General features: G+C 71.7%; 100 protein-coding genes and 2 pseudogenes (2 of these 102 only partly in view). 57 read left to right on the forward strand and 45 right to left on the reverse strand.

Annotated elements, in window-relative coordinates; genetic code table 11:
* Nucleotides 1-239: the 3' end of an alpha/beta fold hydrolase gene (locus ACTOQ3_RS11675; RefSeq protein ID WP_440083372.1), read on the forward strand. 559 nt of this gene lie to the left of the window's left edge; the window shows 239 of its 798 coding nt (coding positions 560-798); its start codon lies beyond the left edge, outside the window; it ends in the stop codon at nt 237-239.
* Between the two features lie 133 nt (nt 240-372).
* On the opposite strand, the pseudogene ACTOQ3_RS11680 reads toward ACTOQ3_RS11675, so the two are convergent.
* Nucleotides 373-888, reverse strand: a pseudogene (locus tag ACTOQ3_RS11680) (Tn3 family transposase); the annotation flags it as partial.
* A 12-nt stretch (nt 889-900) separates the two neighbouring features.
* A pseudogene (locus tag ACTOQ3_RS11685) lies at nt 901-1,254 on the reverse strand (DUF4158 domain-containing protein); the annotation flags it as partial.
* 314 nt (nt 1,255-1,568) lie between these two features.
* On the opposite strand from ACTOQ3_RS11685, the gene ACTOQ3_RS11690 reads away from it, so the two are divergent.
* Together ACTOQ3_RS11690 and ACTOQ3_RS11695 are read left to right on the forward strand one after the other, a co-directional pair.
* Complete coding sequence (locus ACTOQ3_RS11690; RefSeq protein ID WP_440083374.1) at nt 1,569-2,288, forward strand: TetR/AcrR family transcriptional regulator C-terminal domain-containing protein; 720 nt, start codon at nt 1,569-1,571, stop codon at nt 2,286-2,288.
* Nucleotides 2,289-2,756: 468 nt separating this feature from the next.
* Nucleotides 2,757-4,682 (forward strand): amino acid transporter, encoded by a 1,926-nt coding sequence (locus ACTOQ3_RS11695; RefSeq protein WP_440083376.1) that lies wholly within the window; start codon nt 2,757-2,759, stop codon nt 4,680-4,682.
* On the opposite strand, the gene ACTOQ3_RS11700 is transcribed toward ACTOQ3_RS11695, so the two are convergent.
* Entirely contained in the window at nt 4,580-5,593 is a 1,014-nt protein-coding gene (locus ACTOQ3_RS11700) for an EamA family transporter (protein WP_440083377.1), read from the reverse strand. The genes ACTOQ3_RS11695 and ACTOQ3_RS11700 overlap by 103 nt on opposite strands.
* A 38-nt stretch (nt 5,594-5,631) precedes the next feature.
* Here ACTOQ3_RS11700 and ACTOQ3_RS11705 point away from each other — a divergent pair, with 38 nt between their 5' ends.
* Nucleotides 5,632-6,135, forward strand: coding sequence for a MarR family winged helix-turn-helix transcriptional regulator (locus tag ACTOQ3_RS11705; protein WP_440083378.1), 504 nt, complete (start codon nt 5,632-5,634; stop codon nt 6,133-6,135).
* Nucleotides 6,136-6,274: 139 nt separating this feature from the next.
* A complete protein-coding gene (locus ACTOQ3_RS11710; RefSeq protein WP_440083379.1) occupies nt 6,275-7,246 on the forward strand; it encodes an alpha/beta fold hydrolase in 972 nt (323 codons plus the stop codon).
* A gap of 51 nt (nt 7,247-7,297) precedes the next feature.
* On the opposite strand, the gene ACTOQ3_RS11715 is transcribed toward ACTOQ3_RS11710, so the two are convergent.
* The 3 genes from ACTOQ3_RS11715 to ACTOQ3_RS11725 all read right to left on the reverse strand — a co-directional run bounded on the left by ACTOQ3_RS11715 (nt 7,298) and on the right by ACTOQ3_RS11725 (nt 9,790).
* On the reverse strand, nt 7,298-8,458 hold the full coding sequence (locus ACTOQ3_RS11715; RefSeq protein WP_440083380.1) for an MFS transporter: 1,161 nt from the start codon (nt 8,456-8,458) through the stop codon (nt 7,298-7,300).
* Between the two features lie 64 nt (nt 8,459-8,522).
* A complete protein-coding gene (locus ACTOQ3_RS11720) occupies nt 8,523-9,296 on the reverse strand; it encodes an SDR family NAD(P)-dependent oxidoreductase (protein ID WP_440083381.1) in 774 nt (257 codons plus the stop codon).
* A 14-nt stretch (nt 9,297-9,310) separates the two neighbouring features.
* A complete protein-coding gene (locus ACTOQ3_RS11725; RefSeq protein WP_440083382.1) occupies nt 9,311-9,790 on the reverse strand; it encodes a MarR family winged helix-turn-helix transcriptional regulator in 480 nt (159 codons plus the stop codon).
* A 118-nt stretch (nt 9,791-9,908) separates the two neighbouring features.
* Here ACTOQ3_RS11725 and ACTOQ3_RS11730 point away from each other — a divergent pair, with 118 nt between their 5' ends.
* The 4 genes from ACTOQ3_RS11730 to ACTOQ3_RS11745 all read left to right on the forward strand — a co-directional run bounded on the left by ACTOQ3_RS11730 (nt 9,909) and on the right by ACTOQ3_RS11745 (nt 16,610).
* Entirely contained in the window at nt 9,909-13,154 is a 3,246-nt protein-coding gene (locus ACTOQ3_RS11730) for an efflux RND transporter permease subunit (RefSeq protein ID WP_440083383.1), read from the forward strand.
* A gap of 127 nt (nt 13,155-13,281) precedes the next feature.
* Nucleotides 13,282-14,712: an adenylosuccinate lyase gene (gene purB, locus ACTOQ3_RS11735; protein WP_440083384.1), complete on the forward strand. Its 1,431-nt coding sequence runs from the start codon at nt 13,282-13,284 to the stop codon at nt 14,710-14,712.
* Nucleotides 14,713-14,741: 29 nt separating this feature from the next.
* Entirely contained in the window at nt 14,742-15,497 is a 756-nt protein-coding gene (locus tag ACTOQ3_RS11740) for a GNAT family N-acetyltransferase (protein WP_440083385.1), read from the forward strand.
* 90 nt (nt 15,498-15,587) lie between these two features.
* A complete protein-coding gene (locus tag ACTOQ3_RS11745) occupies nt 15,588-16,610 on the forward strand; it encodes a DUF4037 domain-containing protein (protein WP_440083386.1) in 1,023 nt (340 codons plus the stop codon).
* A 36-nt stretch (nt 16,611-16,646) separates the two neighbouring features.
* On the opposite strand, the gene ACTOQ3_RS11750 is transcribed toward ACTOQ3_RS11745, so the two are convergent.
* Nucleotides 16,647-16,952, reverse strand: coding sequence for a DUF3817 domain-containing protein (locus ACTOQ3_RS11750; RefSeq protein ID WP_440083387.1), 306 nt, complete (start codon nt 16,950-16,952; stop codon nt 16,647-16,649).
* A gap of 324 nt (nt 16,953-17,276) precedes the next feature.
* On the opposite strand from ACTOQ3_RS11750, the gene ACTOQ3_RS11755 reads away from it, so the two are divergent.
* On the forward strand, nt 17,277-19,268 hold the full coding sequence (locus ACTOQ3_RS11755; RefSeq protein WP_440083388.1) for an ABC transporter ATP-binding protein: 1,992 nt from the start codon (nt 17,277-17,279) through the stop codon (nt 19,266-19,268).
* A gap of 106 nt (nt 19,269-19,374) precedes the next feature.
* Here the strand turns inward: ACTOQ3_RS11755 and ACTOQ3_RS11760 are convergent, their stop codons facing one another.
* Nucleotides 19,375-20,202, reverse strand: coding sequence for a MerR family transcriptional regulator (locus ACTOQ3_RS11760; RefSeq protein WP_440083389.1), 828 nt, complete (start codon nt 20,200-20,202; stop codon nt 19,375-19,377).
* A gap of 50 nt (nt 20,203-20,252) precedes the next feature.
* Nucleotides 20,253-21,221, reverse strand: coding sequence for a zinc-binding dehydrogenase (locus ACTOQ3_RS11765; protein ID WP_440083390.1), 969 nt, complete (start codon nt 21,219-21,221; stop codon nt 20,253-20,255).
* Nucleotides 21,222-21,377: 156 nt separating this feature from the next.
* Between ACTOQ3_RS11765 and ACTOQ3_RS11770 the strand changes: the two genes are divergently transcribed.
* Both ACTOQ3_RS11770 and ACTOQ3_RS11775 read left to right on the forward strand, forming a co-directional pair.
* On the forward strand, nt 21,378-21,932 hold the full coding sequence (locus ACTOQ3_RS11770) for a TetR/AcrR family transcriptional regulator (RefSeq protein ID WP_440083391.1): 555 nt from the start codon (nt 21,378-21,380) through the stop codon (nt 21,930-21,932).
* 185 nt (nt 21,933-22,117) lie between these two features.
* Complete coding sequence (locus ACTOQ3_RS11775; protein ID WP_440083392.1) at nt 22,118-22,372, forward strand: helix-turn-helix domain-containing protein; 255 nt, start codon at nt 22,118-22,120, stop codon at nt 22,370-22,372.
* 68 nt (nt 22,373-22,440) lie between these two features.
* On the opposite strand, the gene ACTOQ3_RS11780 is transcribed toward ACTOQ3_RS11775, so the two are convergent.
* Nucleotides 22,441-23,517 (reverse strand): tyrosine-type recombinase/integrase, encoded by a 1,077-nt coding sequence (locus ACTOQ3_RS11780; protein WP_440083393.1) that lies wholly within the window; start codon nt 23,515-23,517, stop codon nt 22,441-22,443.
* 313 nt (nt 23,518-23,830) lie between these two features.
* Nucleotides 23,831-24,292 carry a hypothetical protein gene (locus ACTOQ3_RS11785; protein WP_440083394.1) on the reverse strand — a complete coding sequence of 154 codons (462 nt, stop codon included), beginning with the start codon at nt 24,290-24,292 and terminating at the stop codon, nt 23,831-23,833.
* 1,127 nt (nt 24,293-25,419) lie between these two features.
* Between ACTOQ3_RS11785 and ACTOQ3_RS11790 the strand changes: the two genes are divergently transcribed.
* From ACTOQ3_RS11790 to ACTOQ3_RS11800, 3 genes are all read left to right on the forward strand, one after another.
* On the forward strand, nt 25,420-26,445 hold the full coding sequence (locus ACTOQ3_RS11790; RefSeq protein ID WP_440083395.1) for a sensor histidine kinase: 1,026 nt from the start codon (nt 25,420-25,422) through the stop codon (nt 26,443-26,445).
* A gap of 25 nt (nt 26,446-26,470) precedes the next feature.
* The gene (locus ACTOQ3_RS11795) at nt 26,471-27,175 is read left to right on the forward strand and encodes a response regulator transcription factor (RefSeq protein ID WP_440083396.1); all 705 of its coding nucleotides are present in this window, start codon (nt 26,471-26,473) and stop codon (nt 27,173-27,175) included.
* A 206-nt stretch (nt 27,176-27,381) separates the two neighbouring features.
* Nucleotides 27,382-29,568 carry a BTAD domain-containing putative transcriptional regulator gene (locus tag ACTOQ3_RS11800; RefSeq protein ID WP_440083397.1) on the forward strand — a complete coding sequence of 729 codons (2,187 nt, stop codon included), beginning with the start codon at nt 27,382-27,384 and terminating at the stop codon, nt 29,566-29,568.
* A 157-nt stretch (nt 29,569-29,725) separates the two neighbouring features.
* Here the strand turns inward: ACTOQ3_RS11800 and ACTOQ3_RS11805 are convergent, their stop codons facing one another.
* On the reverse strand, nt 29,726-30,946 hold the full coding sequence (locus tag ACTOQ3_RS11805) for a nucleotide disphospho-sugar-binding domain-containing protein (RefSeq protein WP_440083398.1): 1,221 nt from the start codon (nt 30,944-30,946) through the stop codon (nt 29,726-29,728).
* A gap of 485 nt (nt 30,947-31,431) precedes the next feature.
* Between ACTOQ3_RS11805 and ACTOQ3_RS11810 the strand changes: the two genes are divergently transcribed.
* From ACTOQ3_RS11810 to ACTOQ3_RS11825, 4 genes are all read left to right on the forward strand, one after another.
* Nucleotides 31,432-32,352: an NAD-dependent epimerase/dehydratase family protein gene (locus tag ACTOQ3_RS11810; RefSeq protein WP_440083399.1), complete on the forward strand. Its 921-nt coding sequence runs from the start codon at nt 31,432-31,434 to the stop codon at nt 32,350-32,352.
* A gap of 36 nt (nt 32,353-32,388) precedes the next feature.
* Nucleotides 32,389-33,867 (forward strand): NDP-hexose 2,3-dehydratase family protein, encoded by a 1,479-nt coding sequence (locus ACTOQ3_RS11815; protein WP_440083400.1) that lies wholly within the window; start codon nt 32,389-32,391, stop codon nt 33,865-33,867.
* 46 nt (nt 33,868-33,913) lie between these two features.
* Nucleotides 33,914-35,191, forward strand: coding sequence for a cytochrome P450 family protein (locus ACTOQ3_RS11820; protein ID WP_440083401.1), 1,278 nt, complete (start codon nt 33,914-33,916; stop codon nt 35,189-35,191).
* Between the two features lie 71 nt (nt 35,192-35,262).
* Nucleotides 35,263-36,528 carry a class I SAM-dependent methyltransferase gene (locus ACTOQ3_RS11825; RefSeq protein WP_440083403.1) on the forward strand — a complete coding sequence of 422 codons (1,266 nt, stop codon included), beginning with the start codon at nt 35,263-35,265 and terminating at the stop codon, nt 36,526-36,528.
* A gap of 56 nt (nt 36,529-36,584) precedes the next feature.
* Here ACTOQ3_RS11825 and ACTOQ3_RS11830 read toward each other — a convergent pair whose 3' ends face one another.
* The 9 genes from ACTOQ3_RS11830 to ACTOQ3_RS11870 form a co-directional block, all read right to left on the reverse strand.
* Nucleotides 36,585-37,394 carry an SAM-dependent methyltransferase gene (locus tag ACTOQ3_RS11830; protein WP_440083404.1) on the reverse strand — a complete coding sequence of 270 codons (810 nt, stop codon included), beginning with the start codon at nt 37,392-37,394 and terminating at the stop codon, nt 36,585-36,587.
* Nucleotides 37,391-38,410 (reverse strand): dTDP-glucose 4,6-dehydratase, encoded by a 1,020-nt coding sequence (gene rfbB / locus ACTOQ3_RS11835; RefSeq protein WP_440083405.1) that lies wholly within the window; start codon nt 38,408-38,410, stop codon nt 37,391-37,393. Before rfbB ends, ACTOQ3_RS11830 begins: the two co-directional genes overlap by 4 nt.
* A gap of 46 nt (nt 38,411-38,456) precedes the next feature.
* Nucleotides 38,457-39,611, reverse strand: coding sequence for an aromatic ring-hydroxylating oxygenase subunit alpha (locus tag ACTOQ3_RS11840; RefSeq protein WP_440083406.1), 1,155 nt, complete (start codon nt 39,609-39,611; stop codon nt 38,457-38,459).
* Between the two features lie 13 nt (nt 39,612-39,624).
* Entirely contained in the window at nt 39,625-40,926 is a 1,302-nt protein-coding gene (locus ACTOQ3_RS11845) for an activator-dependent family glycosyltransferase (protein ID WP_440083407.1), read from the reverse strand.
* A 31-nt stretch (nt 40,927-40,957) separates the two neighbouring features.
* Nucleotides 40,958-41,746: a phytanoyl-CoA dioxygenase family protein gene (locus tag ACTOQ3_RS11850; RefSeq protein WP_440083408.1), complete on the reverse strand. Its 789-nt coding sequence runs from the start codon at nt 41,744-41,746 to the stop codon at nt 40,958-40,960.
* A gap of 52 nt (nt 41,747-41,798) precedes the next feature.
* On the reverse strand, nt 41,799-42,947 hold the full coding sequence (locus tag ACTOQ3_RS11855; protein WP_440083409.1) for a nucleotide disphospho-sugar-binding domain-containing protein: 1,149 nt from the start codon (nt 42,945-42,947) through the stop codon (nt 41,799-41,801).
* Nucleotides 42,948-42,967: 20 nt separating this feature from the next.
* Nucleotides 42,968-43,171 (reverse strand): hypothetical protein, encoded by a 204-nt coding sequence (locus ACTOQ3_RS11860; protein WP_440083411.1) that lies wholly within the window; start codon nt 43,169-43,171, stop codon nt 42,968-42,970.
* A 19-nt stretch (nt 43,172-43,190) separates the two neighbouring features.
* A complete protein-coding gene (locus tag ACTOQ3_RS11865) occupies nt 43,191-43,976 on the reverse strand; it encodes an SDR family NAD(P)-dependent oxidoreductase (protein WP_440083412.1) in 786 nt (261 codons plus the stop codon).
* A 103-nt stretch (nt 43,977-44,079) separates the two neighbouring features.
* Nucleotides 44,080-44,538, reverse strand: a complete 459-nt coding sequence (locus ACTOQ3_RS11870) for a nuclear transport factor 2 family protein (protein ID WP_440083413.1) — start codon at nt 44,536-44,538, stop codon at nt 44,080-44,082.
* Nucleotides 44,539-44,705: 167 nt separating this feature from the next.
* On the opposite strand from ACTOQ3_RS11870, the gene ACTOQ3_RS11875 reads away from it, so the two are divergent.
* Entirely contained in the window at nt 44,706-45,485 is a 780-nt protein-coding gene (locus ACTOQ3_RS11875) for a cyclase family protein (RefSeq protein ID WP_440083414.1), read from the forward strand.
* Between the two features lie 23 nt (nt 45,486-45,508).
* Nucleotides 45,509-46,222 carry a class I SAM-dependent methyltransferase gene (locus ACTOQ3_RS11880; RefSeq protein WP_440083415.1) on the forward strand — a complete coding sequence of 238 codons (714 nt, stop codon included), beginning with the start codon at nt 45,509-45,511 and terminating at the stop codon, nt 46,220-46,222.
* A 12-nt stretch (nt 46,223-46,234) separates the two neighbouring features.
* Here the strand turns inward: ACTOQ3_RS11880 and rfbA are convergent, their stop codons facing one another.
* Nucleotides 46,235-47,110, reverse strand: coding sequence for a glucose-1-phosphate thymidylyltransferase RfbA (gene rfbA / locus ACTOQ3_RS11885; RefSeq protein ID WP_440083416.1), 876 nt, complete (start codon nt 47,108-47,110; stop codon nt 46,235-46,237).
* Between the two features lie 152 nt (nt 47,111-47,262).
* Here rfbA and ACTOQ3_RS11890 point away from each other — a divergent pair, with 152 nt between their 5' ends.
* Nucleotides 47,263-48,375, forward strand: a complete 1,113-nt coding sequence (locus ACTOQ3_RS11890; RefSeq protein ID WP_440083417.1) for a DegT/DnrJ/EryC1/StrS family aminotransferase — start codon at nt 47,263-47,265, stop codon at nt 48,373-48,375.
* Nucleotides 48,376-48,391: 16 nt separating this feature from the next.
* Here ACTOQ3_RS11890 and ACTOQ3_RS11895 read toward each other — a convergent pair whose 3' ends face one another.
* From ACTOQ3_RS11895 to ACTOQ3_RS11915, 5 genes are all read right to left on the reverse strand, one after another.
* Nucleotides 48,392-48,649, reverse strand: a complete 258-nt coding sequence (locus ACTOQ3_RS11895; RefSeq protein ID WP_440083418.1) for an acyl carrier protein — start codon at nt 48,647-48,649, stop codon at nt 48,392-48,394.
* Between the two features lie 22 nt (nt 48,650-48,671).
* Nucleotides 48,672-49,883 (reverse strand): ketosynthase chain-length factor, encoded by a 1,212-nt coding sequence (locus ACTOQ3_RS11900; protein ID WP_440083494.1) that lies wholly within the window; start codon nt 49,881-49,883, stop codon nt 48,672-48,674.
* A gap of 41 nt (nt 49,884-49,924) precedes the next feature.
* The gene (locus ACTOQ3_RS11905; protein WP_440083419.1) at nt 49,925-51,193 is read right to left on the reverse strand and encodes a beta-ketoacyl-[acyl-carrier-protein] synthase family protein; all 1,269 of its coding nucleotides are present in this window, start codon (nt 51,191-51,193) and stop codon (nt 49,925-49,927) included.
* Nucleotides 51,194-51,236: 43 nt separating this feature from the next.
* Nucleotides 51,237-51,530, reverse strand: a complete 294-nt coding sequence (locus tag ACTOQ3_RS11910) for an antibiotic biosynthesis monooxygenase family protein (RefSeq protein WP_440083420.1) — start codon at nt 51,528-51,530, stop codon at nt 51,237-51,239.
* Between the two features lie 143 nt (nt 51,531-51,673).
* The gene (locus tag ACTOQ3_RS11915; protein ID WP_440083421.1) at nt 51,674-51,985 is read right to left on the reverse strand and encodes a muconolactone Delta-isomerase family protein; all 312 of its coding nucleotides are present in this window, start codon (nt 51,983-51,985) and stop codon (nt 51,674-51,676) included.
* A gap of 339 nt (nt 51,986-52,324) precedes the next feature.
* Between ACTOQ3_RS11915 and rfbD the strand changes: the two genes are divergently transcribed.
* Complete coding sequence (gene rfbD / locus ACTOQ3_RS11920; protein ID WP_440083422.1) at nt 52,325-53,191, forward strand: dTDP-4-dehydrorhamnose reductase; 867 nt, start codon at nt 52,325-52,327, stop codon at nt 53,189-53,191.
* A 71-nt stretch (nt 53,192-53,262) separates the two neighbouring features.
* Here the strand turns inward: rfbD and ACTOQ3_RS11925 are convergent, their stop codons facing one another.
* The 3 genes from ACTOQ3_RS11925 to ACTOQ3_RS11935 all read right to left on the reverse strand — a co-directional run bounded on the left by ACTOQ3_RS11925 (nt 53,263) and on the right by ACTOQ3_RS11935 (nt 55,631).
* Entirely contained in the window at nt 53,263-54,072 is an 810-nt protein-coding gene (locus ACTOQ3_RS11925) for an SDR family NAD(P)-dependent oxidoreductase (RefSeq protein WP_440083423.1), read from the reverse strand.
* Between the two features lie 112 nt (nt 54,073-54,184).
* The gene (locus ACTOQ3_RS11930; protein WP_440083425.1) at nt 54,185-55,009 is read right to left on the reverse strand and encodes an NAD(P)H-binding protein; all 825 of its coding nucleotides are present in this window, start codon (nt 55,007-55,009) and stop codon (nt 54,185-54,187) included.
* Between the two features lie 37 nt (nt 55,010-55,046).
* Nucleotides 55,047-55,631, reverse strand: coding sequence for a TetR/AcrR family transcriptional regulator (locus tag ACTOQ3_RS11935; RefSeq protein WP_440083427.1), 585 nt, complete (start codon nt 55,629-55,631; stop codon nt 55,047-55,049).
* Between the two features lie 111 nt (nt 55,632-55,742).
* On the opposite strand from ACTOQ3_RS11935, the gene ACTOQ3_RS11940 reads away from it, so the two are divergent.
* From ACTOQ3_RS11940 to ACTOQ3_RS11985, 10 genes are all read left to right on the forward strand, one after another.
* A complete protein-coding gene (locus tag ACTOQ3_RS11940) occupies nt 55,743-56,720 on the forward strand; it encodes an ATP-binding cassette domain-containing protein (protein ID WP_440083428.1) in 978 nt (325 codons plus the stop codon).
* A gap of 91 nt (nt 56,721-56,811) precedes the next feature.
* On the forward strand, nt 56,812-57,636 hold the full coding sequence (locus tag ACTOQ3_RS11945; RefSeq protein WP_440083429.1) for an ABC transporter permease: 825 nt from the start codon (nt 56,812-56,814) through the stop codon (nt 57,634-57,636).
* Nucleotides 57,637-57,795: 159 nt separating this feature from the next.
* Complete coding sequence (locus ACTOQ3_RS11950) at nt 57,796-59,007, forward strand: methyltransferase domain-containing protein (protein ID WP_440083430.1); 1,212 nt, start codon at nt 57,796-57,798, stop codon at nt 59,005-59,007.
* Between the two features lie 57 nt (nt 59,008-59,064).
* Nucleotides 59,065-59,667: a dTDP-4-dehydrorhamnose 3,5-epimerase family protein gene (locus ACTOQ3_RS11955; protein ID WP_440083431.1), complete on the forward strand. Its 603-nt coding sequence runs from the start codon at nt 59,065-59,067 to the stop codon at nt 59,665-59,667.
* Nucleotides 59,668-59,787: 120 nt separating this feature from the next.
* Nucleotides 59,788-61,065, forward strand: coding sequence for an activator-dependent family glycosyltransferase (locus tag ACTOQ3_RS11960; RefSeq protein WP_440083432.1), 1,278 nt, complete (start codon nt 59,788-59,790; stop codon nt 61,063-61,065).
* An 82-nt stretch (nt 61,066-61,147) separates the two neighbouring features.
* Nucleotides 61,148-62,464 (forward strand): cytochrome P450 family protein, encoded by a 1,317-nt coding sequence (locus ACTOQ3_RS11965; RefSeq protein ID WP_440083434.1) that lies wholly within the window; start codon nt 61,148-61,150, stop codon nt 62,462-62,464.
* A gap of 129 nt (nt 62,465-62,593) precedes the next feature.
* Nucleotides 62,594-63,754: a DegT/DnrJ/EryC1/StrS family aminotransferase gene (locus ACTOQ3_RS11970; protein WP_440083435.1), complete on the forward strand. Its 1,161-nt coding sequence runs from the start codon at nt 62,594-62,596 to the stop codon at nt 63,752-63,754.
* 12 nt (nt 63,755-63,766) lie between these two features.
* Entirely contained in the window at nt 63,767-64,501 is a 735-nt protein-coding gene (locus ACTOQ3_RS11975; protein ID WP_440083436.1) for a class I SAM-dependent methyltransferase, read from the forward strand.
* A 25-nt stretch (nt 64,502-64,526) separates the two neighbouring features.
* On the forward strand, nt 64,527-65,825 hold the full coding sequence (locus ACTOQ3_RS11980; protein ID WP_440083437.1) for an activator-dependent family glycosyltransferase: 1,299 nt from the start codon (nt 64,527-64,529) through the stop codon (nt 65,823-65,825).
* A gap of 152 nt (nt 65,826-65,977) precedes the next feature.
* A complete protein-coding gene (locus tag ACTOQ3_RS11985) occupies nt 65,978-67,210 on the forward strand; it encodes an activator-dependent family glycosyltransferase (protein ID WP_440083438.1) in 1,233 nt (410 codons plus the stop codon).
* A 21-nt stretch (nt 67,211-67,231) separates the two neighbouring features.
* Here ACTOQ3_RS11985 and ACTOQ3_RS11990 read toward each other — a convergent pair whose 3' ends face one another.
* Nucleotides 67,232-68,470: a nucleotide disphospho-sugar-binding domain-containing protein gene (locus ACTOQ3_RS11990; protein WP_440083439.1), complete on the reverse strand. Its 1,239-nt coding sequence runs from the start codon at nt 68,468-68,470 to the stop codon at nt 67,232-67,234.
* A 7-nt stretch (nt 68,471-68,477) separates the two neighbouring features.
* Nucleotides 68,478-69,659: a hypothetical protein gene (locus ACTOQ3_RS11995; protein ID WP_440083440.1), complete on the reverse strand. Its 1,182-nt coding sequence runs from the start codon at nt 69,657-69,659 to the stop codon at nt 68,478-68,480.
* Between the two features lie 134 nt (nt 69,660-69,793).
* Between ACTOQ3_RS11995 and ACTOQ3_RS12000 the strand changes: the two genes are divergently transcribed.
* The 7 genes from ACTOQ3_RS12000 (at nt 69,794) to ACTOQ3_RS12030 (ending at nt 76,887) form a co-directional block, all read left to right on the forward strand.
* Nucleotides 69,794-71,101, forward strand: a complete 1,308-nt coding sequence (locus ACTOQ3_RS12000; protein ID WP_440083441.1) for an activator-dependent family glycosyltransferase — start codon at nt 69,794-69,796, stop codon at nt 71,099-71,101.
* A 23-nt stretch (nt 71,102-71,124) separates the two neighbouring features.
* A complete protein-coding gene (locus ACTOQ3_RS12005) occupies nt 71,125-72,162 on the forward strand; it encodes a cytochrome P450 family protein (protein WP_440083442.1) in 1,038 nt (345 codons plus the stop codon).
* A gap of 29 nt (nt 72,163-72,191) precedes the next feature.
* On the forward strand, nt 72,192-72,491 hold the full coding sequence (locus ACTOQ3_RS12010) for an antibiotic biosynthesis monooxygenase family protein (RefSeq protein WP_440083443.1): 300 nt from the start codon (nt 72,192-72,194) through the stop codon (nt 72,489-72,491).
* Between the two features lie 114 nt (nt 72,492-72,605).
* Nucleotides 72,606-73,388, forward strand: coding sequence for an SDR family NAD(P)-dependent oxidoreductase (locus tag ACTOQ3_RS12015; protein WP_440083444.1), 783 nt, complete (start codon nt 72,606-72,608; stop codon nt 73,386-73,388).
* A 12-nt stretch (nt 73,389-73,400) separates the two neighbouring features.
* Nucleotides 73,401-74,330 carry an aromatase/cyclase gene (locus ACTOQ3_RS12020; protein WP_440083445.1) on the forward strand — a complete coding sequence of 310 codons (930 nt, stop codon included), beginning with the start codon at nt 73,401-73,403 and terminating at the stop codon, nt 74,328-74,330.
* 4 nt (nt 74,331-74,334) lie between these two features.
* Nucleotides 74,335-75,612 (forward strand): activator-dependent family glycosyltransferase, encoded by a 1,278-nt coding sequence (locus ACTOQ3_RS12025; protein WP_440083446.1) that lies wholly within the window; start codon nt 74,335-74,337, stop codon nt 75,610-75,612.
* A 6-nt stretch (nt 75,613-75,618) separates the two neighbouring features.
* Nucleotides 75,619-76,887 (forward strand): activator-dependent family glycosyltransferase, encoded by a 1,269-nt coding sequence (locus ACTOQ3_RS12030; protein ID WP_440083447.1) that lies wholly within the window; start codon nt 75,619-75,621, stop codon nt 76,885-76,887.
* On the opposite strand, the gene ACTOQ3_RS12035 is transcribed toward ACTOQ3_RS12030, so the two are convergent.
* Nucleotides 76,866-77,567 carry an NAD-dependent epimerase/dehydratase family protein gene (locus ACTOQ3_RS12035; RefSeq protein WP_440083448.1) on the reverse strand — a complete coding sequence of 234 codons (702 nt, stop codon included), beginning with the start codon at nt 77,565-77,567 and terminating at the stop codon, nt 76,866-76,868. The genes ACTOQ3_RS12030 and ACTOQ3_RS12035 overlap by 22 nt on opposite strands.
* On the opposite strand from ACTOQ3_RS12035, the gene ACTOQ3_RS12040 reads away from it, so the two are divergent.
* A complete protein-coding gene (locus ACTOQ3_RS12040) occupies nt 77,566-78,441 on the forward strand; it encodes a phytanoyl-CoA dioxygenase family protein (RefSeq protein ID WP_440083449.1) in 876 nt (291 codons plus the stop codon). The two genes, ACTOQ3_RS12035 and ACTOQ3_RS12040, sit on opposite strands and share 2 nt — an antisense overlap.
* 52 nt (nt 78,442-78,493) lie before the next feature.
* On the opposite strand, the gene ACTOQ3_RS12045 is transcribed toward ACTOQ3_RS12040, so the two are convergent.
* Nucleotides 78,494-79,699, reverse strand: a complete 1,206-nt coding sequence (locus ACTOQ3_RS12045; RefSeq protein ID WP_440083495.1) for an acyl-CoA dehydrogenase family protein — start codon at nt 79,697-79,699, stop codon at nt 78,494-78,496.
* 224 nt (nt 79,700-79,923) lie between these two features.
* Between ACTOQ3_RS12045 and ACTOQ3_RS12050 the strand changes: the two genes are divergently transcribed.
* From ACTOQ3_RS12050 to ACTOQ3_RS12060, 3 genes are all read left to right on the forward strand, one after another.
* Nucleotides 79,924-81,105 (forward strand): cytochrome P450 family protein, encoded by a 1,182-nt coding sequence (locus tag ACTOQ3_RS12050; protein ID WP_440083450.1) that lies wholly within the window; start codon nt 79,924-79,926, stop codon nt 81,103-81,105.
* A 914-nt stretch (nt 81,106-82,019) separates the two neighbouring features.
* The gene (locus tag ACTOQ3_RS12055; RefSeq protein ID WP_440083452.1) at nt 82,020-82,202 is read left to right on the forward strand and encodes a hypothetical protein; all 183 of its coding nucleotides are present in this window, start codon (nt 82,020-82,022) and stop codon (nt 82,200-82,202) included.
* A 798-nt stretch (nt 82,203-83,000) separates the two neighbouring features.
* Entirely contained in the window at nt 83,001-83,954 is a 954-nt protein-coding gene (locus ACTOQ3_RS12060) for a sulfotransferase domain-containing protein (protein ID WP_440083454.1), read from the forward strand.
* 380 nt (nt 83,955-84,334) lie between these two features.
* Here ACTOQ3_RS12060 and ACTOQ3_RS12065 read toward each other — a convergent pair whose 3' ends face one another.
* From ACTOQ3_RS12065 to ACTOQ3_RS12085, 5 genes are all read right to left on the reverse strand, one after another.
* Entirely contained in the window at nt 84,335-85,084 is a 750-nt protein-coding gene (locus ACTOQ3_RS12065) for a DUF4158 domain-containing protein (protein ID WP_440083455.1), read from the reverse strand.
* A gap of 156 nt (nt 85,085-85,240) precedes the next feature.
* A complete protein-coding gene (locus ACTOQ3_RS12070; protein ID WP_440083456.1) occupies nt 85,241-85,870 on the reverse strand; it encodes a hypothetical protein in 630 nt (209 codons plus the stop codon).
* The gene (locus ACTOQ3_RS12075; RefSeq protein WP_440083457.1) at nt 85,857-87,437 is read right to left on the reverse strand and encodes a VWA domain-containing protein; all 1,581 of its coding nucleotides are present in this window, start codon (nt 87,435-87,437) and stop codon (nt 85,857-85,859) included. Before ACTOQ3_RS12075 ends, ACTOQ3_RS12070 begins: the two co-directional genes overlap by 14 nt.
* 125 nt (nt 87,438-87,562) lie before the next feature.
* Complete coding sequence (locus ACTOQ3_RS12080) at nt 87,563-88,729, reverse strand: toxic anion resistance protein (RefSeq protein ID WP_440083458.1); 1,167 nt, start codon at nt 88,727-88,729, stop codon at nt 87,563-87,565.
* 34 nt (nt 88,730-88,763) lie between these two features.
* Complete coding sequence (locus tag ACTOQ3_RS12085) at nt 88,764-89,879, reverse strand: hypothetical protein (RefSeq protein WP_440083459.1); 1,116 nt, start codon at nt 89,877-89,879, stop codon at nt 88,764-88,766.
* 177 nt (nt 89,880-90,056) lie between these two features.
* On the opposite strand from ACTOQ3_RS12085, the gene ACTOQ3_RS12090 reads away from it, so the two are divergent.
* Nucleotides 90,057-90,614 (forward strand): HIT family protein, encoded by a 558-nt coding sequence (locus ACTOQ3_RS12090; protein ID WP_440083460.1) that lies wholly within the window; start codon nt 90,057-90,059, stop codon nt 90,612-90,614.
* Nucleotides 90,615-90,800: 186 nt separating this feature from the next.
* Here the strand turns inward: ACTOQ3_RS12090 and ACTOQ3_RS12095 are convergent, their stop codons facing one another.
* Nucleotides 90,801-92,480, reverse strand: a complete 1,680-nt coding sequence (locus ACTOQ3_RS12095) for an ABC-F family ATP-binding cassette domain-containing protein (protein WP_440083461.1) — start codon at nt 92,478-92,480, stop codon at nt 90,801-90,803.
* A gap of 730 nt (nt 92,481-93,210) precedes the next feature.
* On the opposite strand from ACTOQ3_RS12095, the gene ACTOQ3_RS12100 reads away from it, so the two are divergent.
* Complete coding sequence (locus tag ACTOQ3_RS12100) at nt 93,211-93,816, forward strand: TetR/AcrR family transcriptional regulator (protein WP_440083462.1); 606 nt, start codon at nt 93,211-93,213, stop codon at nt 93,814-93,816.
* On the opposite strand, the gene ACTOQ3_RS12105 is transcribed toward ACTOQ3_RS12100, so the two are convergent.
* Nucleotides 93,783-95,093: a phosphatase PAP2 family protein gene (locus ACTOQ3_RS12105; protein ID WP_440083464.1), complete on the reverse strand. Its 1,311-nt coding sequence runs from the start codon at nt 95,091-95,093 to the stop codon at nt 93,783-93,785. The genes ACTOQ3_RS12100 and ACTOQ3_RS12105 overlap by 34 nt on opposite strands.
* Before the next feature lie 257 nt (nt 95,094-95,350).
* On the reverse strand, nt 95,351-99,022 hold the full coding sequence (locus ACTOQ3_RS12110; RefSeq protein WP_440083466.1) for an NB-ARC domain-containing protein: 3,672 nt from the start codon (nt 99,020-99,022) through the stop codon (nt 95,351-95,353).
* 548 nt (nt 99,023-99,570) lie between these two features.
* On the opposite strand from ACTOQ3_RS12110, the gene ACTOQ3_RS12115 reads away from it, so the two are divergent.
* Nucleotides 99,571-100,680 carry an aldo/keto reductase gene (locus tag ACTOQ3_RS12115; protein ID WP_440083467.1) on the forward strand — a complete coding sequence of 370 codons (1,110 nt, stop codon included), beginning with the start codon at nt 99,571-99,573 and terminating at the stop codon, nt 100,678-100,680.
* A 128-nt stretch (nt 100,681-100,808) separates the two neighbouring features.
* Here the strand turns inward: ACTOQ3_RS12115 and tuf are convergent, their stop codons facing one another.
* The 3 genes from tuf to ACTOQ3_RS12130 all read right to left on the reverse strand — a co-directional run bounded on the left by tuf (nt 100,809) and on the right by ACTOQ3_RS12130 (nt 105,050).
* Entirely contained in the window at nt 100,809-101,975 is a 1,167-nt protein-coding gene (tuf, locus tag ACTOQ3_RS12120; protein ID WP_440083468.1) for an elongation factor Tu, read from the reverse strand.
* Between the two features lie 304 nt (nt 101,976-102,279).
* A complete protein-coding gene (locus ACTOQ3_RS12125; protein ID WP_440083469.1) occupies nt 102,280-104,031 on the reverse strand; it encodes an ABC transporter ATP-binding protein in 1,752 nt (583 codons plus the stop codon).
* The gene (locus ACTOQ3_RS12130; RefSeq protein WP_440083470.1) at nt 104,028-105,050 is read right to left on the reverse strand and encodes a radical SAM protein; all 1,023 of its coding nucleotides are present in this window, start codon (nt 105,048-105,050) and stop codon (nt 104,028-104,030) included. The genes ACTOQ3_RS12125 and ACTOQ3_RS12130 overlap by 4 nt, the downstream gene beginning before the upstream one ends.
* Nucleotides 105,051-105,454: 404 nt before the next feature.
* Between ACTOQ3_RS12130 and lxmK the strand changes: the two genes are divergently transcribed.
* The 10 genes from lxmK to ACTOQ3_RS12180 form a co-directional block, all read left to right on the forward strand.
* Nucleotides 105,455-106,543, forward strand: a complete 1,089-nt coding sequence (gene lxmK, locus ACTOQ3_RS12135) for a class V lanthionine synthetase subunit LxmK (protein ID WP_440083471.1) — start codon at nt 105,455-105,457, stop codon at nt 106,541-106,543.
* Nucleotides 106,540-107,565 carry a T3SS effector HopA1 family protein gene (locus tag ACTOQ3_RS12140; RefSeq protein WP_440083472.1) on the forward strand — a complete coding sequence of 342 codons (1,026 nt, stop codon included), beginning with the start codon at nt 106,540-106,542 and terminating at the stop codon, nt 107,563-107,565. Before lxmK ends, ACTOQ3_RS12140 begins: the two co-directional genes overlap by 4 nt.
* A gap of 5 nt (nt 107,566-107,570) precedes the next feature.
* Nucleotides 107,571-107,729 (forward strand): hypothetical protein, encoded by a 159-nt coding sequence (locus ACTOQ3_RS12145; RefSeq protein WP_440083473.1) that lies wholly within the window; start codon nt 107,571-107,573, stop codon nt 107,727-107,729.
* 81 nt (nt 107,730-107,810) lie between these two features.
* Nucleotides 107,811-107,969, forward strand: a complete 159-nt coding sequence (locus ACTOQ3_RS12150; protein ID WP_440066705.1) for a hypothetical protein — start codon at nt 107,811-107,813, stop codon at nt 107,967-107,969.
* Nucleotides 107,970-108,008: 39 nt separating this feature from the next.
* Nucleotides 108,009-108,161: a hypothetical protein gene (locus ACTOQ3_RS12155; RefSeq protein WP_440083474.1), complete on the forward strand. Its 153-nt coding sequence runs from the start codon at nt 108,009-108,011 to the stop codon at nt 108,159-108,161.
* Between the two features lie 79 nt (nt 108,162-108,240).
* The gene (locus tag ACTOQ3_RS12160; protein WP_440083475.1) at nt 108,241-109,209 is read left to right on the forward strand and encodes an LLM class flavin-dependent oxidoreductase; all 969 of its coding nucleotides are present in this window, start codon (nt 108,241-108,243) and stop codon (nt 109,207-109,209) included.
* Nucleotides 109,202-109,783, forward strand: a complete 582-nt coding sequence (locus ACTOQ3_RS12165) for a flavoprotein (protein WP_440083477.1) — start codon at nt 109,202-109,204, stop codon at nt 109,781-109,783. The genes ACTOQ3_RS12160 and ACTOQ3_RS12165 overlap by 8 nt, the downstream gene beginning before the upstream one ends.
* Nucleotides 109,780-110,697, forward strand: coding sequence for a hypothetical protein (locus tag ACTOQ3_RS12170; RefSeq protein WP_440083478.1), 918 nt, complete (start codon nt 109,780-109,782; stop codon nt 110,695-110,697). The genes ACTOQ3_RS12165 and ACTOQ3_RS12170 overlap by 4 nt, the downstream gene beginning before the upstream one ends.
* Complete coding sequence (locus ACTOQ3_RS12175; RefSeq protein WP_440083479.1) at nt 110,694-111,914, forward strand: M16 family metallopeptidase; 1,221 nt, start codon at nt 110,694-110,696, stop codon at nt 111,912-111,914. Before ACTOQ3_RS12170 ends, ACTOQ3_RS12175 begins: the two co-directional genes overlap by 4 nt.
* Nucleotide 111,915: 1 nt before the next feature.
* Nucleotides 111,916-113,055: the 5' portion of a M16 family metallopeptidase gene (locus tag ACTOQ3_RS12180; RefSeq protein WP_440083480.1), read on the forward strand. 57 nt of this gene lie beyond the right edge of the window; only the first 1,140 of its 1,197 coding nucleotides appear in the window; its start codon is at nt 111,916-111,918; the stop codon falls past the right edge of the window.

The raw sequence follows: 113,055 nt of genomic DNA on the forward strand, positions 1-113,055 counted from the left end.
CCGTGCTGGACAGCATCACCGTCCCGGCGCGCTACGTGGTCGCTTCTGGGGAGTCCTTCGGAAGCCAGGGCGGGCACGAACGGATACGCGCCAGCCTCCCTGCGGTGACTGCCCGCAATCCGAACATCCAAATCAGCGCGAAAGTCGCCAGCAACCACGGTTCGATCCTGCGTAAGGACTATCGCGCCATCGCCAAGGCCGTACGTGAGGTCGCCGCCCTCGACCACGAGGGGAACTGAAGACGCCGCCGTCACGGTGAATCCCGCACAGGAGAATCCTGATAGCCGTCGGCGCAAAGCCAGAGGTCTGCACGCCCTCTCCCTCCACCGTCTCCACCGTGTCCCCGCCGTCGGGCAGGTCGGGAATCTCACCGAGCCGGCGCAGGCCTTCGGCCGGCGCGGAGGAGGAGGTGGCATAGCGGCCCAGGACGTTGAGGTGGGCGTGGCCGAGTGGGCTGAGCCGGGCGGCATCCTCATCCTTGACCGGCACGCCCTGCGCCCGCAACTGGTCGACGGCGGCCGACAGATACTTCGAATTCCACAGCGCGACCGCATTGACGACCAGCCCCAACGCGGCTAGCTGATCCTCCTGGCCCTCCCGATAAGCCTTCCGGATCTGCCCGCTTGCGCCATGGCAGATCTTGCGGGCGAGTCGATGCCGGGACTCCTGGACGGTGAGCTGCTTGTTGAGCCTGCGGCGGTAGGTGTCGTCGATCGGGTCCAGGATGGACAGCAGGTGCAGGGTCTTGTCGATGCGGCCGTACTCGGCGAACGCCTGCCCGAGCGGGGTCGGGCGCCCGCCTCGGGCGAACATGCGCAGCAGGTCGTAGGCGCGGACCTGGTTGGTCACCGGCGATCCGGCGACCCGGGACATGTCCGACCACTGGGTATCGAACAACGCCGTCGGCCCCTCGGCGTGTGTCCACGCGCGGCCGTGCAAGAACGTCAAGAACCGTTTCGCCAGCACCCGGCTCTCCCACGACTCCCGATCGTCGAAGTCGTGACAGCCGTAGACATCGCGGATCATCCACGCGTACTCATAGACCGTCTTCGGCCGCTCCCCGTATCGTTTCACCTGCGAGGGGTCCCCGATGCCCAACTGTTCGGCCAGGTAGTCCACCACGCGTGAGCGCGCGATCACTTCCCGGTCGAAGGCGTCCAGGAAGAAGAACTTCTCCATGTCCGGCAGCGACGGCATCTCACTGAGGGTCGCGTACGCCGACCTCTGCTCATCAGACAGAAACTCTGCGGGCATGACCGACGACCGTAGGCACACCACCCAGCGCCCGGTAACAACCGGAAGCACACCACACGTCCAGATCTTGAACGGAAATGATCACCCGCAGGACGACCTGCCGGAGCGTCCACCTAAGTTGCTCGCGGGTACCGCCAACGGCTGTCCGCAGGTTCCTCAACCCCGTTCACGGCCGATCTCCTTCATCGGGGCGCCTCCGGTACGCCACATCGAATTGCACTAAGTTCAAGGCGAACGAGGACCGTTTCTTGAACTAAGTGCAAGACGCTTTTTGAACTTTGTGCAAGTCGGGTTCGGTGGCCTATCGTGGCCGCATGCCGCGCGACACGCTGACCCAGGAACAGATCGTCCGCACCGCGATCGAGCTGCTCGACGAGGAGGGTCTGGACGGCCTGAACATGCGCAGCCTGGGCGGCAGGCTCGGCACCGCCGCGACGGCGGTCTACTGGCACGTCAAGAACAAGGACAACCTCATCCTGCTCGCCGGCGACCGCGTCTGGGACGAGGTCGAGCTGCCCGACCCGGAGGCGGCCGGCTGGCGCGCGGCGGCCACCACGATGGCCACCGGCCTGCACGCGATGTTCAGCCGCCACCCCTGGCTCGTCCAGGCCTTCGGCTCCCACCTGTTCTACGGCCCCGGCAAGGCGCGCCACGACGACCACAGCCTGGCCGTCTACGAGGCGGCCGGTTTCGCCGGCGCGCGGGCGGACCGCGCCGCGGCGACCGTCTTCACGTTCGTCATGGGCAACGTCCTCGGCGCCTCGGCCGCGGTCTCCCTGACCAGGCGGCTGAGCCGGGACGGCGCGGACGCCGGGGCGCTGATCCAGGACGCGATGGCCAAGGCGACCGAGGTCGCCATGGACTTCCCCCGGCTGCGCGCCCGCCTCGAGACGCCGACGGCCGCGGACTACGCCGCCGCCCCCGACAGGACCTTCGAGTTCGGTCTCCAGGCCCTCCTCGACGGCCTGGAGGGCCGGCTCGCCGGCACGGCGCCCGGTCCGCCCCCCGGCGGCGCGAGCCGACGCGACGCCTAGGGCGGGGTGCGGGCCCGGGAAACCGGGAAAGGGGTACGGACCGGGAAGCGCGACGCGACGGCCGGCGCCCGAGTGCGGTAGGGCGGATCTGGTCGAATTCGGATGAACCGGCGTCAAGAACGCGTATGGATCCGCATGATTTTCTAGGCGCCCGGCGGCCGGACCGGTAGGGAATATGGGGTGTCTTGTCTTCCTCTCCGGCGATCCCTCCCGGTTCCTCTTCCGCGGCGATCCCTCCCGGCCGCGCTCCGCCGTCCGGGACGCCTCGCCGTTCCCTCACCGGCCGGTGGCCGGTGGCCACGCCACCCCCGTACCGGACATCCCTCCCGGCGGATGTTCCTCGGTCACCCGCTCTGATCTCGCGGCGGCAGGGACCGGACATCGGCACCTGGCGGCCGGCGGCGCGACAGCGCGCCGTCCACATCCGTCAGGGACAGGGCAACGACGTGAGCGCGGGGAGAGGAAACAGTGGCAGGTACGTCGGCATCGGCGCGGGTGGACTCGGGGCTGCGGGGGTGGTTACTGCATGGGCTGCAACGCTCCGACCCCAGGACCAGCGGCCCGCACCACGAGGAACCGCCCGAGCACCGGCATTCCTGGTGGCAGGTGATGTGCCTGACCGGGGTGGACTACTTCTCCACCCTGGGCTACCAGCCGGGCATCGCCGCGCTGGCCGCCGGCGCCCTCAGCCCGCTCGCGACGTTGCTGCTGGTGGCGCTGACCCTGTTCGGCGCGCTGCCGACCTACCGGGCGGTGGCAGGGCAGAGTCCCCACGGGCTGGGCTCGCTGTCGATGCTGGAACGCCTGCTGCCCGGCTGGCGCGGCAAGCTGCTGGTGCTGTTCCTGCTCGGGTTCGTGGCCACCGCCTTCATCGTGACCATCACCCTGTCGGCGGCCGACGCCACCGCCCACATCCTGCACAACCCCTTCGTGCCGGAGTTCCTGTCCGGCCGGCAGGTCCCGGTCACCCTGGCGCTGATCGCCGCGCTCGGCGGGGTGTTCCTGGTCGGGTTCAGCGAGGCCATCTCGATCGCCGTCGTCCTGGTCGCCATCTACCTGGTGTTGAACGTGGTCGTCCTGGGCACGGCCCTGCACCGGGTGCTCGCCGACCCCGCGCTGGTCACCGGCTGGGGTGAGGCGTTGGTGGCCGAGCACTCCAGCCCGATCGCGATGGTCGCCGTCTCGCTGTACGTGATGCCCAAGCTCGCCCTGGGCCTGTCGGGCTTCGAGACGGGCGTGGCCGTGATGCCGCTGGTCAAGGGGGACCTCGTCCAGCGGATCGGCGGCGCGAGGAAACTGCTGACCACCGCGGCGGTCATCATGAGCGCCTTCCTGATCACCTCCAGTTTCGCCACCACCGTGCTCATCCCGGCCGGTGAGTTCGCCGAGGGCGGCGCGGCCAACGGGCGCGCCCTGGCCTACCTGGCGCACGAGTATCTGGGCGACGGGTTCGGCACCGTCTACGACCTGTCCACCATCGCGATCCTGTGGTTCGCCGGAGCCTCCGCGCTGGCCGGGCTGCTCAACATCGTGCCGCGCTACCTTCCCCGCTACGGCATGGCCCCCGACTGGTCGCGCGCGGCCCGGCCGATGGTGCTGGTCTTCACCGCCATCTCCTTCCTCATCACCCTGTTCTTCGGCGCCGACGTGGAGTCCCAGGGCGGCGCCTACGCCACCGGCGTGCTCGCGCTGATCCTGTCGGCCGCCGTCGCGGTCACCCTGGCCGCCTGGAACGACGGCCGTACCCGCGCGGCGGTCTCGTTCGGGGTCATCACGCTGATCTTCGCCTACGCCACCGTCGCCAACATCGTCGAACGCCCCGACGGCCTGGTGATCGCCCTGCTGTTCGTGCTGGCCATCGTGATCACCTCGCTGATCTCCCGGGCCACCCGGTCCACCGAGCTGCGCGTCACCAAGGTCACCCTGGACGACCTGGCCCGCCGCTACGTCAGCGAGTCGGGAGAGATCCGGCTGATCGCCAACGAGCCGCACGCGCGCGACTGCAAGGAGTACGTCGACAAGGCCCGCGAGGCCTGGGAGCTGCACCGGCTGCGCACCGGCGAGGGCCTGCTGTTCCTGGAGGTGAGCGTCTCCGACGCCTCGGAGTTCGCCGGTGAGCTGCACGTCGTCGGCGAGGAGCGCCACGGGTTCCGCATCCTGCGGATGGAGAGTCCCACCATCGCCAACGCCATCGCCGCCCTGCTGCTGTACCTGCGTGACCAGACCGGCAAGACCCCGCACGTCTACTTCCACTGGGCCGCCGAGGGCAACCCGGTCGGCGCGTTGCTGCGCTACCTCGTCTTCGGCGGCGGCGATATCCCGCCGCTCACCCGCGAGGTGCTGCGCCAGGCCGAGCACGAGACCGCCCGCCGCCCCCTGGTCCACGTCGGCTGACGCCGGCCCCGCCCTCCTCCGGTCCCCGAAGGCCGCTTCCGATCCCGCAGGAGGGCGGCGAGGCGGGCCGCGGCGGGCTGCCCGAGGAGGATTCCGAGGAGGACCAGGGCCAGCCCGCAGAGCTGCCGCGCGGTGAGGGCCTCTGCGGCGATCGTCGTGCCGAGCAGCACCCCGGTCACCGGGTTCAGCAACCCGACGAGGCCCACCGTCGCCGCCGGCAGGTGCCGCAGTCCCGAGAACCAGGCGGCGAAGGCGAGGGCCGTCGCGACGACGGTGACGTAGGCGAACCCGAGGACCGCGGGTGCGTCCAGCGCCGGCGGCGGCCCCTCCAGCGCGACGGCGAAGGGCAGCAGGACCAGCCCCCCGGCGATGAGCTGCCATGAGGCCGACGACAGCGCGCCGGCGCCGGTGGTCCATCGCTTGGCCAGCACGTAGCCGAACGACGACATCACCATGGCCGCGACGGACGCGAGCACGCCGAGGGCGTCGACGGCGGACGCGCCGGTGAACAGCATGAGGCACACCCCCGCGATGCCGACGCCCGCTCCGGCCAGGTGCGCGATCCGCGGCCGTTCCGAGAGCATCGACCAGGCCAGGAGCATCATCACCACGGGCGACATCGCCATGATCGTCGAGGCGACGCTCGTCGGCAGCAGCTGGGCCGCAAGATAGACCAGCGCGAAGAACGCGCTCATGTTGAGCGTTCCGAGGACGAGGGACTTCCACCACCACGAGCCGTGAGGGAGCCTTCCGCTCAGGAGGAGGAGCAGGAGCCCGGCGGGCAGCGCCCTGACGGCCGCGCCGTACAGCGGGTAGCCGGGCGGGAGGAACTGCTGGGTGACGAAGTAGGTCGTCCCCCACGCGATCGGTGCCGTCGCCGTGACCAACGTCCAGCGAAAGGTAGCTTCCATGGAAGGAATATAGCTTCCCTGGAAGCTATGCTGGGCGCATGAGCGAACCCCTGGATCACGTCGCCCGCATCCAGCGGGAGTGGGCCCGCGAGCGACCGGATGTGGATGTGAGCCCGCAGGGGGTGATCGGGCGCCTGCACCGGCTCGCCGGACACCTCACCGAACAGCTCTGCGTCGTCTACCGGCGGTACGGGCTCGGGGAGGGGGAGTTCGACGTCCTGGCCACCCTGCGGCGCGGGGGAGCGCCCTTCGAGCGCGCCCCCGGAGAGCTCGCCGCCTTCACCATGGTCACCACCGGCGCGATGACCAAGCGCATCGACCGGCTCGAACGCGACGGGCTCGTCACCCGCCGTCCGAGCGAGAGCGACGGCCGGGGGCGGGTGGTCGCGCTCACCGCCGCGGGCAGGGAGCTGATCGACCGGGCCTTCGCCGAGCACATGCGCAACGAGCGCCGCCTCCTCGACGAGCTGTCTCCGGAGGACTCGGCCCTTTTGGAGTCGCTCCTCACCACCTGGCTGGCCCGTTTCGAGGCACCCCAATAAATAAATCTACATTGTAAAGGCGTCCGATCGAGTTCAAGATCATTTACAATGGACTAAAGACTCATCACCGAAAAACAGGGCGGCCCGATCGCCGGTTGTAGCGTGGAACTCCGGCGGCCACGCGACCCCGGGAGGCCTGGTGCGATACGACGACTGGGGGGAGCGTTCGCCGCGCTGGGCGGGCATCCGCAGTGAGATGGTCGACCTCCAAGGCACCCTGGTGCACCTCCTGCGTGCGCGGGGGGACGCGGGAATGCCCACTCAGCTGCTGGTTCATCCGATGGGCGCCACCGGGACGTTCTGGCTGGACGTCATCTCGTCGCTGGCCGCTCACGGGCCGGTCATCGCGCCGGATCTGCCGGGTACGTTCACCGGTCACACGGGGACGCCGCATCACCGGGCGGCCAGGGCGCACGTCAATGCCAGGTTCCTGCGGGTGTTGACGCGCTCGCTCGGGGTGGAGCGCGTGGTCGTTCACGGCTGGTCCATGGGTGGGCTGGTGGGCCTGTTGTTCGCGCACGGTGCCGGTGAGGTGGAGGTGGAGGGGCTGGTGCTGACCAGTCCGACTCTGCCGGGTCCTTTGACGGTGGCCGGGGCGCTCGGCTGGCAGACGCTGGGCCGGCTCGCGCTGCTGGCCGGGGTGCCGGCCTTGCGTGGCGCGTTGTGGTTGTACGGCGGGCGGTTGCTGGAGGTCAAGTTGCGCAGGGGTGATCCCGTGGTCTCGCCGGGCGGCGGGCTGGATCTGGTGGGGGGTGATCTGAGGCGGGTCTCGCCGGAGCTGGTGGCGTTGCAGGCCGAGGAGCGTTGGGAGATGCGTGCTCGGCCGGACAGGCTGGCCGATGCGATGGTGGCGTTCGCCTCGGTGGTGTCGGCCATGTACGTCGATCGGCGGCCTGTTCTGGGGGCGGTCGACGGGGTGGGGGTGCCGACGTTGTTGTTGTGGGGTGATCGGGATCCGCTGATCGGGCGGGCGGTGGTCGGTTATCTGCTGGGGCGCAGGCCTGACTGGGAGTCGGGGGTGTTGGAGGGGGTGGGGCATCTGGCGCCGATGGAGGTTCCGGTGGCCTATGTGGAGGCGGTGGCGCGCTGGCGGGTGTCGCGGGCGTTGTGAGGGTGTGTCTGGGTGTGTCTTTTCGTCGGTGCCGGTGGAGTGGGTGTGGTGTCATGCCGTTTTCTTGGGGTGTAGTGCTCCGGCGGAGGCGGCCATGAAGGCGGCGAGCAGGGCGGGGATGCCCAGGGCGGCGGGCAGGCCGATGAGTTCGGCGGCGCCGCCGATGATGGCGGGGCCCGCGACGAGGCCGGCGTAGCCGACGGTGGCGACCTGGGCGATGGCCTGTCCGGCGCGGGCGGGGTCGTGGTTGCCGGCGGCGGAGAAGACCTGGGGGACGATGGCGGCCAGGCCGAGGCCGAAGAGGGCGAATCCGGCGATGGCGGTGGGGATCTGTCCGATGAGCAGGGCGGTGGTGAGGCCGAGGGTGGCGAGGAGGCCGGAGTAGCGGACCAGGCGTACGGGGCCGAGGCGTTGGGCGAGGTGGTCGCCGGTGAAGCGGCCGATGGTCATGGAGATGGAGAAGGCGGCGAATCCGGCGGCGGCGACGGCTTGGGAGGCGCCGAGGTTTTGGAAGAGGTAGACGGCGGTCCAGTCGTTGGCGGCGCCTTCTCCGACGAGGCCTGCGAAGGAGACGATGCCCATGAGGATGATCCAGGCGGTCCAGGGGGCGCGTCGGCGGGGTGTGGTGGGGGTTGTGGGGGGTGGGGTGGTGGGGAGGAGGTGGCGGCGGGCGTACAGGGAGGTGAGGGCGAGGGGGAGGCCGACGGCGGTGAGGGTGGTGGCGGCGCTGAGGTCGAGGGCGGCGAAGAGGCCTCCGATGCCTGCTCCGATGAAGCAGCCGAGGCTGAACATGCCGTGGAAGGAGGACATGATGGGGCGGCGGTAGGCGCGTTCGACTTCGACGCCGTGGGCGTTCATGGAGACGTCGAGGAAGGCGTTGGTGAAGCCGAAGAGGAAGAGGGTGGCGATGAGGGCGGGCAGGGTGGTGGCGTAGCCGGGGGGGATGACGGTGAGTGCGGTGGCGATGGCGGCGGGGGTGATGAGGCGGGCGCTGCCGAGGCGGTCGGTGAGGTGTCCGGCGAAGCGCATGCCGGTGACGAGTCCGATGGCGATGGCGAGGAGGCCGTAGCTGAGCTGGCCGTCGCTGAGGTGGAGGGTGTGTTTGACGGCGGGGATGCGGGCGGCCCAGGCTCCGGAGGTGATGCCGAGGAGGACGAAGAAGTAGCAGACGGCTTTGCGGGCACCTGTGGGGGGCCGGTGTGTGGTGGTCATGAGCTCCCCGGGTGTGTGGGATCCGGGGCGTATTCAATCATGGTGGGTTTTGGTGGTGGGGGTGTCAGTGGACGGAGAAGCCTCCGTCGACGCAGATGGCCTGGCCGGTGATGTAGGCGCTGGCGTTGCCGGCGAGGAGGACGGCGATGCCGGCGAAGTCGGCGGGCAGGCCGTTGCGGCCGGTCATGGTGCGGGCGGCGAGTGCTTCGACGCGGCCGGGGATGGCTTGGGCGGGTTGGGTGAGGGGGGTGAGGACGAAGCCGGGGATGATGGTGTTGGCGCAGACGCCGTGGGGGGACCAGGCTTCTGCCTGGGAGCGGGTGAGGCCGGCGATGGCGGCTTTGGAGATGCCGTAGGCGCCGCTGTCGCCGAAGGCTTTGTGGGATTGCTGGGAGCCGATGTTGATGATGCGGCCCCAGCCGCGTTCGGCCATGCGGGGGCCGAAGTGCTGGCCGAGGAGGTAGGGGGCGGTGATGTTGACGGCCATTGTCTGCTGGTAGTCGGCGGTGGTGAGGTCTGCCATGGGGGCGCGGATGTTGTTGGCGGCGTTGTTGACGAGGATGTCGATGTCGCCGAAGTGGGTGGGGGCCTGGTGGCACAGGCGGGTGAGGTCGTCGGGGTCGGCGAGGTCGGCGGTGATGGCGGCGGCGGTGATGTTGTGGTCGTGGAGTTCGTTGAGGGTGCGGGTGAGTTCGGTGGTGCGGCGGGCGGCGATGACGACGGCGGCGCCGGCGTGGCCGAGGGCGTGGGCGATGGCGTGGCCGATGCCGGAGCTGCCGCCGGTGATGAGGGCGGTGCGGCCGGTGAGGGAGAAGAGGGTGTCGGTGGGTGCTGTCACAGCGACGGAACCTATCATCCCACCTTTTTGTGAGGGGGGTGATCCTGGAGGGCGAGGGCGGCCTGCTGGAGCTTGTCCATGATGGCGGACAGGTCGTGCAGGGTGGGGGTGTCGAGGTGTCGCAGGAGGCGGCGGAACTCGGTGAGGCCGGCGTCGGCGATCTGTTCGACGAGGGCGCGTCCGGCGGGGGTGAGCCGGGCGCGGCGGATGCGGCGGTCGTGGGGGTCTTCGCGGCGGGCGACGAGGCCGTGGGCGACGAGGCGGTCGACGATGCCGGTGACGGTGCCGAGGCCGACGTCGAGGTGGGTGGCGAGGTCCTGGCCGGAGGCGGAGTCCTGGCCGGAGAGGATCATGACGACTTTGAGCTGGCGCATGGTCAGGTTGGAGTCGAAGAGGGGGGATGGGGCGCTGTGCTGGGCCAGGAGGCGGCCCAGGTCGCGTTGCATGGCGCCGATCTGGTCGATCAGTTGTTCGCGGTCGTCGTTCACGCTCACCTCTCGCTTCCTGAGAAGGTTATCAGGATTGGTAAGCATCGTTAAATATTCGTATGAGGCGAAGTGTTAGTCTGGGGCGAATCTTGTTGTGATATCCCTCCTTGAGGAGCCCGCCCCCATGACCTCCCTGGCCAGGTTGAGCCTCGCCAACCGCAGCCTCGTCATAATGATCGCGCTGGTGTTGAGCGCGTTCGGCCTTTTCTCGATCCCCTCGCTGAAGCAGCAGCTGCTGCCCTCGCTGTCGTTCCCGGGCGCGTTCGTGGCGGCCTCCTACCCGGGGGCCTCTCCTGAGATCGTCGAGGAGCAGGTGACCGAGCCGATCGAGAACAGCTTCCAGGGGCTGGAGGGGGTCTCGGAGGTGACCTCGACGTCTCGGGAGGGGATGGCGCAGGTCCAGGTGGCGTTCGAGTACGGCACCGACATCGACGCGGCGGTCGCGGAGATGCAGCAGGCGATCTCGCGGATCGAGGCGCAGCTGCCCGAGGGGGTCGATCCGCAGGTTCTGTCGGGCGGGACCGACGACATCCCGGTGATGCAGCTGGCGGTGGGCGACGGCGGTGACCAGCGGGTCATGGCCGAGCGGCTGGAGCGGCTGGTGGTGCCGGAGCTGCAGGCCATCGAGGGGGTGCGCTCGGCGACGGTGACGGGGGCCCGCGACGAGGTGGTGACGATCACTCCGGACGCCCGCAAGCTGGCGGTGCTGGGGTTGTCGCCGGCGGCGGTGGCCGAGGTGCTGCGGGCCAACGGGCAGCCGGTTCCGGCGGGCAGCGTGACCCAGGACAAGCTGTCGCTGACGGTTCAGGTGGGGTCGCGGGTCTCGACGCTGGAGGAGCTGAAGGATCTGTACCTGACGCCTGCCGCGCCGGCGGCGCAGCAGGCGCCCTCGCAGGCCCGGCAGACGCCGGGCGGCGGATCGGCCCAGCAGGCCCAGCAGATCCAGCAGGCGCAGCGGCCGCCGGCGGCTCCCAAGCCGGTGCGGCTGGGCGACGTGGCGACGGTGGAGCGGACGCTGGCAGAGGGGACGTCGCTGACGCGGACCAACGGGCAGCCGAGCCTGGGGTTGTCGGTGACGATGACTCCGGACGGCAACGCGGTGGCGATCTCGCATCAGGTGCGTGAGAAGCGCGCGGAGCTGGTGCGGGCGATCGGGGACTCCTCGGAGATAACGGTGATCTTCGATCAGGCGCCGTACGTGGAGCGGTCGATCGAGGACCTGACGACCGAGGGGCTGCTGGGCCTGGCGTTCGCGGTGCTGGTCATCTTGGTCTTCCTGCTGTCGGTGCGCTCGACGCTGGTGACGGCGGCGTCGATCCCGCTGTCGGTGGTCATCGCGTTGATCGCTTTGTGGGTGGGCGACTACTCGCTGAACCTGCTGACGCTGGGCGCGCTGACGATCGCGGTGGGCCGGGTGGTCGACGACTCGATCGTGGTCCTGGAGAACATCAAGCGTCACCTGGGATACGGGGAGGCCAAGCGCAAGGCGGTGCTGGCCGGGGTGCGCGAGGTCAGTGGCGCGGTGACGGCCTCGACGTTGACGACGGTGGCGGTGTTCCTGCCGATCGCGGTGGTGGGCGGCATGGTGGGGCAGCTGTTCGCGCCGTTCGCGATCACGGTGACGGTGGCGCTGCTGGCGTCGCTGCTGGTGTCGCTGACGGTGGTGCCGGTATTGGCGTACTGGTTCTTGAAGGCGCCGGTGCTCTCGCCGGAGCAGGCGCGGGTGGTGCGTGAGGAGGCCGAGGCCAAGGAGCTGCGCAGCCCGCTGCAGCGGGCCTACCTGCCGGTGCTGCGGTTCGCGACGCGGCGGCGGCTGGTGACGCTCCTGGTCGGCGTGGTGGTGTTCGCCGCGACGATGGGCCTGGCCGGGCGGCTGGAGACCAACTTCATCGACTCCTCCGGTCAGGACACGGTGTCGATCAGCCAGCGGATGCCGGCCGGTACCGACCTGGCGACGACGGACGCGGCGGCCAAGAAGGTCGAGGAGGTCCTGGCGTCGCTGAAGGGCGTGCGCGACTACCAGGTGAACGTGGGCGGCGGCGGCGGATTCCTGGGAACGGGCGGCGGTGGCGGTGACCGGGCGTCGTACTCGGTGACGGTCGCCGAGGAGACCGACAGCGCGGTGCTGGAGGAGGAGCTGCGCGGGCGGCTGAAGGAGCTGCCCGAAGCCGAGATCGGTGAGGTCACCGTGGGCGGCGGCCAGGGCGGCCCCGGCGGCGGGGCGACCGACCAGCTGCAGGTGATCGTGCAGGCGCCGGATGTGGCGACGCTGCGGACGGCGGCCGAGATGGTCCGCACCGCGATGGCCGACCTGGGCGGGCTGCGGGATGTGACCTCCAACCTGGCGGCCGGCGCCGAGCGGGTCGAGGTGCGGGTCGACCGGGAGAAGGCGGCGGCCAGGGGGCTGACGGAGACGCAGATCGGGCAGCTGGTGGCCCAGCGGTTCCGCGGGGCGCCGCTGGGTGAGATGACGCTGGACGGCCGCTCGGGTGCGGTGGTGCTGCGGACGGCGGACGCGCCCGAGGACGTCAAGGCCGTGGGCGCGCTGAAGCTGCCGACGGCGACGGGCGTGGTGAAGCTGTCGCAGGTGGCCAAGGTGTCCACGGTGGCCGGTCCCACGCAGGTGACGCGGATCGACGGTGAGCGCAGCGCGACGGTGTCGGGTACGGCGACCGGCAGTGACCTGGGCGCGGTGACGACGCAGCTGACGTCGAAGCTGGAGGCGCTGGCGTTGCCGGCGGGGGCGAGCTTCACCATGGGCGGGGTGAGCGCGGACCAGGCCGAGGCGTTCGGGCAGCTGGGGCTGGCGATGCTGGCGGCGATCGCGATCGTCTTCATGATCATGGTGGCGGCGTTCCGTAGCTTCGTGCAGCCGCTGATCCTGCTGGTGTCGGTGCCGTTCGCGGCGACCGGCGCGATCGGGCTGCTGCTGGCGACGGGCACGCCGATGGGGGTTCCGGCCCTGATCGGCATGCTGATGCTGATCGGCATCGTGGTGACCAACGCGATCGTGCTGATCGACCTGATCAACCAGTACCGCGAGCAGGGCATGGGCATCGTGGAGGCGGTGATCGAGGGGGGCCGGCGCAGGCTGCGGCCGATCCTGATGACCGCGGTGGCGACGATCTTCGCGTTGATCCCGATGGCGCTGGGACTGACCGGTTCAGGGGGGTTCATCTCCCAGCCGCTGGCGATCGTGGTGATCGGCGGGCTGCTGTCGTCGACGCTGCTGACGCTGGTGCTGGTGCCGACCCTGTACGTGATGGTGGAGCGGCTCAAGGAGCGGCTGCGGCGCACGCCCAAGGACGGCGGCGAGCGGCCGCAGCTGAAGGTCTACGACAAGGACGAGCTGGCGCCGACGACCCGGTAGGCCGCCGGCCGAAGACGAGCCGGGCGGGAGGGCCGCTCGCCCGCGCGGGCGAGCGGCCCTCCCGTTTCGCGGGGGCCGCCCGCCCCTGGTCGGGGCGGGCGGGGACGGCGGAATATACTGACCCAACGTGACTGCCAAGCCGCGTATCCCCAATGTCCTTGCCGCCCGCTACGCCTCCGCGCAGCTGGCCCGCCTGTGGTCTTCCGAGTACAAGGTGGTGGCCGAGCGGCGCCTGTGGCTGGCCGTGCTGGCCGCCCAGGCGCGGCTGGGGGTGGCGGTGCCCCCCGAGGCGCAGGCGGACTACGAGAAGGTGGTCGACCACGTCGACCTGGAGTCGATCGCCGCCCGCGAGCGCGTCACCCGCCACGACGTCAAGGCCCGCATCGAGGAGTTCAACGCGCTGGCCGGCCACGAGCAGGTGCACAAGGGCATGACCTCGCGGGATCTGACCGAGAACGTCGAGCAGCTGCAGATCCGCGACAGCCTGGTGGTGGTCCGCGACCGGTGCGTGGCGTTGCTGGCCGCGCTGGCGCGCCTGGCGGCGGAGCATTCGCGGCTGGTGATGGCCGGGCGCTCGCACAACGTGGCCGCGCAGTCGACGACGCTGGGCAAGCGGTTCGCCTCGGTGGCCGACGAGCTGCTGGTGGCGTTCGCCCGGCTGGAGGAGCTGATCGCCCGCTACCCGCTGCGCGGCGTCAAGGGGCCGGTCGGCACCGCCCAGGACATGCTGGACCTTTTGGGCGGGGACGCGGCCAAGCTGGCGGCGCTGGAGGACGAGGTGGCCGCCCACCTGGGGTTCGCCCACCGGCTGACCAGCGTGGGGCAGGTGTATCCGCGTTCGCTGGACTACGAGGTGGTCACCGCGCTGGTGCAGCTGGCGGCGGCCCCCTCCTCGCTGGCCAAGACGATCCGGCTGATGGCCGGGCACGAGCTGGTCACCGAGGGGTTCGCCGAGGGGCAGGTCGGCTCCTCGGCGATGCCGCACAAGATGAACACCCGCTCGTGCGAGCGGGTCAACGGGCTGGCGGTCATCCTGCGGGGGTATGCGTCGATGACCGGGGAGCTGGCCGGCGACCAGTGGAACGAGGGGGACGTGTCGTGTTCGGTGGTGCGCCGGGTGGCGCTGCCGGACGCGTTCTTCGCGTTCGACGGGCTGGTGGAGACCATGCTGACGGTGCTGGAGGAGTTCGGCGCCTTCCCCGCGGTGATCGCCGCCGAGCTGGACCGCTACCTGCCGTTCCTGGCGACGACGAAGATGCTGATGGCCGCGGTGCGCGCCGGGGTGGGCCGCGAGAGCGCCCATGAGCTGATCAAGGAGCACGCGGTGGCCTCGGCCCTGGCGATGCGCGAGGGGGCGGGCGGCAACGAGCTGATCGCCCGCCTGGGAGCCGACGAGCGTTTCCCGCTGCGGGAGGCGGCGCTGCGGGATCTGCTGGGCGAGCCGATCTCCTTCACCGGCGCGGCCTCGGCCCAGGTGGAGGCGGTCGTGGCGCGCGTGGCGCAGGTCGTGGCCCGCTACCCGCAGGCGGCCGCCTACCGGCCCGGGGCGATCCTCTGAACGCTCTGAACGCCACGCCGACACCGCTGGTGAAGGCCTCCGAGGTCGCGCAGGCCTGCGCGGGTGACGCGCTCGTGCTGTGGGGGGCCCAGGCGATGGGCCCGGGAGTGCGGGCGTGGGCGCTGGGGGAGGCGGTGGCGGTGGCCTGCCCCGACCTCAACCGCCGCGACCGCCTCACGGTGTGCGGCCCGGCGGGAGCGGTGAGCACCCTGGTGCGGTGGGCGCTGCGACAGGTCGGCCCCTCCTACCGGATGGTGGGGGAGCGGACGCTGGTCGAGGAGGTGGCCGCCCGCTCGGCGCACCTGCGGGTGCTGGGCTCGTTCGAGTGGATGGACACCCCGGCCGGCGTCCCGGGCGCCGCGCTCACCCGGCCGCCGGGCGGGCAGGCGGGCCCGGGACGGGTGGGGTGGCTGCGCGGCGACCAGGAGGGGGAGGTGAGCGCCCTGCTGGCGCGGGCGGCCCCCTCGGCGTGGGCGGTGCCGGGCGTGGCGGGGGTGCGGCGCTGGGCCGGGGTGCGCGACGACGACGGGCGGCTGGTGGCGGTGGCCGCCGACGCCTGGTCCTGCCCGCCGGTGGGGTTCGTCGCCGGGGTCGCCACCGCGCCGGCCGTGCGCGGGCGCGGGTACGGTGAGCGGGTGTGCCGGTTCGCCCTCGGTGAGCTGGCGGCCGCGCACGAGCGGGTCGCGCTGATGGTCGACACCGACAACCACGCCGCCATCGCCCTGTACGAGCGGCTGGGGCTGCGCGGGCGGCCGCTGGCCGCCGCGGCGCCGGACGACGCCTGAACCCCGACTGAACCTCGCCCGCCGATCGAGTGCGCCGGGCGGGGGGAAAACCTGGTGCGGAGCGCGGTCCCGGCAGGCAAAGTGGACGAAATGATGTCCAGTTTCATCCCTGGCCTGGAGCTTTCACGTGTTTTCTACGCCCAGGTCGTGCGGCCGATCGTGGCCGACGTGCCGCACAGTGCCGCGCTGATCGGCGCCGGGTCGGAGGTGCTGGCCTTCGACACCGAACGCTCCACCGACCATGACTGGGGGCCCAGGGTGGTGGTGTTCGTCGCGGCGCACCGGACCGAGCCGGTCCGGCGCGCCGTCGCCGACCGGCTGCCCGAGGCCTTTCGCGGATATCGCACCACCGTGACCGGTGAGCGATGCGGGGTGCAGGTGAGCGATCCGGCGACCTGGTTCACCGAGCGGCTCGGTTTCGACCCGCTGCGGGAGATCGGCGTGCTGGACTGGCTGTCGACCCCCTGGCAGCGCCTGGCCGAGGTCACCAGCGGGGAGGTCTTCCACGACGGCCTGGAGGTCATGGAACGGGCCCGCGCCGCGTTGCGCTGGTATCCGCCCGACCTGGAGCGCTACGTGCTGGCCGGGCAGTGGCGGCGCCTGGCCCAGCAGGAGGCCTTCCCCGGGCGGTGCGGGGAGGTCGGCGACGACGTGGGCTCGGCGCTGGTCACCGCGGCCCTGGCCCGTGACCTGATGCGGCTGGTGGTGCTGATGCGCCGCCGCTACCCGCCCTACGCCAAGTGGCTGGGCAGCGCCTTCGCCCGCCTGCCGGGTACGGCGGAGCTGGGGGACGCGTTGTCGGCGGCGGTGGCGGCCACCGGGTGGCGCCGGCGCGAGGAACACCTGGGGGTGGTGTACCGGCGGGTGGCGGCCCTGCACAACCGGATGGGGGTGGCGCCGGCGCTGGAGGGGAGCCTGCGGCCCTATCACCGCCGGCCCTTCCAGGTGATCGACGCCGGCCGGTTCGCCGACGCCCTGCACGGCGCCATCACCGACGCCCGGGTACGGGCGTTGCCGCCGGTGGGCTCGATCGACCAGTTCGGCGACTGCGTCGACCTGCTGACCGACCCGCGGCGCTGCCGGGCGGCCACCCGCGCCATCCTGGACCTGTGAAGCCGCGGAACCGGGGTCAGGCGGGGTCAGGCGGGGTCAGGCGGTGGCCGGTTCCCGGTGGCGGGCGAGCATGCGCCGCTCGAACCACAAGGTGGCCAGCGGCGGCACCGAGCACACCAGGCCGACGACGATCGTGCCCAGGCCCCAGCGGGCCTGGCGGGCCGCGTACAGCACCGCGGCCAGGTAGAGCACGAACAGGGCGCCGTGCACCGGGCCGAAGATCTTCACGCCGACGTCCCCGGTGGCGGCGACGTACTTGAAGTACATGCCGATGAGCAGTCCCGCCCACGAGCACGCTTCGGCGATCGCCACGTAACGGAACAGGCGGAGTGCGGTCGGCACGGCGGGTACACCTCTTCAAAAAAAGGGGGAACCGTCCGGAGAACGGGGCGTCCGGACCGGGGGGAAACGACCTCCAGCCTAGGGGGACGGGGCGCCGCCCACCCCGCCGGGCCCCACCCGCGCCGGCGGGGGCACGCGACGCAGGCGAGGAGCCGCGGAGGCGGCGCCGTTGACCTGAGGTTAACTTCAGGTTCTATGGTCGTGGTGTGGCACCGCCCACGCGCCCCGGCCGGGCGCCACCCGGCGGTGCGCGTGGAGGCGGGCCGCCCGGCGGCCGCCGGCGATCCCCCCGTACAACGAGCGCAGGAAACATGGTGACGTGTGATGAGCATGGAAATGGCGGCCTGGCATTCGCTGTACAGCACGATGCACGCCCAAGACGACCGGCGGCCCTTCTCGGCGGCCACGCTGCGGCGCATCGCCGCCTTCGCCCGTCCGCACCGCACCCTGCTGGTGTGGTTCCTGCTGCTGAGCGTGGTGTCGGCGGTACTGGCGGTGGCCACACCGGTGCTGGCCGGGCGGGTGGTCGACGCCATCGTCGGCGGCGCCGCGACAGGCGTCGTGGTCAGGCTGGCCGTTCTGATCGCGGTGATCGCGCTGGCCGAGGCGGGGCTGGGCCTGCTGACCCGGTGGATGTCGGCGAGCATCGGCGAAGGGCTGATCCTGCGCCTGCGCGGCGCCGTCTTCGACCACGTGCAGCGCATGCCCATCGCCTTCTTCACCCGCACCCGTACCGGCGCGCTGGTCAGCCGGTTGAACAACGACGTCATCGGCGCTCAGCGGGCCTTCAGCGACACCCTCTCGGGGGTGGCGGGCAACCTGGTGACGCTCACCTTGACCCTGGTGGTGATGGTCGGCATCTCCTGGCAGCTGACCGCGCTGGCACTGGTCCTGCTGCCGCTGTTCGTGCTGCCCGCCCGGCGCGTCGGCACCCGGCTGGCCCGGATGGAACGCGAGGCCGCCGACCACAACGCGGCGATGAGCAACCAGATGACCGAGCGCTTCTCCGCGCCCGGCGCCACCCTCGTCAAGCTGTTCGGCCGCCCGGCCCAGGAGTCGGCCGAGTTCCTGGCGCGAGCCCGGCGGGTGAGGGACATCGGGGTCCGCACCGCGATGGTGCAGTCGGTGTTCGTCACCGCTCTCACCCTGGTCTCGGCGCTGGCACTGGCCCTGGTGTACGGGGTCGGCGGCTTCTACGCACTGAGCGGCCGGCTGGAGCCGGGCGCGCTGGTGGCGCTGGCGTTGCTGCTGACCCGCCTGTACGCGCCGCTGACCGCGCTGGCCGGGGCGCGGGTTGAGGTGATGAGCGCCCTGGTCAGCTTCGAGCGGGTCTTCGAGATCCTCGACCTGCGACCGCTGATCACCGACAGGCCCGACGCCCGGGCGGTGCCCGAGGGGCCGGTGACGGTGGAGTTCGACCACGTCGGCTTCGCCTACCCCTCGGCGGAGAAGGTGTCGCTGGCCTCCCTGGAGGAGGTCGCCACGCTGGACGCGCGCGGCGGCGCGACGGTGCTGCACGAGGTGTCCTTCCGCGCCGAGGCCGGGCAGATGATCGCACTGGTGGGCTCCTCGGGAGCGGGCAAGTCCACGATCGCGCAACTGCTGGCACGCCTGTACGACGTCGACGCCGGCGCGGTGCGGCTGTCGGGGGTGGACGTGCGCGAGCTGTCGGCGGCCTCGATCCGCCAGACGCTGGGCGTGGTGACCCAGGACGGGCATCTGTTTCACGACTCGATCCGCGCCAACCTGCTGCTGGCCCGCCCCGAGGCCACACCCGAGGAGCTGTGGCAGGTGCTGCGGCGCGCGCGGCTGGCCGATCTGGTCCAGGCGCTGCCCGACGGGCTGGACACCGTGGTCGGCGAGCGCGGCTACCGCCTCTCGGGCGGGGAGCGCCAGCGGCTGACCATCGCCCGCCTGCTGCTGGCCCGCCCCCGGGTGGTGGTGCTGGACGAGGCCACCGCACACCTGGACTCCACCTCCGAGGCCGCGGTCCAGGAGGCCCTGGCCGAGGCCCTGGCCGGGCGGACGGCGCTGGTCATCGCCCACCGGCTCTCGACGGTCCGCGCCGCGGACCTGATCTTGGTGGTGGAGGGCGGGCGGATCGCCGAGCGGGGCACGCACGCCACGCTGCTGGCCGCCGGAGGCCGCTACGCGCAGCTGTATCGCACCCAGTTCGGCCGCCAGGCCATCACCCCGGCCGGCCATCTGGACGCGGGCCGGCCCGGCGACGGTGAACTCGACGGCGAACTCGATGAGCTCGACGGTGAGCTCGACGGGGGGCGGGAGGTCGCCGGCGGCGCCGTGGCCGCCCGCTGAACACCCCTCGGCCGCCTGGCCCCCTGCCCTGTCCCCGCCTGTCCCCGCCTGTCCCCGCCGATTTCCGCGCCATCGGCGGCCGGGGAGCCGGGGAGGGGAGAGGCGGTCAGGCCGGCCGCCCGGCGCGGTCGGCGTTGGCGTGGATGGCGTCGCGGATGTAGGAGGCCAGGCCGGCGGCCGAGGCCTCGTAAACGGCGGTGAAACGCGGATCGGCGACGTACATGTCACCCAGGCCGCGGTGGAGATCGTAGGAGCAGTCGTAGCACCAGCGGGTGAGGTGTGCCCGGTGGCGTTCGGCCAGCTCCATCGCCCGCGGGCCGCCGGCCGGCAGCCCCGCGAGGTAGGCCTCGGTGAAGTCCCGCACCGTCTGGGCGGCCTCCTCGGTGAATCGCGCCCAGTCGGCCCTGGTCATCGCGGCCGTCCTGGCACGAGACTGCCGCCAGGCCTCGCTGTGGCCCCAGCGCCGGCGCGCCTCCTCGTCGTGGTCCTCGGGAACGAAACCGCCGAAGATCTCGAAACGCTCCTGGGGGGTCAGGGGAATGCTCAGGATGTTCGCCTCCATCGCGTGCTCGACCGCGTCCGCCATCGCCCGCAACCGGTCGATGCGCCGGGTGAGGAGTTCGTGCTGGCGCCGCAGGTGCGCCAGGGTGTCGGTGGCGGGGTCGTCGAGGATGGCGGTGATCTCCTCCAGCGCGAAGCCGAGCTCCCGGTAGAACAGCACGTGCTGCAGGCGCTGCAGGTCGGTCTCGGTGTAGCGGCGGTATCCCGCCGCGGTACGCCGCCCCGGTGAGACCAGCCCGATCTCGTCGTAGTGGTGCAGCGTGCGCACGCTGACCGAGGCGATGCGCGCCACCTGCCCGATGGCGTAGTCCGGCGCCCCGCCGGGCACGTGATCAGGCCCCTGGTACGTCGCGTCGCCCGCCGCGTGCCTCATCGCCTCTCCCCGCTCACCGTGCCAGCCTGCACCCTCACGTTACGGCAGGGTCAAGCGCCCAGGCCCGTGCCCAGGTCCGTGCCCAGGTCCGAGGCCGGAGCCGGGGTGACGTCGATGACGGCCTTGCCGGTGACCTTCCGCTCGCGGACCGCCCGTACCGCCTCCTCGGCCCGCTCCCAGGAGCCGCGCCAGCCGACCTGCGCCGACAGCGCCCCCGAGGCGAGCAGCCCGGCCAGCAGGCCCAGGTCGGCGCCGACGGCGGCGGCGTCGCCGAAGGAGCTCAAGGTGCGGGCCGCGCCGGGAAAGAAGGTCGAGCCGGGAGGGAAGACGGCGGGCTCGCCGCCGGCCCAGCCGATGCTCTGCAAGGTGGCGCCGGGGGCCAGCAGCGCCCAGGCGGCCACCAGGTAGGGCCCGCCGACGGTCTCCAGCACCACGTCGACCGGCTCGGCCACCTGCCGCAGGCCGGTGAGGCCCACGACGACCTCGTGGGCGCCGAGCGCGGTCAGGGCGGGTACGCAGGCGCCGTCACGGACCGAGGCGAGGACGTGGGCGCCGGCCCGGGCGGCCAGCTGCACGCCGTAGCGGCCCACGGCGCCTCCGGCTCCGGTGATCAGCACCCGCCGGCCCAGGACGGAGCCGGCGGCGCGCAGGGTACGCAGGACCGTCATGCCCGCCATGGGCAGTGCCGCGGCCTCGGCCAGGGCGGCTCCGCGCGGCAGGGGGGCGACGTCGGCGCTGGAGACCGCCAGCAGCTCGGCCCACGCGCCGGGGCCGAAGGCCAGCACCCGGGTGCCCTTCGCCGGGCCGGTGCCGTCGGCGGCGGGGCGGACGACGACTCCGGCGGCGTCGTAGCCGGCCACGTGGCCGGCGGGCAGCTGGGCGAGCATGCCCAGCTCGCCGGGGTTGAGGGAGGCGTGGCGCACCTGGACGAGCAACTGGCCGGGGCCGGGTTCGGGGTCGGCGGCCTCACCCAGGCGCAGACCGCAGGGGAGCGAGGGGTCGACGACGAGAGCGCGCATGGCGGATGCTCCTGACCGGGAGAAGCGGCGTGCGGAACCCCCGCACGCCGAACAAAAGGGACTAATAGTCCGGTTATGTATGGGCTAATATACGGACTAATAGTCCGGTTACGCAAAGGAAGCCGGTTACCCAGAAGGAAAAAAGGGGGGAGAGCGATGGGCGAACGCGCCGACGCCGCCCGCAACCGCCACGCCATCCTGCGCGCCACGGAGGAACTACTGGCCACCCACGGCGCCCACATCTCCCTGGACCAGGTCGCCGCGCACGCCCGGGTCGGCAAGGGCACCGTCTTCAGGCGCTTCGGCAGCCGCACCGGCCTGATGCAGGCCCTGCTGCAGGAGCGGGCCGTGCAACTGCGCGAGGCACTGGAGTCGGGGCCGGCGCCGCTGGGACCCGGCGCGCCGCCCGCCGAGCGCATCGTCGCCTTCCTCGACGCCCTCTCCCGGCTGGCCGCCGGCAACCTCGCCCTGCTGGCCGCCCACGAGCGCTCCTGCGCCACCGACCGCCACGCCGACCCCACCTACGTGCACTGGCACGCCCACCTGGAAACCCTGATCGCCCAGGCCCGCCCCGACCTGGACGCCACCTTCGTGGCCCACGCCCTGCTGGGCATGTTCGACGCCGACATGGTGCGCCACCTCACCCGGGAGGGCGACCCCGGCAGGTTCGCCCGCTCACTGCGCCAGCTGGTGGGGGAGTTGCTGGCCTGAACCGGCCCGTGCGCCGGCGCACCCGGCGGCGGGCGCGGCGCCGGTCACCTCGACCGGCTCCACGTCACCGGGGCACGGCGGGCCGGCGACGAAGCCGACCACCGCGTCACCGGCCCGCCTGCGACACACCCCTATCACCCAACACCTATACCGGTATTGTTATCGCGATTGCTAGGATCGGGCGTATGGTGCGACCCCCGCTGACCGAACTCGACCGCGAACGCGGCCACCGCCTTGGCGCCATCCTGCGCCAGGCACGCGGCACGCGCAGCATGACCGAAGTGGCCACCGCCGCCGGGCTGTCCGCGGAAACCCTCCGGAAGATCGAGACAGGCCGCATCCCCACCCCGGCCTTCTTCACCGTCGCCGCCCTGGCCCACGCCCTCAACGTCTCCCTGGACGTCCTGGCCCAGGTGCGCACCGAAGAACGCGCCGCCTGAACACCCACTTCACCCCGCAACGGCGACCCCGGCACGAAAACCCGCCGGACCCACCGTCCGGCCGGTGATCAGCTCGACGCCGGACCGCGCAGCAGCGGATGCGACCGCATCGCCACCTCCAGCTCCCCGGGCAGCTCATCGCGGTAACGCCCCAGCGTCGCCAGGTCACTGTGCCCCAGAACCCGCCGCACCGCGTCCATGTCCACCGCATCGGCCAGCAGGTGAGTGGCCGTGGTGTGCCGCAACCCGTGCGGCGTCACCGAACGGCGACGATCGGGATCCACCCTGCGCTGCACCCGGTCGATCACCGCCTGCACGTCCCCCCGCGCCAGGCGCCGCCCCCGCCACGACAGCAGCAACGCCTTGTCCGCGGAGGCCGTCCGCCCATGCAGCAGATATGCCTCCAGCACCAGCGCGACATCACCGGGCAGCGGCACGTCCCGCGTCTTGCCACCCTTACCGAAGATCCGCCAGTACCGCACCCCGTCGTTGGTGTAGAAGTCCTCCACGTTGGCCCGCACCAGCTCCGACACCCGCGGCCCCATCGTCGACAACATCAACACGATCAGCCCGTCACGCAACTCGGTGTCCTGGTCACGCCGCCGTACCCGCCCCGCACCCGCCACGGGCGCCCCTGACGCCTCGGCCGCCGCCGCACCACCGCCCGGGCCGCCGCCCAGCTCACGCGCCGCACCGATCAGCCCCCGCGCCTGCTCGCGGGTCAACGCCCGCCGCTCGGGCCGCAACCCCCCGCGCTCCCTGGCCGTCACCGTCGCCATCGCCATCGGATTGACCTGCACCCACCCCGCCAGCACCGCGTGCTTGAACAACGCCGAGATCGACCGCCGAAACCGCGCCTGGGAGGAGGCCGACTGCGTGGCGCCCGCCTGTTCGCCGGGCTGCGAACGCCGCCGGCCGTCGGGCTTGCGGGCGAAGGCCAGCAGGACGGCGTCCACGTCCTCACCGGTCAGGTCGTCCAGCACCACCTCCTCGCCCACCAGGTCCACGAAGGTGGACACATCCCGCGCGTACACCTCCGCCGTCGACACCGACAGCGCGCCGGTCAGGGTCTTGGCCCGCACCAGCTCCACGTAACGATCAGCCGACTCGCCCACACTGAGACGATTCAGATCAGCAGGCCGCATGATCCCGGCGACACCCCTCCCGCATCCGGGCCGCCGTCAACGGCCGCTCGCCTCGCACCAGTGCCACATCCGCGACCGCCGAAACACCGCCACCGGCACCGCCCCGCACCGCCGTCACCGGCGACGGCACCGAGAGCACCGGCGGCCATGACCGCGGGGGAACGACCCACCCGACAGATCACCGATCATGCACATCCCCCCACGGTAGACGAACGCCCGCGCCCGCAGGACCCGCGCGAGAAGTCCCGCCACCCCGCCCCGGGACCGCCGCGTACCTCACTCAAGCGGCCGTCTCGCCCAGCAGGTGTCTCACTCAGCGGATGTCCCCGACGCCTTCCGCCACTCTGGCGGTCGCGGCGGCGTACTCCTCGGCGGTCATGCCGCGGTCAGGGTAGCGCTGGTTGAGCTCATGCTGGTCGTCGGCCCACCGCTGGTAGGCCCGCCGTACGGCGAACTCGTCGGAGTCGACGACACGGGCGATCTGCGCCCACGTGACCCCGGCCAGCAGCGCGTGATGAAAGTTGGAGGGATGGCGCACCGTACGCGCGATGCACTCCGCCAGCGCCAGCAGCTCGATGTGCTCGGCCACGGTGAGCGCGGGTCGGTCATCGGCCCCGTGCCGGGCGGGATCATAGATCCCCCGGGCCACCAGCTCGGCCCGGGCGCGAGCCGACGCGTTCCTGGCGGCCAGCTCGTCGTAGCGCTCCAGCTGCCGGCCGACGGGCATGTCGAAACGGGCGTCGCGCCAGGTGGTGATGTGCTCAGGCGTGGTCATGACGACTTCTCCAAGACGGTCGGGGGACCGGCGTCGCAGGGGCCCGGCAGGTGCTCCTGCCAGGAGCGCTCGCGAAGGAGGGGCTTGGCGGCACCCCTCCCAGGACGCCTCACCCGAGTCGCCCCACCTGCTCCCCGAAGCGGAACGCGACCGCTACCCAAGCCGGTGCGGGATCGGATCTCAGCCACCCCACGGAGCATAGTGCGGCGCGACACGCCGGATCACGGGGGAGAAGGGAGACGTCCATGCCACCGGTGTATTCATCGGCCGGCAACCAGCTCAGGGGCGCCTCGTGGTGCCAGGTTCATGCTTGATCCACCGAGCTCCCGCCTGTGAAACGTCGCTGCCGGCCGACCCTGTCACGATTCGCCATGGCGCCATGGCGAATCGTGACAGGGGGGCGCTGGGAAAGCAGCCGACCCTCACGTATGAAAGCACCCCTAGGGTCGAAAACCGGCAATCAGCAAATATTCGTTCTCAGGATGCGGGGGAGGCCGCCCGTGCGCTGATATCGCCGGACACCGGGTGTCCGAAAAGGCCGTGGCGGTCCCGGCGGGCGCGATCTCATGAGTCCCACGGGCCCCACCGGTCACGAAAAGCTCAACCCACCCCTTATTTTGTGTGACTGAAATGTGACGCAAAATGACTTTTGCCTTAATTCGTGAGCAGGTATTGACCTTGCTCTCGCCGATTGAAATCCTCGATCGATAGGAAGGCGCGGCACGGCGCCGTGCGCGGTTCGGCGGGCAGGTTTCTCGCTGATCAGGCGCGACGCCGTCAGGCCGGGCCGTTCGATACGGGGACTTCCAGACGGTCATATCCGCTCGCCGTCGAATGTGTTTGCCAAGCGACCTCCTGGTCGGAGTGGAATGCGCGAGCGGCCCACCGTCGCCGGACGAAAAGGAGATTGGATTTCGTGCAGCTGCCGACCGACTCGGTTGTTCGGGCATGACCGGGGCGGCTCCTTCCGAACTGAACGACCCCGCCACGAGGCGCACCGTCCCTGTATCGCGACCGGACGCCTGCAATGGATTCGACAAGTTCTGAGGCTGCTGGTGACAAGAGATATCGACGTTGACGGCATGTTGCCGACGCCGGAAAGCGCGGCGCAGAATCTGGCATCACTCATGGAAACCGACAGGGCCGGGATCCGGGCCGCGTGCGAGCGTGCGCTCGACGCGATGAGCGGGCCGATCGCCGACGACACCGACGCCCGCGCCCGCGTTCTGGCCGACGCCGACCTGGTCCTTTCCGACGTGGTGGACAGTCTGCGCGCCGGACGCGCCCTGGTGGCGGAGAACGACCTGCGGGTGACCGGCGACGGCGAGAGCGCCGCCGCGCATCCGCTCGACTCGCTGCTGTTCTGGAAAGCGTTCTCTGACGTCGTGGTGCGCCGGCTGACGTACCACGCGGACGCCGCCGGTGACCGCGCCCTGTTCGCGCTCGCGGTCTCCGTCCTGAACGGGAGCATCACGGCGAGGCTCTCGGCAGGTCTGGTCGCCCACTCCGGCCGGCTGCTCGACAGGGTGCACGCGGCCCAGGCCGGCGAACGCGACCGCATCGCGCGCGACCTGCACGACCGGGTGGGCTTCTGGCTCGACACGGCGTTCCGGCAGACGGAACTGTTCGATGTGGCCAAGGAGCGGGGCTCGGATCTACGCAAGGCCGCCAAACCCGTCGAGCGGGCGCGCTTCGCGCTGCAGGAGGCCATGCGGAACCTGCGGGAGACGACCTCCGACCTCCGGGTGCAGGAGGTGAACAACCTGGAGAAAGCCCTGCTGACCGCGTTCGCCGCGCTGCCGGTCAACGAGGCGGACCTCCGCCTCACCATCAACGGGGACGAGTCCTGGGCGCCGAACACGGTCAAGGACGAGGTCTTCCTCATCGTCAGGGAGGCGGTCCGCAACGCGATCGTGCACGGGCGCCCCGGTCTTCTGTCTGTCAGCGTGCACATCGCGCCGCACGAGCTGCGCGTGTACGTCGACGACGACGGCACGGGGTTCGATCCGGAGGAGGAGGCCGGGGGTATCGGCCTGCTGGCGATGCAGGAACGCGCCGAACTGCTCGACGGCAAGCTGACCATGTCCACGGTGCAGGGGAGAGGAACTCATGTCGACCTTTACGTCCCGCTTTCCGAACGCGGCGAGGCCTGACCCGGCGCGGACGGAGATCCTGATCGTGGACGACCACGCTCTGGTGCGGGACGGAGTGCGGGAGATCCTGGAAACCCAGGAGGACATGGTCGTCGTCGGTGAGGCGAGCGACAGCGGCACCGCCGTCACCCTGACCGCCGAGACGAGGCCGCAGGTGGTGCTGCTCGACATCAGCATCCCCGGAGACGACGCCGTCACCACCGTGACCCGGATCCGCAGGCTCTCGCCCGGCACGGCCGTGGTCGTCCTCAGCATGTTCGAGGGACCGCAACTGCTGCGCAGCCTGCTGCACGCGGGCATCCGGGGCTATCTGCTCAAGAGCGCCACCAGGCAGGAACTCGTGGCGGCGATCCGCAGCGTCACCTCCGACGACGCCAGGGTGGTGCTCTCGGTCTCCCAGGACAGCCTGTTCCACCTGCGCGGCCCGGTCGAGGGGGTGCTGACCACGACCGAACGGGAGATCCTCCAGCTCACCGCGGAGGCGTTGAGCAACGCCCAGATCGCCGCGAGGCTCTCCCTCACCGAGGCGGCGGTCAAGCGGCATCTCGGCAAGATATTCGGCAAGCTGGGGGCCGTCTCGCGGATCGACGCGGTGAACAAGGCGGTGGCGGCGTCGCTGATCACGGTCGGGGCCGCGGCCGCCGGCCAGCCCGGCCCCGCGGAGCGGGCGCGGAGCGCCGGGCCGAAGCGCCGGCCGTCGAGGCCGGACCGGCAGGTCCGGCCGGGCTGAAGGGCGAAGGGGCCCGGAGATCGCGGCGAACGGTGAACCGCGGCGTGCCGTACGGCGGCACGGCGCGCCCCGCGGAGACTTTCGGTCGTACCCGAGCGGCCCGACGGGGCGCAGTCAGAAAACTTTCGGACTGACCGTCTTGTAAGGAGTCAAGGTCTTAGTTAGCTTCAATGAGTTCTGCGCCGACGGTTCAGCTTGGGGGCTCAATGGATTTTCGGGTGCTCGGTCCTGTGGAAATACTCTGCAACGGTAACAACGTCTTACCGACGGCGTCCAAACCGCGTCAGGTCATCTCGCTCCTGCTTCTTCGCAGGAATACGATGGTGCGCACCGACGAGCTTATCGACGAGCTCTGGGAAGAAAGCCCGCCCATGAGCGCCATGACGACGCTCCAGACGTACGTTTACAAACTGCGGAAGATCCTGACCGAGCCCGGCACGGAGGAGATCCTGAGGACCCGGCCGGGCGGATACGTCCTCGAGGTCCCCGACGGCTCGATCGACCTCCACCGCTTTGAGCGGGACGCCGCCCTGGGCCAGGCGGCGCTGGAGGGCGGCGACGTCACCGCCGCGGCCACGACCCTGCGCCGGGCCCTCGCCATGTGGCGCGGCCAGGCGCTGGTCGACGTCGTGCAGGGCGGGCTGCTGTCGTCCTACGTGACCCGCCTGGAGGAGCTGAGGACGCGCACCCTGGAACTCCGCATCGAGACCGACCTCCAGCTCGGCCGCCATCGCGAGCTGGTCAGCGAGCTCAAGTCGCTGGTGCTCGCCTATCCGCTGCACGAGCACCTGCACGCGTCCCTGATGGTCGCCCTGCACCGCTCGGGACGCCGCCACGAGGCGCTGGAGGTCTACCGCGTCCTGCGAGAGAACATGATCGAGAACCTGGGCCTGGATCCGGGCAGGGAGCTGCGCGAACTGCACCAGGCGCTGCTGGCCGACGCCCCGCTCGGCGACCCGGGCGACCAGGGCCGGCTCACGATCACCCCCGGCCCCCCGGCGGACCCCACGCCCCTCCCCGCCCACGGCGGGCCCGGCCGGCCCGAGACCCCGGCGGCGGACCGCTCGCCCAAGCCCGCCCACGAAACCGCGCGTCCCGTGTACGAGAACCCGCGTCCCGCCCACCAGGCTTCGCGTTCCGCGCACGAGACCGAGCCGGAGGCCGTCGCGGTCGACGCGACCGGCACCCCCGCCCTGCCCGCCTCGGCCATCGCCATCCCCGCCACCCCCGCCATCCCCGCCGCCCCCGGGGTCGACGCGGGGCCGATCGCCGCCCTCGTTCCGCCGCTGGGACCCCCGGCCCAGCTTCCCGCCGACATCGCGGACTTCACCGGGCGCGCGGAGATCGTCAAGGAGATCCTCTCGGGTCCGGCGTCCTCCGCAAGGGAGCGGACCGCCACCCTGATCGTGGCGATCAGCGGCATGCCGGGGGTGGGCAAGACGGCGCTGGCGATCCACCTCGCGCACCGGCTGCGCGACCGGTTTCCGGACGGACAGCTCTACGCGGAGCTTCGCGGCTCGGCCGAACGGTCCCGCGACCCGGCGGAGGTGCTCGCCGGGTTCCTCCTTGCGCTGGGCGTCCCGGAGGCGCTCATCCCCGGCGGGCTGGAGGAGCGCAGCACGCTGTTCCGTTCGGTGACGGCCGGACGGCGGCTCCTCGTGGTCCTGGACGACGCCGCGTCCCCGGCGGACGTGCGGCCCCTGATCCCGGGCGATCCGCGGTGCGCCGCCGTCGTCACCGGGCGGCGCAGGCTCCACGGGCTGGCCGGGAGCTGGGACGCCGACCTCGACGTCATGGACCGCGCCGAAGGCGTCGAGATGCTCGGGCGGGTGGTCGGCCGCGCGCGGCTGGACCGGGCGCCGGCGGCGGCGGACCGGCTGGTGGAACTGGGCGGCCGGTTGCCTCTCGCCCTGCGGTGCATCGGCAGCCGTCTGGCGATGACACCCGGCGTCTCGATCACCGACATGGTCGAGCGGCTGTCCGGGCCGCAGCCCACCCTCGACCTCCTGCGGGTCGGTGACCTCGACCTTCGAGCCAGGTTCGACTCCAGCTACGTCGGGCTGGGCAGGCAGGAGCAGGCCGTCTTCCGCCTGCTCAGCATGTTGCCCACTCCGAGATTCACCGCGCACGAGGCGGCCGAACTGCTCGGCTGGGACGCCGCCGACATCCGCGCCGCCCTCGAAGGCCTGGTCGAGCACCGGCTGATCACGGTGACGCAGTACGAGGACGGCGAGATCCGCTACCGTTTCCCCCAGCTGATCCTGAGCTACGCCCGGGAGCGCCTGACCATGGCGCTGGACCCCGGATCCCACCCCGGCCGGCTGTGCCCCGCCGCCGGGCCGGGAAAGCCCGCGGCCGCCGGCCGCAGAAGGCTGATGAGCGTCGGCGAGTAGTGCGGGGACCGGCTTCAGCGGGCCTCCAGCACCCTTCAAGGGGTCCTGCGCCGTCGCTCCCCGGATTGAGCGCGGATGCCGGACGGCGGCGAAGGAGGCACGATGAGATCTTCCGCGATCGGTCGCCCGGCGGTGACGGAGCCGGGCTCCCGCGCCCTCAGACGGCGGCCAGCTCCTCCAGTGACTCCACCAGCCGGGCCGGAGTGGGACGGGCCATGATCTCCTCACGGAGCGCGGTCGCGGCGGCGCGGTAGGAGCCGTCGGACAGGAGCTCGCCCACCGCGGCGCGGATGGCGTTGCGGTCGGCGAGGTGCCCGAGCAGGTGCCGGGCGGAGCCGGAGGCGGCCAGGCGCTCGCCCGTGACGGTCTGCTCGGCGGCGAAGGTCGCGACGAACTGCGGTATCCCGGCGTGCAGGGCGGTCAGCGTGCTCCCGCTCCCACCGTGGTGCACGACGGCGTCGCATCCGGACAGCAGCAGCCGCAGGGGCACGTGCTCCACGACGCGCGTCGACACCGGCACCGCGCCGAGCGCGGCCACGTCCGCGGGCGTCGCGGTGACGATCACGTCGCAGTCCAGGTCCCTCAGGGCGTGGATCACTTTGGGCAGCAGGTAGGAGTTCGGTCCCGAGACGGTGGACAGCGCCGTGGACCAGGTGACGCAGACGCGCGGCCGGTCCGCGGGCTGGAGCAGCCAGGTGGGGGCCGGCCGGTTGCCGTTGTAGGGCACGTACCGCACCGGAAGGCGCCGCGCCGAGGTGGGCGGGGCCAGGGAGGCCGGGCAGGGATCCACCACGTTCTCGATCATGTCGAGGCTCATTTCGCCCAGGCCGTACCGGGGGAACGAGCCGCTGTGGTCGGTCGGCACGATGCGCATGTGCTCCGCCTCGTGCGTGCCGACCGGCCCCCACAGGCACAGCGCGGACGGCACGCCGATCACCCGGCCGGCCAGCAGCCCCTCGAGGCTGGCCGGATCGTGGAGCACGACGTGCGGACGCCAGGCGCGGGCGTACTCGACGGCCGCGTCGAAGCTTCGAGCGGTCCTCGCGGACAGCTCCGGCGCGACGTTCTCCCGGAAGCCGTCGACGTCGAAGTCGCCGAGGTCGCCGAGCTGTTCCCCGGTCAGCGGGTGCAGCGGCAACCACGGATAGGGCCACACACCCTCCACGGCCTCCGCGTAGTACTGGAGCCGCAACCGGGTGACCACGTCCATGCCGTTCAGTACGGGGGCGGGGTGCAGCCCGGCCTCGCCGACCGGGCGGGCCTGGGAGGGCGTGCACAGCACGCGGGCCTCGTGTCCCGCGGCCTGTAGCGCCCACCCGAGCGGCACCATCGCCGAGTAGTGGGTCGGCCACGAGGACACCGTGAACAACACACGCATAAGAACTCCTCCGGTCTGGGCGATCGGGCGCCGGTCGCCTTCGGGGGCGTCCTGTACCACCACGCCCGTTCCGGGCGATCCGTCCTTCCCGCCGGCCCTCCTCGAAGGCGGCGCGCGTTTCCGCGAAGACGTCTCCTCGAAGGCGGCGGCGCGGCGGACGTGCGCCCCGGTCGCGCGGCGCCGGGCGGTACCCGGTTCGGGCCGTCGCGGGCGCTCGCGGTGACCCGGCTCCTCCGGCGTCCGGTGGCGAGCCGGTTCGGGTCGAGCATGTCCGGCGCGTCTCGGATCGGGCTCAACGATGACTGGGCGGGTCGCGCGCCGCTCGACTGCCGATCGTCCCGGCCAGGCGGCCGCCCCGCGGGCGTCAAGCGCACCGCGAGCGGCGGGTGGGAGCCTCGCCTTCAGAAGGCGCGCGGGTGGACGCGGAGGGATCGGGGAGCCGCCGGCGCCACGAGAGGACCACGAGAGGACACGGAGGAGCCGTTGTGGGCGAATCGCGAGTGGCCGTGGTCCTTGGCGCCACCGGCTTCGTCGGCGGCGCCGTCTGTGAGGCGTTCTCGGCCGCGGGACACGAGGTCGTCGCGGTCGCCAGGCACCGCACGTCGCGCGCGGCCGCTCACCGCTTCGTGCCGCTGGACGTCGCCACGGCGGTGCCCGCCGAACTGGCGCGGACCCTGGTCCGGCTGCGAGCGGACGTCGTGGTCAACGCGACCGGGGGGTGGCTCGCCACCGAGGAGGCGAACACGTTCCACCACGTGACCCTGGTGGAGAACCTTCTGGCGGGCCTGGCCGGCATGACCTCACCGCCGCGTCTCGTCCAGGTCGGCTCCATACACGAGTACGGCCCGGTGCCGCGCGGCGAGCCCATCCACGAGGAGATCAGCCCCCGCCCGCTCACCCCGTACGCCCGGACCAAGCTGGCCGGTTCCGAGGCGATCCTGCGCGCCGCGCGCCTGGGCCGGGTGGACGGGGTCGTGCTGCGGGCCGTCAACGTGTGCGGCCCGCACGTCACCACGGCGAGCTTCCTCGGCTCCGTCCTGGCCGGGCTGCGCGCGCTGCCGCCGTCACGGAAGCTGGAGCTTCGCATCGGCGACGATCGGCGGGACTTCCTCGACGTGCGCGACCTCGCGGACGCGGTGGTCAGGGCCGCCGGCGCGCCCGCCTGCGGGCGGGTCGTCAACGTGGGCCGCGGCGTGGCGGTCGCGATCCGCGAGATGGTGGCGCGCCTCGTCGCCGCGGCGGGACTCCCGCCGGAGGTCCTCCAAGAGCGCGGGGAGCCGGTGGGGTCGCGCGGAGACGGCTGGACCATGGCCGACATCCGCCTCGCCGGAGAACTGCTGGGCTGGGCCCCCCGAATCGGCCTCGACGAATCTGTGCGGGACATGTGGGAGGCGGCCGCTCGCTGACGTCCCCGTCCCCGGCGGCTATCCAGGAGAGTTCTCATGACGGATCTTTTCCCGCGTTCCTTGGCCGTGCCGGCGGCCCCGCCGACCGGGCGGGGAGGTGAGACGGCCCTGCGGATCGCCGAGTCGGCGATGTGCCGGGACGGGCGGGTCATGGACCTCGCGAGCTTCCGCCGCTGGTTCGCCGACCTCGGGCTCCGTACCTATACGCGGGCCGAGCGGGTCCCGCTCGAAGCGGTCGAAGGCTGGAGCAGCGACCCGGTGACCGGGAACATCGGCCACCGCAGCGGCGGGTTCTTCACCATCGAGGGGCTCGACGTGCGCATCCAGGACGGCCCGGTGCCGGACTGGCGGCAGCCCATCATCAACCAGCCGGAGGTCGGCATCCTCGGCATCCTCGTCAAGGAGTTCGACGGGGTGCTGCACTGCCTGATGCAGGCCAAGGTGGAGCCGGGCAACTGCGACGGCCCCCAGCTGTCGCCCACCGTCCAGGCGACCCGCAGCAACTACACCAGGGTGCACCAGGGCAGGCCGATTCCCTATCTGGAGTACTTCCAGGACGCCGGACGGCACCGGCTGATCACCGACGTGCGCCAGTCCGAGCAGGGGTCGGCCTTCCACCGCAAGCGCAACCGGAACATGGTGGTCGAGGTCACCGAGGACGTCGAGCTCCTCGACGGCTTCTGCTGGCTGACCGTCGGCCAGCTCCACCGGCTGCTCGCCGTCGACGACCTGGTCAACATGGACGCCCGGACCGTGCTGTCCTGCCTGCCGGTCGCCCACCCCGGCCTGGCCGCAGTGCTGCGGCCGGGCCCGGACGGCTTCCGCTCCGCACTCGTCAGGTCCTGCGACCCCGGCGCGCCGGCACTGTGGTCGATGGACGACGTGCTGAGCTGGATCACCGACCTGCGCAGCCGTACCGACGTGCGGACCGGCACCGTCCCGCTCAACGCCCTGCCCGGGTGGCGCAGGGTGGACGGGCGGATCTCGCACGAGAGCGGCCGGTTCTTCGACGTGATCGGCGTCCGCGTCGAGGCGAGCGGGCGCGAGGTGAGCCGGTGGTCGCAGCCGATGATCGAGCCGCACGGCATGGGCGTCGTGGCGTTCCTGGTCAGGCGCATCGACGGGGTGCTGCACGTGCTCGTGCACGCCCGCGTGGAGGCCGGCTACGTGGACGTGGTCGAGCTCGCGCCCACCGTGCAGTGCACGCCCGACAACTACGAGGTCCTGCCCCGCTCGGCCCGCCCGCGCTGGATCGGTGAGGTGGAGCGGGCCCGGCCCGGTCAGATCAGGTACGACGCCGTCCTGTCGGAGGAGGGCGGGCGCTTCTACCACGCCCGCAACCGCTACCTCATCATCGAGACCGACCTCGACGTGCACGCCCAGCCGCCGGACCACCGCTGGCTGACCGTGCACCAGCTCGGCGAACTGCTGCGGCACAGCCACTACGTCAACATCCAGGCGCGCAGCCTGATCGCCTGCCTGCACAGCCTCTCCGCCGGGCCCGATCCCGGGTGAGGGGGAATCGAGGCGGGCTATAGCGCCCCCTCCTAGCGTGAGGCGCATGGTGCAGACAGCGCCGGCCCGCCGGCTGAGCGAGGACCTGCTGGCACTTCGCGGCGTTCAGTGGCTGCCGGAGTCCATGGACGACCCGTACGCCCGGTTGCTGCGGGCGGCCGGCGACGACCCGGGGGAGCTCGGCCGGCGGATCCGGGAGCGCGGCCCCGTCTCCCTCAGCCTCGCGCGGGTCTGGGTGACCGCCTCCTACGAGCCGGGCGCGGCGATCCTCGCCGACCCGCGGCTGAGCCCCCGCCACCCCGGCGCCGGGACCGCGGAGGAGGAGGCGCCGTGGGACGTTCCCGCCCTCGGGCGGGTCCTGCCGCTGGAGGACGCCTTCGTGACCCTGGACCGGGCCGAGTACGACCGGCTGGCGCGCCGGGCCGGTCCCATGATCGCCGACGCGCTGGAAGGGCGCCGCCGCGAGATCGCGGACCTCCACCGGGCCCGGGTACGGCGGCCGACCGGCGGGTTCGACCTGATGACCGGATTCGCCCGCGACGCCGCGGTCACCGTGCTCGGTGACCTGCTGGGCCTGCCCCCGGCGCTGCGCGGCCGTTTCGCCGCCCTCTGCGCCGGAGCGGCGGGCACGCTGGACGCGACCTTCTGCCCGCCGCGCCTCGCCACCGCCCGCGAGCTGCTCGCGGCGCTCGCCGGGCTGCGCGAGCTGCTCGGCGAGACGATCCCGCCGGCGCGACCGTCTCCGGGGGAACGCCCGGCCGACGGGCCGCCGGGCGCGTCGGCCGACCTGGACGACCGCCCGGCCGACGCCCTCGCCGTCCGCGTGCTGCTCGCGGCCGTCGGCACCGACACCGCCGCCAACCTCGTCTGCGAGGCGGTCGCGGCGCTGCTCGACCATCCGCAGCAGCTGCGGCTGCTGCGCGAGGACCCCGGCCTCGCTCCCGCCGCGATCGAGGAGACGCTGCGGTACGCGCCCCCGATCCGGCTGCACCGCCGGTACGCCCACCAGGACGTCGAGATCGCCGGGCGGCGGATCGAGGCCGGTCAGGAGGTTGTCGTGGTGGCCGAGGCGGCGAACCGCGATCCCGAGGCGTACGCCGGGGCGGACCGCTTCGACCTCACGCGGCGGCCCGTGCGGCACCTGACCCTGCCCGCGGGCTCGCCCGCCGCCGTCGTCGCCCCGTTCGTGCGGGCCCAGGCGGCCGCCGCCGTCTCCGCCGTGGTGGCCGGCCTGCCGGACGTCCGCCGTGCCGGCGACGTGCTTCGCCGTCTGAGGTCCCCGGCCACCGCGGCGGTGCTGCGGTCGCCGGTCCGTACCGGATGAGGCCACGGAGATCCTCCGGCTGACCTCCGGGGCGGGCGCGGCTTTCATCGTCATCGAGAGAGGAGCCAGACATGGATACCAGTGGCAGCGTGCGAGAGGTCGTGGAGTGCCGGGTCTGCGGGGGAACGGACTGGCAGGAGGTGGTCTCCTTCGGGCTCGTCCCCCTGGCCAACGGCTTCCTGGACCCCGCCGACTCGTACGACGACGAGCCGTACTTCCCGCTGGGCGTCATCTCGTGCCGGTCCTGCCGGCTGCTGAGCGTGACCCACATCGTCGACCCGGAGGTCCTCTACCGCGACTACCCCTATGTCACCTCCGACTCCGACATCATCACCCGGCACATGACGTACGTCGCCGACACCTGCGTGGAACGCTTCGCGCTGCCGGAGGAGAGCCTGGTGGTGGAGGTCGGCAGCAACACGGGCGCGCAGCTCGTGGCGTTCCGGGACGCCGGCATGCGCACGCTCGGCGTGGACCCGGCGCGCAACCTCACCCAGGTGGCCACCGGCCGGGGCATCGAGACCCTGCCGGACTTCTTCTCCGCCGAGACCGCGCGGTCGATCGCGAAGGGGTACGGCCAGGCGCGGCTGATCGTGGCGCGTCACGTCTTCGCCCACATCGACAACGTGGCCGGGGTGGTCAGGGGCGTGCGCGAACTGCTCCCGCCCGAGGGGGTCTTCGCCGTCGAGGTGCCCTACGCGCTCGACCTCTTCGAGCAGAACGCCTTCGACACGATCTACCACGAGCACCTGTCGTACTTCAGCGTGGGCACCCTCGTCTCGCTCTTCGCCCGGCACGGGATGCGGGTCTTCGACGTCGAGCGGCTACCGGTGCACGGCGGCTCGATCCTGGTCTTCGTCGGGCACGACGACGGCCCGTGGGCGACGCGTCCCTCGGTCGGGGAACTGCTCCGCCTGGAGACGCGGGCCGAACTGCACAGCGACGCGGTCTACCGGGACTTCGCACTCAACGTCGACCGGGTCAGGGACGAGCTGCCCGCGCTCGTGCGGCGGCTCGCGACCGAGGGCAAGCGGATCGCGGGATACGGCGCCTCGGCCAAGGGGAACACGATCCTCAACGTGTGCGGGCTCGGCTCGGAGGAACTGGAGTTCTGCAGCGACACGACGGAGCTGAAGCAGGGCAAGGTGCTGCCGGGGACGCATGTCCCGGTCCGCTCGCCGGAGTTCGCGAAGGCCAACGTCCCGGACTACTACCTGCTGCTGGCCTGGAACTACTCCGACGAGATCCTTCGCAAGGAGTCGGCCTTCCTCGACAACGGGGGCAGGTTCATCCGGCCGATTCCCAAGCCCGTGATCACCTCGGCCGACTCGTTGTGACGCGAAACGCGGGTACGGCCCGTCAGGGGCCGTACCCGCGTGAGCGCGGCGGGACGTCAGCGGGTGGCGGTGACGATGGCGTAGCCGAGCCGTGCCGACCTCAGCATCGGCACCGTGCCCTCGACCTGGTCCACCAGCTCGGCGCCGAACCGTTCGACGAGACGTGCCCGGTCCTCGGAGATCTTCCCCGCGATGCGGTCGAGCGTGCGGCCGACGGACTGCTCGGTGATGTCGGCCGCCTCGACCGGGGTGAACCCGGCCCGGTTCAGCAGCGGCGGGTAGTCGGCGAGCTGGATCGGTTCGCCGAACAGCGACGCGAACGGCTTGTCCGGCACGTCGTGGGCGGGGGAGGTGAGCACGTCGGTGAGCGCCAGCCGGCCGCCGGGCCGTAGCGCGGCCGCCGCCTGCCGGAGGGGCTGGAGCCGGTCGGGCATGTGGAAGATGGACTCGAAGAACCACACGGCGTCGAAGGAGCCGGCGGGAAACGGCAGTTCCATGGCGTCGGCGAGCCGGAAGGTCACCTGGCCGCCCAGCCCCGAGGACTCCGCGAGGGCCGTCGCCTGCTCCACCTGGACCTGACTGATGGTGACGCCCACCACCTCCGCGCCCGTCTCCGCGGCGAGCTGGACCGCGGGCCCGCCGGTGCCGCAGCCGATGTCGAGCACCCGGTCGCCCGGTTTCACCGCGATCTTCTCGATCATCAGCTCGGTGAGCCGCCGCGAGGCCCGTTCCATCGTGGACTCGTCGGAGGGCGAGTCCCAGTAGCCGAAGTGCAGGCTGCCGCCCGTCAGCTCGGCCAGGAAACGGGTGGACTGCTGGTAGAAGTCGGCGACGTCCTGCTGCTGGGGTGCGGGGGTGGAGGTCATCTCGTCTCTCTCTCATCGCGGGTAGGGTGCGCGCCGGGCCCGGCGCGGCGGTGTTTGAGCGGCTCCCACCAGTCGCGGTTCGCGCGGTACCAGGCGACCGTGTCGGCGAGGCCGCGCGCGAAGTCGTGCCGCGGGCGGTAGCCGAGCTCGGTGCGGGCCTTGCCGGAGTCGAGGGAGTAGCGCAGATCGTGGCCCTTGCGGTCCGGCACGGGCCGGACCCTGCTCCAGTCGGCCCCGAAGGCGGCCAGCAGGCGTTCAGTGAGCTCGCGGTTGGTCAGCTCGACGCCGCCGCCGAGGTTGTACACCTCGCCGGGGCGGCCCGCGGTGCGCGCCAGGTCCACTCCCCGGCAGTGGTCCTCCACGTGCAGCCACTCGCGGACGTTGCGCCCGTCGCCGTAGAGCGGCACCCGCTCGCCGTCGAGAAGGTTGGTGACGAACAGCGGGATCACCTTCTCGGGGAACTGGCGCGGGCCGTAGGTGTTGGACGCCCGGGTGATCCGCACGTCCAGGCCGTGGGTGTGGTGGTAGGACAGGACCAGCAGGTCGGCGGCGGCCTTCGAGGCCGAGTACGGCGACCTCGGGTCGAGCGGGCTGTCCTCCGTCCAGGAGCCGTGCTCGACGGAGCCGTAGACCTCGTCGGTGGAGACGTGCACGAACCGTCTCACGCCGTGCCGCAGCGCCGCGTCCAGCAGCGTCTGGGTGCCCACCACGTTCGTGCGCACGAAGTCGCCGGCCCCGGCGATCGACCGGTCCACGTGCGACTCGGCGGCGAAGTGCACCACCTGGTCGGTCTCGGTCATCAGCTTGCCGACGAGCTCGGCGTCGCAGATGTCGCCCCGGACGAACCGCAGCCGGGGGTGCCCCTCGACGAGGTCGCCGAGGTTGCTCAGGTCGCCCGCGTAGGTGAGCTTGTCCAGCACGGTGACGTGCGGGGCGTCCGGCCCCCGCGAGTCCGTCAGCATGCGCGCGTAGGCGGAGCCGATGAAGCCGGCCGCGCCGGTGACGAGGAGTTTCAACCGGTTCCTTCCTCCAGGAGACGACCGCCGGGAACGCGCGGCGCGCTCATCCGGACCGCAGGGCCCGGGCCAGGCCGCGGTAGAAGGCGAGGACGCCGGGCTCCTTGGGGCTGAGGTGGCCCCGGTTCGCGAACCGGGAGCCGATCGTGCGCTGGACCGCCTCCAGCCCGTCGCGGTCCTCGGTGTTGACCACGGCCGCGCTCGCCTCCTGTTCCTTGCGGAGCGTCTCGAGATCGGCGCCCTCCAGCAGGGCCGGTGGCAGAAGGACGCCGCCGCGCACCTGGGTACGGTCGATCGACAGCGGGATGAAGCTGATCCAGACGATCGAGTCGGCGAAGGTCGCGACGCTGCCGGAGGGGAAGACGCAGTAGTTGTCCATGAACGCCCGCTGCTCGTCGCCGAGCGGCAGCACCCCGGGCTCCGCGGGCTCCCTGAAAGGGCTGCGCAGGCGCGTCGCCCACGGCGAGTCGACCCGCACGTCCATGTCGCCGCCGGGCGGGGTGATCAGCGCGACCGTGTTCGGGTGCAGGCCCATGACGTGGTAGTTCTCGTGCGCGTTCTCGACGGCGAGCTTCCAGTTGACCTGCCACTCCTCCTGCCAGGAGGCGACCTGGACCATGTCGCCGAGCGGGTAGCAGGCCGTCTCGCGCTCGAAGCGGTCCAGGTGCGGGGCCAGCGGTTCGGCGTCCGGGTCGAGGTTCACGAACACGAACCCGCGCCACTGTTCCACCCCGAACCCCGGCAACCGGCAGGACGCCGGGTCGAACGCCCTGTTGCCCCGCATGAACGTCGCGCCGAGCAGCCGCCCGTCCAGCCCGTACCGCCACAGGTGGTACCGGCAGGTGAAGGCGTCGGTACGGCCCGCGCCCGGCTCCACCAGCGGCATGTTCCGGTGCCGGCAGATCGGCGACATCGCGTGCAGCGAGCCGTCGGCGCCCCGGGTCACGACGACGGGCTCGCCCGCGACCGTGAGCGCGACGTAGTCGCCCGCCGCCGCCAGCTCGCCGGCGTGCCCCACCAGCACCCAGCTGCGGCCGAACACCCGCGAGCACTCCAGTTCGTAGAACTCTGGAGAGGTGTACGCCCGGGGCGGCAGGCTGATCGCCCGCGCGTCGTCCGCGTAGCGGCCCAGCTCCTGGAGGATCTCCTCGGTCTCCGTGGTCGCCCGTCCGCCGGCACCGGGCCGGTCCTCGCTCACCATGGGATTCCCTTCGTCAGGACCGCGGGCCGGTACCCGGCGCGCTGGCCAGGTGCCCGGCGGTCAGTTCCTCGATCGTCGGTACGATGTCGTTCGGCGTCCTCATCGCGAGGAGCTCGTCCCTGACCCGCCGGGAGTTCTCGGCGAACGAGGGGTCGCCCAGCACCCGCTCCAGCCGCTCGCGGAACAGCTCGGCGCTGAACTCCCTGAGGGAGACGGCCAGGAGCGTGCCCTGCCTCTCGTAGTCCCGGCCCATCCCCTCGCTGACCCACTCCCAGCCGGTGACGATCACCTGCGGGACAGCGTGCAGTTCCGCCGTGGCCTTCGTCTGGTAGCCGCCGTGGTGGACGACCGCCGCGCAGGTGGGCAGCAGGTCGTCGATCGGGACGAAGTCCACGACCCGCACATTGCCCGGCACCTCCCTCAGCAGTGCCCGCTGCGTCGGGGCGATGGCCGCCACCACCTCCACGTCCATCTCCGCCAGCGTCCCCATCAGGGCGTTGAGCATGGTGTCCAGGTCGAACAGCGCGTAGTCGCTGTCAATGCTGGTGCCGAGGGTGAGGCACACGCGGGGGCGGGCGGGTGGCTCCCGCAGCCAGGCGGGCACGACGCATCGCCCGTTGTAGGGCACGTATCGCACGGGCACGGTGGTGAGCCCCAGGTCCTCGCGCATGCTCGCCGGCCGGCTGTCGATGATCCACTGGCCGGTCAGCATCGTCTCGTCGAAGCGGCGGTCGCAGCCGATCCGCTCCAGGGTCGAGTCGAGCCATTCGGCCGTGGGGTCCTCGCGGTTCTCCGGCGGCAGCTCGGCCGACCGCCGGACGAACTCCCTGCGCACCCCCATCTGCAGAGCCATGTCCGGGCCGGACACCAGCCGCGCGTGCGCCGCGCCCGAGGCCAGCGCCGCCACCGGCCCCGCCATGCAGAAGCTCTCCCACAGCACCAGGTCCGGCCGCCAGAACCGGGCGTACTCCACCAGGCCGTCGATCATCTCGTCCCGGTTGAGCCGCGACCACAGGGCGGGGACCACGAGACTCTCGTAGGCGAGCAGCGTCTCCCACGACGGCCGCTCCTGTTCCAGCTCGGTGGTGTCGAGCTCGTTGCAGCGGGCGATGGCCGCCGTGTGGAACCGGCCGAGTCCCTCCTGCCAGGGAGGGCACTCGACCGGCACCGCCGTCAGGCCGGCCTGGGTGACGGCGTCGGCCAGGTCCCGCTTGCAGGCCACCCTGACCTCGTGTCCCGCGGTGCGCAGCGCCCAGGCCATCGGCACCATGAGCTGGAAGTGGCTGCCTTCGAGCGAGGCGAACATGACTCTCATCCGGGCTGCTCCTCCCGACCGGCCTCTGCGCTCACCCGATGGACGGGAACTTCTCGCCCTCCAGCCGCTGCCCCGGCCGGAGGTGGGTGAGGTACTGGTCCTGGACGCCCGGCCGGTAGGCGACGTCCTCGTCCGCGTAGATGACGCCGTTGGCCATCCTCGGCAGGTCCGTGGTGTTGGCCCCGGCCATGTGCACCGTGCGGAAGTGGTGGAAGACGACGTCGCCGGCGCGGATGGGCACCGACACCCTCGGCCGCCACGGGAACTCCGGCCAGATCTCCTCCATCGGACGGTGGTCGGCGAAGCTCTCCATGTGGATCTGGCGGTCGGCGTCCCCGCGCAGGTGGGAGCCGGGCACGTAACACAGGCAGCCCCGTTCCACCGGCACGTCGACCAGCGCGATCCAGGCGGTCAGCGTCCGCGACATGTTGGACAGCGGCAGTCCCGCCTCGTCGTCGTGGATCATCGTGGGCAGCGCCTCGCGGGGTTTCTTCACCAGTACGTCGCTGCTGTACAGGCGCAGCGGCCCGCCGGCGAGCCGCCTGGCCATCCCGGTGACGCGCGGATGCAGCGCCAGGCCGCGCAGCGTCTCGCTCTTGAGCCACGCCTCCTCGATGTAGTGCACCTGGCAGTCCTCCTCCGACTCGCCCCAGATCGTGGGCGTCTCGCGGCGGAGCAGCTCCTCCGACGCCGCCAGGAACGCCCCGACCTCGTCCTGGGACAGCACCCTGGGGACGTGCACGTATCCCTGCTCGCGGTAGAACCGGACGATGTCGCCGGTCAGGGACTCCGGTGTGCTCAGTTCGGCCTGGGCCGTCATGCCGGTGCTCCTTCCTCTCGCTGTTCCGCGGGCTTCGAGGTCATCGCGGAGGTCATCGCGGCCGCCCGGCCAGCTCGGCGAGCCGGGGGACCAGCTCGGCCGGCGCCGGCATGGACCGCAGTTCGTCGCGCGCCCGCAGCGCCGCGTCCCGCATGGACTCGTCCTTCAGCAGCGTGTGGCACTCCTCGGCCCCCAGCGACGCGGCGTCGGCCAGGATGCCGATCCCGCGCTGCGCGATCACGTCGACGTCGCTGTGCTGGTAGGACCCCTGGGGGAGCACGCACTGCGGAATCCCCGCCTGGATCGCGGTCATCGACGTCCCGCTCCCGCCGTGGTGGATCACGGCCGCGCAGGTCTCCAGCAGCGCGTCGAGCGGCGCCCACTCCACCACCCGGACGTTGTCCGGCAGCGGGCCGAGCAGCGACACGTCGCCGCCGCCGAGGGTGAGCACGAACTCGGCGTCCACATCACCGGCCGCGGCCATCAGCGGCGCGAGCACGGCGATGCCGCCCCACTGGGCCTCGATGGTGCCGAGGGTCACCGCGATCCTGGGGCGCTCCGGCCGGCGAAGAAGCCAGTCCGGGAGCACCGATCCGCCGTTGTAGGACACGTGGCGCATCGGCCAGGCGCCGGCCGACGACCGCTCCCGCGGGAGCAGCCTCGCGAAGCTCGGCGGGCACGTGCTGATCCGGGCGGCCGCGACCGGCTCGCCGGTGACGTCGTGCCGTTCGTACTGCTCGCGCATGGCCTCGCGCACCATCGCCGGGAGGTCCTCCCGCGCGTCGTACAGGCCGACGGGCATGTCCACGTACGGCAGGCCGAGCGCGGCGGCGGCGAGCGGGCCGGCGCCCTGAAGCGGCGGCGAGAAGATCAGGTCCGGCGACCACGACCGCGCGGCCTCGACGACGCCGTCCACCATCACCGCCGACACCCGGGCGAAGAGGCGGGCGAGCATCTCGTCCTCGGGATCGTCGGCGTGGACCGGCTGGGGACCGTCGCCGCCGCCCTCCGAGATGAAGATCGGCGCGTAGTCGAGGCCGGGCGTGACGTCGAACACGCCGAACCCCGCCTCGGACGCCGCGACGCTCAGGCCGCCGGTGGCGTAGCGGACCTCGTGCCCGGCGGCGCGGACGGCCTGCGCCAGGGGCACCGTGGGGAAGAGGTGCCCGAGGCCGGGAGAGGCGACGAACAGTACACGCATGGTTCCTCCAGCGATGGTTTCTACTTGCGGGGTCGGCCGGCGGTCCCGTGCGGGCCGGCCGTACCGGGCGGGACGTGGCCGGACTCGCGGAGCGCCAGGGCCCGCACGGCCCTGCCGGCCGTGAGGAAGGGCGTCGCGGTGAGGGGCGCCGCGGCGAGACGCGCCAGGCAGAAGCGGGTGAACCGCTGCCGGCGGTCCGCCCATCGGTTCTGGGTCGTATGCATTCCGCCTCCCGCCGGCGGGTCAGGTGAGGGACAGCCCGCCGTCGATCGGCAGCACCACGCCCGTCGCGTAACCGGCCTCACGACGGGTCAGCTGGACGATCCACCACGCGACCTCGGCGGGGTCGCCGACCCGGCCCAGCGGGGTGCGCGTGCCGATCTGCCGGAGGAAGTCCTCGTAGCCGTCCTCGGTCAGCCCCATCCGGGGGCCGGACCGCGTGTCGATCACGCCGGGGGCGACGCCCACCACCCGGATGCCCCGGGGGGCCAGCTCGACGCCCCAGGTCCGGGTGAGGAAGTCGAGCGCGGCCTTGGCCGCGCCGTACACGCCGTTGTCCGGCCAGGCGCGTGTCCCGAAGGAGCCGGCCGTGCCGATGTTCACCACGGTGCCGCCGCTCGCCTCCAGCGCGTCGAGCGCGGCCCGGACGAGGAGGATCGGGGCGATGAGGTTGGTGCCGATCTGGGCGTCGACGAGCTCGCGGTCCACTTGGGCGAGCGGCCGGTACCCGAGCGCGGCGGCGTTGTTCACCAGCACGTCGATCCGGCCGAACTCGCGCAGCGCCGTGTCCACGACGAGCTCGGGGGTGGCGGGGTCGGTGAGGTCGGCCGCCAGCACCCGGATCAGGTCATGGTCCTTGGCCGTCTCGACGAGGGTGGACTCGGTGCGCCCGACCACGAGGACTCCCGCGCCTTGTTCGGCGAACGCGTGCGCCGTGGCCCTGCCGATCCCGGTGCCGCCTCCGGTCACGATCACGGCGCGGGACACCCGGTCGTCTCTGTCGTCTCGGTCGTCGTTTGACGTCGTCATGCCCGGCACCGTAGGAACCGCTGCTCGAACCCGGATCGACTCTCGGTGGGCGCCGCGTCACCCGCCGCGTCACCCGCGGTGTCCTGCGGCGGCCCGTGGCCGGTCACGCCGTGCCCGTCCGCAGGTCCGGGCGGTCGTCGCGGGTGACGTGGCGCTCGCGGACGCGAAGCTCGCCGTCCTCGCGGACGAGGAGGTCCTCGCACACGCACATCAGGTGCAGCCGGGGCGCGCCGCCCCGAGGCGTGGCGATGATCTGCGCGTAGCTGCGCACCCGCAGCGCGTCGCCGTCCAGCGGCTCCACCGCCACCATGCTGAGCAGGTGACGGTGCACCTCACCGGCGTCGGCCAGGCCCGCCGCCGCCGCGCGCACCCCGGCGGCGAGGTTCTCCCGGCCCCGGATCGGCTCCGGCGCCGAGGGCGGGGCGAAGACGCCGTCCTCGGTGAAGGTCTCCGCCCACTCCCGCGCGGCTCCGGCGTCGAGCAGGTGCATGTGCCTGGCGTAGAACTGCTGCACTTCGGCGTAGAGGGCGGCGAGTGGCGGGCTGCCGGTCTGTACGGACATGGTTCCTCCTCCGTTCGGCCCCAGGGGCAGGGCCCCGATGCTGGGCGACCCGTCCGGAGAGCCGCTGGAGCGCGCGGTACGAGAGCGGGTTCGAGCGAGGCTCCAGGCGTTCGCGGGCGCCCGCGGCGACGATCGACGCGTTCAGTGGCGTTCTCCCGGAGGCGTACATGCGGCTCATCGACCTGTCCTCACCGGTGGACTCCTCCTCCTACGAACCCGATCCGCTGGTCCACGAGGTCCTCACCCCGCGCGAGGGGGCCGTCCACATGAGCGAGGAGATGCGCGAGCACTTCGGCGTCGACTTCGACCCGGACGAGCTGCCGGACGGGGAGTTCCTCTCGCTCGACCGGATGACCCTCACCACCCACACGGGCACCCACGTCGACGCGCCCTCGCACTACGGCTCGCGCGCCTCCTACGGCGACGGCGTGCCCCGGCACATCGACCGGATGCCGCTGGAGTGGTTCTTCAACCCTGGCGTGGTGCTCGACCTCACCGACGCGGCCACCGGAGCCGTCGGCGCGGACCGGGTGCGCAAGGAGCTCGAGCGCATCGGCTACACGCCCCGCCCGCTGGACATCGTGCTGCTGCACACCGGAGCGCAGCGGCACGCCGGCACCCCGCGGTACTTCACGGACTTCGCCGGGCTCGACGGCTCCGCCGTGCACTTCCTGCTGGATCTGGGGGTGCGCGTGATCGGTACGGACGCGTTCAGCCTGGACGCCCCGTTCGGGGACGTCATCGCCAGGTACCGGGCCACCGGGGACCGCTCGGTCCTGTGGCCGGCCCACTTCGCGGGACGCGACCGGGAGTACTGCCAGATCGAGCGCCTCGCCAACCTCGGCGCCCTGCCGGCGTCCCACGGCTTCCGCGTGGCGTGTTTTCCCGTGAAGATCGCCGGGGCGGGCGCCGGCTGGGCGCGCGCGGTCGCCGTGCTCGACGACTGACCCCACCCGGCTGTTAAGGAGGCATGATGTTCGGCCACGAGCTTGCGGAAGTCTACGAGGTCATCTATGGGAGCCGGGGAAAGAGCTGGACCGAGGAGGCCGAGGAGACCGGCGGGCTGATCAGGGCGCGCTTTCCCGGCGCGGACTCCCTGCTCGACGTGGCCTGCGGGACCGGCGCCCACCTGGAGGCGTTCGGCGGGTTGTTCGCGCACACCGAGGGCCTGGAGCTGGCACGGCCGATGCTGGACCTGGCCGTGAAGCGGCTCCCCGGTGTGCCGTTGCACGCCGGGGACATGCGGGACTTCGACCTCGGCCGCACCTTCGACGCGGTGGTGTGCATGTTCACCGCCATCGGGTACCTGAGCACCGAGGCGGACATGCGCGCCGCCGTACGGTCGATGGCCGGCCACCTCGAACCGGGCGGGGTGCTCGTGGTCGAGCCCTGGTGGTTCCCCGACCGGTTCATCGACGACTACGTCGCGGGCGACCTGGCCCGTACGGAGAGCATGACGGTCGCCCGCGTCTCGCACTCGACCCGGCACGGGCGCACCACGCGCATGGAGGTGCGCTTCCTCGTGGGGGACTCCGCCGGGGTCAGAGCCTTCACCGAGGTCGACCTGCTGACGCTGTTCACCCTGGAGGAGTATCTGGCGGCGTTCGCCGACGCGGGGTGCCCGGCGGAGTACGTCCAGGTCGGCTGGACCGAGCGCGGGGTCTTCGTCGGCCGCAAGCGGTGACGCCGGCGGTGCTCACGCGGCCAGCTCGTCGGCGATGGCCATGACGTACCGGCCGTAGCTGGACTTGCCGAGCCGCGCCCCGAGACGGTGGCACTCCTCGGCCCCGATGAAGCCCATCCGCAGCGCGACCTCCTCGACGCAGGCGATCCGCACCCCCTGGCGCTCCTCCAGCGTCCGCACGTACATGCTGGCCTGCAGGAGGGACTCCGGGGTGCCGGTGTCCAGCCAGGCGAACCCGCGGCCGAGGTCGATCAGCTTCGCCTGGCCCCGTTTCATGTAGGCGCGATTCAGGTCGGTGATCTCCAGCTCGCCGCGCTCGGACGGCCGCAGCTCCCCGGCCAGGCCGACCACGTCGTTGTCGTAGAGGTAGAGGCCGGTGATCGCCCGGTTGGAGCGGGGCAGGGCCGGCTTCTCCTCGATGGAGACGAGCCAGCCCTCGGCGTCGGTCTCGCCCACGCCGTAGCGCTCCGGGTCGTGCACCGGGTACCCGAACAGGGTGCAGCCGCGCAGGTTCGCGGTCTCCCTGGCCAGCAGCTCGGAGAAGGAGTTGCCATGGAAGATGTTGTCGCCGAGCACCAGCGCGACATCGTCGGAGCCGACGTGGCCGGCCCCGATGAGGAACGCCTCGGCGATCCCGCGCGGCTTGTCCTGCCGCGCGTAGGCGATGTTCAGCCCGAGGTGCGCCCCGTCGCCGAGCAGCCTGCGGAACTGCGGCATGTCCCCCGGCGTGGTGATGAGAAGGATGTCCCTGATACCGGCGAGCATCAGGACCGACAGCGGATAGTAGATCATCGGCTTGTCGCCCACCGGCAGCAGTTGCTTGGACACCGCAAGCGTCGCCGGATGCAGTCGGGTGCCGTTGCCGCCGGCCAGGATGATTCCTCGCATGCGTGTTCACCCCATTTATTAGAATTGCCCCATATTATTGCCCGCGTTTCTTCGGGCCACAAGGGCGGGGTCGTTGAATTGAGATGACTTCGAGCTGATTACGAGTGGTGTGCATTGTGCTGGAAGGCGAACCCGAAGGTGGTGGATAAAGCATGACCATTCGCGTGTGGGACTATTTAGCGGAATACGAGAAAGAGCGTGAGGACATTCTCGACGCGGTCGAGACGGTTTTCGGCTCCGGGAGGCTCGTGCTCGGCGCGAGTGTCAGGGGGTTCGAGGAGGAGTTCGCCGCCTACCACGGCGTACCGCACTGCGTCGGCGTCGACAACGGGACCAACGCCCTGAAACTGGGTCTCCAGGCGCTGGGAGTGGGGCCGGGCGACGAGGTGATCACGGTGTCCAACACCGCGGCGCCGACCGTGGTGGCCATCGACTCCGTGGGCGCGAAAGCCGTCTTCGTGGACGTGGACCCGGACACCTACCTCATGGACACCGGCCAGGTGGCGGCGGCGATCACCCCGCGCACCCGGTGCCTGCTCCCCGTGCACCTCTACGGCCAGTGCGTCGCCATGGCGCCGCTGGAGGCGCTGGCCGCCGAGCACGACCTGGTGATCCTGGAGGACTGCGCGCAGGCCCACGGCGCCCGGCACCACGGCCGGCCAGCCGGTTCGATGGGCGGGGCCGCGGCCTTCTCCTTCTATCCGACGAAGGTCCTCGGCGCGTACGGGGACGGCGGCGCGACGATCACCGCGGACGACGCGGTGGCCCGCGGCCTGCGGCGGCTGCGCTACTACGGCATGGAGGAGCGCTACTACGTCGTCGAGACCCCCGGCCACAACAGCCGGCTCGACGAGGTGCACGCGGAGATCCTGCGCCGGAAGCTGCGCCGCCTCGACGGGTATCTCGCCGCCCGGCGCGAGGTGGCCCGCAGGTACGAGGAGGGGCTGGCCGGCACCGGGCTCGTGCTGCCCCGTCTCGCCGAGGGCAACGACCACGTCTACTACGTCTACGTCGTGCGCCATCCGAGGCGGGACGAGATCATCGCGGCGCTCCGGGGATACGACATCGAGCTGAACATCAGCTACCCGTGGCCGGTGCACACGATGACCGGCTTCGCCCATCTCGGATACGCCCCCGGGTCCCTTCCGGTGACCGAGAGGCTCGCCGGGGAGATCTTCTCCCTGCCGATGTACGCCTCGCTCTCCCCGGACCTTCAGGACAAGGTCGTCAGCGCCCTCCGCGAGGTGCTGACGACCCTGTCCTGAACCGGGCCGGCGCCGCTCAGGCGACTCCGGTGGCGGCGTCGTGGACCAGCCCGAGGAAGGCTCGGGGGGTCTTCGCCTCCGTCACCTGGTCGTCGGCCAGCCGTATGCCGTGGTCGCGCTCGATCCGGCTCGCCGTCTCCAGCATCGCGAGCGAGTCGTAGCCGAGAGCGGTGAACTCCATGTCCAGGACGTCGTCCGCCGGGGCCGGCACCTCGCCGTCCCCGGCGCACTCGCGGACGATCTCCATGAGCCTGGTCACCGTCAGTTCTTCCATGTTCCACTCCTTCTGGGCTCCGTCAGGGAGCGTCTTGCTCCGGTCGCCGCGGGCCGCGCACGACCATCGCGGCGTTGAACCCGCCGTGTCCGCGGGCCAGTACCAGGGCGGCGGGCGACGGCAGTGGCCGGGGCCGCAGCACCAGGTCGATCCGGTAGTCCGGCACGGGGCGGGACACGTTCACCGTCGGCGGGATCACCCCGTGCCGCAGCGCCAGCAGGGCCGTGGCCAGGTCGAGCGCCGCACCGCCGGCGCCGAGCCGGCCGGTCAGCGTCTTGGGCGCGGTCACCGGCACCCCGTACGGGCCGAAGACCGCGCGCAGCGCGTCCGCCTCGATCCGGTCCAGCTCGGGCACGCCCGCGGCGTCGGCGAAGACCACGCCGAGGTCGGCGGGATCCGCCCCGGCGTCGTCGAGCGCCCGCTCGATCGCCCGGCGCAGGGTGGACGGGCGGCCCGACCCCGGAGGCGGGTCGAAGGTCGCGGCGTACCCCGCGATCTCGCCGTACCAGGAGGTGGCACCGCGTTTTCTGGCCGCGTCCTCCGGCTCCAGGACGAACAGCGCGCCGCCCTCACCCGGGACGAACCCGGCCGCGTCGGCGTCGAAGGGCAGGTAGGCGCGCGCCGGGTCCCGCGAGGCGCTGAGCCGGCCGCTCGTCTGCTGCGCGACCCAGCCCCACGGGCAGGGCGAGCCGTCCACCCCGCCGCCGAGCATCACCGGCGTCCCCCGGCGCAGGTGCCGCCGCGCCTGGGCGATGGCGTCGAGCCCGCCCGCCTGCTCCGTCACCAGCACGCCGCTGGGCCCGCGCAGGCCGTTCCGGATCGAGATCTGGCCCGAGTTCACCGCGTAGAACCACGCGAAGGACTGGTAGGCGCTGACGTGCTCGGGCCCCTTGCTCCACAGCTTCTCCAGCTCCCGGTGGCCGAAGTCGAACCCGCCGGCCGTGCTCGCGGTCACCACGCCGGCGCCGTACTCGGGCAGCGCCGACGGGATGATCGCGGCGTCCTCCAGCGCCCAGTCCGCCGCCACGAGCGCCAGCCGGGTCATGTGGTCGGTCTGCGGGAGCAGCCGGCTCGGCAGGTGCTCCTCGGGGACGAAGCCGTCGATCTCGGCGGCCAGCCGGCTCGTGTACGGCTCGCTGTCGAAGCGGGTGATCGGCCCGATCGCGCCCTCGCCGCGCAGCGTGGCGCTCCAGTGCGCGTCCGCGCCCAGGCCTGTCGGGGCCAGCACGCCCATGCCGGTCACCACCGTCACCGCCGTCCCCGCCGTCCCCGTCGTCACGGCCCCGTCCCTTCCGGTCCGCAGAGCACCATCGCGCTCTGGAAGCCGCCGAACCCGCTGCCGACGGTCAGCACGGTGTCCACCCGCCGCTCCCTGGCCCGCAGCGGGACGTAGTCCAGGTCGCACTCCGGGTCGGGCTCGTGCAGGTTCGCGGTGGGCGGGATGACGCCGTGCTCGATGGCGAGCGCGCAGGCGGCGATCTCCAGGGAACCGATCGCGCCGAGGGAGTGACCGATCATCGACTTGATCCCGCTGACCGGGACCCGGTAGGCGTGCCGGCCGAGGCTGCGCTTGAAGGCCGCCGTCTCGTGCCGGTCGTTCTGCTTCGTTCCCGAGCCGTGCGCGTTGACGTAGCCCACGTCCTCGGGGGACCTGCGCGCCTGGGCGAGCGCGGCCCGGATGGCCTCGGCCATCTCCTTGCCGTCCGGGCGCAGGCCGGTCATGTGGTAGGCGTTGGACCGCGAGCCGAAGCCGCCGATCTCCGCGTGCACGTGCGCCCCGCGCCGCCGGGCGTGCCCCAGCTCCTCCAGCACGAACACCGCGGAGCCCTCGCCGAGCACGAACCCGTTCCGCGTCAGGTCGAAGGGCCGGGACGCGGTCGCGGGGTCGTCCTTGCGCGGCGTGGTCGCCTTGATCGCGTCGAAGCACGCCATCGTGATCGGCGAGATGGGCGCGTCGGTGGCCCCCGCGACCATGACGTCCGCCGCCCCCTCGCGGATCAGCTCGACGGCGTGCCCGACGGAGTCCAGCCCCGACGTGCAGCCGGTGGACACGGTCGCGACCGGGCCCTCGGCGCCGACGTCCCAGGCCACCTCGGCGGCGATGGAACTCGGCACGTAGTGGCCGAAGAGGTGCCGTACGGCGTACTCCTCGTCCACGAGGTGGCGCCGCCCGCCGTCGCTGACGACGACGTACTCCTGCTCCAGGCTCATCGTGCAGCCCACGGCGCTGCCGATGACGACGCCGGTACGGGCCGGGTCGAGGTCCGCCGGGCTCAGCCCGCCGTTCGCCAGGCTCTCCCTGGCGGAGACGACGGCGAACTGCGCGGCCCGGTCCATGCGGCGTACCTGCTGGGGGGACAGGCCCTCGCGCAGCGGGTCGAAGTCGCACTCGGCGGCCACCTGCGAGCGATAGGGGGACGGGTCGAAGAAGGTGATGCGCCTGGTGGCCGTACGGCCCGCCGTCAGCAGTTCCCAGAAGCGCTTGGTGCCGATGGCGTCGGGGGCGACGACCCCGATGCCGGTGATCACGACGCGGCGGTTCATGAATGTTCTCGCTGGTCAGGGGCCGGTGCGCCGGCCTGCCCGCTCATCGGTCCCCGGTCTTCGCCGAGACGGTGAGGCGGGAGGTGTAGAGGTTGGGCTCGCTCGTGCTCAGCGAGCGGAGGGCGGCGGCGTGCGGCTGGAAGCCGGGTGCCGCCACCGCCCTGCGGAAGGCGCCCGCGTCGCGCCACTGCGCGATGTTGACGTAGCTGCGCTCGTCGTCCGCGTGCCGGAGCAGCGTGTGCCGGAGAAAGCCGTCCTGCTGCGCCATGAACGCGGAGGTCCGCGCGAAGACCCGCTCGAACTCCTCGGGCGACGCGTGCACCTTGAACCTGTTCACGAAAGTGACCGTGTCGCCTCTGACGTCTTCTGGCATCGTGCCTCTCTCGCCCTGGTGGGAAGCGGGGGACATCCCCAGCTCTCCACGATGTGCTCGTGCTCTCGCAGGCGGCTCAACGACGGCTGGACCACCTCCTGCGGTGATCAGACGGTGTCTCCGGGGCGCTCGCCGAAGGCCGCCGGGTCGAACCCCGCGGTCCGGGCGAGCGGGATGACCTCGAACTCCAGGTGCGGGCTGACCGGGTTCGCGTACAGCAGCGAGAGCAGTTCCTCGTGCGAGTCGACGTCGTAGACGAGCAGCCCTCCCGACGCGCCCACCCGCACCCAGTTGTGCTTGATGACGCCCTTGTCCACCAGGGCTTTGGTGTAGGCGAACCCCTCGGGCAGCCGGTGGCGGAACTCGTCGGCGCTGATACCGACGGGGTGTTGGGTCGCGAGGACGGCGAACAGTGCCATCGTGTTCCTCCCTGGAGTACCTGACGATGTCGTTCGAGCCTGGGGCCTCCCGGTCAGCGGCCCTTCGACGTACGGTGGAGCGCGCGGGGCGAGTCGCACTCGACGGATCTGCTAACGGGCCGCGTCACTCTCCTGGCACCGCAGGTTTCGCGGGCGATCCCACCGGCGGAGGAGTCCGTTGAGCACACTTGTCACCGGCCCGGGCGCGACGGCGCCCGGCACGCCGTTCCGTCGGCGGTTCGCTCCGCCGCCCGGCACGCGGTTCCGTCCGCGGTCCGCTCCGCCGCCCGCCGGGGGCGGGGGGAGCGGACCGCCGGCGTGGAAGGGCCGGGTGCGCGCATGAGGTGGCTGGTCACGGGTGCGGGCGGGCTGCTCGGCCATCACGTGCTCGAGCACCTGGCCGCGGCCCGCCCGCGGGACCACGTCGCCGCGCTGGATCGCGCCCGGCTGGACGTCACCGTGCCGGAGCGGGTGCGGGACGCGATCGCGGAACACCGCCCGGACGTGGTGGTCAACTGCGCGGGCTACACGGCGGTCGACGCCGCCGAGACGAACGAGCCGGAGGCGCTGCGCGTCAACGGTGCCGGGCCGCGCCACCTCGCCGTCGCCTGCGCCGGGCGGCGGGCACGGCTCATCCACGTCTCCACCGACCACGTCTTCGCGGGCGAGGCCCGCACCCCCTACGCCGAGGACCATCCGCCCGCCCCGCTCACCGCCTACGGCCGGACGAAGCTCGCGGGCGAGCGGGCGGTGCTGGCCGTCCTGCCCCGCTCCAGCGCCGTCGTCAGGACCGCCTGGCTGCACGGCGCCAGGGGAGGCAGCTTCGTCCGCACCATGATCGAGCTGGCGGCGCGGCGGGACACGGTCGACGTCGTGGATGACCAGCTCGGCCAGCCCACCTGGGCGGCGGACGTCGCCGAACGGCTCGTCCTGCTCGGCGGCCGGCCCGAGGCGACCGGCGTCTTCCACGCCACCAACTCAGGGGAGGCGACCCGCTACGAGCTGGCCAGGGAGGTCTTCCGGCTCATCGGGGCCGATCCCGCCCGGGTGCGCCCGACGGACAGCGCGGTCTTCGCCGCGCCCGCCCGCAGGCCCGCGTACGCCGTGCTCGGGCACGGGCGGTGGCGCCAGATCGGCGCCCCCCCGCTGCGCGACTGGCGCGAGGCGCTGCGCGAGGCGCTGGCCCGGCACGACGCGAAGGCCTGAAACCCTTACCCACGAGGTCGTCCGCGAGGACGCGTGGGTGAGGGGGACGCGGGCGCGCGGAGGGTGACCGGTCAGGCGCGGGTCGCGTTGAGGAACTTCAGCGTGGCAGGCCCGCCGGACAGGACGCTCATCCCGCCGTCCAGTGCCAGGCACGCCCCGGTGACCAGGCGGGCGGCGTCGCTCGCCAGATAGACGGCCGCGCCGGCCACCTCCTCGGGACGGCCCCAGCGGCCGGCCGGTACGGCCTCCAGCAGGCTCGCGCTCGTCGCGGGGTCGCCGGAGAGCGGCGCGGTCAGGTCGGTCTCGATCCAGCCGGGCACGAGCGCGTTGACCCGGACGCCCTGGCCGGCCCACTCCGCGGCGAGCGAGCGGGTGACGGAGATGAGCGCGGCCTTCGCCGCCGCGTACGGCGACAGCAGCGGCAGGCCGCCCTGCCCGGCGAAGGAGGCGACGTTGATCACCGAGCCGCCGCGCCGCTCGAGGAGGTGCGGGCCGGCCGCCCGGCAGACGTGGAGCGCCGATTCGAGGTTCAGGCGCATCGCCTGTTCCCAGGCGGAGTGGGGGAGCGTCAGGAAGGAGCCGAACGCGCCGGTGCCGCCGGCGTTGTTGACGACGATGTCCAGGTCACCGAACTCGGCCAGTGCCGTGCCCACGGCACGGTCCACCTGCGCGGGGTCGGTGACGTCGGTGGGCAGGGGGAGGGCGCGGACGCCGAGGCCGGTGATCTCCGCGGCGAGCTTCTCCAGCGCCTCGGCGCCGCGCGCGAGCAGGACCGGCTCCGCGCCGGCCCGCGCGAGTTCGAGGGCGATCGCGCGGCCGATGCCCCGGGACGCTCCGGTGACGAGGGCCTTTTTGCCGCGGAGGTCAAACGGGGTCGGCATGGGATCTCCTCGTGGTGAGTCGGTGGGCTCGTCGCCGCAGGGCGTACGGCGACTGTCCGGCATCACGCTTGAGGTTCGGTCGATCCGGGGCCCGCGCCCAGGTCAGGTCGGCTCAGGTCAGGTCGGCGCGGTGGTCGGCGACCCACTGGGCGAAGGTGCGGGACGGGCGGCCGGTGACCTGTTCGGCGAACGGGCCCACCACGGCCTTGGCGGGGGGCGGTTCGAGGAGCCAGTCGGCCGCCTCCGGGGGCATGCCCTGGCTGATCCACAGCTCGCGGGCCTGCGGGCGGGTGAGTTCCTCGAAACGGACGTCCCGGTCGAGCACCTCGGCGATGATGCGGACCTGCTCGACCTTGGTGAGCGCCTGGGGGCCGGTCAGCGCGTACGTCGCGCCGGCGTGCCCGTCTTCGAGCAGGGCCTTCACCGCGACGTCGGCGATGTCGGCCTCGTGGACCATGGCGCTCTCCGCGTCGCCGTAGGGCGCGCGGACCACGTTCTCCGCCCGGATGGACGGCGCCCACAAAAACAGCACGTTGGCCATGAACTCGCCGGGGCGCACGTGCGTCCAGGCGAGTCCGGACGCCTCCACCGCCTGTTCCACGGTGCGGTGCTGATCACCGCTCAGGTCGCCCTCGGCGTAGGCGGCGGAGACCGAGGACAGGACGACGATGTGCCGGACGCCCGCCTTGGCGGCCAGGCGGGTGACGGTCTCGGCGGTCTCCGGCACGGGGAAGAGGTACATCCGGTCCACGCCGGTCAGCGCGGACTCCACCGTGCCGGGGTCGGTGAGGTCGCCGCGGACCACCTCGACCTCGGGGGGCAGCCCGGCCCGTTCGGGGGAGCGGGTGAGCGCGCGCACGGAGGCCCCTGCCCTGAGCAGGCCGTCGACCACGTGCCGTCCTACGGTCCCGGTGGCTCCTGTCACCAAAATGGTCATGTTCGCTGTCCCTTTCCGATTGTGAAAAGTGAGACGTTCATGAAAGGTGGTCCCGCGTGCGAACGCCGTTCTCCAGGGTGCGCACGACCGCGGCGTAGACCCCGTGCCGCGGGATCTGGCCCTTGTCCACCTGCTCGACGCCGGTGTAGACGACCGCCCACAGCACGTTCTGGATCCAGTCGGCGCTGACCTCGGGGTCGAACACCCCCTCGGCCTGGCCGCGCTGGATGAGGTCGAGCACCGGCTGGGCCGGCTCGGCGCCGTTCTCGTTCGACGCGGACTTCTCGAACACCTCCAGCACGCGTGGATCCCCCCACAGGAACATCAGCCGGTGGGCGACGTCGAGCATGGCGGCGACCAGGCGGCGCAGCGCCTCCACCGGCGGCCCCTGGCCGAGGGCGGCCTCGTCGATGGACCGGTTGATGACCATCAGGGAGTCCTCGACGACCTCCTTGATCAGCTCCTCGCGGTCGGAGAAGTAGCGGTGCAGCGTGCTGCGCCCCACCCCGGCGGCCTCGGCGATGTCCGCCAGGGTCGCGGAGCGGTTGCGGGCGAGCACGGAGGGGGCCGCCGCCAGGATCGCGCGACGCGTCCGGCCACGTACCGCGGACTCGTTTTTCACGAGACCAGTGTACATGCAAGCTCCAGAGTGGGATATCTCTGACGCTGTTTGACACATCAATGTCTAACATTAGTAGAGTGAAGTCCTGGGCCGATGAATCGAGGGAGCTCCGTGACGACTTATGCGATCGAGGCCAAGGGGTTGTCCAAGCGATACGGCGACAAGCACGCACTCGCCGGCTTCGACCTGGCCGTGGCCGAGGGCACGGTGTGCGGGCTGCTCGGCCCCAACGGGGCGGGCAAGACGACGGCCGTGCGCATCCTGAGCACCCTGCTGCTGCCGGACGGCGGATCGGCGAGCGTGGCCGGATTCGACGTGGTGGGCGAGTCCGCGCAGGTCCGCTACCGGATCGGGCTGGCCGGCCAGCAGCCCGCGGTCGACGAGATCCTCACCGGCAGGGAGAACCTGCGGATGTGGTCGCGGCTGTACCGCCTGAGGGTGCGCGAGGCGGAGCGGCGCGCCGACGAGCTGCTGGAGCGGTTCGGGCTCGTCGAGGCGGCCGGCAAGCAGGTCAAGCACTACTCCGGGGGAATGCGCCGCCGGCTCGACCTGGCGGCGAGCTTCATCCTGGCACCGCGGGTGCTGTTCCTCGACGAGCCGACGACCGGGCTCGACCCCCGCAGCCGCGCCGAGGTGTGGAAGGCGGTGCGCGACCTGGTCGCGCAGGGCACCACGGTGCTGCTGACCACGCAGTACCTCGACGAGGCCGACCGTCTCGCCCACCAGATCGCCGTGATCGACACCGGCGCCGTGATCGCCGACGACTCGCCGGCCCGGCTCAAGTCGATGATCGGCGGCGACCAGATCGACGTGGTCATGCGGGAGGTCGCCGACCTGCCCGCGGCCACCGAGATCATCGCCCGGATCTCCGGTACGAACCCCGAGGTCGATCCCGACTCCGCCCGGGTCACCGCCCCGGTCAAGGACCCGCTGGAGGCCATCACCGCCACGGCGCGGGAACTGCGCGAGGCGGGCCTCGAGGTGGAGGACCTCACGCTGCGCCGTCCCACGCTCGACGAGGTGTTCCTCAGCCTGACCGGCCGCGCCTCCGCCCCCGCCTCCGGCGCCGGCGCCGAGGAGGCCGGGTGAGCGGCCACCGTCCCGGCCGCCGCGACCGCCCGACCCCGGGGAACGGTCGCCCGATTCCGGAGAAGATTCCACAGAAGAGGATGATGCGCCCGTGAGCACACCCGCCCTGGTCATCCCCCGCACCCCGGCCGAACGGCTGCGCTGGGTGTTCACCGACGCCCGGATCATGACCGGGCGCGAGCTGATCCACTGGGTCCGCAACCCGGTCGTGATCCTCGGTTCCCTGCTGTTCCCGCTGATCATGGTGCTGCTGTTCGGCTTCATCTTCGGCAGCGCGATCACGGTGGTGGGAGGCGGGAACTACCGGGAGTTCCTCATGCCCGGCATGTTCGGGCAGACGATGGTGTTCGGCGTGATCTCCACCGTGTTCGTCGTGTCGACCAACATCGCCAGGGGGGTCACCGACCGCTTCCGGTCGATGCCGATCACCTCCGGCGGCGTGCTGCTGGGCCGGGCCGTCACCGACGTCATGACCTCGGCACTGGACCTGGTGATCCTGATGGTGTGCGGCCTCCTGGTCGGCTGGCGGGCGCACAACGGGATCGGCCCGGCCCTGGCGGCGGCCGGGCTGCTGCTGTTCCTGCGGTTCGCGCTGATCTGGGTGGGCATCTGCCTGGGGCTCAGCCTCACGCCGGAGGCCGCGGGAGCGGCGTGGATGCCGCTGTTCCCGCTGACGCTGCTGGCCAACACCTTCGTCTCGCCCGAGCTGATGCCCGGCTGGATGCGGTTCGTCGCCGAGTGGAACCCGCTGTCGGCGACCGTGCAGGCGTGCCGCGAGCTGTTCGGCAACCCGGGGGTGGGCGACCGGTCGTGGGCGGCCCAGCACGCGCTGGAGCTCGCGATCGCCTGGCCCCTGCTGATCACCGTGATCTTCCTGCCGCTGGCCGTGCGCCGCTACCGCCGCCTCAACCGCTGATCCACATCCGGTTCGAGAACCGCTGAAGAGCGGTCGCAGTCCCGCCTCCAGCGCGGGTCTACGACCGCTCAAGAGGAGAGGCCGACCGTCGGAAGGGTCCACCCCGCGGAGCCGTAACGGTGAACCGGTGCGGAATCCCACGCGTCCGAGGAAGGTCTCATGTGTCGTGTCTGCGGCGGTACCGTCCACGAAGTGTTCGACTTCGGGCGTCAGCCCCTGTCCAGCGCGTTCCTCGGTCCCCATGATGCCGAGAAGGAGTATTTCTACCGGCTCGCCGTGGGCGTCTGCGAGTCCTGCACGATGACCCAGCTCATCGACGAGGTCGCCAGGGACCGCATGTTCCACGAGGCCTACCCGTACCACTCCTCCGGATCGGTCCGGATGCGCAGGCACTTCGAGGACACGGCCCAGCGCCTCCTGGACACCCACCTGACCGGCGCGGACCCGTTGGTCGTCGAAGTGGGCTGCAACGACGGCGTCATGCTCAAGACCATCGGCAAGGCCGGGGTCCGGCACCTGGGCGTGGAGCCCTCCGGCGGAGTGGCCGAGCTCGCCAGGGCCCAGGGGGTCCGGGTGCGCGTCGACTTCTTCGAGGAGTCGGTGGCCGGCGACATCCTCGCCGAGGACGGCCCCGCCGACGTCATCTACGCGGCCAACACGATGTGCCACATCCCCTACATCGGCTCGATCTTCCGGGGGGTGGACGCGCTGCTGGCGCCGGACGGCGTGCTGATGTTCGAAGACCCCTACCTGGGCGACATCCTCCAGCGCAACACCTTCGACCAGGTCTACGACGAGCACTTCTTCTTCTTCACCGTCCGCTCCGTGCAGAACGCGGCGGCCCGGTACGGGTTCGAGCTGGTCGACGTGGAGCGGCTGCCGGTCCACGGCGGCGAGCTGCGCTACACGATCGCGCGGGCGGGGCGGCGCCGGCCCACCGCCGCGGTGGCGGAACTGGCCGCCGAGGAACGCGGCCGGGGCCTGGCCACCCCCGCGGACTTCACCGGCTTCGCCGCCGGCGTGAACCGCATCCGCGACGACCTCGTAGGCCTGCTGCGAGGGCTGCGGGCCGAGGGCAAGCGGGTCGTGGGCTACGGCGCGACGGCGAAGAGCGCGACGGTGACGAACTTCTGCGGGATCGGCCCCGACCTGGTCTCGTTCGTGTGCGACGCCACCCCGGCCAAGAACGGCAAGCTGATGCCCGGCTCGCACATCCCGGTGCGGCCGCCGGAGGCACTGGCCGACCCCTATCCCGACTACGCCCTGCTGTTCGCCTGGAACCACGCAGAAGAGATCATGGAAAAGGAGCACGCCTTCCGTGAGGCGGGCGGCCGGTGGATCCTCTACGTGCCCGAGGTTCACCTCATCTGAGGCGGCGCGGATCACCGCAGGCGGTCTTCACGATTCCGAGGATTCGAAGGACACGACATGCAGTTGCGGAAGCTCGCCGTCGAAGGCGCATTCGAGTTCCAGCCGCAGATCTTCGGCGACGATCGGGGGATCTTCGTGTCGCCGTTCCAGGAGACGGCGCTCCGCGAGGCACTGGGGCACGGGCTCTTCCCGGTCGCGCAGACCAACCACAGCAGGTCGCGGCGCGGTGTGGTGCGCGGCGCCCACTTCACGCTCACCCCGCCCGGCGTCGCCAAGTACGTGTACTGCGCGCAGGGCAGGGCGCTCGACATCGTCATCGACACCCGGATCGGCTCGCCGACCTTCGGGCGCTCCGACTCCGCCGTGCTGGACCCGGAGAGCTTCCGCGCGATGTACTTCCCGGTCGGCGTGGCGCACGCCTTCGTCGCCCTGGAGGACGACACGGTGATGTCGTACATGCTGTCCGGCGAGTACGTGCAGGAGAACGAGCTCGCCCTGTCCGTCCTCGACCCGGCGCTCGAACTCCCGATACCCCGGGACTTCGAACCGATCATGTCCGAGCGGGACCGGGCCGCGCCCACGCTGGCCAAGGTGGAGGCGGAGGGCGCGCTGCCCGGCTACGCCGAGTGCCTGCGGATCGAGCGCACGCTCCACGGCTAGGTTCCGCTCCTCGCGGTCCGCCGCGAGGGCTCGTCGAGGGCGTCGCGAGCGGCGTCTGGCAACCTCGCCTTCCCGCCACGCCGTGGCGGCGCGTTTCGATCCGGATCGGAGGTGGTGCACGTGCGAGTCCTGATCCTGGCCCTTCCCGTCAAGGCCCACATCTATCCGCACGTCCCGCTGGCCTGGGCGCTGCGGGCGGCGGGCCACGAGGTGTGCGTCGCGAGCCAGCCCGACCTCGTGGACGAGATCGCCGAGACCGGCCTCGCCGTGGTGCCCGTCGGCGAGGCTCTCAACCTGTCCGAGGCCATCAAGGCCATGCCCATGGAATCGGACCGGATGCTGAACCCGTGGGAACTGATGAGGATGGCGGAGTTCGCCCGCGACGATCTCGACGACGACTTCGTCCAGGGCGTGTCCCTCGTGATGGCGACCATGGGGTTCTCGCCGATCTTCCTCGGCGGCCTGGTGGACGACCTCGTGGACTTCGCCCGCTCCTGGCGCCCGGACCTGGTGATCTGGGACATGCTCGCGCTCGCCGGGCCGGTGGCGGCCAAGGCGTGCGGCGCCGCCCACGCCAGGGTCGTCTTCAGCCTGGACCTGATCGGGCGGATGCGGAGGCGGCACCGGGAGATCATGGCGCGCCGGCCGCCCGAGGCGCGCGAGGACCCGATGCGCGAGTTGCTCGAACCGGAGCTGGCGCGTTTCGGCTGCTCGTTCACCGAGGACGTGGTCGTCGGCCAGTGGACGATCGACTCCCTTCCGCCGTCGATGCGGCTCGCGACCGGGCTGCGCCGGATGCCGGTCCGGCACGTGCCCTACAGCGGGGGAGCGACGATCCCCGGGTGGCTGCGCGAGCCGCCGCGCCGGCGCCGGGTGTGCCTCACCTTGGGGCTGTCCCGCCGGGAACTGGCGGGCGCCGAACGGGTCGTCGTCTCGGAACTGCTGGAGGCCGTGGCCGACCTCGACGTCGAGGTGGTGGCCACGCTGAGCGCGGACCAGCTCGACGGCGTGCCCGAGGTGCCGGACAACGTGAAGGTCGTGGACTTCGTCCCGCTCCACGAACTCCTCGCCACCTGTACGGCCAGCGTGCACCAGGGCGGCTTCGGCACGATGCAGACCGTGCTCGCCAACGGCGTACCGCAGATCGTGCTGCCGAGCGGGCTGTGGGACACGGCACTGAAGGGCCGCCTGGTCCAGGACGCCGGGGCCGGCCTGTACGCCGATCTCGACACGCTCACGGCGGCCGGACTGAGGGAGATGCTGACCCGGGTGCTCGACGAGCCCTCGTTCGCGAAGAACGCCGACCGGCTGCGCGCCGAGATGCGGGGCCTGCCCGCTCCGAGCGAGGTCGTGCCGGTGCTGCAGAGGCTGACCGGCGAGCACCGCCCCGGGGCGTGACCGACATCCGGCCACCGAATCCGGCCACCGAATCCAGCCCTCGTCGAGCGAGCCTGGAGAGGCCGTCCCTAGCGTGGGCCGCATGGCGAACGGCACGACGGACAAGCCCCTGGCCGACACGATGTCGGACAGCGAACTCAGCTACGTGCTGCTCCTGGCGCACGGCGCCCAGTGGATCGCGGGAGTGCGGGGCGACCCCTACGCGCTGTTGCTGCGCGGGGCGGGCGACGACCCGCACGACCTCGGCCGGCGGATGCGCGACCTGGGCCCCCTCTACCGCAGCCACGCCGCGGCGTGGGTGACCGCGCACCACGAGCTCGCCGCCGCCGCGCTGCGGGATCCGAGGCTGAGCCCGGAGCACGCGGCCGCGCGCGAACCGGACGACCGGCGGGCCGAGGAGGAGCGCATCCTCCCGTTCGCGTTGCCGGGACCGGCGCTGCTGCTGCCGCTCGGCCGGGCCTCCCTCGCCCTGGACGGGCCGGGATACGAGCGGCTGCGCCGGCTGACCGGCTCCGCGCTCGGCGAGGCGGCCCTCGATCGCGCGCACGGGCGGACGGCGGACCTGTGCGCGGCCCGGCTCCGCGCGCTCGGCGACGACTTCGACCTGCGGGAGGACTTCGCCCGCCCGGTGGCCGCGGACGCGGTCGGCGCCCTGCTGGGCCTGCCCGCCTCCGGCAGCGAGCGCTTTCGCGCGCTCTGTTCCGGTACGGCGGGCGCCCTCGACGCCACCGTGTGCCCGCCCCTGCTCGCGGAGGCCCGCCGGATCACCGAGGCGATCGGCGGGATGCGCGAGCTGCTCGACGCGGCGGCGGGCCCGGGCGGCGTGTCCGGCGGCCTGGCCGGCGAGCTGGCCGCCGCCGCCGCGCGGGCGAACTCGCCGGAGGACGACGCCCCGGCCGCGTGCGCGTCGCTCGCCGTGGTCGGCACCGAGATGACGGCGAACCTGATCTGCGAGGCCATGGCCGCCCTTCTCGACCATCCGCAGGAGTGGGCGCTGGTGCGAGACGACCCCGCGCGGGCCGCCGCGGCGATCGAGGAGACCATGCGGTACGCGCCACCCGCGCGGCTGCATCGGCTCTACGCCCACCAGGACGTCGAGCTGGGCGGGCGGGCGGTGCGGGCCGGGGACGAGCTGGTCGTCGCGGCGGAGGCGGCCGGCCGTGACCCGGCCGCGCACGACGAGCCCGGCCGCTTCAGCGTAGGGAGAACGGGTGCTCGCGCGCTGCCCGACGGGCCGCTGACCGGGCTCGCCGGCCCGCCGGCCCGCCGGCTGGCCGCCGCCGCGGTCGGCGCGCTCGCGGCCCGGCTGCCGGGCATCCGGCGGACCGGTCCCGTGGTCCGCCGCCCGCGCTCGCCGGTGACCCGCGCCGTGCTGCGCCTGCCGGTCGCGATCCGCTGACCGATCTCGCACCCCGCTCGACGATCGCTGGACGGCTCGCTCCGCAGGGGAGGGGCCCGGCCACCATCCGTTCTCTGCCGGGCCCGGTTACGTTGCACCGACATGAAGCGCCGTTCCCGGAGTCGCGAGATGATCAATGTTTTCCAGCCGAGTGTCGGCGAAGAGGAACTCGAGGCGGTACGCGAGGTGTTCTCCGCCAACTGGCTGGGATACGGCCCGCGCACCCGGGCGTTCGAGGCGGAGTTCGCCGCGCACCTCAAGGTGGCGCAGGAGGGCGTGCTCTTCATCAACTCGTGCACCTCGGGCCTGTTCATGGCGATGGAACTGCTGGAGCTCGGCCCCGCCGACGACGTGGTGCTGCCCTCGGTGAACTTCGTGTCCAACGCCAACGCCATCGCGTCCACCGGCGCCCGGCCGGTCTTCTGCGACGTCGATCCCCGTACGCTCAACCCGTCGGCCGCCGACGTCGAGCGCGCGCTCACCCCGCGCACGAAGGCGGTGGTCGTGCTGCACTACGGCGGGCATCCCGGTGAGATCGCGGACATCGCGGGGCTGTGCCGGGAGCGCGGCGTGGCGCTGGTCGAGGACGCCGCCTGCTCCATCGCCTCCAGCGTGGACGACACGATGTGCGGCACGTTCGGCGACATCGGCGTGTGGAGCCTCGACGCGCGTAAGATCATCACCACCGGAGACGGCGGCTTCCTCCGCGTCCGAGATCCCGAGCTGGCCCGCCGGGCCCACCGGCTGGCCTACCACGGCATGGTCGACCGCAGCTCCTTCACCGCGATGGAGAACCTGCGGCGGCGCTGGTGGGAGCTGGAGATCCAGGAGATCGGCCGCCGCGACATCGGCAACGACGTCTCGGCCGCGATCGGCCGCGTGCAGCTGCGCCGCCTTTCCGGCTTCGTGGCGCGGCGGCGCGCGATAGCCGAGACCTACGACCGGCTGCTGGCCGGAGCCGAAGGCGTACGGCTGCCGCCCCCGCTGCCGGCCGGGCACGCCGGCTCGTACTACTTCTACTGGGTGCAGCTCGACGCGGCCATCCGCGACCAGGTGGCCGAGGACCTGCTGGACCGCGACATCTACACCACCTTCCGCTACCCGCCCCTGCACACGACACCGCTCTACCGGGCGCAGCGCCGGCTGCCCGCCACGGACGAGGCGGCCGAGACCACCCTGTTGCTGCCCATCCACCAGAACCTCACCGACGAGGACGCCGAGACCGTGGTCGTCGAGCTCCTCAAGGCCGTCGGCAACAGGACCGGCCGCGCCACAGGCGGCGCGCAGTGACGGGCCGAAACCGTGTTCGACGGTGACTACGCCGAGGTGTACGACCTGGTGTACCGCGGGCGCGGCCAGGACTTCCGCGGCGAGGCCGCGCTGGTCACCCGGCTCGTCGGGGAACGCCGCCCGGGCGCCGGCTCGCTGCTGGACGTGGGCTGCGGCACGGGGGAGCACCTCAGGGCGTTGCGCGCGTCGTTCCCGCACGTCGAAGGGCTCGACCGGTCCGAACCGATGATCGCGGTCGCCCGCGCCAAGCTGCCCGGCGTCACCGTGCACGCCGGCGACATGCGCGACTTCGACCTCGGCCGGACGTTCGACGCGGTGATCTGCCTGTCGTCCGCCGTGGCCTACCTCCCGTCCGCGGCCGCCATGCGGGCCGCCGTCGCGCGCATGGCGGCCCACCTCGCGCCCGGCGGCGTGCTGCTCGTCGAACCCTGGTACTTCCCCGACACCTACCTGGACGGGCACATCGCCGGCGACGTCCTGCGCGAGGACGGGCGCACCGTCTGCCGGGTCTCCCGGGCCGAACGACTCGGACAGGGCGTCCGGGTGGACAGCCACTACGTGGTGGCGGACCGGCGGGACATCAGGCACTTCACCGAGACGCAGGTCTTCGGGCTGTGGCCCCGGGAGTGGTACGCCAGCGCGCTCCGGGACGCGGGCTGCTCCACCGAGTACGTCGAGGGCGTGCAGTCGCGGCGCGGCCTGTTCGTCGGGCGGCCGGTCGCCGCTCCCGGTGCGGACGTCCCCTGAACGCGGAACCTTCGAGGAGAGAAACGTGCGCGTGCTTTTCGTGACGACCCCGACCAAGGCGCCGGGCTATCATCGCGTGCCGCTGGCGTGGGCGCTTCGGGCCGCCGGGCACGAGGTCTGTCTCGCCGACCGGCCCAACCTCGTCGACGACATCACGCGCACCGGCCTGACCGCCGTCGCGATCGGGGACGCGCTGGAGGCCGACGAGAACATCGCCGCCAGCGAACGCCGGCTGCAAGGGGTGTCGGCGGACCAGCTGCCCGACCCCGAGGTGCTCATGCGGATCGAGGAGACCCGCCCGGAGAAGCTCACCTACGACTTCATGCACGGCGTGCTCACCGTGATGACGACGACCGTCTTCCGCACCTTCAGCCCGTCGCGCACCGTCACCGAGCTCGCCGGCTTCGCCCGCGAGTGGCGGCCGGACCTGGTGCTGTGGGACCCGCTGGTCTTCGCCGGCCCGGTGGCGGCCAGGGCCTGCGGGGCCGCGCACGCCCGGCTGCTGTACGGCCTGGACATGGTCGCCCTGATGCGCCGGCGCTACCTGGAGGCGCTGGAGCGCCGGCCCCCGCGCTGGCGCGAGGATCCGCTGGAGGAGTGGCTGGCCCCGGCGCTGGAGCGGTACGGCTGCGCGTTCGGCGAGGACGTGGTCACCGGGCAGTGGACCGTCGACCCGGTCCCGCCCTCGCAACAGCTGCCGACCGGCATCGACTACGTCCCGATGCGGCACGTGCCGTACGCCGGGACGTCGATCGTCCCGAAGTGGCTGCGCGAGCCCCCGCGACGCCGGCGGGTGTGCCTCAGCCTGAACCTGCCGCATCCGGAGGTGACCGGCGGGGCCGGGGTGCCGGTGGACGCCGTCCTGGAGGCCGTCGCAGGACTCGACATCGAGGTGGTGGCCCAGGAGACGCCGCTGCTGCGCCGCGCCTCCGGGGAACTGCCGGCCAACGTGCGGCTGATCGACGCGGGGACGCTGAACGAGCTGCTGCCCAGCTGCTCGGCCATCATCCATCAGTCGGACGTGTGGACGCTGCACTCGGCGTTCGCGCACGGGGTCCCGCAGCTCGTGCTCCCCGGCAAACTGTGGGACATCCCGATGCGAGCGGCCCAGGTGCACGAGGCCGGGATCGGGCTGGCCGTACCGGACGCCGAGCGCGCCGGCGCCGCCGAGCTGCGCGCTCTGCTGCTGCGGGTGCTGCAGGAGCCGTCGTTCGCGCGGAACGCGGCCCGGCTCCAGGCCGAGATGGCGAGCGCGCCGGCGCCCAGCGACACGGTCTCGCGGCTGGAGGAGCTGGTCGCGCAACACCGGCGCCGGGCGGGCTGACGCCCGCCGGTCGAGCCCGCGCCCGGTCGAGCGGGAATCGACCGGGCGCACGTAGACCTGACGGCGGACTCCACGCCGGCGACCGCCCGCGACGCCCGCGCCGGCGGCCCCGAGCCCGCCCCCACCGGTATCCCCCAGGAAGAGAGCCGCCCATGCGGGTCCTGTTCACCGCGCCTCCGGCGAAGGTGCACCTCTACACGCAGGTCCCGCTCGCGTGGGCGCTGCGCGCGGCCGGCCACGAGGTGCGCGTCGCGGCCCGGCCCACCGTGATCGACGACATCACCGCCACCGGCCTCACCGCGGTACCGGTCGGCGCGGACTTCGACCCGGCCGCCTACATCAGGAAGGCCGACGCGCCGGCGCGTCCGTGGGAGTCGTGGATGGACGTGCTGCACTACGCCGAGTTCCGCCCGGAGAAGCTGACGTACGACTACATGCACGCCGTGCACCTCGCCTGGACGCTGCTCTTCAAGGGCACCTCGCCGCCGGACGTGGTCGAGGACCTCACCGGCTTCGCCCGCGCCTGGCGCCCCGACCTGGTGATCTGGGACATGTTCTCCTTCGCGGGCCCGGTGGCGGCGAAGGCGTGCGGCGCGGCGCACGCCCGGCTGCTGTGCGGCCTGGACCTGATCGGCCGGATGCGCGAGCGCTACCTGGCGGAGATGCTCCGGCGCCCGCCGGGACTGCGCGAGGACCCGCTGGAGGAATGGCTCGGCCGGTACGCCGACCCGTTCGCCGAGGACATGGTGATGGGACAGTGGACCATCGACGCGGTGCCGTCGTCGATGCGGCTTTCGGTGGACCACTTCTACGTCCCGATGCGGGGCGTCTCCTACAACGGCCGCGCCGTGATCCCCGAGTGGCTGCGCGAGCCGCCCAAGCGCCCCCGGGTGTGCCTGACCCTGGGCCTGTCGTACCGGGAGGTCCTCGGCGGGGACAGGGTGTCGGTGCGAGACCTCCTGGACGCGGTCGGCGGCCTCGACGTCGAGGTGGTGGCGACGCTCACCGCGGACCAGATCGGCGGGGCGCGGGTGCCGGACAACGTGCGGGTGGTGGACTTCGTGCCGCTGAACGAGCTGCTGCCGACCTGTTCGGCGATCGTCCACCAGGGCGGCTTCGGACAGTCGCAGAGCGCGCTGGTGCACGGCGTGCCGCAGGTGGTGGTGCCGCACGGGGGATGGGACACGGTGCCGAGGGCGCTGCGGCTGCGCGAGCTGGGGGCCGGGCTGTGCGGCGGGGACGTGCGGGAGATGCTCGTGCGGGTGCTGCGGGAGCCGTCGTTCGCCCGCGAGGCAGAACGGCTGCGCGTCGAGGCGCTGGGCACCCCGGCGCCGGGCGACGTCGTCCCCCTCCTGGAGAAACTGACCGCGGCGCGGCGTTCGTAGAGCGCCGCGCCGCCCTCGGCCTCAGCCGGCGCGCCCGTCGCCGAGTTCCTCCAGGCCGAGTTCCTCCAGGTCGGCCACGAACCGGGCGGGAGAGGGCCCCGCCAGGATCTCCTCGCGAAGGCGGCTGGCCGTGTCCCGGTAGGAGCCGTCGCCGAGCAGCTTGGCCACGGCCGCGCCGATCGCCGCCGGTCCGGCGAGGTGGCCGAGCAGGTGCAGGCCCGCCCCGGTGGCGGCCGTACGCCGCGCGGCCACGGTCTGCTCGGAGGCGAAGGTCAGGGCGAGCTGCGGCACGCCCGCCCACAGCGAGGTCAGCGTCGTCCCGCTGCCACCGTGGTGGACGACCGCGTCACAGGTGGGCAGCAGAACCCGCAGCGGGACGCGCTCCAGCACGCGCACCGACGGGGGCACCGGGCCGAGCGCGGCGACGTCCTCGGCGGTCGCCGTCACGACCACCTCGCAGTCCAGATCCCGCAGCCCCTCGACGATCTGCGGAAGCGCGTAGGAGTTCGGCCCCGACACCGTCGTCAGGCCGGTGGACCAGGTCACGCACACCCGCGGCCGGTCCGGCGGCGGCAGCGGCCACACGGGCCCGCTGCCGTTGTACGGCACGTACCGCACGGGCAGGCGGCGCGCCTTCGTCGGTGGCGCGAGCGACGGCGGGCAGGGGTCGACCGCGTACTCGATCATGTCCAGGCTCAACTCCCCGAGACCGTGGCGGGGAAAGGAGCCGCTGTGGTCGGCCGGCACGACGCGCATGTGCTCGGCCTCCTCGGTGCCGACCGGCCCCCACAGGCAGATCGCGGCGGGCACCCCGATCACCCGGGCGGCGAGCAGGCCCTCCAGGCTGACCGGGTCGTGCAGCACCAGGTCAGGCCGCCAGGCGGTGGCGAACTCGACGGCCGCGTCGAAGCCGCGCGCCGCCCGCGCCGCGACGCCGGCGGCGTCGAAGTGGGCCGGGTCGGCGGGGTCGAAGTCCTCGAGCCGGTCGAGCGGGGCGCCGGTGACCGGGTGCGGTGGCAGCCACGGGTAGGGCCAGACGCCGTCCCTGGCCTCCTGGTGGTACTGGAGGCGCAGGTGGGTCACCACGTCCATCCCGTCCAGGATCGGGGTCGGGTTCAGGCCCGCAGCGCTGACCCATCTGGTCTGCGACGGAGCGCACAGCACCCGGACCTCGTGCCCGGCAGCCTGCAACGCCCAGCCGAGCGGCACCATCGAGGCGTAGTGCGTCGGCCACGACGACAGCGTGAAGAGTACCCGCATCGTCGTCTCACCCACCGGTGTCCGTCGCGCCCAGGGCGGCCCAGGCGGCCGCGTTCATCCACGTCGGCAGGCCGGCCTCCCTGTTGACGCCTTTCTCGATGAAGACGATGTTGTGGTAGACGTGCACCCCGGTCACCGCGCGCTGGGTCAAGGTGAGCTCCTTGGCGGTGACCTCCTCGCCCTCCTGGTGGTGCAGGTCGTCCAGCAGGCCCTTGACCAGGCCGACCGACGTGTGCGGCTCCGCGGTCTCGCCGGCGCTGCCGCCGAAGCTGGGATAGTAGGCGGTCTGCAGGTCCTCGATCACGTAGACGCCGCCGTCGTTCAGATGGCCGAACAGCGTGTCGAACGACGTGCGGATGTGCTGGGCGTAGTGGCTGCCGTCGTCGATGATGATGTCGAACGGGCCGTGTTCCTTCGCCACGGCGATCAGGTCGCCGGGGTTGTTCTGGTCGCCGACCACGACCGTCAGCCGGGGCTCGCTCAGGGCCGTCTTGTCGTAGATGTCCATGCCGACGATCAGGCCGCGGTGGAAGTAGCGCTTCCACATCTGCAGCGAGCCGCCGCCGAGCTCGTCCTCGTAGCCGCCGACCCCGATCTCCAGGACGCGCACCGGCTCGTCGCGCATCGCGGCGAAGTGGCGCTCGTAGTGCGGGGTGTACCAGTGGAAGCTGGCCCACTTGTCCGACTCGTAGCGCACCGCGAGGCTGCCCAGGTCGCCGTGGTAGGCGGTCAGGCCGGACATCACGGTGCCGGTGGCCTGGCCCGAGGAGCGCACGATCTCCGGCAGCTCGGTGAAGTCGTTCTCCGGATACGGGGAGGTGGCCAGGAACGAGTTGCCGAAGTCGCCGTTGCGGCGGTGGGTGGTCCTTCCGTGCAGGCGGCGCAGGAGGCCGGCCACGTCGATGCTCAGGCGCGACCACACGATGGGATCCGGTTCGTCCACGATCCGGATGGGCTCGCCCCGGTGCACCCGCAGCACGACGGAGTGCCGCTCGTCGCGATGCCCGATGTCCAGCGCCACGTTGACCGGCTTGACGTTCACCGGCACGTCGCAGCGGAAGACGACCTCCTCGGCGAGGGCGTGGACGACCGGGCCGAGGCCGGCGTCCCGTACCAGCCGGTCGATCTCCTCGTCGGTGGCCGTCCCGGCGCGTACCAGGCGTTCGGTGAGATTGCTGCTGTCGCTCATGGTCCGAATCTGCGTGACGGGTCTCGGAATCGGCTCAAGAAAGACTCGGCGCGCCGCCACCGGCCCGCCGCGGATCGAGCCGGTCACGAGCGGCGGCCCGCACGCTGGTCACGGCCGACGAGGGGAAGAAGACCATGCGAGTGCTGTTCGTGACACTGCCGGTGAAGGCGCACCTGTACGCGCAGGTCCCGCTGGCGTGGGCGCTGCGGGCGGCGGGACACGAGGTGCGCGTCGCCAGCCAGCCCGACATGGCGGACACCATCACCGCCGCGGGCCTCACCGCGGTGCCGGTCGGCCGCGTGCTGCACCAGGAGGCGGTGAAGACGGAGAGCCGCCGCCTTCGCGAGGAGCTCGAGAAGCGCGGCGAGGAGGTCCATCCGTTCTTCCTGGAGTGGGAGCGTGAGCTGGACATCGCCGAGTTCCGCCAGGACCGGCTCACCTACGACCACCTGCACGGCGTGCACCTCGTCTGGACGCTGATCTTCCAGAACGTCTCGCCACCGGACATGATCGACGATCTCGTGGCGGCGGCGCGCGCCTGGCGGCCGGACCTGATCGTCTCCGACACGCTCATCCTCGCCGGCGCGGTGGCCGCCAGGGCGTCCGGCGCGGCGCACGCCCGCCTGCTGTACGGCCTGGACCTCGTGGGACGCGCCCGCGAGAAGTACCTGGCGATGGTGCGCGAACTGCCACGCGAGCGGCGCGACGACCCGGTCGAGGAATGGCTGACCACGGTCCTGGCGAGGTACGGGTGCCGGTTCGACGAGGGGGCGGTCGTCGGCCAGTGGAGCATCGACCCCGTGCTGCCGTCGATGCGGCTCGACGTCGACCACCGGTACGTACCGGTCCGCTTCGTGCCCTACAACGGCCCGGCCACGATCCCCGGCTGGCTGCGGGAGCCGCCGAAGCGCCGCCGGGTCTGCCTCACCCTCGGCCTGTCGCTGCGCGAGCTCATGCGCAAGGACCGGGTCTCGGTGGCGACCCTGCTGGAGGCGGTGGCGGACCTGGACGCCGAGGTGGTGGCGACGCTCAACGCCGATCAGCTCGACGGCGTGGACCGGGTGCCGGACAACGTGCGGGTGGTGGACTTCGTGCCGCTGAACGAGCTGCTGCCGACCTGTTCGGCGATCATCCACCAGGGCGGCTTCGGCCAGATGCAGAACGCGGTCGCGCACGGAGTGCCGCAGGTGATGCTGCCCAACGGCTACTGGGACACCGCGCCGAGGGCGCTGCGGCTCCAGGAGGCCGGCGCCGGCCTCTACGCGGCCGACGCCGAGCGGGCCACCGCCGGCGAGCTTCGCGGCCTGCTGGAGCGGGTGCTCACGGAGCCGTCCTTCGCCCAGGCGACGGCCCGGCTGCGCGCCGAGATGCTGGGCACACCCGCGCCCGCCGACGTCGTGCGGGTCCTCGAGCGGCTGGTGGCCGATCGAGCGGCGCTATAGCATCCCGCTCTAGCGTGCCGCGCATGAAGACGGACCCCCTGCTGGGCGACAGGCTCGTGACGCTGCGCGCCGTCCAATGGATCATGGGCCTCCGGGACGACCCCTACGCCCTGCTGCTCCGTACCGCGAGCGAGGACCCCCACGAGCTGGGGCGGCGGATACGGGACCGGGGCGAGCTGTATCGCAGCCACACCGGGGCCTGGGTGACCGCCGGGCACCGGACCGCCCGCGCGATCCTGCGCGACGGGCGCCTGAGCGCCCGCGCCCCGGTCGTCCCCGACGAGCCGATCCCCACACTGCGCGGGGTGCTGCCCCTCGACACCGGGTTCGGCGAGCCGGCGTTCCCGGAAGGGATCGCCGCGACCGAGTTCGAGGGGTTGAGCGGCCGGTTCGATCTCGCCGTCCTCGCCAGGCGGCTGGCCCTACGGGCCGTGTCCGTGCCGGACCGGCGCCGCCTCCAGGAGGCGTACGCCGGGGTGGCGGTGCTCCTGGACGCCACCATGTGCCCGCCGAGGACGGCCACCGCGCACGAGCTGCTGAGGGCGATCGCCGAACTGGGGGAGCTGACCGGCGCGGCGGTCGGCGCGGAGCTCACCGCGAACCTCATCTGCGAGACGGTGGCGGCGTTGCTGGACCGCCCGGACCAGTGGGCGGCCGTCCACGCCGACCCCGCGCTGGCGCACGCCGCGATCGGGGAGACCCTGCGATGGGCACCGCCGATACGCCTGCAGGCGCTGTTCGCGACGGAGGACCTGACCCTGGCCGGGCAGCCGGTGCGCGCGGGGGAGGAGGTCGTGATCGCGGTCGGGGCCGCCGAGCGCGACCCCGGGGCGCACCCCGACCCGGATCGCTTCGACCTCCACCGGGCGCCGACGGAACGGCTGATGCCCCCCGGGCTCGTCGGGACGCGGGTCGCCGCGGCGGCGGTCGCCACCCTGGCCGCGGAACTGCCGGGACTGCGCCGTACGGGCGACGTGCTCCGCCGCATCCGGTCCCCGGTCACCTCCGGCGTCCTGAGCTTCCCGGCCGAGGCGGCAAAGCAAGCCCACACATCAGCATAAATACCGGAAAAGATGTAAAAGGAGGCAAAGTGTCAGACGCCACCGGGGTGACCTTCGTCAACAGGTTCACCGTGCACGATTCTCCGGCGGAATTCGAGGCCGTCATCGAGAAGGCCGCGGAGTACCTGCGACGCCAGGACGGCTTCGTCCGGTACACCGTGCTGCGGCACGTCCCGAAGAACGGCGACTACCTCAACATCGCGCTCTGGCGCGACGCCGGGTCGTTCCAACGGGCGATCGCGGGCCCGGAGTTCGGGGCACTCGTCGGCGCGCTGCACAAACTCGGCAAGAGCGAGGGCGACTTCTTCGAGACGCTACTGGTCGTGTGAGCTCGCGGACCGCTCGAATCCCGGTGAGGACACCGATCGAGCACGCCACGAGCGGCGAGTGCGAGGTTTCGCAGACTGATTCGGTTTTCCCGGATGGATGCGGAGGGCGTGGTCATGGCCGATGAGACGCGGACGGCTCTTGTCACGGGTGGGACGAGCGGCATCGGACTGGCGGTGGCGCGACTGCTGGGCGGATCGGGCCTGCGGGTGTTCGTCTGCGCGCGGGACGCGCAACGGGTGGACTCGACGGTGAAGGAACTGTCGGAGGCGGGAATGGAGGCGGACGGGCGAGTGTGCGACGTCCGGTCCACGACACAGGTGGAGGCGCTGGTCGAGGCGGCGGTGAGCCGCTTCGGCGGGGTGGACGTCCTGGTGAACAACGCGGGCCGAAGCGGCGGAGGGCCGACGGCGGGAATCCAGGACGAGCTGTGGCTGGACGTGATCGACACGAATCTGAACAGCGTGCTGCGCGTGACACGGGCGGTGCTGGTGCGGGGCGGGATGCTGGAGCGAGGGCGAGGATGGATCGTGAACATCGCCTCCACCGGCGGAAAACAGGGCGTGGTGCTCGGCGCGCCGTACTCGGCCTCCAAACACGGGGTGGTGGGGTTCACCAAGGCGCTGGGACTGGAACTGGCGCGGTCGGGCGTGACGGTGAACGCGGTCTGCCCGGGTTACGTGGAGACGCCGATGGCCCAGCGGGTACGCGAAGGGTACGCGCGGGTGTGGGACGTCAGCGAGCAGGAGGTCCTGGAACGCTTCGAGGCGAAGATCCCGCTGGGGCGCTACAGCACGCCCGAGGAGGTGGCGGGCCTGGTGGGCTACTTGATCAGTGAACCGGCGGCGGCCATCACCGCACAGGCGATCAACGTCTGTGGCGGGCTCGGAAACTACTGACCGGAGGAACCCGTGACGCACCAGACCGAGCACCAGATCACCGTGTCCGCCCCGGCGCGGACCGTCTTCGACCTCATCCTGGACATCACCGCCTGGCCGCACGTCTTCCCCCCGACCGTCCACGCCGACCACCTCGAGCGCGGCGAGCACGAGGAGCGCATCAGGATCTGGGCCACGGCCAACGACGAGGTCAAGGGCTGGACCTCACGCCGCCACCCGGACCGGGAACGGCTCCGGGTCCGCTTCCGCCAGGAGGTCTCCCAGCCGCCGGTCGCCGGCATGGGCGGAGAATGGCGGATCGAGCCGCTGTCCGGCACCGAGAGCCGCGTCCGGCTCCTGCACGACTTCGAGGCCGTCGGCGACGACCCCGACAAGGTCGCCTGGATCCGGCAGGCGATCGACCGCAACAGCGAGGCCGAACTCGCGGCACTGAAGGCGGCGGCGGAACACGGGCCGGAACGCGCCGAACTGCTGATGACCTTCGACGACGTCGTACGGGTGGCCGGTCCGGCCAAAGACGTCTACGACTTCGTCCATGAGGCGAAGCACTGGCCGCAGCGACTGCCACACGTGTCCCGCGTGGTGCTCGACGAGGACGTGCCCAACGTGCAGATCCTGGAGATGGACACACGAGCCCCCAACGGCTCGACGCACACCACGAAGTCCGTGCGAATCTGCTTCCCGCACGACCGGATCGTCTACAAGCAACTACGAACGCCCGCGCTGATGTCCGCACACACCGGACAGTGGCTGATCGAGGCGGACGGCGACGAAACCGTGATCACCTCGACCCACACCGTGGTCATCGCCCCCGAGGCGATCCCCGACGTCCTCGGCGAGAACGCCACCCTCGCCGACGCCCGCGCCTTCGTCCGTGACGCACTCGGCCGCAACAGCACGACGACCATGCACCACGCGAAGACCTACGCCGAGCGGACCTGACGCGATGCGAGTCCTGTTCGTCACACTTCCATCCAAAGCCAACGTCTACCCGCAGGTCCCGGTGGGCTGGGCGCTACGGGCGGCGGGGCACGAGGTATGCGTCGCCGCCCGGCCCGAATTCGTGGACGACATCACCGCCACCGGCCTCACCGCCGTGCCGATCGGCGCACCGTTCGACCAGGCGGCGATGATGGCCGAGATCCGCGAGCGCCAACAGGACGAGACGCCGACCCCGGAAGAACTGCTGAGGATCGAGGAGACCCGCCCCGAGCGACTGACCTACGACCACATGCAGGGCATGTTCACCGCGCTGACCACGATCGTCTTCCGCAACCACTCCCCACGCGGCATGACCGACGACCTCGTCGACTTCGCCCGCGCCTGGCGGCCCGACCTGGTGATCTGGGACCCGCTGGCCTTCGCGGCCCCCGTCGCCGCGAAGGTGTGCGGCGCCGCCCACGCCCGCCTGATGTACGGCCTGGACCTCGTCGGCAGAATGCGCGAACGCTACCTGCACGAGGTGGGCAGGCGACCGGCCGCGCTGCGCGAGGACCCGCTCGAGGAATGGCTGACACCGACACTGGCCCGGTACGGCCACACGTTCACCGAGGACGCCGTGGTCGGACAGTGGACCATCGACCCGGCGCCCTCCTGGATGCGGCTACCGGTCGGCCTGCACTACGTGCCGGTACGGCACGTGGCCTACAACGGCCGCGCGATCGTCCCCGAATGGCTGCGGGAACCGCCCAAACGCCGCCGGGTCTGCCTGACCCTGGGCCTGTCCCACCGCGAGGTCCTGGGCGGCAACCAGATCTCCATCGAAGACATCCTGGCGGCGATGGACGGACTGGACGCCGAAGTGGTGGCGACACTCAACACCGGCCAGCTCGACGGCGTGGGCCGGATACCGGACAACGTGCGGGTGGTGGACTTCGTGCCGCTGAACGAACTACTGCCGACCTGCTCCGCCGTCGTCCACCAAGGCGGAACGGGCACGATGCAGACCGCCTTCGCGCACGGGGTGCCCCAGGTCATCGTCCCGCACGACCACTGGGACACCTTGCTCAAGGCCGAGCAGGTGCGGGAGTCCGGCGCAGGGCTGACGGTGCCCGACGCCGAACGGTTCACCGCCGCCGAACTGCGCGGCCTGCTGGTACGGGTGCTGGAGGAACCCTCGTTCACGCGCGACGCGGACCGGCTGCGCAGGGACGTCCTCGGCACACCCGCCCCCAGCGACATCGTGCCGCTGCTGGAACAGCTGACCGCCGAGCACAAGGAGTGACACACCGTGCGCGTCCTGTTCCAGACCCTGCCCACCAAGGCGCACGCCTTCCCGCAGGTCCCGCTCGCCTGGGCCCTACGCGCCGCCGGACACGAGGTGTGCGTCGCCAGCAGCCCCGAACTGGTGGACGACATCACCGCCAGCGGCCTCGCCGCCGTGCCGATCGGACCGGAGCTCGACCAGGCCGCCATGGCGGAGCAGAACCGCGAACGCGAGAAAGAGCTGAGCGACGACACCCCGAACCCGGAGAACCTGCTCAAACTCGACGAGCTTCGCCCCGAACTGCTGACCTACGACTTCACACACGGCCTCTTCACCGTGCTCACGACCCTGGTCCTCAAAACCTTCTCCCCACCCCGCATGATCGACGACCTCGTGCGATTCGCCCGGATGTGGAAACCGGACCTCGTGATCTGGGACACCATGGTCCTCGCCGGCCCCGTCGCGGCCAAGGCGTGCGGCGCGGCCCACGCCCGCCTCCTGTACGGCCTCGACCTCATCGGCCACATGCGCGAGCACTACCTGGCGGAAATGCTCCGACGCCCGCCGGGACTACGCGAGGACCCTCTCGAAGAGTGGCTGGCACCGACACTGGCCCGGTACGGCCACGCGTTCACCGAGGACGTGGTCGTCGGCCAGTGGACCATCGATCCCGTCCCGCAGGCCCTGCGACTGGAGACCGCGCACCTCGGCGTGCCCATGCGGGGCGTGCCGTACAACGGCCGCGCGATCGTCCCCGAATGGCTGCGGGAACCGCCCAAACGCCGCCGGGTCTGCCTGACCCTGGGCCTGTCCCACCGCGAGGTCCTGGGCGGGGACACCGCACCCGTGGCCGACCTGCTGGCCGCGATGGAAGGACTGGACGCCGAGGTGGTGGCGACCCTCACCGCGGACCAGATCGGCGGAGCGCGGATACCGGACAACGTGCGGGTGGTGGACTTCGTGCCGCTGAACGAACTACTGCCGACCTGCTCCGCCATCGTCCACCAAGGCGGCTTCGGACAGTCCCAGAGCGCACTGGTGCACGGGGTACCACAGGTGATCGTGCCGAACGGCCTGTGGGACACGATACCGAGGGCACGGCGGCTGCAGGACCTGGGCGTGGGACTGTACGGCGGAGACGTACGAGAGATGCTCGTGCGGGTGCTGCAGGAGCCGTCGTTCGCCCACGAGGCGAAACGACTGCGCCAGGAGGTGCTGGCCACCCCGGCGCCCCGCGAGATCGTGCCCGTCCTGGAAAGGCTGACCGCCGACTACCGCGTCTCCGCCAGATAACGCTCAAGGGCGTACCGATGGTACCCGCGCGCAAACGCGGCCTCCGGCACCAGCGCCCGGATCTTCTCGACCGACGGGCAATGGGAGACGTTCGCCCGCCCCAGCATGTCGTGCTCGGCGGTGACGTTCAGACAACGCTCGAGATGCTCGACCACCCGGACGATCTCCACACAGTCGCCCGACGCCACGTTCACGACCTGATTGGTCGTTCCGGTCTCCAGAAGCCGATCGAAAACGGTCACGAAATCGGCCACGTAAAGAATGTCCCTGCGAGCCCCTTCGTACACCTGGACGCGGCCCGACAATATCTGCTCGACCAACGCCGGAACCAGCCGGAAACCGGGACCGCCGGGACCGAGGACATATCCCAGCCGCAGGATGAGATGGTCCACCCCCGAGCCGCGGATCAGCCTCTCCAGGTCCAGCTTGTGCCGGCCGTACCGGGTGGACGGGACGATCGGGTCGTCCTCACGCCCCCGGCAGCCGGGCCCGCCGTACATACTCACGGTCGAGAAGAAGACAAGCGTCCGGCCCTGCCTGCGGCAACGCGGGATCGTCTCACGCACCAGCGCGATCTCGCGCTCGTGCTCGGAATCGGGAAGCTGTTGCCGGGGCACCCCCGCCGCGAGGACGACGACTCCGGGATGCACACCGCGCAACGGCCCGAGATGCCGGGCCATGAAACCGCGGCCGATTATCTCCATAACTCACTATAAAAACGCGGAATGGCGAACGACTCGAACACCGCAAAAGACGTCGAGTCCGGTTCGAGGCGCCTTTCCTAACCTGTCGGACGTGACTTCAACTGTTTCCGCGGAGACCATCGCCCGTTACAGAAGAGATGGCTTCGTGCACATTCCCAATGTGCTCGGCGAACCGGAGGTCAGGGAGTTCCTGACCGATTCGATGGCCTTGCTCGGCCAGGAGGAGAAGGTCCACTGGGAAGATGACGGCGACACCATCCTGGAGTTCGTCGAGGACGCCCAACTCAAAAGCGAGGCGATGCGCCGCCTCGCCCTCCACCCGCGCGTCACCGCCATCGCCGAACAGCTGGCCGGCGCACCGTTGCGGCTGTTCAAACTCGAACTCCTGCACAAGGGACCAGAACGGTCAAGGCCCACCGAACCCCACTTCGACGAGTTCGCCCTTCCGTTCCAGGGGGCACCGATCGGCCTGACCGCCTGGGTGGCACTGGTCGACGTCCCGGTGGAACGCGGATGCATGAGCTTCGTCCCCGGCTCCCACCTGCTGCCACCGACCGGCAACGCCTCCGACGCCTGGGACGCGTACGCCCGACCCGAGGTGGCCTGGCTGCCCCGCGTCGCGATCCCCGTACGAGCGGGCGACTGCACCTTCCACCATGTCCGGGTCGTCCACGCGGCCGGCGCCAACACGACCGACCGACCACGCGTGTCGACCACCGCGATCTACATGGACGCGGACGCGACCTACCGGCCGACGGGCAACACACACCTCGACGACCTCCCCGGCGCCGGCCCGCTGAGGCCGGGCCAGCCCCTCGACGGCGACCGCTTCCCGCTGCTGGACCCGTGACAGCGCGCAAGGAGCGGGAAAACCCGCGCGACGTCCCCGCCGCGCGGGCCCTTCACCGCCGCAGCGCCTCCTCGCCCAGGTAGTCGACGGCGTCGGGATAGGTGAAGGGATGCATGAAACTACCCGCCCGCACGTCGCGATAGAACCGGGACAACGGGTTGCCCCCCGCGTAGGAGGCACCGCCGATCGCGGTCAGGCAGTCACCGACAATGTCCGGCGCGAGACGGTTGACCATGAGCTTGGCGCGCTGGAACGCGTGCATCATCCGCCGGCCGCGCTCGCCGGGATCACCCTCGAACTCGGCGGAATAATAGTCGGCCGTCGCGTGAGCCGCCGCGACCGTCGTCCGCATCGCGTAGAGCCGGGCGTCGATCTCCGCCAGCAGCGTGCGCGTCGCACCCCCCGGCCGGCCGCGCCTGACGAGCGCGGCCACGGTGTGGTCCCGCGCAGCCTGCGCCACACCCGTGTAGATCCCCAGCATGGTGATCGAACTGACCGTCTGGCCCGCGAGCGCGGCGTCGTCGTGCGCGTCGACCGGCCCACGAAAGAAGATGTCCTCATCGGCGACGTGGCAATTCTCCATCACGACATCGACGCTGCCCGAGGCACGCATACCAAGACCGTCCCAGTTGTCCAGCACCGTCAAGCCCGGCGCCCCCCGCAGCACCAGCGCCGCCGCCGCCCGCGGCACACGACCCTCGGCATCCGCCCGCGCGGAGATCACGAAGTGCGTCGCGATCGGCGCCATGCTCGCCAGCGTCTTACGGCCGGACAACAACCAGCCGCCGCCCGGAGCGGGCGTGAGCCGGGTGACGATCCGGCCACCGCCCGCGTCCTTGACCGTCGTACAGACGACCGCCTCGCCGGAACCCATCGAGCGCAGGATGCGCCCCGCGAGCTCCCGCCCGCCATGCCGCCACTCGTAGCCGAGCGTGAGCCCACGACTGAGCTGCATGTGCAGGGCCAGCGCGGTGGAGGCATCGGCCTCGGCGACGGTGAGCAGGGCGAGACACACGTCGAACAACCGGTCCACGCCGAGCCCGCCGAACTCGGCCGGCACGGTCGCGCCGAGCACACCGTCCTTACGCAGAGCCGTGAAGACATTGACCGGGAACGTCCCCTGACGGTCATGCCCGGCCGCCTCGTCCCGGATCTGGCCAAGGTGCCCGGTAAGCAGGTCGAGCAATACGCGACCGGCGGGCGTCCTCGGCTCGCGGAGTTCTCCCGTCAGCGACGGGTCGCCGCCGTGCAGCTCCATCGAGTTCACCGCTTTCCCTCGGCTTTCCCTCGGCATGGTCGGATGTCCAACGACGATTCCACGACCCGTTCGAGAACCGGTGGACCGGCAGCCGCTCCACCGCCGTTCCACGACGTCCCCGAAACCAGCCCCGGCCCCGGGACGACCGGCCGAACCACGGTCACCACAACGGCTTAAAGCAGGATTTGAGGACCGCTCTAGCGACGCTCCCTAGCGTCAGGCCCATGACGAAGAGTGTGACGGACAGCGAACTGAGCGATGATCTGCTGACTCTCCGTGGCGTTCAATGGATCATGGGAACCAAGGACGACCCCTACGCATTGCTGCTCCGTGCGGCGAGCGACGATCCGCACGAACTCGGCCGACGGATCCGCGAGCGCGGCGCCCTCTACTGGAGCCACGCCGGGGTGTGGGTCACCGCCGACCACGAACTCGGCCGCGCCGTCCTGCTCGACCCCCGCCTCAGCCCGCGACCTCCGCAAGACGCGGAGGAGGAGACGGGGGAGGAGGCGGAACCCATGCCCTGGGACTTCCCCACCCTGAGGAAGGTCCTGCCCCTGCACGACGCCTTCGTGAACATGGACCGCGCCGACTACGACCGCCTGGCGCCGGTGAGACTCCAAGAGCCGGAGATCACCCGGCTGCACGAGGAGAGCGTCCGGCGCCTCGACGGCGAGTTCGACCTGCTGACCGGCTACGCGCTGGAGACGGCGGCCAGGGGCGCCGCCCTCCTCCTCGGCCTGCCACCGGACCGGCACGAACACTTCGCCGACCTGTGCGCCCGGTCCGCGGGCCTGCTGGACGCGACGATGTGCCCGCCCCAGCTCGGGACCGCACGCACCCTCGCCACCGCGGTCTCGGAGATCCGGGACCTGTTCACCGGCGACGCGCTCCCCGTGGGGGTACTCACCGCGGCCGTCGGCGTCGAGATCACCGCGAACCTCGTCTGCAACGCCCTGGCAGTCCTGCTCGACCACCCCGAGCAGTGGAAGACGCTGTGCGCCGACCCCGGCCTCGCCCCCGCCGCGATCGAGGAGACACTGCGGTACGCGCCGCCGGTCCGGCTGCGAAACCTGTTCGCACAGGAGGACGTCGAACTCGCGGGACAGCGGGTCGAAGCCGGCCAGGAAGTGGTGATCGCGGTCGAGGCGGCCAACAGGGACCCGCGCGCACACGCCGCCCCCGACCGGTTCGACCTCGGCAGACGGCCCGCGCCGGTACTGTTCGAAGGACCGCAGATCGACCTCGTCGCCCCCATGGCGCGGCTCCAGGCAACCGCCGCCTTACGCGCCCTCGCCACCGAACTGCCCGAGATCCGCCGCACCGGCCCCGTACTCCGCCGCCTGCGGTCACCGGTGACGGGCGGCGTCCTGGAATTCCCGGTCTCCACCGCCGGCGGGGCGTGAGCGGCCCGGCCCGAGCCGGGTGTTACGCGCCCACGCCCCATCGGTGAGATCGCCGACCGGGGGAGTGGTCCATCATCGGATCCGGAGCGGCTTGCCGGTTATGAGGGTCTTCAGTGGTGTTGACCTGCCCATATTTGTCCGCATACGTCCGTCAAAGCGAATGTTTGTTCTGGCGGTGTGGGGGAGGGGCTGCCTGGGCGCTGGCTTCGTGGATGATGGCGGTCGCTGTCATTGCGTAGTTGGAGGAACGACGCTTGATGGAGTAGGTCGAATCAGACAAATCGCTTGAATGGGGCGGATTGTTTGAGGCGATCATGATCACGGAACGGGTTGAGTGAGACGTGAGATCCGGCCACATCTATGAAGCAGTCTTCACTGAGTAGGTCGCCCGAGATGGGCGGGATCTTGCCGCTTCTTGATCGTTTTGGGTGGTCTGGTGGCTTGTGGATCTTGTTCGGCGAAATGATCAAGTGGGGGTGATCGTGCGCGGAAAGGGGCTCCGGGCGCCATGGCGCACCCGAGAGAAAACCGCACCGCGCCTTCTCGCGACAAGAAGCACTCGACGGACAAAAAATTCGCACGGCCCATTGAACGGCCCACCGCACGGCCCTATCAGCACAAAATACCTTATACCAGACAGAAACCTCATTCTGTCTGGTATAAGGTATTGTGCCGACAGGGCCTGTTCGGCGCATCGTGCAGGTTTTTGCCCTCCGAGTGCTCCCCGCTACGGGAAGGCGGAGAACGGCGCACTTCCCTCCCGGGTGCGCCATGGCGCCCGGAGTCCCTTTCCATGCACGATCATCGCCACTTGATCATTTCGCCAAACAAGATCCACCTATGCGGACCGCACAGGACCGTCCCGAATCGGGCGACCTATTCAGTGAAGGCTGCTTCATGGATGCGGCGCTCGCGTGAACCGTTCCGCGATCATGATCGCCTCAAACGATCTGCCCCATTTAAGCGATTTGTCTGATTCGACCTACTCCATCAAGCGTCGTTCCTCCAACTACGCAATGACAGCGACCGCCATCATCCACGAAGCCAGCGCCCAGGCAGCCCCTCCCCCACACCGCCAGAACAAACATTCGCTTTGACGGACGTATGCGGACAAATATGGGCAGGTCAACACCACTGAAGACCCTCATAACCGGCAAGCCGCTCCGGATCCGATGATGGACCACTCCCCCGGTCGGCGAAGATGAGGTTGTGTGACCTGCGCAGGGTGGCGAACAGGTGGTCGCGGCGGCGATCGGGACGTGGTCGTCGCCCGCCAGGATGGAGGCGACGGCTGGCGCAGCAGGGCGGGAGCGGCCCTGCTCCTGCGAGGTCACGACCGCGACGACGCTCGTCCTGCGCGGAGTGCGCACCATCTGGTGACACGACCTGCCGATGGCACGGCCCTGCTGCACCCCGGTGTCTGGCTTACTGGGCGGCTGGCTACGACGGCTTGATCTGGCCCCGCCCGGGCTGGGGCAGGTGACGGAATCCTTATGTCGGCTTGAAGTGGCCCCGCCGGGCGGGTTGCGCGCGGGAGCCTCGTGATGCTGCGCGGCGTCAGGAGGGTCTGGTGGCGGTCACGAAGGCTGAGCTGTTCGAGCGCATCCGGCATGATTCGTGGCGGGAGGGGCTGTCGGTCCGGGCGCTGGTTCGCAGGTACGGGGTGCACCGGCGACTGGTGCGGGAGGCGCTGACGCATGCTGAGCCGACGCCGCGGAAGACGCCCGGAAAACCGCACATTCGAGCAGACCGGGGCAATCACTTCGCTCCTGGCAGGAACCGACGCTGTTTACCACCGAGGTCCGCGCCGCGTTCCGGTCATTGCGCTAGCGGGGGTGTCCCAGTCATTCACGGCACGGTTGACGGCCCGATCTGGTTGCTGTCAGCCTCCCGGTATGGGCATGGGCATGGGGGAACGCGTTCGCTACCAGACCTCCTTTACGGACTCGGCCCGCTGGGATGGGTTCGTGTTCCGTCCCGGCGACATTGTGATCAGCACCCCGGCGAAGTGCGGCACGACCTGGCTGCAGATGATCTGCGCCCTGGAGATCTTCAAAAGCGCGCCATTCGACCGGCCGCTCGACCAGATCTCGCCGTGGCTGGACGTCCTGCTGCGCCCGCTCACCGGAGTGCTGGCCGACCTCGAGGCACAGGCGCACCGGCGATTCATCAAGACCCATACGCCCCTCGACGGATTGCCCTTCGACGACCGGGTCACCTACCTCTGCGCAAGCCGGGACCCTCGGGATGTGGCCGTGTCCTTGGACAGCCATACCAGTAACACCGACCGGGCCGTGTCCCTCGCATTGCGGGAGGATGCCGTGGGTGCTGTGGTCCTTGACGAGCTGCTGGCCGCCGCTCCGTCCCTGCCGAGCGGGACCGCGCGCGAGCGTTTCTGGTCCTGGGTCAATCCGGCCGCGCCCGGAAAGGCCGTGTCCGACCTGGAGATCATGCTTCACCATCTGGACACGTTCTGGCAGGTGCGTGACCAGCCGAACATCGTGCTGCTGCGCTACGAGGACCTCCTTGATGACCTCGAAGGGCAGATGCGCTACATAGCCGCCCGGCTCGGGATCGCCATTGCCGAGACAGCCTGGCCGGACCTGGTCCAGGCCGCCACGTTCGCGGTCATGAAGGGCCGGGCCGGCGAGCTCGCGCCCGAAGCCAGCCACGACGGCTTCTATCACGACCGCAGCCAGTTTTTCCACAGCGGATCAACAGGCCAGTGGCGGCAGGTCCTCAGCGAGGAGGAGCTTCCCCGGTACGCCGCCCGAGTCGCCGAATGCGCGCCGGCGGACCTTGCCGCCTGGATCCATCGGCCCGCGCTGCCGACGGAAGGCAACCTCTAAGGGCGCGGTGCATGAGTGGAGACGCGCCGGAGCTGACCACGGAACTGGTGGTGGACGGCGTCGTGCCGTCGCAGCCGGTGATCTCGCCCGACGGGCGCTGGGTTGCCTACGTCGTCGCTCCGGCCGGCGCAAGACAGAGCGTCGAATGTGCGCGATATGGCTGGCCGCCGTTGACAGTAGCTCACCGCCGGCGAAGCTGACCGCCATCACCCTGACCGCCAGCCTCATCGACTAGGCCGAGCGCTTCCTGCCCGAACTCGTGACCAGCGCCGCTTCAACGGGCACACCTGGCACGACATCGCCCAGGCCCTGGCCACCAGCCCCGACGAGGCCCGCCTGCGATTCGACCCCGACTCCCCGGTTGCCGACGGCCGCTGGCCCTACGACACCTGAAACCTCGAAGGCGGGACGCCCTCCAGCCACGCCTCGGTCGGCCCGAGTGCGTCCAGGTCCTGCAGAAACAACAGGCAGCCCTTGAACTTGCCGAGCGACGCCGCCTGCGCCACGTCTTTCAACCCGTCGTACTCACTGCGCCGCGTCACCGGGTCGACCGCCAACAGCCTGCCCAACCGCGCCCGCGCTGCCCCGTCCACCCGGCCGGAGACCAGTGCGAAGAACCCGCGATTGACCTCGGTCCGGATCTTCTTCGTCAGCTCGTCCAGCGTCGTATAGCCAGGCAGCTCGCACTGGGCCTTCACCAGCTCGTCCAACGCCACATTGATCAGGTCTGCGGGGTTGTCCTTCGCCTGCGCCGCCTTGCGGATCGCCTTGGCTGCCACCTCCCGCACCCCGACTGCGTCGTAGACCACCCGGAGCCGTTTCCGAACGAAACTACGGTGCCGCTTGGCCGACCGCTCCGCCGCCTCCGACAAAACCACCTGCTCTGGTAGACCCACGACCCCGCGGACGTGCTCGGCCACCACGACCGGCACGTCAGCCAACTTCGGGAAATAACCGAGCTTCTGATAGGCCTTCAACCACACCAGCAGCGCCAGCAGATGCTGATCATCTTTCGTCTGGCCGCGCGCCCACTCGGCCTCGACGGCAGATGGCGTGAACATCTCCGCCAGCTCCCGCGCCGACACCGCCCGCGCGAACCTCGGGTAGGCCGTCCGGTCGATAGATGCCACGCAGACCCCCGGAAACCGCCACCAACCAGCGCGAACTCAGCAAGCCTAACGACCGATGATCAACTACGTCGGGCCGTCGGCGGTTCCAGCCCGCGAACGTGCCGACGGAGGCGGTCGGGGGCCTCCTCGTGTCGCCGGAGACGTCGGGCGACCGGGTCAGAGGTCCAGGCCGGAGCCGCCGAACCGGTCCCGCAGGAACCTGCCCTGGTCGCGCAGGGCCTGCTCGTCGCCCCGGTAGACCGACTCGGCCACCTTGCGCAGCTGGGTGTCCAGCAGGTCGAGCTGGGCGAGCAGTTCCTCGTGCGCGCTGCGCTCCCGCTCGCCGCGCCGCGTGAGCGCGCGGGAGCGGGGCAGGTTCGCGTACGCCTCCAGGCTGGACGGCAGGTAGTCCCTGATCGTCTGCGACACGATGTGCAGGTGATCGGGCGAGGAGGTGAGCGTGTCCGCCCGCCGGAGGATGTCGCGCAGCACCTCGGCGAGCGCGCCGACCCTCGTCGTCACGTCGTCGGGGAAGCGGTTCTGGCCGACCTTGGCCAGCAGGGTGTCCAGGTCGGCACCCAGCTGCCGGGACTCCACCTGCGCGTGCGAGATCGTGAGCCTCACCCGGTCCGCCGGGGCCAGCAGCGCCCCGACGCCGTACAGCCCGGCGACCACGACGGGCCAGAACGTCCCGGCGACGCCGAGGAAGACCAGGACCACCCCGGTGAGGGCCAGGGCGCATCCGGCGATGTTCCTGGTCGACCCGGCGTAGGCGAGGATCCGCCCTCCCGGGCTACTGGTAGCCACGGATCTCCTTGAAGGCCGTGGCCAGCGATCCCTGTCTGGCGTCGAAGGTCGCTCCGCCGGTGAGCTCGGCGATACGTCTCATCTCGTCGACGTCGCTGTCGCCGAAGAGCACGACGAACGTCCGGAACTTCACCGGCAGTGACGCGTAGTAGGCGGCGAAGTCGTCGTAGGAGCCGCCGTCGGTGTTCTCGCCGTCCGTCATCAGCACGATGGAGGTGAAGTCCTCCGACGGCGAGGACCGCACCTGCTCGTAGGCGGCCCGCAGGCTGTCGAAGATCGCGGTACCGCCGTTGACCTGTAGTCCTTCGCTGTAGGAGCGGATCTGCTGGAGTACCGGTTCGGCGTCGCGGTCGGGCAGGGTGAAGGTCCGCGGGGTGCCGGGGCCGGTGTTGAACGGGATCATCGTGACCGTCTCGCGGTCGCGGAAGCGTGAGAACGATCCGCTGGCGGAGGTGTCGGCGCCGGACAGGGCGGTCAGCGCCTGCTTGAGCGCGCCGATCCGCTCCCCTTTCATCGAGCCGGAGGTGTCCAGCACGAACAGGGTCCGCGACGGCCTGCGGACCTGGTTGAGGTAGACGCCGATCAGCTTGTCGGCCGCGCCGCGCCGGTTGGGGAAGGGCAGCTCCACCAGCGACGCGGTCCCGAAACGCGGCTCCGGCCTGACCTCGGGGACGATGGGCCTGCGGTGGGTGGTGGTCATGATCTCCCGCTGGATCTCCGGCGTGCGCAGCCAGGTGGCGAGCTTGCCGTACAGCTCCTTCTTCTGCGGGGGCGCGGAGCTCAGGAGCGTGAGGGGGTAGTCGGCCGTCACCACCCCGTCGCCCGGGTAGACCAGTGTGAGTGGTTCGGAGAGCTTTCCGGAGGCGTTGAGGCCGAGCAGCACGGACTCGTAGTTCACGAGCCCGTCCACCGTGCCCTCCTTGGTGTACGCGTCCGCGAGCCAGCCGGAGGAGCCGGAGGTGAGCGTCTGCGCGGAGAAGAACTCCTTCAGTCTGGGGGTCGCCGCGGTGATCTGGGCCTCCTCCAGGGCCTCGCCGGCGTCGGAGAGCGCCGCCGTCACGCCGACCAGCGCCGAGAATCCGGAGTTGGACGCGGCGGGACTGGTCATGCCGAAGGTGAACCTTTCGGCCCTCGCGGCCGAGGCGATGTCGTTCCAGGTCACGGTCTTGCCGTCCCAGCCGAGCTCGCGGGCCTTGGACGCCTTCAGCCCGAGCAGCACGGGCGAGACCATGACCTTGGTCTGGGTCGAGAGCCGCGCGGCCGCCCCGTCGATCAGCGACAGGTAGCGGTTGGAGGAGAACCAGGTCGCGTCGTGGCGCCCGTCCGCGCCGCCGCTCGCCACCTGGTCGGCCCCGTCGAGCGTTCCGGCGTACGACAGCGCGACCCGCACGCCGACGGCGTCCTCGGCCCGCCTGAGCAGCGGTTCCAGGTCGCCGACCTCACTTCCGGCGAGGACGCGGAGCACGTCGGGGCCGTCGGCGGGAGTGTCGGGGGTGTCGGGCGTGTCGGCTCCGCCGCACGCGGCCGACGCCACCAGCAGGACCATCGGGATCAGCACGGCGAGCACCCACCTCACCCGGCGGCCACCCGCCCGCACGCCGAGCGCCGGCCCAGTCGAGCGTGAACCGAGTGGCACGCCGGATGCCGACCAGGCCGGGCGGGAGTCCGGTGACGCACCGGGCGCCGGGCCGTTCATCGCGGGAGTTCCTGCTCGTCGCCGCGCCGGGAGCGCTCCAGGTACGTGCGCGCGTGGTCCAGCTCGACGGTCAGGCTGTCCACGGTGATCGCCATGTTCTCCACGGCCTTGGCCTTGAACGTGTCGATCATGTCCATGGTGGCGTAGATGTTGTCGAACGCCTTGCGCAGCGCGTCCATGTCGACCGTGGTCGAGGTCGCCTGGGTCTGGATGTCGGCGGCCTGTGTGCGCAGCATCTCGCTGGTCGCCACGATCAGGTCGGAGGTGGTGGCGTTCAGTGCGGTGATCTGGTCGAGCACGAGTTTCTGGTTGGCGAGGGCTTGGGCCACGGTCACGGCCGTGCGCAGCGCCGCGACCGTCGTCGTGGTCGCCCGGTCCACGCCCTTGATCAGTTCGAGGTTGTTTTTGCGGATCAGGTCCAGTGCGAGATACCCCTGGGCGGACACCGCGAGCTGGGTGAGCAGGTCCTGGTGTTTTTGGCGGATGCCGAACAGCGCATCCGAGCGCAGCGTGGTGGCCTTCTCCGGTTCGGCCGCCTCGACGTACATGATCTTCTCTTCCACCGCGGCGTCGAGGGCGGCGGCGAGCAGCGCGTACTCCTGCAGGCGCTTCATCGACTCCCACAGGTTGGTCTTCTCGCCCTCGATGGCCGCGTTGTCCTTGCGCAGCTCGTCCTGCCCGGACTTCAGGGCGCGGATGATGTCGTCGAGGTGTTTCTGCGCCGACTGGTACTTCGCGAAGTAGTCGCGCAGCCGGTCGCCGAACGGGATCAGTCCCAGCAGCTTCTTGGCCGGGCCGGAGGTCTGCTTGGGATCGAGGTCGACGATCGTGCGGCGCAGCGCGACCAGCTGCCCTGCGACCGCCGCCTGTGCGTCCCGGCCCTCGCCCTTGACGGACGCCAGGGCGGCCACCGGGCGCCTCAGCATGCGGTTGGCCACCTGGGAGGAGGCCCGGATCTCCGCGTCGCCCATGGAGGTGATGTCGTGTACCTTGCGGGTGAATTCCGGCGACCTGGGGTCCAGGCCGCCCAGTTCCTCGGCGAAGTCGCCGGCCTTCTGCGCCAGTTCCGCGTCTCGCCCCTCCGGGACCGGCAGCATGGTGGCGGCCTTGTCCGTGGGCACTTTGGCCACGGGTTCGGGCGGGCTGAGCACGAGATCGCTCACGGTGGTCTCTCCTCGAAGCGCTGGGAAGGTGAGGTCAGGGAGTGGGTGAAGGGACCGCTCCGGAGCGGTAGAGCGTCTCGACCGCGGAGATCATGTTCTCCAGCCGGTCGTGGTCGGGGGGCTCCACCACGTCGACCAGGCCGGGTGGCAGCGGAGCCCCCACCTTCGCCACGAGGTCGTCGAACGCCCGGGGGGCGGCGGTGCGGAAGCCGTACAGGGCCGCGAGGCGCCCGAGTTCCGGGTCCTGCTGCAGGAGCCGGCCGACTTCGGTGCCCTGTGCGCTCAGCGGGATGAGCGTGTGTTTGCTCAGGACCGTGGGAGAGGGGTAGAGCAGTCGCATGTCGGGGCGGATCGAGCCGTCCCCGGCGAACAGGCGCGAGGCGTACTGCGCCTCGTAGATCACGACCATGGGCGTCTTTCCCATCCCCAGGGACAGGTAGTCCTCGAACGGCGCCTCGGTGGAGGTCTCGGAGTAGCCCTGGTCGAGGAAGAGGGGGGCGACGGCCTGGGCGACCCTGGCCCCCCGCTCGTCGGAGGTGACCACGTCGTCGCCGTTGGCCACGTAACCGGCGATCGCCAGGTACATCGCCGCGGAGTTGGAGGTGCGGATGTCGGTGGTGGTGAGCAGCACACGCTTGCGCGCCGGGTAAGCGGTATTATCCGGCAATTTATCCCATCGAGTACCTTTCGCCACCAAACCTAGATATTTCTGAATATCGAGCACCTGGTAACCCTGACCGGAGTCCCGTACGACGCCCGCCTTGGTGAGCACGTCCACGATCGGGGTGAAAGTGGCGATCGCCATGGGCGAGGAGAACGGCGCGAACGTGCGGGCGACGCCCCGGTCACGCCTGATCTTCTCGGCCGCCGGAGCGCTGGAGGGGAACGCGAAGCCGTACTTCCCCAGCTCCACCGAGGTCGCGATCTGGCGCGACCCGGCGGTGTCGACCTCCACCCGGAGGCCGTGCGCGGTGAAGGCCGCCCGCACTCTCGGATCGTCGAAGAACGGCTTCTTCTCCGATCCGATCACCCCCCGGACCAGGGTGAGCTCACGCGTCTCCGCGCCGCCGTCACGGTTGCCCACCACGATCGCCGCCACCACGGCGGCGCCGAGGAGCAGTGCCAGCCCGACGCCGATCCAACGTTTCATGTGATTCCTCGAAAGCTTGCTCCGTATCGCTATGAAATAGCGGTTGTCATTGAATTATGTGATTGACGACGACGGTGCGGGACGAGGCACTCACAACGTATTGACAATTCACTTTCCGTTCACCGATGCGCCGCTCAGAGGGCGGTCGCCCTCCTGCCCGGGCCTATGGTGGCGATCATGAGTCTGTATTCCTCCGAGGAGGAGGTGCCCGTCCTGACTCCGAAGATCGAGCGCAAAGAGGCGTTCGATCTCGCCGGCTACGTTCGGCGGGCCAGGAGCGGCCCCTGCTTCGTCTGCGCCATCCTGGCGGGCGCCCCCGGTTACGACTTCGAACAGGTCGTCTTCGAGGACGAGCACCACATCGCCTTCCTGGACCGCTACCCCACGCTGCCCGGCAAGGTCTTGGTGGCTCCCAAGGCACACGTCGAGCACGTGGTCCGCGACCTCGAGGAGGAGGCGTATCTGCGGTTGATGCGGACGGTCCGCCGGATCGCTGTGGCTGTTGAGGCGGTCGTTCCCTCTGAGCGCACCTATCTGCTTTCGCTGGGCAGTCAGCAGGGCAACACCCACCTTCACTGGCACATCGCCCCGCTGCCGCCCGGAACTCCCTACCCGAAGCAGCAGTTCCACGCCCTGATGACCGAGAACGGGGTGATCCCCTGGTCGGCGCAGCAGGCCTTCGACCTCGCCGAACGTCTTCGCGCGGCCTTGGCCGGGGCCGGCGGAGACGAGTGACCTTCACCGGGCGCCGGCCCGTACCGCCCCGGCGGCCGCGAGCGTTTGCGGGGCGCGGTGGGGCGCGGCCGTATGGACGTTTGTCGGGGTCGCTTCGCGGAGCGACCCCGACTTCGGCCGGCCTCTCCCCCGCTCCCGGGGAAAATATTTGTTGTTTGTCGGATTTTTGGCGCTTAGTTGGGCGGGTTAGCGCGGATCCTGTTCGTGAGACAGGCGGACGTGGCGGCCCTGCCAGTGTGAGCGCAACCAGCGGTCGTGGCTGGCGATCACGATCGCGCCCGGGCCTTCGGCGCCCAGCATCTCCTCCAGCTCGTCGCAGAGGCGGGGTGAGAGGTGGTTGGTGGGCTCGTCGAGCAAAAGCAGCTCGGGAGGGTCGGCCACCAGCAGTGCCAGCGCGAGCCGGCGGCGCTGGCCGACCGACAGCTCCCCCACCCGCAGGTTCATGTCGCGCGCGCCGATCAGGCCGAGCGAGCGCAGCGGTACGGCCTCGGCGCGTTCGGTGCCGAGCGCCAGCCGGTAGGTCTGTTCCACCGTGTGGCCGGGTCGTTCGAAGGTGGTGTCCTGGGGCAGCAGTCCGATGGTGAGTCCGTGCCTTCGCCGTATCCGTCCTCGCGCGTTCAGCCGTCCGGCCAGTACCGCCAGGAGTGTGGACTTTCCCGCTCCGTTGGGGCCGGTGAGCAGCAGCCGCTCCCCCGGTGCCATGTCGAGCCGGTCGATCGAGAGCCGTCCGGGCACCCGTACCTCGCGCAGGGACAGCAGGGTCTGGTCGCCGGGGTCGCGGGAGTCGGGGTCGCGGGAGGGGGTGGCGCAGGGTTTCGCGGGGTCGGCGGCGCCGATGGGGGCGGGCGGGGTCCGGGGGCGAAAGCGCAGCGGTGGCGGCGGGGCGGGGAGCTGGTCGCGTTCCAGTTCGGCGAGCCTGCGGGCGGCGTCGCGCACTCGTCGCGAGATCTGTTTCTGTACGCGTCCGGCGGCGTGTCCGTATCCCATTTTCTCGTTGTCGCGTTTCAGCCCGTCCGTCGGTGTCCGGCGGGCCGTCACCGCGACGGCGCGGCGCAGTTCGTCGAGTTCTTCCTGCTCTTCGCTGTGGCGTCGTTGCCAGCGTTGGCGTTGTGCGTGTTTTTCCGCCAGGTAGGCGCTGTATCCGCCTCCGTAGCGGACGGGGCCGTTCACCGCCGGGTCGAGGTCGATCAGGTCTGTGCAGACCGCGTCCAGGAAGGCCCGGTCGTGGCTCGCGACGATCACGACTCCTGTCATGTGGCGGAGTTGTTCTTGGACGAACGTCGCGGCGGTGTCGTCGAGGTGGTTGGTGGGCTCGTCCAGCAGTAGTGCGGCGGGCCGTCTGGTCAGTAGCGCGGCCAGGGCGAGCCGTCCGCGCTGGCCGCCTGACAGCGAGGTGAGGGTGCGTTCGTGGGGGAGGTCGCCGAGGCCGAAGCGGTCGAGGATGATTTTCGCGCGGCGGTCGGCGTCCCAGGACTCGTGTCGTTGTGCCTGGTCGAGTCTGGCGCCGTAGGCGGTGAGCAGGGTGGTGTCGTGGGGGGCGTCGGTGAGCGCTTTGGTGAGGCGGTCGAGTTCGGCGAGGTCGGTGCGGGCCTGGTGGAGGGCCTCGTCGAGGACGTCGGTGATCGTGGCCTGCGGGTCGAACGGCATTTCCTGGTGCAGGAAGCCGAGGTCGGCGGGCCGGGTGACGGTGCCGGAGTCGGGGGTGTCGGTTCCGGCCAGTAGTCGTAGCAGGGTGGATTTGCCGGCGCCGTTCTCGCCGATCAGTCCGATTCGGTGGCCGGGGGCGGCGGTGAGGGAGACGCCGTCGAGCACGCGCCGGGTGCCGAGGGTTCGTACGAGGTCGTGGGCGAGCAGTGCGTCACTCATCGGCGGGCCTGCCGGTCTTCGCCGGCCGCTCGCCGGTCGGCGGGGTCGTGTCGTGGGGGCCGGGGTTCTTCGCCGATCAGGTGTGGCGGGGCGGGGGCGGTGAGGCCCGTGTGGTCGCCGCCGGGGGTGAGGGCGGGTGTGTCGTGGGGCCGGGGGGCGGGGCGAGAGAAGGGCGGGCTGGAGCGGGTGGTGAATGTGTCGGACATGCGGGAGACCTCGTGCGTACGTGGTCCGGGCGTGCCGGAGCCGCCCGGCGTCGGGACAGGGGTTCAGGGAATGACGACCTGGCCACGTCGGCGGCGGTCATGTGCGCCTGCCGGGGCTGATCGGTCTCCGGTATCACCCGGAGATGTCGTCGTCGCCTGCCATGTCTGGTCTCCTCGTTGTCGATCCCGGGCATTTTACATCGTCGCGGCCGTCCGCCGGCGGGGCCGGTCCTGTGCGGGGGTGCGTTTTGGTCGTGGGGTCGGCGGTCATGGACGCCGGTGCCCGCGAGCTGGGCGCCGCTGCGCTCGGCGCCCTCGATGATGGCCAGTGCCAGCGGCCGGATTCGACCGCGAGCTCGGCGGCTCGCAGCGATCTGGCCGCTTTGCGTTGCCGTCCCTCACTGAGCCGGGCCGCCTGGTGCAGCGCCGTGATCGCGGCGACGGTCCCGCCCCGGTTCCGGGCCAGGCCGCCCGCCGAGACGCTCGCCGTAAAATACGGGGATAAGTCCAGTTCAGGGGGTGTTATGCGCTCGTTGACCCGCAAGGGAGCCGCGACGCGGCAGCGCGTTCTCGAGGGGGCGGCCGCGCACATCCGCGAGTACGGTGTGGCCGCCACGACCCTCGACGACGTGCTGGCCGTGACGGCGACGAGCAAGAGCCAGCTGTTTCACTACTTTCCCGGCGGGCGGGAGGAGTTGCTGCTGGCCGTGGCCCGTTTCGAGGCCGACCGCGTGCTGGAGGACCAGCGGCCCCAGCTCGGCGATCTCACCTCCTGGCCCGGCTGGCGGCTGTGGCGCGACAAGGTCGTCGAGCGCTACCGCAACCAGGGTCCCCGGTGCCCGCTCGGCTCCGTCGTGGCGCAGCTGGACGGCGGCACGCCCGGTGCCCAGGCCGTGGTCACCGAGCTGATGCGCCGCTGGCAGGCCGAGATCGCCGCCGGCGTGCGGCACATGCAGGAGGCCGGGGAGATCGACCCGGGCCTGGACCCCGACCGGGCGGCGGCCGCCCTGCTCGCCGGCATCCAGGGGGGCGTTCTGATCCACATGTCCACCGGTCAGACGGCCCATCTGGAGGCCGCCCTGGACATGGGCATCGCCTACCTTCGCACCGCCAGGCCCCCGTCGCCATAGCGGGCGGGAGGCGTTTGTGAGCGAGGGCCGGGGGTGACGGGCTTGAAGTGGTGCGCCCCCGTGTACTCGCTCACCCGCTTGCCGATCTCCGCCCCCTGCGCATCGGCCGAGCGGGTGTGAATACCACCCCACACCCGGGCCTCGATGACCTCGGCGAGCGCCTGCGAGAAGCTGTGGTAGTACCTGGTGGCGCCCGCTTGGGGACTGAACGCGCTGAAGGACAGGTCGTCCCGGCCGAAGAAGTGTGTCAGTGACGACATGCTCGCCCCGGTGGAACAGGTGTGCCCGGAGGTGAAGTCGGGATGCGGCGGCGTGTCGAGCAGGGGCTCCCAGCCGGAATCGGGCTTTGTGTCCGGATTTCCGTCGGTGCCGGCCTCCCGGATCGCGGTGATCGGCCGCCAGAAGTGCCAGGCCGCCTTCTCGCTGTTGCAGGCGATCGTGGCATCGGCCTTGGACAGATTCACCATCGCGTACATCCGCGCCGTCTGGAGCGTGCTGAGCCGTTGCGTCGTCGCGAGCTGGCGCTTGATCTCCCAGTCGCCGCCCCCATTGCGGTCGTGCCACCAGATCGCGGCCTGCGTCTGGTCTTCGGTCCTGACCGTGCTGGTCTTCGAGCCGATCTCCTTGACCTCGTTGATGTCCTCGGCATAGCGCTTGCTGGTGAGCGCCGGCGGGCCGGAGGTGCGGAACATGGACCCGCTGGGGATGAGGAACGGCTTGAGGTGAGCCATCCAGGCGCCGCTCGAGGCGAAGGCGGGAGGCGTCGGCCGCCATTGACCGGGCTTGGTGCCCACGGCCCAGGTCTGGTCGCCGTAGGCCCCGTCGTTCTTCCGCGCCGCGATCATCGCCGAGGCGGCCTGATCGCCGACCGCGATGCCACGCTGCTTGGGGCCGCCGGCCGGAATCCCGGCCAGCGCCTCGTCGTACTGCGTCGTCAGCCTCTCCCGCTGATCGGGGAACAGCGCGCTCAGCACCCGGTAGGCGGCGCTCGCCACGGCCGCGTCCATCGACGTGGCCCCCTTGACGCGAGGCGCGGTCAGATACGGCTGGTACGGAGTGCCCGCGATCGCGTTCACCGCGTCGTAGATGGCCCCGTGCACCATTGCAGCGCTACGGGACTGCTCCGGCGGCTGCTGCTGGGCGATGTCCCACATGGCGATCTGGGCGTTCCTGTCCCAGACGACGACGGCGTTGGCCCGCGGCGCCCCGTCCGACGCGTACGCGACCGGCGAACCCAAGCAGATCGGCGCCCCGGCAACGATTCCCGCGATGGCCACCCGGACGGCTTTCCGACGTGAGCCAGCGGTCATCCTTGCATCGCCTGAGTAGGACATACGAGCAAAATACTACGCCGGTTTCACCCGTCCCAGCAGCTCAACGACCGAATAATCGGTAAGGAGCAGGCCTAAAGCGATCTTCTCTCTTGCCCCCGGTGACGCCGACCCGAGCATCGGGCCCGAAGGGGGCCGGCGATGGAGCAGAGACGATGTGGGCGCGGCTGATGCGGCGCCCGGCCTGGCCGTGCGGGTAACCCTTAACCGATCACGGGAGGTGTCGCGCGGGCCGCTGTCGGGTGCGGGCTGCCCAGAACGTACAGGCCCTGCGGCCCGGCGGCGCACAGCGTGCCGGCGGCGTCCGCGAGCCAGGCCAGGGCGGTGATCCGTTCGGCGGTCTGGAAGGTGACCTCGTCGGATCCGTTCCACAGCTTGACGGTGCCGTCGTGTCCGCCGGTGGCCAGCCAGGCGCCGTCCGGGGAGAACGCCACCGCACCCACCCGGCCCCGGTGCGAGGAGAGACGGGCCTGCTCGTGGCCGTCCGGATCCCAGAGGCGCACGGTGCCGTCCGGCTCTCCGGTGGCCAAACGGTTGCCGTCAGGTGAGATCCCGATCTTGATCGGCTCCCAGTGCGGATCGCCGCCGAAGCTGCCGCGCCGCCCGCCTGCCGAGTCCCACACCACGACGTGGCGGCCGCCCCCGGCGGCCAGCCAGCTGCCGTCCGGCGAGATGATCACTGCGTTGACTTTCCAGAGGGGAGAACAGTCGAGGTCGAAGCGGAACGTGCCGTCGGCGTCCCAGATCCGGATCCGGTTGCGGGTCGCCGCGGCGAACCAGGTTCCGTCCGGGGAGACGGCGAGGGCGAAGATCGACTCTTTCGCGTCGTGGATCTTGAGGGTGCGGCGCAGATCGCCCTCGCGGTCCCACAACCGGACCTTGCCGGGGCCGCCGGCGGTGACGAGCCACGATCCGTCCGGAGCGATGGCGGGGGCCGACGAACTGTTCGACCCGCTCAGCCGGGCGAGCGGCTCGCCGTGAGCGTGCCAGAGCCGGACGTCCTCGTAGACGGCCGCCGTGGCGAACCAGGTACCGTCCGGGGAGACGGCGATCGCGGACACACCCCTGGACAGGGTGTCCACCTCGGCACGCCGGTGGCCGTCGGCGTCCCAGACACGTACGCGGCCCCTGCCGTCACCGACGACGAACCACATACCGTTCGGGGCGGCGGCCAGGGCGGTCACCCGCCCGGTCTCACCCGGAGTCTCGACGGGCGGCTCAGGGGCGGTGTCCCATATCCTGGCAGCGCTGTTCTCACTGCTCGCGCCGGCGAGCCAGGTGCCGTCGGAAGCGATCGCGATCCCGCTCACCCAACCGGTGTGGCCGCCCAGCGTTCCTCGTGGCCTGCCGTCGCTCTGCCACAGGCGCACTGTGCCGGTCGCGTCGCCGCTGGCCAGCCATGCGCCGTCCGGGGCGATGGCCAGGGCGGTGACCGCGGCGTCATGGCCATCGATGACGCCGCGCACGCGCCCGTCGCGGTTCTGCATGTGGATCTGGCCGGCGTCGCTGCCGGCCGCGAGCCAGGAGCCGTCCGGGGAGATCGCCAGACAGCGGCATCCCGAGGTGAGGGCGAAAGCGTCGGGCAAGGCGGTGAAGTGCGAGTCCAGGACGTGGACGGCGCCGCGATCGTCACCCATGGCCAGCCAGGAGCCGTCCGGGGAGATCGCCAACGTCGTCACCTCGCCGTCGCCGGGATGCAGGAGGGCGATCGGGATGGCGCCGGGATCCAGGATCGTCACACGGGATCCGCGGACGCAGGCGAGCCAGTTGCCGTCCGGTGAGATGGCCAGCGCCGAGATCCAACCGATGGCGGCGTTGCTGTCGTACGTGGCCAGCAGGCGGCCCTGCCTGTTCCAGATGCGGACAGCGGCGCCGTGGTCGCCGGTGGCCAGCCAACCGCTGTCGGGGGCGATGGCGATCGCCGTCACCATGTCATGGTGACCTTCGAGGAAGGCGATGCGCTCTCCTTCGGGCGTCCACAGCCGGGCGGCGCCGACGGTGTGCTCCATGCTGATCGCATCGAAGCCGTTGCCGTCGCCGGTGACCAGGAAGGTGCCGTCGGGGGCGATGGCCAGCGCGCTGACTCCCCCTTGATGTCCGTCGAGAGTGGTCTGCAGGTCACCGTCGCTGTTCCACAGGCGCACGACGCCGACGGCGTCGCTGTAGTTGGCATTGGACTTCGGACCGCTGCTCTCACCGGTGGCCAGCCAACTGCCGTCGGGGGCGATCGCCAGCGCGGCCACGCCCTTGGGGTGGCCGGGAAGCAGGCGGCGCAGGTTCGCCGAGTCGCCCTCGGGAAGCGGCCAGCGGGCGGGCAGGAAGGGGATCCCGGCCTGTTCGGCGTACGAGGCGACCGACGATTGCCGACCGGGGATGGCGCTGAGCCGGGTCAGCAGGTCGCAGGAGGAGGCCAGCAGGTGCCCGAACCCGGAGAGCGTGCCGGCGATCCGCCGGGCCGTCGGCGAGGACGCGTGAGCGAGGTCGGCCGCCGCGGCGGCCGACCCGGATCGAGCGGTGCGCGGAACCAGCCAGCGGACGTCGCAGACGAGGTCGTTCACTTCGTCGTGCAAGCCGGCCTCTTTGAGGTGGAAGGCCAGGTTGTCCCACAGGTAGGGCTCGTCAGGCGGCAGGTTCCACCAACCGCCGGGAGCGTGCGCTCTGGCGCGGGTGATCAACCGGCGGCCGGCCATGATGAGGGCCGTCGACCCCGTTGCCGAGCGCAGATAGCCGCGGATGACGTCGTGCAGGGTGACCACAGCCGTCGAGTCGGCCCAGTGCAGCGTGAGCAGGGCGAGCTCGTGCAGCTTCTCGCACTGGCGCTCCGCTTCGGGCGTGGGGCATCCCCACAGCAGGGCGACAGTGTCGATCGGCACGTCGGTGTCCTCGGGCAGGACGCCGAGCTCGCCGAACCTGGCCTGCTCCTCGCCGGTGAGCAAGTCCAGGCTGTAGTCGACGGTCGCGCTCACCGCCTGCGCGCGCTCGTCGTTCACGGTGAGGTCGAAGGTGGCCGGTCCGTTCGCCCGCAGCCGCTGTAGCGCCCCCTCAGCGGCCGTGTCCACGGCGGCGCCGCCGGCCCGCTGTTTGCGCAGGCGGGCGTTGACGATCGCCAACAGCAGCGGCCAGCGGCCGGTGGCGCGCAGCAGATCCCGTGCGAGATCGGCCCGCATGTCCGGCAGGTGACGGGTGAGCAGGTGGGTGGCCGCCTGCGGGGACATCTCATCGACCTCGATCGTGGTGCCCCGCACGATGGACGGACGCCGAGTGGTGACCAGGAGCTGAGCATGGGCGGCCGCGAGCAGGAACGGACCGAGCTGGGCGGCGTTCCACACGTCGTCGATTACCAGTAGTACCGGCTTGCGACCGTCAAGGACCTCGGCCAGCCGGTGGCCGGCCTGCTCGGGATCGCCGAACTCGGGGCGTTCCCCGTCGAGGTGGGCCACGACGTCGTTGATGAGGGAGGCGAGTTCCGCGCCGGTCCGGTCGCGGCCGAGCGTCACCCAGACGATGCCGCCCTTGAACCGCCGGCGGGCCTCCCGGCGATGGCAGATCTCGGTGGCGAGCGAGGTCTTGCCGAAGCCGCCCAGGCCAACGATGCCCGTAGCCAGCCCGGCGTGCAGCGCAGCTGTGATCATGGCGAGTTCCGGCCGGTCGACCCACTCTGGATCCCGCGGCGGCACGCGGAACGACGGCACCCGAGCCCAGCGCTCGGACAACGTGGGTAACAGCAGGGTGAGGGCGACAACGAGCAGAACGGCACCGGCGAGACCGGCGATCCAGGCGGGCCGATTGCCGGTGACATTGTCGGGAAGGTAGTCGCTGACGACATTGACCGGCAGGCCGATCACGATGCCCAGCACCACGAGTGAGGTCGTCACCAAGGCCGGTGCGAGCGTCCTGCGGCGAGCCATGGATCACCTCGCGCTCACTTTAACGCCTGGATGACCCGTGCGAGGACCGGATGAGGCCATGACGATCGCTGGCGGTGGTTCGCCGGGAGCGCGCTTGCCTTACATGGCTGATGTCTTCTCTTGGGAAATTTCCTCATCGCTGCCGGGACCCCGGGATCCGGCGGACGCCGGCTCGGCCCGCGATCAGGTGAGGGCCCCGGGGCGAGGACCCCTCGCCGCCGCGGTTCGCGCCGGGCGGGGCCGGTGGGGTGGCCGGGCCGTGGCGTCCCGGCCCCCACATTTTGGACTTGACAGTCCATTTTTTCGTCCGCAAGCTGATGAATGGACCGCACGGTTCAGAAAGGACGTGGCTCCGGCTGCCGCCCCGGACCGCCCGGGCGGGTGTCGCGGCCGCGCGGGCTCACCCGTCCTTCGCCATCCGATTCCCGCCGGGAGACACCCGGGCCCCGGCCGCTCGCGGGAACCGGGACGGACCAGTCCCCCGGGCTCTGCCCACGAACGGAAGTGACACCCTCATGTCTTTGGATCACTACTACCTGCTCGGACGTTCCGGACTGCGCGTCAGCCGGCTGGCCCTGGGCACGATGAACTTCGGCACCGGCGGTTTCCACGCCGCGTACGGCAGGACCGAGCAGGAGTCCGGCGCCATCTTCCACCGCTACCTCGAAGCGGGCGGCAACTTCGTCGACACCGCGGACTTCTACACCGCGGGCGAGAGCGAGACCATCCTCGGCAACCTCATCGCCGCCGCAAAGGTGCGCGACAGGGTGGTGCTCACCACCAAGTTCACCAACAGCGTCGACCCCAAGGACCCGAACGCGGGGGGCAACGGCCGCAAGCACATGATCAGAGCGGTCGAGGCGTCGCTGCGCCGCCTGCGCACCGACTACGTCGACCTGTTCATGCTGCACACCTGGGACCGGATCACTCCCGTCGAGGAGGTCATGCGCACCCTCGACGACCTCACCAGGGCCGGAAAGATCCGCTACGCGGGGCTGTCGGACGTGCCGAGCTGGTACGCGGCGCGGGCCCAGACCTACGCCGAGGCCCATTCCCTGGAGCCGGTGATCAGCCTGCAGCTGCCCTACTCCCTCATCGACCGGGCGATCGAGACCGAGCACGTGCCGATGGGGCAGAGCCTGGGACTCGGCATCACCGCGTGGAGCCCGCTGGGCGGCGGCTTCCTCACCGGCAAGTACCGCTCCACCGACCAGGGCCTGACCGGGGAGGGCCGGCTCACCGGCGCGGGCTCGCCCGGCCGGCAGCGGACCGAGCGGGACTGGCGGCTGCTGGCCACGCTCGAGAACGTCGCCGACAAGCTCGGGCTGACGATGGCCCAGGTCGCGCTCAACTGGGTCGCCACCCAGCCCGGGGTCGCCGCGGCCATCGTCGGGGCGAGCAACACCGGCCAGCTCGACACCACCTTGACCGCGCTCGACGTCGAACTGCCGGCCGAGCTGCGCGCCCAGCTCGACGAGGCCGGCTCCGTGCCCCCCGCGTCGGTCTACCAGATGTTCACCCCCGCCTATCAGAGCTGGCTGGTCAACCCCGGCCTCAAGGTCGGCGACAAGCCCGCCGAGTACGCCCCGGTCGTACGGAACTGGACGCCCGAGGCCGGCGGCTGAGAACCGTCGCCCGCCACGGCGATCCCCCTTCATCCCCCGGGCGCGGGCCCGCGCCCGGGGGATGAAGGGGGTGGATGCCCGCGTGGGACGGGCGGGCCCGTCCCACGCGGCGCCACGGCGGCGAGCGGTCAGTCCGCCACGGTCAAGACCGTGCCCGCGCCGACCGTGAGCCCGCCCTCGCGGATCGCGAAGCCCAGGCCCGGCTCGGCCGCCACCGCCCTGCCCAGCTCCACCGACACCTCCACGGTGTCGCCGGGCCGGGCCGGCGAGGGCAGCGTCAGCTCACCCGGCACGTCGGTGGTGCGCAGGTAGAACTGCGGCCGGTACCCGGAGGCGATCGGCCGGCGCCGCCCGCCCTCCTCGGCCGTCAGGAGGTACAGCCGGGCGGTGAAGGACCGGCGGGCGCGCTGGCTGCGCGGGGCCGCCAGCACCATTCCGCGCCGCACCTGCTCGCGCCGGACGCCGCGCAGCAGCACGGCGGCGTTGTCGCCCGCCTCGCCCCGCTCCATCGTCTTGCCGAACGTCTCCACCCCGGTGACCACCGCGCTGAACCCGTCGCCGAGCCCGACGGCCTCCACCGAGTCGCCCACGCGCACGGTGCCCCGCTCGATGGCGCCGGTGACGACCGTGCCCCGGCCGCTCACCGTGAGCACGTTCTCCACCGGCATCAGGAACGGCGCGTCCACGTACCTGACCGGCACGGGGATGTGCTCGTCCACCGCCGCCAGCAGCGCCTGGACCGACGCCGCCCACTCGGGGTCGCCCTCCAGCGCCCGCAGCCCCGACACCCGCACCATCGGCACGTCGTGGTAGCCGTGCTCGGCGAGCAGGTCGGCCAGCTCCAGCTCGACCAGGTCGGCCAGCTCGGGGTCGGCGCCGTCGGCCTTGTTGACCGCGACGACCAGGTGCTCGACGCCCACCCGCCTGGCGAGCAGGACGTGCTCCCTGGTCTGCGGCATGATGCCCTCCCGGGCGGACACGACGAGGATCGCGCCGTCGAGCTGCGCCGCCCCCGTGATCATGTTCTTCACGTAGTCGGCGTGGCCCGGCATGTCCACGTGGGCGTAGTGCCTGGTGGCGGTCTCGTACTCGACGTGCGAGATGTTGATCGTGATGCCCCGCAGGTGCTCCTCGGGGGTACGGTCGATCCGCTCGAACGGCGTGTAGGTGGCCTGCCCCCGCTCGGCGAGCACCTTGGTGATCGCGGCGGTCAGCGTGGTCTTGCCGTGGTCGACATGTCCCATCGTGCCGATGTTGAGGTGCGGCTTGTTCCGCACGTAGGCCTGCTTGGCCATGATGTCTCTTCCTTCGCACTGCCTGGATCCGCGGTGACCCGTCTACGGGCCGGCTACCTCCCCCCGCCGGGTCACCTCGGGACTCACGGGAAGAGGTCAGCGCTCCAGGCCGTCGCGGACACGCCCGAAGGCACCCGCGGCGGCGGGTGTCACGAGGCGGGCGTACCGGAACATGGTGACCATGGTGACCGCCTCAGCAGCGGCGCACAACGGATTATTCCCCGCCCCCGGGCAGATGCGGGGCCCGCGCCCGGGGCCCCGCGACCCGGGACGGCGGGGCGATCCGAAACGGCGCGACCTGCCGCTAGGCGGGCCGGGCGGCGAGGAACTGGGTGGCGGCGAGCTCGCGGTAGAGGTCGTCGGTGGCGAGCAGGTCGGCGTGGGTGCCGGTGGCCCTGACCCGGCCGCCCTCCATCACCACGATCCGGTCGGCGCCGGCCACCGTGGACAGCCGGTGGGCGATCACCAGCACGGTGGTCTCCGAGGACACCTCGGCGATCACCTCCCGCAACAGCAGCTCGTTGACCGCGTCGAGCTGGGAGGTGGCCTCGTCCAGCAGCAGCAGGCGGGGGCGGCGCAGCAGCGCCCGCGCGATGGCCACCCGCTGGCGCTCGCCTCCGGAGAGCGCGACGCCGCGATGACCCACCTCGCTGTCCAGCCCCGCGGGGAGCCGGGCGACCAGCTCCTCCAGCCGCGTCAGCCCGAGCACCCGCCCGACGGCCTCGCCCGAGGCGTGCGGCGTCGCCAGGAGGAGGTTCTGGCGGAGCGTGCCGTCCAGCACCGGCGCGTCCTGCTCCACGTAGCCGAGGGCGGCGCGCAGCTCGGCCGGCCGCCACCGCCGGATGTCGCGCCCGTCGACGGTGATCGTGCCGGCCTGGTGTTCGTAGAACCGCTCCAGCAGGGCGAAGACCGTGGACTTGCCCGCCCCCGAGGGGCCGACCAGCGCCGTCACGCCGCCGGCCGGGACGGCGAAGGACACCTGCTGGTGCGCCGGCGGGCGGCCGTCGCCGTAGCCGAAGGCCACGTTCTCGAACGTCACACCGACCGGCGCCCCCTCCACCCGGCCCGTGCCGCCCGTGCCCCGCGGCGAGATCTCCTCCGCCGGAAGGTCCTCGATCTCCCGGATCCGGCTGAGCGCCGCCAGGCCGCCCTGCACCCGGGTGAGCCCCTGCACCAGCTGGGCGATCGGCGCGACCAGGTAGAACAGGTAGAGCAGGAAGGCCACCAGCGACGACACCTGCAGGGCCCCGGAGGCGACCCGGGCCCCGCCGACGCCGAGCACCGCCACGAAGGTGAGCTGGGCGGCGCCCCAGGAGGCGGTGCCCGCCACCGAGGTCCACCAGGCGACGGCGACACCGCGGTCGCGGGCCCGGCGAGCCGCGCCGGTCACCGCGTCGATCTCCCGCTGCTCGGCTCCGGCGGCCTTGACCGTGCGGAAGGCCTGCAGCGCCCGGTCCAGCGCCGCGCCCATCTCCCCCACCGACTCCTGCGCCTGGATCGAGGCCCGCCGGATCCGCGGCATGACCAGGCCCACCAGGGCGCCGACCAGGACGAGCACGCCCACGGTGACCAGCAGCAGGAGCCCGTCCATGAGCGCCATCATCACCACGGCGCCCACCAGCATGAACACCGCGGTGGCCGACTCGACGATCCCGTTGGTGAACACCGCGCGCAGCAAGGTGGTGTCGGAGGTGACGCGAGACAGCAGGGCGCCGGGCTTGAGCCGGTCCACCTCGCGGACGGGCAGCCGCAGCATCCGGTCCACCAGGGCGCGCCGGGCGCGGTAGACGATGCCCTCCCCCATGCGCTCGAGCACGTACCTGCCCAGCGCGCCGGCGAGCGCGCCCGCCGCGAGCACGACCACGGTCAGGCCCAGCAGCGGCCCGGCCGGTGAGCGCTGCGCGCCGAACGCCTCGACCGCCGTCTTGGCCAGCAGCGGCATCGCCAGCCCGGCCAGCGAGCCGGCCAGGGTGAGCGCCCCGCCGAGTGCGAGCAGGCCGCGGTGGGGCCGCAGGTGGCCCAGCAGCGGCCGCCAGGAGGCGTGCGCGCGGCTCATGCCGGGGTGGGAGCGAGGTAGGGCGGGCGAAGGGCTATGCGGCGGCGGACCTCCTCGGATCCGAAGTGGTGGTCCAGGCGCCGGGTCGCCTCGGCCCAGTCGCGCATCGAGCGGATCGCGGACAGGGTCTCCACCACGAAGGGGTCGCGCCAGCGGTCGATCGAGCGCTGCCACAGGGTGAGGGGGTCTTCGGCCAGCAGGCTTCCCACGGTCCCTTCGTAGATGGGCATCGCCCGCACCTGCCCGTCGGGCTCCACCTGCATCATCGGGAAGCCGTAGCGCGCGATCATGTCGGGGTTCATCTGCAGGAGGAAGTTGTCGGTCGTCATCACCTGCACCGAGGGCGGCGCCAGGGACCGCAGGTGCGCGACGCGCTCGGGGTCGGTCAGCGTGCCCAGTTCCTGCCCGGTGAGCAGCTCGCCCTCGAAGCCCGGCCTGCTGGCCAGCCCGGACGGCAGCACGGCGCCGAAGATGAGGAACGCCATGTTCGCGAAACGGGGGGCGACGGCGGTGCAGAACTCCTCCACCTGGTGGAGGTTGCCGCGGGTGACCACGCAGTCGATGCCGAACCTCACCCCGTGTCGCGGGGCGACCTCGTCGAGGATGGCCAGCGCCCGCATCGCCCGCTCGAACGAGCCGGCCCGCCCGCGGATCCCGTCGTGGACCTCGGCGCTGGCCCCGTCGACGCTCACGGTGATCCGGGAGAAGACCCGGGCGGCGTCCCGGGCCGCCCGCGGGGTGAGGGTCCAGCCGCCGGTGTAGAGGTTGACGGCGATGCCGGCCTGCCTGATGCGCTCGGCGACGTCGAAGATCCCCCGCACCAGCAGCGGTTCGCCGCCGGCGAACTCCACCGACTCCGGGCCCAGGGCGACGATCGCGTCGGCGACCCGGAGCATCTCGTCGTGGTCCAGCTGGCGAGAGGGCCGCCTGCCCGACTCGGAGTAGCAGTGCGTGCATCGCAGGGGGCAGGCATAGGTGACGTCCCAGGTGACGGTACCGGGCCCTTTGAGGCTGCTCATGGCATTCCCTTCAACGCCTGACGGTCGGTGGGCGCCAGCATGCGCGGCGCCACTTGTGGCGTACTTGGAAGCGGCTGAGGCGCGTTCCCAAGCGCGCCGGGCGCTCGCCCCCACCCGCCGCGAGCCGTCTGGAAACGCCGTGACCTGCGCGAACGATGGTGGCGGTGCTCGCTGTGCCGGTGGGCGCCGTCCTTGTCACCTGCACCTGCAGCCGCCTCCAAGCGCGGCGCAAGTAGCGCCTTGCATGCTCGAGACCGCGGTCAGCCGGACACGGTTCGACGTCACGTTCGGACGTCGTGTCCGGCCCGGGGACCGCGGACGTCCGTTCCGATGACGGGGAGAGGCAACCATGCACGACGAACGCCTACCGGCCGCGGGCGCGGCCCTTGTCCCAGGAGCCGGCGATGGCGGTGCGTGAGCGGCTGACGCTGGAGCCGGTACCGCTGGAGCAGGTGCCCGAGGTCACCCGCTTCCTCACCGAGCTCGGCCTGGGAGTGCTGCGGCAGGAGGCGATCACCGCGTTCTTCGGCCGCAACGACAGCTGGGCGGGGGTGACCGACGCCGGCGTCCCGGTCTTCGTCAAGAAGACCCTCGGCGAGGCGGAACCGGTCCGGCTCAGGGTGGAGCGGACCAGGGCGATGAGCGCGCTGCTCGACGGGCACCAGGTGATCAACGCGCCCCGGTTCCTGGGCGGCGACGCCGAGTCCGGCCTGGTGGCCTTCGCCCTGCTGCAGGACGCCCGCAGCGGAGCCGACCTCGCCTCCGACGACGACTTCACCTGGGAGCTGGCCCGCTCGGCCGGCCTGCAGATCGGAACGCTCCACACCCTCCAGGCGCCGCCGGTGGTGGCCGAGGACACCTCGCCGCCGCCGGTCCCGCCGCTCGGCCGCCTGTCGGCCCTCCCGCTGAGCGTCTACGCGGCCGCGAGCGGCGCCGAGCTGGAGGCGTGGGCGATCCTGCACAACGACCCCGCGATCGTCGAGGCGATCGGCGACCTGGCGCGGTGGGAGCGGCGCGCCCCCCGCGTCCCGGTGCACTGCGACATCCGGCTCGACCAGTTCCTGTACCACGACGCCACCCTCTACCTGACCGACTGGGAGGAGGCCAGGCCGGCCGACGCCGCGCGCGACGTGGGCGCCTTCGCCGGTGAATGGCTCTACCGGGGCGTGCTCGGCATGGCCGGCGGCGACGACACCCCGAACGAGCGCGAGGTCCTCGCCAACGGCACCCGCCGCTTCGAGGCCCTGCGGCCCTACATCGAGTCCTTCTGGTCGGGCTACCTGCGGGCCAGGCCCGCGGCGCGCTCGGATGGCGAGCTGGCGGCCAGGGCGGCGGGTTTCGCCGGCTGGCACCTGATCGACCGGCTCATCGTGGCCGGTCACCGGCGCGGGCGGCTGTCGCCCCTGGAGCGCGCCGCGGCCGGCGTCGGGCGCAGGCTCCTGCTCGACCCCGCAGCCTTCACCACCATCCTGGGCCTGGGAGACGAACGATGACGCGGGCGCTGACGGAGGCACTGACGCGGGCGCTGGAGCGGGTACGCGTCGGCGCGGACCTGACCTCGGCCGGCGTGGACGGCCGGGAGATCACCGCCGGCGGTCCCAAGGCCCTGCGCAAAGCGCTCGCCGACGCGCTGTACGAGGCCTTCCACACCGGCCGCGACCCGCAGGGGGAGCAGCCGCGCAGGCCGACGCGCGACCCCGGCTTCGAGCAGGCGCTTCGCGCGATGGTCCCGCACGACAGCACCCGTGTCCTGGCCGCGGTGGAGCCCGGCTCGCCGGCGGTGGTCCGGCTGAACGGCGTGCGCGTGCTGCTGTCGCCGGATCGGCTCGGCGCCGAGGCCCGCGACGAGGCCCGCGACGAGGCCCGCGACGAGACCGGCGGCGGGCTGTCGCGCTGGGTCACCCTGCCGGCGGTGTTGCCGGCACTGTCGCCCGGATTCCTGCTCGTCAACGGATCACACGGCCACGGCATGCGGGAGGGCGCCTGCGTGCGGGTGTACGCCGGAGCCCGGACGCCCGAGGCGGCCCCCGGGCTGTGGGGCGCGATACTGGCGCGGCTGGAGGAGCTGCGGCTGCCCTACCGGGCCAAGGTGCTCTCGGCCCGCGACCACTACCCCCGCCGCGACAGCATCGTCGTCTACCTGGGGCGGCGCTCCTGGCACGCCGTCCCGGACGTCGCCGCGGCCGCGGCCGCCGCCGGCGGGCTGCGCGAGGACCTGTCCCTCTACGTCGCCGCGCTCGGTCGCGGCGTCGGCTGGGCCTGGGAGCCGCACGACCCCCGGCCGGGGATGCGCGGGCTGAGTTTCGGCGAGCACCGCTCCCAGGCCGTCGCCGCCGGGCTGGTGGCCTGCGCCGGGCAGGGCGGCGACCGGGAGCAGGCGGTGACCGAGGCGCTGCGGGCCGCCGGGGTGGTGCCCGGCGCGGTGCACCGCAACCTCGGCTCGCCACCGCTGCCCTTCGAGACTTCCGGACCCGGATCGGGATCCGGATCCCCCGAGACCCAGGAAAGGAGGTGAACACCATGTCCATCGAGATCCTGATGGAAGGCGCCGACGCCTACACCTCGCTCGCCGAGGTCGCGACGGTCCCCGGCGCCGACAGCCTGGGGGCCTGGCCGAACCAGAGCTACCTCACCAGCCCGCTGTGCCTCATCGCGTACACGATCGAATCCGGCTGCTGACGAAACCCGCGTGGCGGCCTCGCGGACACGTGCGGCCACGCCACGGACTCACCTTCATCTGAGAGCAACGAGGAGAACACCATGTCCATCGAGATCCTGATGGAAGGCGCCGACGCCTACACCTCGCTCGCCGAGGTCGCGACGGTCCCCGGCGGCGACAACCTGGAGGCCTTCCCGCCCAACAGCTGGCTCACCAGCCCGCTGTGCAGCATCGCCTACACCATCCAGTCCGGCTGCTGAGCCGGCGTCCGAAGCCGGAGCCGGAAAGGGGGTGAACACATGTCCGCGGAGCTTCTGATGGAGGGCGCCGACGCCTATACCTCGCTCGCCGAGGTCGCGGCGGTCCCGGGGGTCGACACCCTTGAGGCCCTCCCGACGACGACCGACTGGATCTACAGCATCTGCACGCTGACCATCGAGGGCGGCTGCTGACGTACGTGATCGACGTGGCGGCGCCGCGGATTCGCGGCGCCGCCACGGCTCGGGAGGCGACACACACCTAGGAGGGTTCATGGCTCCCGCACTGCTGTTCCCGCTCCAGCCCGCGCATCCCGATGTGGTCGTGCCCTTCGGGGAGCTGGTGAAAAGCGGCCTGGCCGGCCGGCTCTGGCTGGGGCAATCGGTGATGGCCGAGTCCCACCAGACGATCGCCTACCTGGCGGGCCGGGGTATCAAGGTGGCGTCCGGGCTGGGCGTGACACTGATGCCGCTGCGCCACCCGCTGGAGGCGGCCACCCAGGCGCGCAGCCTGGCGGTGCTCACCGGCAGGCCGGTCGTCGCCGGGTACGGCGCCGCCACCCCGGAGCTGGTCAAGGCGCTGCGCGGCGCGCCGTACGACAGGCCCGCCACGGCCGCGGCCGGCTACGCCCAGGCGCTGCGCGCCATCCTGGACGGCGAGACGCCCCCCGCCTCCTGCGAGGCGTACGCCGCCGGCGGGGGCGGGCTGCCCCCGATGAGGCACGCCCCCGTCGAGGTGGGCCTGGGCGTGCTGCGCCCGGGCATGGCGCGCAAGGCCGGCGCCGTGGCGGACGTGGCCATCACCTGGATGACGCCGCCCGGCTACGTGCGCGACACGCTGATGCCCGCCCTGGCCGAGGGCGCGGCGCGTCGCGCCGCGCCGCCTCGCGTCGCGGCCGTCGTGCACGTGGCGCTGGCCGGCGCCGGCCGCGACCCGCGCAGGCTCGCGCAGGCCGGGGCCGGGCACCACCTGCGGGCGCCGCACTACACCGACATGCTCAGGCGGGCCGGGGTGAGCGCCGATCCGGCCGACCCGCGCGCGGGCGCCGCGGCCCTGGTGGAGGCGGGGGTCTACGTGTACGGCACGGCGCAGGAGGTCGCCGAGCGGTTGCGCGGTTACCGCGAGGCGGGCGTCGAGGAGATCGTTCTCAACCCGGCGGGGGTGATGCGGACCGAGGGGTACAAGGCCGCGCTGGCCGACGCCGAGCAGATCCTCGACGCGATGGCCGGCGCCGATGACTAGCGCACCGCCCTTCGGCGCCGAACGCCTGCTCGTGCTCGCCACCGGGTCGCTCGGTGCCGCCTTCCTGCCGTACTGGCTCAACTGGCTGCGGCACGGCTACCCGCACCTGGAGGTCCGGGTGGTGCTGACCCGAAGCGCCGAGCGCTTCGTGACCCGGCAGTCGGTCGCGGCCATCACCGGCGGGGACGTGCCGCTCGACGTCTGGCCGCAGGAGCCGGGGCCGGGCTCGCCGCACGTGGAGTACGCGAGCTGGCCCGACACCGTCCTGGTCTACCCGGCGACCTACCACTTCTTGAGCCGGTTCGCCGGCGGCTGCGGCGACACGCCCGCCCTGCTGGCGCTGCAGTGCACCTCGGCGCTGATCGGGATCGCGCCCGCCCTGCCGCCCGGCGCGGCCGGCTCCTATGCCTACCGGCACAACCTCGCGGCGCTCAAGGACCGGCCCAACGTCGTGGTCGCCGACCCCGTGCCCACGCTGAGCACCCACACCAGGGAGCGCGACGCCCTGGCGGCCGCTCCCCTGTCCACCCTGATCGAACAGCTGGAGCGACGGCGCGAGCGGGAGGATCGATGAGCGAGATCAGCGAGATCAGCGAGATCGTCGAGTCGTTCGGCACCGGCTTCCTGCACACCACGATCGTCCGGCACGGCGAGGGCGACTACCTGTGGACCCGGCGGCCCGGGCCCGAGCGCCGCGAGGCGATGCGCGTGCCCGGAGCCGGGGTGCTCGCGGCCGTCCGGGCGCTGCCCGCGGGACCGGTCAGGCTCGCGCTGCCCGAGCGGGGCGACGGCGACGGCGTGAGCTACCGGACCGATCAGGCCGGCTCGCTGGCGGGCCTCTTCCTGCGGGGCGCGCCGGGTACGGCCCGGATCGCCGACACCCTGGCGCAGACCGGCGCGACCCTCGCCCGGCTGCACGGCGTGCCGGCGCCGCAGCCCGGCCTGCCGGCCCCCGAGGGGCCGCGGCGGCTGCTGTCGTGGCTGCTGGGCGGGGACGGGCCCGGTGCCGCGCCGCGGCTGCACCGGCACGCGGCCGACATCCTCGGCCCCGATCGCAGCGCCGAGGTCGCGGCGTGGTGCGCGCCGGCGCGGCCGCGCGTGCTGCTGCACGGCGCCCCCAGCCTGGGCACCTTGCTGCCCCTGACCTCGGAGCGGGACGGCGCCCTGCTGACCGGGGAGGACCTGAGCGCCGGCGCGCCGGAGTCCGACGTGGGCTGGCTCATCGGGGAACTGGTGGAGTTTCGCGAGCTGGCCGGCCGGTTCGGGCGCGCCGCCCTCGACTACGACGCCCTCATCGGCCGCGTGCTGGACGGGTACGGCGCCCCCCTGGACCTGGCCGCCGTGGGCAGGGCCGCCACGGTGCGTTTCCTGAGTCACGTGCACGACTTCGCCGCGTACGTCAAGTGGCACGCCATCCTGCCGGACTACCTCAGGCTCGTCGCCGACGTGATCGACGCGGCGCGGGCAGGGCGGCTGATCCGGCGATGAGGCGTCTGACGCTGGGCAACGGCCTGCGGGTGGTCGTGGAGGAGGAGCGTTCGGCGCCGGTGGCCGCCGTCGCCGTCCACTACGGTGTCGGTTTCCGGGGCGAGGGCTTCGCCGGGCTCGCCCACCTGTTCGAGCACCTGATGTTCGAGGGGCACTTCCAGCAGGTGGAAGGCATCGGGGGGTTCTGCAACGCCTCGACCCGGCAGGACTACACCGATTTCTACACCGTCGTGCCTGCCGGGGCCGTCGGCCGGGTGCTGGCCCTGGAGGCCGCTCGCATGCGCGCCCCGAAGATCACCGAACGGGCCGTGCGGGCACAGACCTCGGTGGTGCGCGAGGAGATCCTGGGCAAGACCCGCAAACCGTACGGCGGTTTTCCCTGGCCCAGGCTGTCGCCGGTGCTGTTTCGCGACGCCGCCAACGCCCACGACGGGTACGGCGACCACGAGTCGCTGCGCCAGGTCACCCTCGACGACTGCGAGGACTTCTTCGAACGTCACTACAGCCCGGCCAACGCCGTGGTCACGGTGTCGGGGGACGTCTCGGCGCAGGCGGTGCTGGAGGTCGTCGCACGCACCTTCGGGCGGATTCCCGCCAGGCCCGCCCCGGCGCCCGTCTCCTGGTGGGAGCCGCCGGCCGGGCCGCGGGAGGTCTCCTACCGCGATCGGCTCGCGCCGCTGCCGGCCCTGGCCGCCGGCCACCGGGTGCCCGACCCGGCATCCGGCGCCCACGTCGCGCTGTCGGCCCTGGCGGGCCTGCTCGCCGGGGGCGGCAGGCCACGGCTGCGCGAACGCCTCCGCCACGAGACGGGGCATACCATCACTTTCTCGGCGCGTGTCGGGCTGTTCGACTTTCTCGACGCCCGAGACCCCGACATGTGGGTGCTCACCGCGGTGCACCCGAGGGAGGTGCCCGCCGAGCGGGTGCTGGCCGCCGTGGACGCCGAGCTGGAGTCACTGGCCGCCGACGGGCCCGGCGAGCAGGAGCTGCGGCGCTGCCGCAGCGCCTGGCTCACCTCCCATCACCGGTCCATGGACCGCATCGCCAACCGGGTGCGCCTGCTGGGACGCTTCGAGCTGCTGTTCGGCGACGCCTCGGGCGCCGTGCGGCTGCCGGAGATCTACGCCGGGGTGAGCGCCGCGGACGTGGCGGCCGCGGCGCGCGGCCTGCGCCCGGACTCGCGCGCGCTGCTCACCGTCCGCCCGAAGGAGGAATGACGTGGATCGTACGCTCGCCAACGGCCTGCGGGTGCTGGCCCTGCGCCACGGCGCCACCCCCCTGGTCGAGGCGCGCCTGCACCTGCCCCGGCCCTGCCCGGCCCGGGGCGACCTGGCCTCGTCCATGCTGCTGGCGGCCTTCCTGTCGCAGCGCGAGGACATGGAGTCCGACGTCGAGCCCGACGTGGAGCTCGGCGCGGCGGCCGACGTCCACCAGATGACCGTCACCGCCCACGGCCCCGAGCCGCGACCGCTGGCGGCGGCGCTGGCGCGGGTGGTGCGGGCGCTGCCCGGCGAGGCCGAGGTGGAGCCGGCGCGCGGGCAGCTGATCGCCCAGCTGAAGATGGTGGGCGCCCACCACGACATCACGGTCAGGCACGAGCTGGCGCGGCACCTGTTCGGCGATCACCCGGTGGCCTTCCAGGTGAGCGAGCAGGACGTCGGGCGGTGGCCGCGACGGCCCTTGGACCCCTCCGGCGCCGTCCTGGTGATCCTGGGCCGCGACGACCCCGGGAGCCTGGCCGACGCCGTCGGCGAGGCGCTCGCCGGCTGGCCGGCGGCGTCGCGCCCCGCTGCGTCCCTGCCGCCGCTGCCGCCGCTGCCCGAGATCGAGGGCGGCCGGCTCGCGCTGCTGCCGCGGCCCGGCGCGCCGCAGTCGCGCGTCCGCCTGCGCGCGCAGGCGGTGACGGTCGAGCACCCGCGCTATCCGGCCCTCTTTCTGGCCCTCAACGTGCTGGGCGGCTACCTGTCCTCCCGGCTGTCGAGAAGCCTGCGCGAGGACAAGGGCTACGTGTACGGCGTCACGACCTTCTTCGACACCCACCCCGGCAGCGCGCTGCTGGCCATCGAGGCCGACACGGCGGCGGCCACCACCGGCGCCGCGCTCGAGGTGCTGGCCGCCGAGCTGCGCCGGATGCGGACCCACCCTCCCACCGAGCGGGAGATCGACTCCGCCCGGGCCTACGCGCTCGGTTCCATGGCCACCCGCCTGGCCCCGCGCGCGGCCTTCGCCTCCGCCCTCGCCGACATGGCGGCCAAGGGCAGGGACCCGCTGTGGCTGCTCGACTTCCCCCGCCGCCTGGCGGCCGTGCCCTCCGGCGACGTGGTGGCGGCGGCGAAGGACTTCTTCGCGCCCGGGCGC

The sequence above is a fragment of the Streptosporangium sp. LJ11 genome, assembly GCF_051918945.1.
Lineage (GTDB): Bacteria > Actinomycetota > Actinomycetes > Streptosporangiales > Streptosporangiaceae > Streptosporangium.

What these genes read in the sequence shown, in the direction of transcription:
- ACTOQ3_RS12025 (WP_440083446.1), top strand. Translation starts at nt 74,335, where the DNA reads ATGCGAGTCCTGTTCGTCACACTTCCATCCAAAGCCAACGTCTACCCG.
- lxmK (WP_440083471.1), top strand. Translation starts at nt 105,455, where the DNA reads ATGGCGGTGCGTGAGCGGCTGACGCTGGAGCCGGTACCGCTGGAGCAG.
- rfbD (WP_440083422.1), top strand. Translation starts at nt 52,325, where the DNA reads ATGAGGTGGCTGGTCACGGGTGCGGGCGGGCTGCTCGGCCATCACGTG.
- ACTOQ3_RS12145 (WP_440083473.1), top strand. Translation starts at nt 107,571, where the DNA reads ATGTCCATCGAGATCCTGATGGAAGGCGCCGACGCCTACACCTCGCTC.
- ACTOQ3_RS11900 (WP_440083494.1), bottom strand. Translation starts at nt 49,883, where the DNA reads ATGGGCGTGCTGGCCCCGACAGGCCTGGGCGCGGACGCGCACTGGAGC.
- ACTOQ3_RS12150 (WP_440066705.1), top strand. Translation starts at nt 107,811, where the DNA reads ATGTCCATCGAGATCCTGATGGAAGGCGCCGACGCCTACACCTCGCTC.
- ACTOQ3_RS11890 (WP_440083417.1), top strand. Translation starts at nt 47,263, where the DNA reads ATGACCATTCGCGTGTGGGACTATTTAGCGGAATACGAGAAAGAGCGT.
- ACTOQ3_RS11840 (WP_440083406.1), bottom strand. Translation starts at nt 39,611, where the DNA reads ATGGTGAGCGAGGACCGGCCCGGTGCCGGCGGACGGGCGACCACGGAG.
- tuf (WP_440083468.1), bottom strand. Translation starts at nt 101,975, where the DNA reads ATGGCCAAGCAGGCCTACGTGCGGAACAAGCCGCACCTCAACATCGGC.
- ACTOQ3_RS11955 (WP_440083431.1), top strand. Translation starts at nt 59,065, where the DNA reads ATGCAGTTGCGGAAGCTCGCCGTCGAAGGCGCATTCGAGTTCCAGCCG.
- ACTOQ3_RS12165 (WP_440083477.1), top strand. Translation starts at nt 109,202, where the DNA reads ATGACTAGCGCACCGCCCTTCGGCGCCGAACGCCTGCTCGTGCTCGCC.
- ACTOQ3_RS11970 (WP_440083435.1), top strand. Translation starts at nt 62,594, where the DNA reads ATGATCAATGTTTTCCAGCCGAGTGTCGGCGAAGAGGAACTCGAGGCG.
- ACTOQ3_RS11905 (WP_440083419.1), bottom strand. Translation starts at nt 51,193, where the DNA reads ATGAACCGCCGCGTCGTGATCACCGGCATCGGGGTCGTCGCCCCCGAC.
- ACTOQ3_RS11845 (WP_440083407.1), bottom strand. Translation starts at nt 40,926, where the DNA reads ATGAGAGTCATGTTCGCCTCGCTCGAAGGCAGCCACTTCCAGCTCATG.
- ACTOQ3_RS12005 (WP_440083442.1), top strand. Translation starts at nt 71,125, where the DNA reads ATGAAGACGGACCCCCTGCTGGGCGACAGGCTCGTGACGCTGCGCGCC.
- ACTOQ3_RS11815 (WP_440083400.1), top strand. Translation starts at nt 32,389, where the DNA reads ATGACGGATCTTTTCCCGCGTTCCTTGGCCGTGCCGGCGGCCCCGCCG.
- ACTOQ3_RS11800 (WP_440083397.1), top strand. Translation starts at nt 27,382, where the DNA reads ATGGATTTTCGGGTGCTCGGTCCTGTGGAAATACTCTGCAACGGTAAC.
- ACTOQ3_RS11715 (WP_440083380.1), bottom strand. Translation starts at nt 8,458, where the DNA reads ATGACCACCACACACCGGCCCCCCACAGGTGCCCGCAAAGCCGTCTGC.
- ACTOQ3_RS11760 (WP_440083389.1), bottom strand. Translation starts at nt 20,202, where the DNA reads ATGAGGCACGCGGCGGGCGACGCGACGTACCAGGGGCCTGATCACGTG.
- ACTOQ3_RS11880 (WP_440083415.1), top strand. Translation starts at nt 45,509, where the DNA reads ATGATGTTCGGCCACGAGCTTGCGGAAGTCTACGAGGTCATCTATGGG.
- ACTOQ3_RS11755 (WP_440083388.1), top strand. Translation starts at nt 17,277, where the DNA reads ATGAGCATGGAAATGGCGGCCTGGCATTCGCTGTACAGCACGATGCAC.
- ACTOQ3_RS11865 (WP_440083412.1), bottom strand. Translation starts at nt 43,976, where the DNA reads ATGACGACGTCAAACGACGACCGAGACGACAGAGACGACCGGGTGTCC.
- ACTOQ3_RS12130 (WP_440083470.1), bottom strand. Translation starts at nt 105,050, where the DNA reads ATGAGCAGCCTCAAAGGGCCCGGTACCGTCACCTGGGACGTCACCTAT.
- ACTOQ3_RS11860 (WP_440083411.1), bottom strand. Translation starts at nt 43,171, where the DNA reads ATGCATACGACCCAGAACCGATGGGCGGACCGCCGGCAGCGGTTCACC.
- ACTOQ3_RS12170 (WP_440083478.1), top strand. Translation starts at nt 109,780, where the DNA reads ATGAGCGAGATCAGCGAGATCAGCGAGATCGTCGAGTCGTTCGGCACC.
- ACTOQ3_RS12040 (WP_440083449.1), top strand. Translation starts at nt 77,566, where the DNA reads ATGAAACCGCGGCCGATTATCTCCATAACTCACTATAAAAACGCGGAA.
- ACTOQ3_RS11705 (WP_440083378.1), top strand. Translation starts at nt 5,632, where the DNA reads ATGAGCGAACCCCTGGATCACGTCGCCCGCATCCAGCGGGAGTGGGCC.
- ACTOQ3_RS12115 (WP_440083467.1), top strand. Translation starts at nt 99,571, where the DNA reads ATGTCTTTGGATCACTACTACCTGCTCGGACGTTCCGGACTGCGCGTC.
- ACTOQ3_RS12000 (WP_440083441.1), top strand. Translation starts at nt 69,794, where the DNA reads ATGCGAGTGCTGTTCGTGACACTGCCGGTGAAGGCGCACCTGTACGCG.
- ACTOQ3_RS11895 (WP_440083418.1), bottom strand. Translation starts at nt 48,649, where the DNA reads ATGGAAGAACTGACGGTGACCAGGCTCATGGAGATCGTCCGCGAGTGC.
- ACTOQ3_RS11785 (WP_440083394.1), bottom strand. Translation starts at nt 24,292, where the DNA reads ATGACCACGCCTGAGCACATCACCACCTGGCGCGACGCCCGTTTCGAC.
- ACTOQ3_RS11855 (WP_440083409.1), bottom strand. Translation starts at nt 42,947, where the DNA reads ATGCGTGTACTGTTCGTCGCCTCTCCCGGCCTCGGGCACCTCTTCCCC.
- ACTOQ3_RS12060 (WP_440083454.1), top strand. Translation starts at nt 83,001, where the DNA reads ATGGGCATGGGCATGGGGGAACGCGTTCGCTACCAGACCTCCTTTACG.
- ACTOQ3_RS12155 (WP_440083474.1), top strand. Translation starts at nt 108,009, where the DNA reads ATGTCCGCGGAGCTTCTGATGGAGGGCGCCGACGCCTATACCTCGCTC.
- ACTOQ3_RS11965 (WP_440083434.1), top strand. Translation starts at nt 61,148, where the DNA reads ATGGCGAACGGCACGACGGACAAGCCCCTGGCCGACACGATGTCGGAC.
- ACTOQ3_RS11700 (WP_440083377.1), bottom strand. Translation starts at nt 5,593, where the DNA reads ATGGAAGCTACCTTTCGCTGGACGTTGGTCACGGCGACGGCACCGATC.
- ACTOQ3_RS11930 (WP_440083425.1), bottom strand. Translation starts at nt 55,009, where the DNA reads ATGACCATTTTGGTGACAGGAGCCACCGGGACCGTAGGACGGCACGTG.
- ACTOQ3_RS11820 (WP_440083401.1), top strand. Translation starts at nt 33,914, where the DNA reads ATGGTGCAGACAGCGCCGGCCCGCCGGCTGAGCGAGGACCTGCTGGCA.
- rfbA (WP_440083416.1), bottom strand. Translation starts at nt 47,110, where the DNA reads ATGCGAGGAATCATCCTGGCCGGCGGCAACGGCACCCGACTGCATCCG.
- ACTOQ3_RS12015 (WP_440083444.1), top strand. Translation starts at nt 72,606, where the DNA reads ATGGCCGATGAGACGCGGACGGCTCTTGTCACGGGTGGGACGAGCGGC.
- ACTOQ3_RS11690 (WP_440083374.1), top strand. Translation starts at nt 1,569, where the DNA reads ATGCCGCGCGACACGCTGACCCAGGAACAGATCGTCCGCACCGCGATC.
- ACTOQ3_RS11915 (WP_440083421.1), bottom strand. Translation starts at nt 51,985, where the DNA reads ATGGCACTGTTCGCCGTCCTCGCGACCCAACACCCCGTCGGTATCAGC.
- ACTOQ3_RS11825 (WP_440083403.1), top strand. Translation starts at nt 35,263, where the DNA reads ATGGATACCAGTGGCAGCGTGCGAGAGGTCGTGGAGTGCCGGGTCTGC.
- ACTOQ3_RS11775 (WP_440083392.1), top strand. Translation starts at nt 22,118, where the DNA reads ATGGTGCGACCCCCGCTGACCGAACTCGACCGCGAACGCGGCCACCGC.
- ACTOQ3_RS11780 (WP_440083393.1), bottom strand. Translation starts at nt 23,517, where the DNA reads ATGCGGCCTGCTGATCTGAATCGTCTCAGTGTGGGCGAGTCGGCTGAT.
- ACTOQ3_RS11925 (WP_440083423.1), bottom strand. Translation starts at nt 54,072, where the DNA reads ATGCCGACCCCGTTTGACCTCCGCGGCAAAAAGGCCCTCGTCACCGGA.
- ACTOQ3_RS11730 (WP_440083383.1), top strand. Translation starts at nt 9,909, where the DNA reads ATGACCTCCCTGGCCAGGTTGAGCCTCGCCAACCGCAGCCTCGTCATA.
- ACTOQ3_RS11850 (WP_440083408.1), bottom strand. Translation starts at nt 41,746, where the DNA reads ATGACGGCCCAGGCCGAACTGAGCACACCGGAGTCCCTGACCGGCGAC.
- ACTOQ3_RS12095 (WP_440083461.1), bottom strand. Translation starts at nt 92,480, where the DNA reads ATGAGTGACGCACTGCTCGCCCACGACCTCGTACGAACCCTCGGCACC.
- ACTOQ3_RS11950 (WP_440083430.1), top strand. Translation starts at nt 57,796, where the DNA reads ATGTGTCGTGTCTGCGGCGGTACCGTCCACGAAGTGTTCGACTTCGGG.
- ACTOQ3_RS11770 (WP_440083391.1), top strand. Translation starts at nt 21,378, where the DNA reads ATGGGCGAACGCGCCGACGCCGCCCGCAACCGCCACGCCATCCTGCGC.
- ACTOQ3_RS12085 (WP_440083459.1), bottom strand. Translation starts at nt 89,879, where the DNA reads ATGAAACGTTGGATCGGCGTCGGGCTGGCACTGCTCCTCGGCGCCGCC.
- ACTOQ3_RS11805 (WP_440083398.1), bottom strand. Translation starts at nt 30,946, where the DNA reads ATGCGTGTGTTGTTCACGGTGTCCTCGTGGCCGACCCACTACTCGGCG.
- ACTOQ3_RS12050 (WP_440083450.1), top strand. Translation starts at nt 79,924, where the DNA reads ATGACGAAGAGTGTGACGGACAGCGAACTGAGCGATGATCTGCTGACT.
- ACTOQ3_RS11870 (WP_440083413.1), bottom strand. Translation starts at nt 44,538, where the DNA reads ATGTCCGTACAGACCGGCAGCCCGCCACTCGCCGCCCTCTACGCCGAA.
- ACTOQ3_RS11995 (WP_440083440.1), bottom strand. Translation starts at nt 69,659, where the DNA reads ATGAGCGACAGCAGCAATCTCACCGAACGCCTGGTACGCGCCGGGACG.
- ACTOQ3_RS11790 (WP_440083395.1), top strand. Translation starts at nt 25,420, where the DNA reads ATGGAAACCGACAGGGCCGGGATCCGGGCCGCGTGCGAGCGTGCGCTC.
- ACTOQ3_RS11875 (WP_440083414.1), top strand. Translation starts at nt 44,706, where the DNA reads ATGCGGCTCATCGACCTGTCCTCACCGGTGGACTCCTCCTCCTACGAA.
- ACTOQ3_RS12160 (WP_440083475.1), top strand. Translation starts at nt 108,241, where the DNA reads ATGGCTCCCGCACTGCTGTTCCCGCTCCAGCCCGCGCATCCCGATGTG.
- ACTOQ3_RS12140 (WP_440083472.1), top strand. Translation starts at nt 106,540, where the DNA reads ATGACGCGGGCGCTGACGGAGGCACTGACGCGGGCGCTGGAGCGGGTA.
- ACTOQ3_RS11765 (WP_440083390.1), bottom strand. Translation starts at nt 21,221, where the DNA reads ATGCGCGCTCTCGTCGTCGACCCCTCGCTCCCCTGCGGTCTGCGCCTG.
- ACTOQ3_RS12035 (WP_440083448.1), bottom strand. Translation starts at nt 77,567, where the DNA reads ATGGCCCGGCATCTCGGGCCGTTGCGCGGTGTGCATCCCGGAGTCGTC.
- ACTOQ3_RS12175 (WP_440083479.1), top strand. Translation starts at nt 110,694, where the DNA reads ATGAGGCGTCTGACGCTGGGCAACGGCCTGCGGGTGGTCGTGGAGGAG.
- ACTOQ3_RS12045 (WP_440083495.1), bottom strand. Translation starts at nt 79,699, where the DNA reads ATGGAGCTGCACGGCGGCGACCCGTCGCTGACGGGAGAACTCCGCGAG.
- ACTOQ3_RS11830 (WP_440083404.1), bottom strand. Translation starts at nt 37,394, where the DNA reads ATGACCTCCACCCCCGCACCCCAGCAGCAGGACGTCGCCGACTTCTAC.
- ACTOQ3_RS11990 (WP_440083439.1), bottom strand. Translation starts at nt 68,470, where the DNA reads ATGCGGGTACTCTTCACGCTGTCGTCGTGGCCGACGCACTACGCCTCG.
- ACTOQ3_RS11745 (WP_440083386.1), top strand. Translation starts at nt 15,588, where the DNA reads ATGATGTCCAGTTTCATCCCTGGCCTGGAGCTTTCACGTGTTTTCTAC.
- ACTOQ3_RS11985 (WP_440083438.1), top strand. Translation starts at nt 65,978, where the DNA reads ATGCGGGTCCTGTTCACCGCGCCTCCGGCGAAGGTGCACCTCTACACG.
- ACTOQ3_RS12100 (WP_440083462.1), top strand. Translation starts at nt 93,211, where the DNA reads ATGCGCTCGTTGACCCGCAAGGGAGCCGCGACGCGGCAGCGCGTTCTC.
- ACTOQ3_RS12090 (WP_440083460.1), top strand. Translation starts at nt 90,057, where the DNA reads ATGAGTCTGTATTCCTCCGAGGAGGAGGTGCCCGTCCTGACTCCGAAG.
- ACTOQ3_RS12125 (WP_440083469.1), bottom strand. Translation starts at nt 104,031, where the DNA reads ATGAGCCGCGCGCACGCCTCCTGGCGGCCGCTGCTGGGCCACCTGCGG.